Origin of the sequence: Pantoea sp. GCM10028869 (assembly GCF_042666835.1) — a bacterium.
Lineage (GTDB): Bacteria > Pseudomonadota > Gammaproteobacteria > Enterobacterales > Enterobacteriaceae > Pantoea > Pantoea leporis.
The window spans coordinates 57672-173014 of the sequence record NZ_JBHTGO010000009.1 but is presented as its reverse complement, the minus strand read 5'-3'; the positions used below and the strand labels follow the sequence as shown (position 1 = coordinate 173014).

The window sequence follows — 115343 nt, the reverse complement described above, 5'->3', positions numbered from 1 at the left end:
CTGATTTTAATTACCGGCGCCACCGGCAGCGGCAAATCCACCACGCTGGCGGCGATGGTGGATTGTCTGAATCGTCAGCAGGCGCGGCACATTCTGACGCTGGAAGATCCGATTGAGTTTGTGCATCGCAGCCAGCGCTCGCTGATTCAACAGCGCGAAGTAGGTGCGCACTGCGCCTCGTTTCAACACGGGCTGAAAGCCGCGCTGCGTGAAGATCCTGATGTGATTCTACTCGGCGAACTGCGCGACAGCGAAACCATCCGCCTGGCGCTCACAGCTGCAGAAACCGGGCATCTGGTGCTGGCTACGCTCCATACGCGCGGCGCAACCCAGGCGGTTGATCGGCTGGTGGATGTCTTTCCCGCCGAGGAGAAAAACCTGGTGCGCACTCAATTAGCGGGCAGCCTGAAAGCGGTGCTGGCGCAACGTTTAGTGCCGGCAAAAGCGGGCGGGCGTATTGGCTTGTTTGAAGTGTTGGTGGCGACGCCAGCGGTGGCGAACCTGATCCGCGAAGGCAAGATGCATCAACTGCCTGGCGTATTGCAAACCGGCGCGCAGGCGGGCATGCAAACCTTTGCGCAGAGCGAGCAGGGGCGTCAGGCGGCGGGGATGATTTGAAGAGATCCAGATAGGCGCTCAAAGGCGGAAAACCAACCCATTGTAGCGGCGCGATTCATCGCGCATATTTATGCCGCTGCCCTGCTCATCCGTGGCAATGCGCAATAAATGCGCCGCTACGCCATGTGCCAGTTCTGGATGGCTTTAATGCGTATCAAACCAATCTTCGAGGATAATCACCGCGGATTGGGAATCAACCTGGCCTTTCTGCAACGCACGAAAACCGCCGCGTTCAAACAGATCGGCACGTGCTTCAACGGTGCTCAGGCGCTCGTCCTGCAGCTCGACGCGTACGCCAAAACGACCATGCAGGCGATTGGCGAACTTACGTGCGCGCGCAGTAAGTTCCTGTTCGGTGCCATCCATATTCAGCGGCAAGCCCACCACCACATAATTGGGCTGCCACTCTTTCAGCAGCTTTTCGATCAGCTTCCAGTCCGGCGTACCATCCTGCGCTTTTAGCGCCGTCAACGCGCGCGCGGTGCCCGTTAATTGCTGACCGACAGCAACGCCGATGCTTTTGGTGCCGAAATCGAAGCCCAGTAAGGTTTCACTGGCCATCAGGCGTGCCCTGCATCGGTGGCAATGTTGTGAATATCGACGCCCAAACCGCGTGCCGCTTCACGCCAGCGTTCAGCGATGGGCGTCTGGAACAGAATATTGGTGTTAGCGGGCGAGGTGAGCCAGGCATTCTCCAGCAACTCCTCTTCCAGCTGACCTTTCTCCCAGGCGCAATAACCCAGCGCCACCAGCACGTTATCGGGCTGTGAAGTGGTGCCGATCGCTTCCAGCACATCACGTGAGGTGGTGATCACCGTGTTGTCTGAAATACGAATGCTCGAGGAGTAAATGCGCTGCGCCGAGTGCAGTATGAAACCACGATCTTCCGCCAGCGGACCACCGGCAAACACTGGCTTGTCCAGTTTGATGGCAGGATCGCGTTCGGATGCGCTAATTTTAAGCTTTTTAAGGATGCCTTCGACCGTCAGGTTGTCCATTGGCTTATTAACGATCAAACCCATGGCGCCATCTTCATTGTGCTCACAGATATAGACTACCGAGCGTTTGAACAGTGGGTCCTGCAGCGACGGCATCGCAATTAGAAAATGATGCTGTAAATTCATTATCACTCGTATACCAAAAATAACCGGCGCAGCCGCGGCAGCGCCGGTTTTGGGTGTTCACGGAGTGGAGACTCCGACGGCATCAGCCCAGGCGTTTCTCAATGGCATCCATCAGCATGCCAGTGATCGATATCGGGAACGCGGCCTCGATTTCACGTACGCAGGTTGGGCTGGTCACGTTAACTTCAGTCAGTTTATCACCGATAATATCCAGGCCGACAAAAATCAGCCCTTTGGCTTTCAGCGTTGGGCCAACGCGACGCGCAATTTCCCAGTCACTGTCGCTCAGCGGACGCGCTTCACCACGGCCACCGGCTGCCAGATTACCGCGCGTTTCGCCGCCTTGCGGAATGCGCGCCAGGCAGTAAGGCACAGGTTCGCCATCCACCACCAACACGCGTTTGTCGCCGTCTTTGATCGCCGGCAGATAGTTCTGCGCCATGCAGAAGTACTGGCCGTGATTAGTCAGGGTTTCGGTGATCACGCCGAAGTTGGGATCGTCCTGTTTCACGCGGAAGATCGAGGCGCCGCCCATGCCGTCCAGCGGCTTAAGGATCACGTCGCCATGCTCCTGCCAGAAGGCGCGCAGCTGCTCTTTATTACGCGTGACCAGCGTATCTGGCGTCAGGTCGGCGAACCATGCGGTATACAGCTTCTCGTTGCAGTCGCGCAGGCTCTGCGGTTTGTTCACGATCAGCGTACCTTGCTCTTCTGCGCGTTCCAGCAGGTATGTGGCATAGATAAATTCGGTGTCGAACGGCGGATCTTTACGCATCAGCACCACGTTAAGATCGGCCAGCGGGATATTCTGCTCGCTGCCAAACGTGTACCAGTTGTCGTAGTTCTGCTCAACGCTCAGCAGACGCGTGCGCGCGTAAGTCACGCCACCGCGCAAGGAGAGATCGCCCATCTCCATGTAATGAATTTCGTAACCACGGCGCTGTGCTTCCAGCAACATGGCGAAGCTGGTGTCTTTTTTAATATTGATGGACGAAATCGGGTCCATAACGATGCCAAGCTTAATCATTATTCTCTCCTAAATGGGGAAGCATTTACCCCGAAAGCGTTGTGCTGTGAAGTTACGTTCGAACCCGAAAGTATCGCTTAACCGAGGTCACCAAACCTCACCTGAAGTGCCGTAATGGCGGTGAGTGCGGTGGTTTCGGTGCGCAACACGCGGGGTCCAAGCAGAATATCGGTAAAACCCTGCTGCGCGGTCATGGCAATTTCATCGGCGGTTAAGCCACCTTCCGGCCCAATCAGCAAGCGCAGGCGCTCTACCGGCTGCGGCAGCGTGTTGATGCTGTGGCTGGCGCGCGGATGCAAATTGAGCTTCAAACCGTCTTCGGCTTCCGCGCACCAGGCTTGCAATGTCATCGGCTCGCGAATTTCCGGCACACGATTACGGCCGCACTGTTCACAGGCGGCAATCGCGATTTTCTGCCATTGCTGAATTTTTTTTGCCAGCCGCTCGGCATCCAGCTTTACGCCGCAGCGTTCAGAAAACAAGGGCGTAATCACATTCACGCCAAGTTCGATCGATTTCTGGATAGTGAATTCCATTTTTTCACCGCGCGACATCACCTGACCGAGATGTAAATGCAGCGGGGATTCACGGTCATCAGCCTGGCTGGCAAGGACCCTTACTTTTACACGCTTTTTATCAGCCTGGGTGATTTCGGCGCTAAAAGTCAGATTACTGCCATCAAACAGCTCAATTTGCTGACCGGCCGTCATGCGCAGCACGCGTCCAACATGGTTAGCGGCATCTTCATCGAGGAAGACTTCACTGTTAACTTCGAGAGATTCGGGATGATAAATGCGAGGTATACGCATGCGGTTCCTGCCAGCGTTATGCCGTGTCAGCGGACACGGCGCAATCGAAAAAAACTAGTTTAGGGTAGCGCTTTTAGCGCTGGCAAGCCTGCTGTACGTAGGAATTGTGATTTCCCTGCACTTTGGCGATGCGATTGTCGCGCTCACACTCCCAGCTCGTCACCGGATATTGCTTATCCCACGCGGTAAACAGTTGGGTTTGCTGACGCGACAGGCGCAGGTGATATTGGTCGCGCATATAGAAGTAAGTGCGGGCAATGGCGCCACGCGCACGCTCCGGCGGCTGCGCCAGTTTCTGCTTAAAATCGACCTTCATGCTGCATTGACCGTATTGCTGTTCGCCGCCGTTCCATTGGCTGTACTGGAAATTATTGCGGTCGCCGTTCACTTCACCAATCGCTGGCTGCAGGTTATGCAGATCGCTCTCGATGCGGCGGTAATCGGCATCTTTGCTGCAGCTTTTGCGGCCGCCGTTTTGCCAGCACTGACGCTGATGGCCGAACTCCCACGCGGGCATCACATGTTCCCACTCAATGCGTTCGGCGCGATTGGCGTTCTTACGCACGCTGTAGCCGCAACTGCTTAGATCCGGTACGCCCTTTTTGCCGTGCCAGCTGATTTTGCAGCCGCAGTAAAAGTCGGCGGGCGCATCTGCGTTGATCTGCGCGGCATAGGCTTTGGCCTGACTAAAATTGTTTTGATGATAATGAGTGAAACTGAGGCTGTAAGCGCTAAGCGGGGCAACTAACAAGGTAAGTAACAGCAACGTTTTGCGAGACATATTCCAAAAATTAACCTGGTCCTGAAAAAGGGCGGCAGGGTAACAGAATGATGACGCACGGGATATGAGATTAGGCTAGGTTGCTGAACTAATTCGATAAAAACTCACCGGGTTGCAGCAGGGATTTGCAGTGCACACAGCGATATTCGCTTTCTCCACGCAGCACACGATTATGGCGCCGTACGGTGAGCTGATGCTGCTGACAGCGGCAGCGATAGGGGAAGGTGTTGCTGCGCACCGAGGCGATTTCAAACTGGTGGGTGCGGCGCGCAGGCACGCCAAGCACGCTCTCCATCATCCATTTCCACTCTTTGCCGTGCGGCGGCACGCGGCCAAAGGTTTTCCACACCAGCAGATGCGCCAGTTCGTGCGGCACCACTTCATCAACGAATGCCTGCTGATTCTCCAGTAGCAGCACCGGATTGATGCGGATTTCCCACTTCTCCAGCCATGCGGTGCCCGCAGCGGTGCCGCGCTGCTGATAAACCAGCGAGGGCTCATCAAAGCGGCGTTCCAGCTTCTCGTTGGCCAGCTGTAAATAGTGGCGCAGCGAGCGCATAACGGCTTGTTGTAAGGCGATGGGAAGGCGCGGTGTTTTCATGGGGGCAGCATAAAAGGTTGCCGGAACGATCTCAAATAAAAAGGGCTGCCAATTGGCAGCCCTTGCATTCGCTCATCGGGATTACTTCTGACCGATATCGCGCAGTTTTTTGCCGGACATCAGGTTGCGCTCGATGTGCTCCAGCGAGACGTTTTTGGTCTCTGGAATCAGCGCCAGCGTCAGCAGAATGAAGAACACGTTCAGACCGGCGTAAACCCAGAAGGTTGGCGCGTTGCCCAGCGTATTCAGCATGGTCAGGAAGGTCGCACCGACAATCATGTTGGCAATCCAGTTGGTCGCGGTGGACACCGTGATACCGAAGTCGCGGCCTTTCAGCGGCTGAATCTCGGAACACAGTACCCAAATCAGCGGGCCAGCAGACATCGCAAAACCAATGATGAACATCAGCAGCATCGCCACCGCGAAGTATTGCGCTTCTTGAGAATGGATGCCGATGTGCAGCATGGTGCCGAGAATGCCCATACCCAGCGCCATCACCAGGAAGCCCAGCAGCAGCGTAGGTTTACGGCCCCAGCGATCCACCAGACCGATAGCAATAAAGGTCGCCAGCACGTTTACCAGACCAACAATGACCGTGCCCCACATTTGCTGCGTGGTGTTGGCAAAGCCAGCGATTTCGAAGATCTTCGGTGCGTAGTACATGATGACGTTCATGCCGGTGAACTGCTGCATCACCTGCAACAGCACGCCAAGGAACACTGCGCGGCGGAAGTTGCTGTTGCTCTGGAACAGCTGCCAGCCCGACTGTTTAATTTTCAGGCTTTCACGGATTTCATCCAGTTCACGTTTTGCTTGTTCGCTGGTATCACGCAGGCGCGATAACACGCGCTCAGCACTGCGGAAGTCACCTTTAGCCGCCAGCCAGCGTGGGCTGTTGGGCAGGAAGAAGACGCCAATCAGCAGCAGTACCGCAGGAATAGTGATGATGCCCAGCATCCAGCGCCATGCGCCAGCGTCGCTGAACGCGGTATCGGAGAGATACGCCGCCAGAATACCGATGGTGATCATCAGTTGATACAGCGAAATCATACTGCCGCGAATCTTCTCTGGTGCGATTTCAGAGAGATACAGCGGCGCGGTGTAAGAAGCAACACCCACGGCCAGGCCAAGCACCACACGCGCGGCGATCAGCATTTCCGGGCTGGTTGCACCCGCAGACCACAGTGAACCGATAACGAAAAGAATCGCACCGGCCATCAGGCTCTTTTTACGACCCAGACGCGATGACATCCAGCCGCTGCCCACCGCACCGACTGCAGCACCAAACATCATTGAGCTGACGATCCACTCTTGCTGGTGGGCAGTGACGTTAAAATCTTTCGCGATGAAAGGCAGAGCACCGGCGATAACACCGATATCCAGACCAAACAGCAAGCCGGCCAGCGCCGCTAAGAAGCAGACAAACAAGGTCATGACCTTATTTGAAGTTCTGCTCTTGTGATTATTACCAGGCATGAAGCCTCCAAAGTTTATCCATCGTTGTTGTTATCAATGTTATGAAACCTGTCGGCGGAAAAAAGTGAGTAAGATCACGCCAGTGTAATCGGTTACACACGCTGAAACCCTGCAATCCAGCATTTTCCGCCCGAAATAGTTACGTAACCAGTAAGGTATAGCACCCTTTAAGTTTCTGACATCGCACTAAATACCGGCTATCAGACGACGCTGAAAATAACGCATTTTCAGAGTAATAACTACGCTGAAAAATCTCTAAATTGCCGATTGATAAAGGATTTCAAAATGTAATCGTTATCACTAAGTTGTAAGCGAGGTGAAAGAAGTGTAGACGGCGGAGAAAAATGTGCCTGACGATGCAAAGGCATAAAAAAAAGCCCGCCAAAAGCGAGCTTCGATGTCAAATTGTGCAGCGTCGCCCTCTCCCGTTGGAGAGGGCCGGGGCGAGGGCATCAGCCCGCAGAGTAGTCTATTACTTCAAACCCGCCGCTTCGCGTAGCTGCGCGGCTTTGTCAGTCTGCTCCCACGGGAAGTGCTCACGACCAAAGTGACCGTATGCTGCGGTCTCTTTGTAGATCGGTTTCAGCAGATCCATCATCTGAATCAGGCCGTATGGACGCAGGTCGAAGAACTCGCGCACCAGCAGCGTCAGCTGCTCGGTGGAAACTTTCTCGGTACCGAAAGTTTCAACCATGATCGAGGTTGGCTCAGCCACGCCGATGGCGTAAGAAACCTGGATTTCACAACGGTCAGCCAGGCCAGCCGCGACGATGTTTTTCGCCACATAACGTGCAGCGTAAGCGGCAGAACGGTCGACTTTTGACGGATCCTTACCTGAGAACGCGCCGCCACCGTGACGCGCCATGCCGCCGTAGGTATCAACGATAATTTTACGACCGGTCAGACCGCAGTCGCCCATTGGACCACCGATGACAAAACGGCCAGTTGGGTTGATGTGGTATTTGGTGCTGGCGGTGATCCACTCAGTCGGCAGAACCGGCTTGATGATCTCTTCCATCACCGCTTCACGCAGATCGGCGGTGGTCACATCTTCAGCATGCTGGGTCGAGAGTACAACTGCATCGATACCGACAATTTTGCCGTCATCGTACTGGAAGGTGATCTGGCTTTTTGCATCCGGACGCAGCCACGGCAGTGAACCACTTTTACGCACTTCAGCCTGACGCTGCACCAGACGGTGCGCGTAGGTGACCGGCGCTGGCATCAGCACATCGGTTTCGTTGCTGGCGTAGCCGAACATCAGGCCCTGATCGCCCGCGCCTTGTTCCAGCGGATCGGTACGGTCAACGCCCTGATTGATGTCTGGAGATTGCTTACCAATCGCGCTCAGCACTGCGCAAGAGTTCGCATCAAAGCCCATATCGGAATGGACATAGCCGATTTCACGTACGGTATTACGGGTGATCTCTTCGATATCCACCCATGCGCTGGTGGTGATTTCACCACCCACCAGCACCATACCGGTCTTCACGTAAGTTTCGCAGGCCACGCGCGCTTTAGGATCCTGCTCAAGGATCGCATCCAGCACGGCATCGGAAATTTGGTCAGCGATTTTATCAGGATGTCCTTCTGATACGGACTCAGATGTAAAAAGGTGTTTAGCCATTCTGTTCTTTACCTTAAAAATGGTTTGAATACGACTGCATAGCGTAAGCGGGATCAGACCGACTCGACGCCCCTTCAGGCAAAGCCGCAAGCAGTGGCAGCGAGAGCATTAACTCACACCGCCTGGATGTTAATCAGTTTAGATGGAAAACCATCTGGACGGCTATTCTAGGTTACTCAGTGAGCACTTTTCCAGTGCTTTTTCCGATCCCGCATTTTCCGCAACATCCTAAGTGGAATCATTTCCTGACACCGCGCGCAGTTACTGACAAAGATTTTGCAATTTACCCCGCGTGGCTGTATAAAACGCCGCTGCTGTCGACCACAGCCGCAAAGGATGACGCCGCCGTGCGTCGCGCTGTCAGATGCCATTTAATCTGACCTTCACCCAAGCCGTTTCTCGCATGCTTTAAGCAGGCGATGGAGGTGATTAAAGTAATGAACCACTCTTTCTTTCGCTTTGGTTCACTGCGCTGTTCCGGCGCGCTGGCACTCCTTTCACACTCCAAAACCGTTCTTTTCTCTTATCGACGTTGTGTTCATTCTCCCGACACGCGCGCCGGTTAACATTTCTCTGCATCTATTACTCTATTTCGCTGTCTACTGACCGTGGAAGTCTCAGGCTATTTGCCCCGACTTTGGCGCGGTGTTTTACACTTAGAGTCAGCATTGCACAGTGCAACCTTACAGAGGCAGCAAGCAGGATGAGGCAATTTTTACCTGGCGCCACCATGACAAAACTCGGTAACAAATTCATATTTCAACGGAAAATTGAGGTTCGCGATGTCTGACGACATGAAGAATATCAAGGGTTCGTCAGCTGGCGAACAAGGTGTACTCCGCTCCATGCAGGAGGTGGCGATGAACGATCAGGAAGCGAGCAGAATGCTGCGTACCTACAACATTGCCTGGTGGGGAAACAACTATTACGACGTCAACGAGCTGGGGCACATCAGCGTGTGTCCCGATCCGGATCAGCCGGAAGTGCGCGTTGACTTAGCGAAGCTGGTGAAAGAGCGCGAAGCCGACGGTCAACGTCTGCCGGCGCTGTTCTGCTTCCCGCAGATTCTCCAGCATCGTCTGCGTTCGATTAATGCCGCCTTCAAACGCGCGCGTGAATCTTACGGCTATAAAGGTGATTACTTCCTGGTTTACCCAATCAAGGTGAATCAGCATAAGCGCGTGATTGAGTCGCTGGTCAACTCTGGCGAACCGCTGGGCTTGGAAGCCGGTTCGAAAGCCGAGCTGATGGCTGTGCTGGCTCACGCCGGTAAAACCCGTTCGGTGATTGTCTGCAACGGCTATAAAGACCGCGAATACATTCGTCTGGCGCTGATCGGTGAAAAGCTCGGCCACAAAGTCTATCTGGTGATCGAGAAGATGACCGAAGTGCGTCTGGTGCTGGAAGAGGCCGAGCGTCTGAATGTGATTCCGCGTCTCGGTATCCGCGCGCGTCTGGCGTCGCAGGGCTCAGGCAAGTGGCAGTCGAGCGGCGGTGAAAAATCGAAGTTTGGCCTGGCGGCATCGCAGGTGTTACAGCTGGTCGATATCATGCGCAAAGCGGGCCGTCTCGATAGCCTGCAGCTGCTGCACTTCCATCTCGGTTCGCAGATGTCCAACATCCGCGACATCGCGACCGGCGTGCGTGAGTCGGCGCGTTTCTACGTGGAGCTGGCGAAGCTGGGCGTTAACATCAAATGCTTCGATGTGGGCGGCGGTTTGGGTGTGGATTATGAAGGAACCCGCTCGCAGTCAGATTGCTCGGTCAACTACGGTCTGAACGAATACGCCAACAACGTGATTTGGGCGATTGGCGATGCCTGTGAAGAGAACGGGCTGGAGCATCCAACCGTGATCACCGAGTCAGGTCGTGCGGTGACGGCGCACCACACCGTGCTGGTGTCCAACATCATTGGTGTTGAGCGTAACGAGTTCAGCACGCCGGTGGCACCGGATGCCGATTCACCGCGTCCGATTCAGAGCCTGTGGGATACGTGGCAGGAGATGCACGAACCCGACGTGCGTCGTTCGCTGCGCGAATGGCTGCACGATAGCCAAATGGATCTGTTCGACATCCATACCGGTTATTCATCAGGCACCTACGATCTCGGCCAGCGCGCCTGGGCAGAGCAGCTTTATCTGAGCATCTGCCACTACATTCAGCAGCATCTCGATCCCAGCAACCGCGCGCATCGCCCGATCATTGATGAGCTGCAGGAGCGCATGGCGGATAAGATTTACGTCAACTTCTCGCTGTTCCAGTCAATGCCGGATGCGTGGGGCATCGATCAGCTGTTCCCGGTGCTGCCGCTGGAAGGGCTGAATAAAATGCCGAAGCGTCGCGCGGTGTTGCTCGACATCACCTGTGACTCCGATGGCACCATCGATCACTACGTTGATGGCGATGGCATTGCCACCACCATGCCGATGCCGGAATACGACATCGACAATCCGCCGATGCTCGGCTTCTTTATGGTGGGCGCGTATCAGGAAATTCTCGGCAACATGCATAACCTGTTCGGTGATACCGAAGCGGTTGATGTGTTTGCGTTCCCGGATGGCAGCGTGGAAGTTCAGCTGTCGGATGAGGGCGATACCGTAGCGGATATGCTTGAGTACGTGCAGCTGAATCCTAACGATTTGATGACGCTGTTCCGCGATCAGGTAACGCAACAAACGGATATAGATGAAGAGCTGCGCGCGCAGTTCTTGTCTGAATTCGAGAGTGGCTTGTACGGTTATACCTATTTAGAAGATGAGTAATTAATTGCTCTTAAACCGAGCTCGCAAGGGCTCGGTTTTCGCTTTTCCTGCTATATCCGCGCCTGGCAACAATAATTTAATTTGATTTGTGAAGACGATCACCTTTGGCTTATTTGTAACCCGCCACGTAAATCCCACATTTACCTCCCCAAATGCTATCTCCTTCTTTTCTCTAATAAAGCGAGTCGGCAACGCTGATTATTGTCTTAATATCCTTACCTTACTTACTGATTCATCATGGATTAAGCAGTTATTCTGTTATGTATTCTTTGCAATGCATAATAAAAATTTAAACATTAAGGTTTTAATAGTCACCATAGAAATTAGTGGTTATTGGCGCTTTTTGGAAGCATAGATGCCAGATAAAGCATTTTGCAATTTGAGTTAAGGAGGGCTATCAAATCGTGCAGAATCTTTTTTTATCATTATTTTTCAATTCGATAAGGTTTTTACAGATCTATTAAAGTAAAAGATAAGTTAAATTAGATTAAGAATTTTCTGAGCTTTTGTGAATTTTAGAGAAATTTACTTACGTTATTGATTGATTTAAACGATTGAAGTTACCTAAAGTGTTTACTGAAATCTATTTCTCAAAGTGTAAGTAGTACGTTAACCTTCAGTTAAGACATTAAGTTTTATCAATGTTTACCTTACTTCTTACATGAGAAATCCTGACAGTTTAAGGCTATCAGGCAGTTGCAGTAAGGATGTGAAATGAGCAATCAACCGAAGACAGTGTTCTTGTTGGAGCCGGTTTACGATTTATCCGGCCAGGTGATTGCCAGGGAATTGTTAACGCGTCTTGCAGACGACGCAAATATCAATAATAAGCGTAACCCTGAAAGGGATGTTGGGTTCTTCAGTCAGCTTTCTGCTGACGTTAAATGGCAGTTATTCCTCCACCAGATCGAAAAACTTATTCAGCTATACCAGAAAGGGTTCGACCAGATTGTCAGTGTCAATGTTGATAGAGATATCGTAGCCAGCATTTTTAAAGATGCTGAAATACAAGAAAAACTGGCTCAACTGACGCTGTTGCGTCTGGAAATATCAGCATTCTTCACCGCGCGATTTAATAGCGCCGATCTGTTGATTTTAAAAGGTGTCGCGAAAGTGACGCCAGCCCCTTTATGGCTCGATGACTTTGGTCCGGGTTATTCCAACCTTTCCATGTTTGATAGCGGAATATTTGAAATCGTCAAGATTGACAAAGAATTTTTTTGGCAATTTGGCGACGGTCGCACCTTTGACATTCTGCTCGACCATCTCAACGAATTATGCAACGGCGTCATCGTTGAGGGTGTTGAAAATCAACAACAGGTCGACCTGCTGTCGCATAAAGCAATTTATGGCATGCAGGGCTATTTGTGGCAGAGCGTCTATCTCGATGATTTATTAGCTTAATCCTGAAATTATTGAGTTGGTTTCATCCCTCGGGGAACTGAAAAAATGTCAAAGCCTGGGCTTTATGCGTTTCACGTCATTTGTGCCCGGCCGCTTGAGAATAAATATATTTTTCCCGTGGTGATTTTAAGAAATAAAACCAATCAGTTATCAGGATGGCGGCTAAACAAAACTCAACGCGATTTCATTCTTAGCCTGTATGAAATCGATCAAGAGAAGAAGTGAATAATCGTCGCGATTATTCGCTGTAAAAGCCGGTGTCTGCTGATACCGGGCGTGATTATGGAAACTGCGGGATCTCGATAACATGAATAATATCTCAGTAACCCCAAAAGGTGGGACCGTTGCTTCTGAGCTGAGTGGAAATCAAGTTAATTTGACCGCTCCGAGTTTGGTGAAGCTGCATCTTAATCAGTCTGATATTAAGTCTTTCACACGCAATGGTAATGATTTAGTCGTCACCACGAAGTCTGGTGAAGTGGTTGTTATTCATAATTTTTATAGCCCGAATGGCGATAGCGATCTGGTTCTGCAGGACGATCGCGGCGCCATGTGGTGGGTTGAAGATCCCGGTACAGAAGGTTTCCAGTACGTTTCAATCGACAGCACCGAAGGGCTGTTAGCGGAAAACACCACCAATAACGGCACCATTGCCGCCTTTGGTATCGGTGGTGCGGCGCTGGCGGGCTTAGGTGCGCTGTTTGCCGGTTCAGGTGGTGGTGGCGGTAATGCCTCGCCGACCAATCCCGATGACGGTAACAACGGCGGCAATCCCACCAACCCAACTAATCCTACCAACCCAACCAATCCCACCGATCCCGGTGAAAACGACACTACGCCGCCAACCGCCATCACGGATTTGGTGATCAACGACGCCGTAGGTCCGTATCAGGGCGCGATTGGCGCGGGTGCCATTACCGATGACAACACGCCAACTCTGAGCGGCACCGCTGAAGCGGGCGCAATTGTCAGCATTTACGATGGCAGCACGCTGCTCGGCACCGTGACCGTTGGCGCCGACGGAAGCTGGAGCTTTACCACGCCAGTGCTGGCGGAGGGTCAGCATAGTTTGACCGCTACCGTCACCGACGCGGCGGGGAACACCAGCCCAGCGACCAATCCGGTGGATTTCACCGTGGATACCGTGGCGCCAGCGACCGTTAGTGGCCTGAGCGTTATTAACAACAGCGGTTCGACTGCGCAGCCCATACCTAACGGCGGCGCGACCAAAGACACCACGCCAGTGCTGAGCGGAACCGCCGAAGCGGGCTCAATTATCACTATCCGCGATGGCGATACGGTGCTCGGCAGTGTCATGGTGGGCAGCAACGGCACATGGAGCTTTACCAGCCCAACGCTGGGCGAGGGCAGCCATACGCTGAGCATCACCGCCACCGATGCGGCGGGCAACGTCAGCACGCCAGCGACCATCACCTTCACCGTGGATACGCAAGCGCCAGCAGCAGTCATCGACCTGCAGGTTAACGATAATTCAGGCGGCAGCGGCGGCACCGTAACTAACGGCGGGACAACCGATGACAATACGCCGACGCTTACCGGCAGCGGTGAAGTGGGCGCGATCGTCAGCGTTTATGATGGGCAAACGCTGCTTGGTACGGCGGTGGTGGGTTCCGATGGCAGCTGGAGTTACACCACCAGCGCCCTGAGTAATGGCAGCCACAGCCTGACTGTGACCGTGACCGATGCGGCTGGCAACGTCAGCGCGCCATCAGCCCCTTATGAAATCACCGTGCAGGCCGCTATTCCGCCTGCCACAACGTCGCTGGAAATCACCGATGACTCCGGCAACACGCTGGTGCAGCTCAGCAACGGCGCCAGCACTCAGGATAACACGCCAACGCTGAGCGGCCTGGCGACGGCGGGTGCGCTGATCACGCTGTATAACGGCACCACGGTGCTGGGTAGCGTGGTTGCGGGCAGCGATGGTCAGTGGACCTTTACCCCAACTGTGTTGGCTGACGGTGCCTACGCGCTGCACGCCACCGTCGATAACAACGCGGGCAGCGTGACGCAAACGCCAACTATCACCATCACGGTGGATACCGTCGCACCTGCTGCGGCCGGTGGCGTAACGCTGAGCGATAACGATGGCAGCACGCTACAACCGATTGCCGCCGGTGGCGCGACCAATAACACCACGCCGGTGCTGAGCGGCACCGCTGAACCGGGTAGCACCGTCATCGTGCGTGATGGCGATAGCGTGCTCGGCACGGCAATCGTGGGCAGCAATGGGTCATGGAGCTTCACTGCGCCGACCTTAACCGAAGGCGGTCACAGCCTGACCGCCACGGTCACCGATGCGGCAGGTAATGTGGGTCCAACCTCGACGCCGATCGCCTTCACCGTGGATACTCAGGCACCTGCGGGTGCCAGCAATGTGGTGATCAGCGATAACGTCGGTGCTGCAACCGGCCCAATCACCGCGGGCGGCACCACCGACGACAGCACACCCACGCTATCCGGTAACGGTGAAGCCAACGCCATCGTCAAAATTTATGATGGCAACACGCTGCTCGGCAGCGTCACCGTTGGCAACGACGGTACCTGGAGCATTACCACGCCAACGTTGAGCAACGGTAGCCATTCGCTCAGCGTTACGGTGACCGATGCGGCAGGTAACGTCAGCCCGGCGACAACCGGTGTTAGCTTCACCGTCAACGCTGGCGTACCGCCAACCACCAGCACGCTGGAAATCACCGATGACAGCGGCAGCACACTTCGCCTGTTGCCAGAAGGTTCCAGCACGCAGGACACCACGCCAACCTTGAGCGGTCAGGCCTCGGCGGGCGCGCTTATCGAGTTATATAACGGCACCACGCTGCTCGGCAGCACCGTCGCGGGTGTGGATGGGCAATGGAGCTTTACGCCAGCTACCGCGCTGGCTGACGGGACTTATGCCTTCCACGCCACGGCCACTGATACTAATGGCAATGTGACCGATTCCGGCACCCTCAACATCACTATTGATCACACTGCGCCGGCAGCGGCTGGCGACTTGCAATTGAGCGATAACAGCGGCAGCACCGTGGTACCCATTGCCTCTGGCGGCACCAGCAATGACAACACGCCAACCTTGAGCGGCACCGCAGAACCGGGCAGCACCGTTACCGTGCTGGATGGCACCAACGTGCTCGGCAGCGTAACGGTGGGCAGCGACGGCAGCTGGAGCTTCACCTCGCCAACCCTGAGTGACGGCAACCACAGCCTGACCACCACCGTCACCGATCCGGCCGGCAACACCGGTCCGGCGTCGCCAGCCGTTACTTTAACAGTGGATACCACGCCGCCAGCCGTTATTGCCGATCTGGTGATCGAAGATAGCGTCGGCGCGGTACAAGGACCGTTGACGTCCGGCGATACTACCGATGACCGCGCACCAACCCTGAGCGGCACCGGCGAGCCGAATGCCACCATCAGTATTTACGATGGCACCACGCTGCTGGGTAACACTACCGTGGACACCGACGGCACATGGCGTTTCACCACGCCAGCGTTGAGCAATGGCAGCCATACCCTCACCGTCACCGCCACGGACAGCGCCGGTAACGTCGGCCCAGCCAGTCCGCCGATTGTGATCAACGTTGATGCGGCTATTCCGCCAGCCACATCGTCGCTGGAAGTGACGGATGAAAACGGCAATACCGTGGGTCAGCTGACTGACGGCGGCAGCACCAACAATGACAGCCCGGTATTAACCGGTTTGGCGGGGCCCGGCAATATCATAACCCTGTATGACGGCACCACCGTGCTGGGCAGCACCACGGCGGGCAGTAACGGTCAGTGGATTTTCTATGTCACCGGTTTAGGCAATGGTCCGCATGCGTTGCACGGCACCATTACCGATGCCAACGGCAACGCCACTGATACCGCAACCATTAACATCACCGTCGATACTATTGCGCCCGATGCCGCAACCGGCGTGGAACTCACCAACGATGCGGGCAGCATTACGCAGCCAGTTACCGCTGGCGGTGCCAGCAATGACGCGACACCAGTCTTAAGCGGCAGCGCGGAAGCGGGCAGCACCGTCACTATACTCGATGGCACCACCGTGTTGGGTACCGTGACGGTCGGCAGCGACGGTAACTGGAGCTTTACCACACCGACGCTGGCGGAGGGCAATCACAGCCTGAGCACCACCGTGACCGATGCGGCGGGCAATGTTAGCCCGGCGACCACACCGATCGCCTTCAGCGTAGACACCACCGCGCCAGCGCCGGTCAGCGGTTTGGTGGTAAACGATAACGTCGGCGGCAGCACCGGTTCGTTGACTTCGGGCACCCTCACCGACGACAGCACGCCAACTTTGAGCGGCACCGCCGAAGCGGGATCGGTGGTGCGCGTCTATGACGGCACCACGCTGCTGGGCTCAGCGACAGCGGGCAGCGACGGTAGCTGGAGCTTCACGCCAGATGCCGCGCTGACTAACGGCCAACACAGCCTGACCACCACCGTCACCGATGCGGCAGGCAATGTAAGCCCGTCGTCGCCGGTATTTACCCTCAATGTCGATGCTGGCGTTCCGGCGACCAGCAGCCTGCTGGTGGTGACCGACGACAGCGGCAGCACGCTGGTTGAACTGCCAAACAACTCCAGCACTAACGACACCACGCCGATTCTTAGCGGCCAGGCGGGCGCGGGCGATCTGATCACGCTGTATAACGGCACCACCCTCATTGGCAGCACGGTCGCGGGTAGCGATGGGCAGTGGAACTTCACGCCTGCGGCGCTGGCCGATGCCACTTACGCTTTCCATGCGGTCGCCACTAACGCGACGACCGGCGTGGAGACCGATTCGCCAACCATCAACATCACCATTGATACCGTGGTGCCGACCGCGCCAACCGGCGTGGCTCTGGAAGATGGTGCGGGTGTGCCGATCCCGGAAGGCAGCAGCACCAACACCAACACGCCAACCTTGAGCGGCAGCGGTGAAATTGGCAGCACAGTGACCATCTCGGATGGCACCACCGTGCTCGGCACCACCACGGTGGGCAACGATGGCAGCTGGAGTTACACCACGCCACCGCTGAGCGATGGCGATCATAGCCTGACCTCAACCGTTACCGATGCCGCCGGTAATACCGGCCCGGCTTCTACGCCGGTGACGGTGACCATCGATACCCAGCCGCCTGCCGCAGCGGGCAATGTGCAGTTCACCAACGATGATGGCACACCGCTGGCTTCAGGTAGCACTACCGGCGACACCACGCCAACCCTGAACGGCACCGCCGAACCGGGCAGCACTGTGACGGTGAGCGATGGCACTACGGTGCTGGGCACCGCAATCACCGGCATCGACGGCAACTGGAGCTTTACACCAACCGATCCGCTGAGTGAAGGGCAGCACAATCTCACCACCACCGTCACCGATACGGCCGGTAACGTCGGCCCTGCGTCGTCGGTGGTGATTGTGATTGTGGATACCACGCCACCGGCAGCGGCGACCGATTTGCAACTGAGCAACGATGGCAGCGGCACGCTGGTGCCGGTCGCGGATGGCGGCACCACCAACGATGTTACGCCGGTGTTGAGCGGTCGTGCGGAACCGGGCAGCGTCGTGACGGTGTCTGATGGCAGCACGGCGTTGGGTTCGGTGACCGTCGGCAACGATGGCAACTGGAGCTTTACCTCTCCGGTGCTCGGCGATGGTTCACACAGCCTGACCACCACCGTGACCGATGCGGCGGGCAATACCGGCGCGGCCAGCGCGCCATTGACCTTCACCATCGATACCACGGCACCGCCAGCACCGGGCGGTGTGCAGCTGAGTAACGACAGCAGCGGCACGTCTGTTCCTATTCCCTCTGGTGCGGCAACCAATGATGCAACGCCAGTATTGAGCGGCACCGCAGCGGCGGGCAGCACCATTACCGTTTCTGATGGCGCTACCGTACTCGGTACCGTCACCGTTGACAGCGGCGGAACATGGAGCTTCACCACGCCAGCGCTGAACGAGGGCAATCACAGCCTGACCGCCACCGTTACCAGTCCGGCGGGCAACACCGGTGCGCCCTCTGCGCCCATTGTGGTCACCGTGGATATCACGCCACCTGCGGCGGCAACGGGTCTGCAACTCAGCAACAATGAAGGAGCGACGCCGGTACCGATTGCTGCGGGAGGCACCACTAATGACACCACACCTGCGCTGAGCGGCATCGCAGAAGCGGGCAGCATCGTCACGGTGAGTGATGGCACTACCGTGATCGGCAGCGCAGCCGTTGGCAGCGATGGCAGCTGGAGCGTGATCCCAACCGCACCGTTGACGGCGGGAGAGCACACGCTTACTGCGACCGTCACCGATCCGGCCGGTAACGTTGGCCCGGCATCGGCCCCCATCGTCGTCAATATCGACACCGCCCAACCGCCAGTCGCAGCTGACCTTGAGCTGAACAATGACAACGGCGGCACGCCAGTTCCGATTACGTCCGGCGGCGCGACCAATGACACCACGCCGGTGCTCAGCGGTAGCGCAGCGGCGGGCAGCACAGTGACCGTACTGGATGGCACCACCGTGCTCGGCACCGTTGTGGTTGGTAGCGGCGGCAGCTGGAGCTTCAGTACGCCGGCGTTGAGCGAAGGCGCGCACAGCCTGACCACCACCGTCACCAGCGCATCGGGTAACGTTAGCGATCCGTCTGCGCCGATTAACTTCACCGTGGATACGCAGCCACCGGCAACCTCAACCGGTCTGCAACTGAGTAACGACGGCGGTACGGCGATTGCCGCTGGCGGTATCACCAACGACAGCACGCCCGTGTTGCGCGGCAGCGCCGAAGCGGGCAGCACCGTCACCGTACTGGATGGCACCACCGTGCTGGGCACCGCCACGGCGGACATCGACGGCAACTGGAGCTTTACGCCAACGATCGCGCTGGGCGAGGGCGCACACAGCCTGACCACCACCGTCACCGATGCGGCGGGCAACAGCAGCGGCGCATCCACGCCGGTTACCTTTACCGTGGATACCACACCGCCAGCCGCCGCCACTGATCTGCAGCTCAGCAATAACAACAGCGGCACGGCGATTCCTGTTGATACCGGCGGTCGCACCAACGACACCACGCCAGTGTTGAGCGGCAGTGCCGAAGCGGGCAGCGTCGTCACCGTGCGTGATGGCACCGAGGTACTGGGCAGCACCACCGTCGGCACCGATGGCAAATGGAGCTTCACTCCGGCCAATCCGCTGGACGAGGGCGCGCACAGCCTGACCGCTACCGTCACCGATCCGGCCGGTAACGTCGGCCCGGCCTCTACGCCGTACGCGGTTACCATCGATATCACTGCGCCGCCAGCCGTGATTACGGTAGCACTCAGTAACGATCAGGGCAGCACGCCAACGCCAATCGTCTCGGGCGGAGCCACTAACGACACCACGCCGGTGCTGAGCGGTACCGCCGAGGCGGACAACATCATCATCGTGCGTGACGGCACCACCGTGCTGGGCTCGACGATTGTTGGCACCGATGGAACCTGGAGCTTCACTTCACCAGCGCTGAGCCAGGGCGCGCACAGCCTGACGGCAACCGTCACTGACGCCGCAGGCAACAGCAGCGCTCCGTCTACGGCAATCGCCTTTATCGTCGATACCGAGGCACCGAATGCGGCGACAGGGCTGCAACTGAGCAATGATTCCGGCCAAACGCCGGTACCGATTGCTGCAGGCGGCGCCACCAACGACACCACACCAGTGTTGAGCGGCAGCGCTGAAGCAGGCAGCATCGTGATTGTTTCTGACGGCAGCAACGTGCTGGGCTCGGTTGTGGTCGACAGCGGCGGCAGCTGGAGCTTCACTTCGCCGGAGCTGGGCGAAGGCGATCACAGCCTGACCACCACGGTGACCGATGCTGCAGGTAACGTCAGTTCGCCGTCCGCGGCCCTGAACTTCAGCATTGATACCACGCCGCCAGTGGCGCCGGGCGCGATCGCGCTGAACAACAACAACGGCAGTTCGCCGGTTACGATTGCTGCAGGCAGCACCACCAACGATGCCACACCGGCGATCAGCGGTACCGCTGCAGCCGGCAGCACCGTGACCGTGCTGGATGGCGCTACCGTGCTGGGCACCGCGATTGTTGGCAGTAACGGACAGTGGAGCTTCACCACGCCAACGCTGGGTGAAGGTGGGCACAGCCTGACGGCGACCGTCACCGATCCTGCGGGTAACGTCGGTCCTGCCTCCGCAGCCATTGCCTTTAACGTTGATACCGTTGCGCCTGTTGCGGCAACCGGACTGGTGCTGAACAACGACAACGGCGGTTCGCCGGTGCCGATTGCTAACAACGGCACCACCAACGACAACACACCAGAGTTGAGCGGTACCGCAGAAGCCAACAGCATTGTGATTGTGTCTGACGGCACCACCGTGCTGGGCAGCGCCGTCGCCGATGCGCAGGGCGCCTGGAGCTTCTCACCCAATCTGACCGATGGCACGCACAACCTGAGCGTGACGGTGCGTGACGCCGCAGGTAACACCGGACCGGCAAGCAGCACCATCACCGTCACCGTAGATACCGTGGCACCGCCAGCGGCGACCGGCCTGACGCTGACCAACGATATTGGTACACCCGTTAGCATTCCGAACGGCGGGCTCACCAACGACAGCACACCGGTGCTGAGCGGTTCTGGACAAGCGGGCAGCATCATCACCGTATCCGATCAGAACGGCGTGTTGGGATCCACCACCGTCGGGGCGGGCGGAACCTGGACCTTCACGCCGGCGAGCGCGCTGGCGGATGGAACCCATACCTTTAGCGTCACGGCCAGCGATGCGGCAGGAAACGTCAGTGCGCCGAGCACCATTGGCGTCGTGATTGATGCCACACCGCCAGCGGCAGCGCTGAACGTGGTGGCCAGTAATGATGAAGGCACGTCGCCGGTGGCTATCACCAACGGCGGCTTCACCAACGACAACACGCCATTCCTCACCGGTACCGCCGAAGCGGGCAGCACGGTGATTATCCGTGACGGCACAACCATCATCGGTAGCGCTTCGGTGGGCAGCAACGGTCAGTGGAGCTTCACCTCACCCACGCTGGATGAGGGCGCGCACAGCCTGAGCACCACCGTGGTGGATGCGGCGGGCAACGTGAGTACAGCGTCAGCGGCGATTGATTTCACCGTCGACAGCGTGGTTCCAGCGCCAGCCACGCTGGTGGTGAACAATGACAACGGCGGGACGCCCGTACTGGTGCCGAACGGCGCCACCACCAGCGACAACACGCCGTTGCTGAGTGGCACAGCGGAAGCGGGCAGCCTGGTCACTCTTTATGATGGCACCACCGTTATCGGCTCGACCACCGCAACGGCGGGCGGAACCTGGAGCTTCAGCTCACCGACCTTAACTGAGGGTTCGCATACGCTGACCGCCACCGTAACCGACGAGGTCGGCAACGTCAGTTCGCCATCCTCGACCTTTACCGTGGTGGTGGATGCCACCGCACCGCAACCGGCTGACGATCTGCTGCTGCAAAATAACAATGGTGGCTCACCGGTGACCATTGCCGATGGCGGCATTACCAATGACAGCACGCCAGCCATCAGCGGCACGGCGGAAGCCAACGCGATCGTTCGCGTCTATGACGGCACCACCTTAGTGGGTTCAGCCGTAGCAGGCAGCAACGGCGCATGGAGCATCACCACCAGCGCGCTGACGGATGCAACGCATACGCTGAATGTCACCGTGACCGATGCGGCGGGCAACGTGAGCGCCAATGCCTCGGTATCATTGACGGTGGACACCTCTACGCCGGCAGCGGTGTCGAGCTTTGCTATTTACAATAATGCGGCCACTACCACCGTGCAGGTGGCGGATGACGGTGACTCCAACGACAACACGCCTTTGCTGAGCGGAACCGGTGTAGCGGGCACCATCATCAACATCTACGAGGGCAGCGATCTTCTTGGCACCACCACGGTAGGCGACAACGGCGAGTGGCGCTTTGAAACTGCGGCTTTAGATGATGGCCAGCACAGCTTCACCGTTTCAGTCACCAACTCTGCGGGGACGACGGGCCCGGAAGCGATACCGATTACGATTAATATTGATACTGAGGCACCAGCGGCGGTCACCGATTTGGTGGTTAACGACAACGTCGGTGGTAGTACCGGCAACCTGGCGAATGGCGCAATCACCGATGACAACACACCGACATTAAGTGGCTCTGCCGCAACTGGCAGCGTGGTGTCTGTTTACGATGGCACGACATTGCTGGGTACAGTTACCGCCACTAATGGTGCGTGGACCTTTACCCCTGCGGCGCTCAGTAATGGCAGCCATACCTTTACCGTTACGGTCAAGGATCTGGCAGGAAATGTAGGCCCAGCGTCCTCTGAATTCACTATCGACATTGAAGCGGGTCTGCCACCTGCAACCACTACGCTACAAATCACCGATAACAGCGGTAGCACCCTGGTTGCTTTGGGCGATGGTGCAAACACCAAAGACAGCACGCCAGCCTTAAGCGGACTGACGACGGCGGGCAACATTGTCAGAATTTTCGACGGTGCAACTGAATTGGGAAGTGTCACCGCCGGTGCTGATGGGCAATGGACTTACACGCCAACAGCATTACTTGACGGTTCTCATGCACTTTCAGTTCTGGTAACGGATTCTGGCGGTAATGACGGGGTGCAATCGGATCCGATTACGATAACCATCGACACCATTGCCCCTGTCGCAGTCACCGACCTGGCCGCTGCGAATAACAACGGTGGCTCGCCCGTGCCGATTGCTAACAACGGATCGACCAACGACAGCACTCCGCAACTCACCGGCACCGCTGAAGCCAACGGCATTGTCACCATTTATGATGGCAACACCGTTATCGGCTCAACCACCGCTAATGATCTCGGCGCATGGAGCTTCACGTCGCCAACGCTGAGTCAGGGCGGACATGCGCTGAGCGTCACCGTGACGGATGCGGCGGGTAACGTCAGTCCACGCTCTGATGTTGTGAACCTCACGGTCGATACCGTGGCACCCAACGCTTCGACGCTGGTGGTCACCAACGACGTCACCAGCACAGTGGTGCCAAATGGCGGTTCGACCAACGACAACACGCCGACGCTGAGCGGTACCGCAGAAGTTGGCAGTGTGATCACCGTTTACGACGGTACGACCTTGCTCGGTTCGGTTGCTGCCGGAACAGGCGGAGCATGGAGCTTTATTTCACCGGTACTGGGCGAAGGCAGCCATTCGCTCACCGTTCGCGTAACAGATGCCGCCGGTAATACTAGCGCCGCATCCAGCACGGCAACGGTGGTCGTAGATACCGTCGTACCAACGGCGGTGAGCGGTTTGACTGCTGCCAACAACAACGGCAGTTCGCCGGTGACCATTGCTGCGGGGGGTAGCACCAATGACAACACGCCAGCACTGAGCGGTACGGCAGATGCGGGCAGCGTGGTGGTGATCCGTGATGGCACCGACGTTATCGGTTCTGTCACCGCAGGCAGCAACGGCGCATGGAGCTTCACGTCACCCACGCTGGCTGATGGTCTGCATACCCTGAACGTGACGGCGACCGATCTCGCCGGTAACGTCAGCCCGAATGCGGCGATCAGCTTCACTGTGACCACGGCAGCACCAACGCCAGTCACCGATCTGGTGGTTTCTGACAACGTAGGTGCAACACAAGGAGCACTCACCAGCGGTGCGGCGACCGATGACAACACGCCAACGCTGAGCGGTAATGCCACCGCTGGCAATATCGTGATTATCTCGGAAGGCACCACGGTGCTGGGTTCGGTGGTGGCGGGCAGCAATGGTGCGTGGAGCTTTACCACTGCCGCATTGAGCGACGGATCGCATCCGTTGAGCGTGACGGTGCGCGATGCAGCCGGTAACACCAGCGCGGCAACCAACTTCACGGTCAATGTCGATACGGTGGCGCCAGCCAACGCAACCTTGTTAATCACTAATGATCTCACCAGCACCACGGTGCCGAATGGCGGTTCAACCAACGACAGCACGCCAACGCTGAGCGGTACGGCAGAAGCGGGCAGCCGCGTATCGATCTACGATGGCAGCACGCTGCTCGGTACGGCGGTGGCAGGCAGCAACGGCGCATGGACCTTCACCACCGATGTGCTGACGCAAGGCGCTCATCCACTGAGCGTCACGGTCACCGATGCGGCGGGTAACGTCAGCGGCAGCACCTCGGCCACGGTGATTATCGATACCGTCGCGCCGGGGGCGGTGTCCGGTCTGGCCGCGGCCAACAACAACGGCAGTACGTCGGTGGCGATTGCCAATAACGGCAGCACCAATGACAACACGCCAGCGCTGAGCGGTACGGCAGACGCGGGCAGTCTGGTGATTATCCGCGATGGCACCTCGATTATCGGTTCTGTTACCGCAGGCACTAACGGCGCATGGAGCTTCACCACGCCAACGCTGGCGGAGGGGGCGCACACCTTCAACGTCACGGCGACGGATGCAGCGGGCAACGTCAGCCCGAACGCGACGCTTACCCTGACCGTGGATACCGTGGCACCTGCGCCCGTCACTAACCTGGTGATAAGCGATAATGTGGGCGGCATTCAGGGGCCGCTGGCGAACGGTGCGGTGACCGATGATGCCACACCAACGCTGAGCGGTACGGCGGAAGCGAATGCGATTGTCACCATTTACGACGGCACCACGGTGCTGGGTTCAGTGGTGGCCGGCGCGGGCGGTGCGTGGAACTTCACCACTGCCACGCTAGGCAACGGTGTGCATCCGCTGAGCGTAACGGTGAAAGATGCGGCGGGTAACACCAGTGCCGCCACCACGCCGGTTTCCATCACGGTAGACACCGTGGCGCCAGCGGCCTCAACGCTGGTGATCACCAATGACATCACCAGTAGCACGGTGCCGAGTGGTGGCTTCACCAACGACAACACCCCAACGCTGAGCGGCGTGGCGGAAGCGGGCAGCCGCGTGTCAATTTATGATGGCGCGACGTTGCTGGGGACGGCGATTGCGAATGGCACAGGCGCATGGACCTTTACCACCGGCGTGCTCACCACCGGCACGCATCCACTCAGCGTCACGGTCACCGACGCGGCCGGTAACGTCAGCGGTAGCACCTCGGCCTCGGTAACCATCGATACCACGCCGCCAGCGGCAGTCACCAATCTGGTGGCCGCTAACAATAACGGCAGTACGGCGGTGACCATTCCGAACAACGGCGTGACCAACGACAATACGCCGCTGTTGACCGGTTCCGGCGAGATTGGCGCGAAGATCAGCGTTTACGATGGCACCACGCTGCTGGGCACCACCACGGTGGGCAGCGGTGGCACATGGAGCTTCGTCTCGACGGCGCTGAGCAACGGTGTACATACGCTGAACGTCACGGCAACCGATGCGGCGGGTAACGTGAGCCCGAACGCCTCAACCACCCTGACGATTGATACCGTGGCGCCGAATCCGGTGACCAATCTGGTGATCAATGATGACGTCGGCACTATTCAGGGGCCGCTGGCGAACGGTGCCTTTACCGATGACGCCACGCCAACCCTGAGCGGCACGGCGGAAGCCAACGCGATTGTGACCATCTACGACGGTACTACCGTGATTGGCTCCACCACCGCCAATGGTTCAGGTGCATGGAGCTTCACCACCGCGACCCTGAGCAACGGTAGCCATCCGCTGAGCGTGACGGTGACCGATGCCGCGGGTAACACCAGTGCGGCATCGGCGACGGTTTCCATTACGGTGGATACCGTGGCTCCAGCGGCGTCAACGCTGGTGATCACCAATGATGTCACCAGTACCGTGGTGCCGAGCGGCGGTGCTACCAACGACACCACGCCAACGCTGAGCGGCGTGGCGGAAGCGGGCAGCCGTGTATCGATCTACGATGGTGGAACCTTGTTAGGCACGGCGATTGCGGGTAGCACTGGCGCATGGACCTTCACCACCGCCGCGCTCACGCAGGGCACGCATCCATTGAGCGTGACGGTAACGGACACGGCCGGTAACGTCAGCGGGACGACGTCGGCGTCGGTCATTATCGATACCACGCCGCCAGCGGCGGTCACCAACCTGGTTGCTGCCAATAACAACGGCAGCACGGCGGTGACCATTCCGAATAACGGCATCACCAACGACAGCACGCCGCTGCTGACCGGTAACGGCGAAGTCGGGGCACGGATCAGCGTGTACGACGGCACCACACTGCTGGGCACCACCACGGTGGGCAGCGGTGGCACATGGAGCTTCGTCTCGACTGCGCTGAGCAACGGCACCCATACGCTGAACGTGACGGCAACCGACGCGGCGGGCAACGTCAGCCCGAACGCCTCGACCACGCTGCGCATCGACACCGTGGCACCAACGGCCAGTACGCTCACCATTACCGATGACGCCGGCAGCACGCCGGTGACGCTGAACAATGGCGCGTACACCCGTGACACCACGCCAGTGCTGAACGGCACGGCGGAAGTGGGCGCGATTGTCACCATCTACGATGGCACCACCGCGCTGGGTTCAGTAACGGTTGGCGCCGGTGGCAGCTGGACTTACACCCCCAGCGCACTGGCGAACGGTGCGCATCCGTTGAGCGTAACGGTGACTGATTCGGCGGGTAACGTCAGCACCGGTAACACGGCGGTGACGGTGAACGTCGATACTGTGCCGCCTGCGGCGGTAAGTGGCCTGGCAATCAACGGTGCCGGTACCACGGTCACCGGTAGCGGTGAAGTGGGGGCAACGGTAACGGTACGTGATGCGGGCGGTAACGCGCTGGGTACAACGACGGTAGGCAGCGGCGGTTCATGGTCGGTGAGCCTGAGTACGGCGCAAACCACCGGTGCTTCGCTGTCGGTGATTCAGACTGACCGCGCAGGCAACGTATCGACCAGCACCCCGCTGACCGGTGCGATTCAAATCGTGGCAGCGAATGATGTCAACGAAGTGGATTACACCACCCAAATCGGCACCATCACCAATGCCAATACCAGTTCGACCAGCGTCGCATTGCTGAGCGTTAACCTCGGCAGCGTGCTGGGTGTGGGAGTATTGAGCAGCACTAACGCCTATATGTTTAACGTTGGCGCAGGGGATACGCGCACGGTGACATTACACGCCTCGGCCACCAGCCTGGCGGCGCTGACATCGACTTATACCTTGTACCTCTATCAACAGCAGGCGAACGGCACCTGGGCGCTGAAATCCAGCAACGCCAACTACATCACCACGGTTCTGACCATTGGTACACAAACCGGTGGCAACGTGACTTACAGCAACCTCGGTACAGGTAACTATGCGGTGCTGTTGGGCACCAGCACCGGTGTTGGCGTGTTGCCATCGACTACCGTCACCACCACGTCGGATATTACGACGCTGGCGTTGACCGTGGCGGCGACTGTCACCGGCAACCTGTTGACCAACGATACCAGCTCCGTCGCCGGTACGGTGCCGAACGGTACGGTGGTCACCCAGGTGACTGGCAATGCGATTGCGGCCACCGGTAACACGGTGATCACCAGCAGCTACGGTACGCTGACCATCGATTCGCACGGTAACTACACCTATACGCTGAAGGCGGGACTGGATGCCGATCTGGTGCCAGCCACCGACGTCTTCACCTATTCGGTGCGTGATGCCAGCGGCGCGGTGACCTCAGCCAGCCTGACGGTGAACCTGCACAACGGTGCATCCACCAGCACGCTGCTGGCGACCAACAGTCTGGTGGCCGAAGCCACCAATGACCATGACGCCAGCGGCAGCATCTACGGTTCAGCATCGGGCACGCACACCGGAACCTTGAGTATCACTAATGAACACGGCGATATCACCACGGTTCACAGCGTGGGTACGACGTCGATTGCCGGCGACTTTGGTGTGCTGAGTATTGCCGCCAACGGTAACTACACCTATTCACTGAATGCGGGTGTGGATGGACAATCCATTACCCATAAAGAGGTGTTCAGTTACACCCTGGCGGCGAGTGATGGCACCATCACCACGCAGTCGTTCACCATTGAGCTGCATCCAACCATCACAGGAACCACGGGGGCTGACACGCTAACCGGCGGTGCCTACGACGACACCATCACCAGCGGTGCCGGCGCAGATACGTTGGTGTATCACTTATTGGCGAGTGCGGATGCTACCGGCGGTAACGGTCACGATACCTGGACCGACTTCAATGTCGCGCAAGGCGACAAAATTGACGTCAGTAACTTGCTTATCGGCTGGAATGATTCCACAAGTAATATTAATGATTTCGTGAAAGTGGATCATACTTCAGATGGCAATACGGTGCTTTCCATTGACCGTGATGGTACCGGTACGGGTTACAGCACCACTCAGCTGATTACGCTGGAAGGCGTGAACGTTTCTCTGGAGGAGCTGCTGCAACAACCGCACCAAAACCACACGGCGTAATCGCTCTGTGATGCAGGGATGCAGTTAGGGCACAGGGATGTGCCCCTTTCTCTTTATTGACTGGTGGACTATCGATGGAACTGATGCACTCAGGCGCAACTTTTCGCCGTTCGTTTAAGCTCAGCGTTCTCTGTGCGGGCATGGCTTTACTTTACAGTTCTCCACTTTTAGCGGCCAGTGACGCGTTAACCCGGGCGGGGCACATCACCTCAGCAGGTTTAGCGCAACAGCAAGAACTGCCTTCATTAACCGGTGAAGTGGCGGAACCCGCCCTCGCCAACGTCCCCGACTTTCTCACCATCAACCAGGCGGTACAGCGCGCCATTCAGTGGCATCCCGATATCGCTCAGGCGGTGGGAAAAATGCTGGAGCAGGCCAATCAGGTTGATGTGGCGAAAGCCAAATACTATCCACAAATCAGTGCCGGCATGAACAACGGCTACAGCAATGCTTACAGCGAAAAGGGCTTCAGCCCGTCGTTTGTGCTGTCGGTTTCACAGATGTTATATGACTTTGGCAAGGTCAGCAGTTCGGTGCGTTCCGCCGAAGCGGGCGTGGCGCAGGAGCAGGCCAACGTGCTGGTGAGCATTGATACCGTGGCGCACGATACGGCTGCGGCGCTGGTGGAAGTGCAGGGTTATCAGCAACTGGTCAAAATTGCGCGTGAGCAGCTCACGGCGCTGAGTAAGATTGGCGATCTGGCGCGCCAGCGTAATGAAGAGGGCGCGGCGTCGCTTTCGGATGCCACCCAAACTGATGCGCGTATCGAAGGCGCGCGTACCACCCTAACGCAGTATCAAGCCAACCTCGACCGCTGGCGCGCCACGCTGGCAACCTATCTTGGCTGGCCGCTGGTGAAAAAGGTCAGCGACGATTTTCCCACCAAACTCACCCAGTCCTGTCAGGTGGCGAAAGCCGATGACAAGCTCAATCCGTCGGTGCTGGCGGCCTGGGCGCAGGCCAATCAGGCGCAGGCCAAACTCGATAATGCTAACGCGCAAAACATGCCAACCATCTCGCTGGAACCGCAGGTGACGCATTATCTCAATAATCACTACTCCGGCAGCGAATCGCTGGATCGCACCCAATATTCGGCGTTTGTGAAAGTGGAAATGCCGCTCTATCAGGGCGGCGGCATCACCGCCAGCCGGGACGCGGCCGCCAATGCATTGCAGGCCGCCAATGCGGCCGTCAACTCGGCGCGGCTTAAAGCGCGTCAGCAGCTAAGCGAGTCGCAGAACGCGTCGCAAAGCCTGGCGCTCAGCCTGGCGATCATGGGACGGCAACAGACGCTGGGCGAGAAAACCCAGTCGCTCTATCAGGATCAGTATCTGCAACTCGGCACCCGTCCGCTGCTGGACGTGCTCAACGCCGAGCAGGAAGTGTTCCAGACCCGTTTCACATTGCAGCAAACCATCAGCCAGTTACGCTCACTGCAGCTCGATTGTCTCTACAGCACCGGGCATATGCGGTCGGCGTTTGCTTTGAATAATCAGCGGATCCAGTCCGTGGAGATCCAGCCATGACGCAATTACAGATTCCCGACGCGCCTGATAGCGCGTCCGGGGGAAACGCGCCCTTACACGGATGGGCCACCGCAATCATCCTGATCGCCAGCCATTATCGCTTGCCCTGTTCGCCGGGCATGATCATGGCCGCTGCCGAATGGCAGGGCAAACAGTCGCGCGATAAAGCGTTACGCCATCTGGCGCGCCAGGCCGGTTTATCGCTGCAATTATATGAAGAGAATAAGTGGGAGATCACCAGTTGGCGCTTACCGCTAGCAATCGAGCTGGCCGACGGTCAGGTGGGCGTTATCACCCAGTTTGATGGCGACGATGACGTGCGGGTGCATTTTGCCGGTGATGAACAGCCCGCACCGATTGCGCTGGAGACGTTGCTGCCGGAAATCCGCTTTGCCGCCGCGCTGCGTCCGGTTACCGCCGCCAAAGATAGCCGCGTCGATCGCTATCTCGCCACGGTAAAACCGGATTGGCTGCGCCGTCTGGTGCTGCACGATCTGCGGCCGTATGGCTACGTGATGCTCGGATCCTTCCTGATTAACCTGCTGGCGCTGGTCGGCATTATCTTCTCAATGCAGGTGTACGATCGGGTGATTCCGGCGCAGTCCTATCCCACGCTGTATGTGCTGTATATCGGCGTGATCATCTCGGTGGTGTTCACTTATATTCTGCGCGTTGGGCGCGATCACGTGACCGATCTGCTGGGCAAGCGTGCCGATATGCGCGTCTCCGATCGGGTATTTGGTCACGCGCTGCGGCTGCGTAACAGCGCGGTGCCGCGCTCGACCGGCACCTTTATCTCGCAGTTGCGCGAGCTAGAGGCGATCCGCGAAATGGTCACGTCCACCACGGTCACCTCGATTGTCGATATGCCGTTCTTCCTGCTGTTCATGCTGGTGATGGCGATTATCGCGCCGCAACTGGCGTGGATTGCGCCGGTGGCGGTGCTGCTGATGATCCTGCCAGGCGTGCTGAGCCAGAAGAAGCTGGCGAAGCTGGCGCAGCAGAACCTGAAAGAGTCGACGCTGCGAAATGCGGTGCTGGTGGAGAGCGTGCAAGGGCTGGAAGATATCAAGCTGATGCAGGCGGAAGATCGCTTCCTGCAACAGTGGAACAGCTACATTCGCATTACCGCGCAATCCGGCGTGGAGATGCGCAAAGTGATGCACTCGCTGATTACCTGGGGCGTGACGGTGCAGGGTTTGGTATACGCCAGCGTGATTGTGATCGGTGCGCCGATGGTAATCAACGGCGATATTACCACCGGTGCGATTGTGGCGGCGTCGCTGCTCTCCTCGCGCATGATTGCGCCGATGGCCACGCTGTGTGGCGTGCTGGCGCGCTGGCAGCAGGTGAAGGCGGCGAAAGGCAGCCTCGATGCGCTGATGAATTTGCCGGTGGAAAACAGCAAAGACGAAACGCGGATCCACACGCCGGTACTGTTTGGTCACTACCAGTTCACCGACGCAATGTTCCGTTACTACACCGATTCGATGAACATCGCGCTGCGCATTAAAAGCCTGACCATCAAACCGGGCGAGCGCATTGCGGTACTGGGACGTAACGGTTCGGGCAAATCGACCTTGCTGCAGGCGATGATTGGCGGCATCGATCTGGTCGGCGGTGAACTGCGGCTGGATAACCTTAGCCTGCCGCACATTGATGTGGCCGATGTGCGGCGTAACGTTGGCCTGCTAACGCAAAATGCGCGGCTGTTCCACGGCACGCTGCGCGAGAATCTCACCATGGGCGCGGCGCACGCCACCGATGATGCCATCTTTGGCGCGCTCACCGTCAGCGGCGGCGCAGATTTCATTCGTCGTCTGCCACTCGGCCTCGACCATCCGATCATGGAAGGCGGCGTTGGGCTTTCGGGCGGACAGCGTCAGTCGCTGCTGCTGGCGCGTATGCTGCTGCGCGATCCCAACATCATCCTGCTGGATGAACCGACGGCGGCGCTCGACGATCACACCGAGAAAGAGTTTATCGAACGTCTCGGTCAGTGGCTCAACGGGCGCACCTTGATCGTGGCGACGCACCGTGCGGCGATCCTCGCGCTAGTGGATCGTGTGCTGGTGCTGAAAGAGGGACAACTGGTGATGGACAGCCCGAAAGAGAACGCCTTGCCGGCACCGCGTGCTAACGGCAGCCTGCCGGAGGCGCAATCATGATCAAACAATTACCGGCAAAACTGCGCTTAGTGACGGCGGCAGAAGTGGATTCTTCCGACGATCTGCTCGGCGAGCTGCGATCAGAAACCCATTACACCGGCGCAGTGCGGCTGATCGTCATCAGCACCGCACTGATCCTCGTTACGGTGATCTGGGCCTGGTTTGGCGTGCTGGATGAAGTCTCAACCGGCACCGGCAAAGTGATCCCCAGCTCGCGCGATCAGGTGCTGCAATCGCTGGAAGGCGGCATCCTCACCGAGCTGTATGTGCACGAAGGCGATCAGGTGCAGGCCGGGCAAGTGGTGGCGCGCCTCGATGCCACGCGCTCGCAATCCAACGTCGGCGAAAGTGCGGCACGCTATCGTGCGGCATTGGCTGCCGCCGCGCGTCTCAATGCGGAAGTGAACGATCAGCCGCTGAGTTTCCCGGCAGAGTTGAATGAGTTCCCCGATCTGATGGCGTCAGAAACGCGGCTGTATAAAACCCGCCGCGCACAGCTCACGGATGCGACTGCGCAGTTTAAAGAGTCGCTGGCGCTGGCTAACCGCGAGCTGGCCATCACGCAGCGTCTGGCCAAAACCGGTGCCGCCAGTAGCGTGGAAGTGCTGCGTTTGCAGCGCGATAAATCAGATCTGGAGCTGAAACTCACCGATATGCGTTCGCAATATTACGTGCAGGCGCGTGAGGAGCTGGCGAAAGCCAACGCCGAAGCCGACAGCATGGCGCAAGTGGTGAAAGGGCGTGAAGACACGGTGACGCGACTGACCATCCGTTCGCCGATGCGCGGCATCGTAAAAAACATCAAAGTCTCCACCGTGGGCGGCGTGGTCCCACCGAATGGCGAGCTGATGAACATTGTGCCGATGAACGATCGTCTGCTGATTGAAGCGCGTTTGTCACCGCGCGATATCGCCTTTATCCGTCCCGGCCAGCGGGCGGTGGTGAAGATCTCGGCGTATGACTACGCCATTTATGGCGGCCTGAACGGCGTGGTGGAGAGCATCTCGCCAGATACCATTCAGGATGAGGTGAAACCGGAAATTTACTATTACCGCGTGTTTATCCGCACCGATAACGACTACGTGCAGAATAAAGCCGGTAAGCGCTTCTCCATCAGTCCCGGCATGGTTTCTACCGTGGATATCAAGACCGGTGAGAAGACGGTGATGGATTATCTGATTAAGCCGTTTAACAAAGCGCAAGAGGCGATGCGCGAACGCTGATTGGAACGGTATAACGCGTTAGTTTAAAACCGCTGTTTTCCTCAGGAAACGGCGGTTTTTTATTTGGGTGATTGATGAGGGCACCATGAAGTTTTGGTAACTATTACACGAACCGTTAAATATCAAATCCCGCACTTATATAATTAATTACAGCAAGAAATGTCTTGAGCTGGCTTGTTATTAGAGAAAAGGGTTTCCCGAAGTGAACGATAACAAGCCGTTTCTCAAAGGCGCTAAGTGCGCTTAACGCTAAGCTGAGCGCTTTGATACGTTACGCACATGAAATTATGAACAAATCAATGTGGTTTTATTTTCGAGCGCGGGAAGACGGACGCGGTACTTTTCTTTAATACGCTGCAATTCGTCACCAAAAAACATCACGAAATATTGGATTTTCCTCGAGGGGCGGCAGGGTTATTAATGCGCAGAGCCGCAGGCCGAACCTCAATGATGTGCTACGGCACGCTTATGAATATTTGATGATTGCTCCATGTTAATAAAAGAGAATTCCACCTTATCAAAATTTGAAAAAAGATTAGGCGTTGTTTCTTTCGCCAATCTTAAACGGCACCTCGGAAAAGCGATCATTTTTCTCCCAATGACGTTGCTGATTATTTATCTGGCAATATTCAGTCAGCCGCGTTTTGTGAGCGAATCCAAAGTCGCGATTAAACGCTCAGATGATCTTGCCAGCAATAGCGTGAATTTTGGCTTGTTGTTAGGGGCGATTAATCCCAGTTCGGTGGAAGATGCACTCTACTTAAAGGAGTACATCAATTCGCCGGATATGCTGGCAGTGCTAGATAAACAACTTAATTTCCGTCAAGCCTTCAGCCAAAGCGGGCTGGATTTCTTGCACCATCTGTCTCCTGATGAAACTGCCGAAAAATTCCTGCGTTATTATCGTGAACGTCTCAGCGTAACGTATGACGATAAAGCGGGATTGCTGGCTATTCGCACGCAAGGCTTTACGCCGGACTTTGCCCTTAACTTTAATAAAGCGGTGCTGAAAGAGTCCGAACGCTTCATTAATGAGTTGTCGCACCGTATTGCGCGTGATCAGCTGACCTTTGCGGAAAAGGAGATGGAAAAGTCCCGCTCACGCCTGAATAACAGTAAATCCGAGCTGCTGGCGTATCAGAACAGCAACAATGTGCTGGATCCTGAAGCGCAAGCGTTAGCAGCCAGTTCACTGGTTAACACGCTGATGGGGCAGAAGATCCAGATGGAAGCGGAGCTGCGTACTCTGCTGACCTATCTGCGTGATGACGCTGCGCAAGTTGTCAGCGTACGTAACGCCATTGCCTCGATGCAGGCGCAGATCGATAACGAGAAAGGCAAAATCACCGCGCCGCAGGGCGACAAACTTAACCGCATGGCGGTGGAGTTTGAAGAGATTAGATCGCGTGTCACCTTTGATAATGAGCTTTACAAGCTTGCGCTGACCTCTATCGAAAAAACACGCGTGGAAGCCGCTCGCAAACTGAAAGTGCTTTCGGTGATCAGTTCACCGCAGCAGCCGCAAGAGTCCACTTTCCCCAACATTCCGTATTTGATCGCCTGCTGGTTGCTGGTGTGCTGCTTAATGTTTGGCACCCTGAAACTGTTATTGGCAGTGATTGAAGATCATCGGGATTAATGCTGTCGCAGAATGAGTCTGTTATGAAAATTTTAAAATCATTTGTAATGATCGCAGCTTGCTTCACTGCGCAGGCCAATGCGGCCTTAAATATTAATTCTGATGCAAACTTAACCGGCGTTAAAACACAATCTTTGCTCAATTCGGCACCGGTAAATATCAGCAGCAATAACAGCGGATTTGATGATACGCCTGTGCCAGTTGCACCTGTGGTACTTAGCCGTATGTTTGGTGCCCAGCTGTTTAATGGCAATAGCGGAGAGAACGGGGCAAGCGTAGGTTTCAATCCCGGCTATATCCTGAATCCAGGAGATAGCATTCAGGTGCGTTTATGGGGCGCATTTACTTTTGACGGCGCGTTGCAGGTTGATCCCAAAGGCAACATTTTCCTGCCAAATGTGGGGCCGGTAAAAGTTGCTGGCATCAGTAACAGCCAGCTAAACGCGTTAATTACCAGCAAAGTGAAGCAGGTCTACCAAGCCAACGTCAGTGTGTATGCATCGCTATTACAGGCACAGCCTGTGAAAGTCTACGTCACCGGGTTTGTCCACAGCCCGGGTTTATATGGCGGCGTGACGTCGGATTCCCTATTGAACTATTTGATTAAAGCAGGCGGCGTTGATCCTGAACGTGGAAGTTACGTCGATATTGCAGTGAAACGTGGCAATAAAGTGCGATCCAATATCAACCTGTATGATTTTTTGCTTAACGGTAAATTGGGATTATCACAATTTGCCGACGGCGACACCATTGTGGTCGGGCCGCGTCAGCATACGTTCAATGTGCAAGGCGATGTATTTAATAGCTATAACTTTGAATTTCGCAATAGCACTATTCCTGTCACCGAAGCTTTGAGCTGGGCGCGAGTCAAACCGGGTGCGACGCATATTACTATTGTGCGCCAGCAAGGTTTAGCAAAGCGCAGCGAATATTATCCAATTCGCGAGGCGACCGGCCGCTTCCTGCAAGATGGTGACAGACTGATTGTGAGCACCGATCGCTATGCCAGCACGATTCAGGTCCGCGTTGAAGGCGCACACTCAGGTGAACACGCGATGGTACTGCCTTACGGATCCAACATGCAGGCGGTGTTGAAGCAGATTCGACCTAATAGTATGTCGCAGATGAGTGCCATCAAGCTGTATCGTCCCTCCGTGGCCTCCCGCCAGAAAGAGATGATGAACCTGGCGTTGCAGAAGTTAGAGGAAGCCTCGCTTTCTGCGCAATCATCCACCAAGGAGGAGGCTGGTCTTCGCTTCCAGGAAGCGCAATTGGTCAGCCGATTTGTGGCGAAAGCGCGTCAGGTCGTGCCAAAAGGTGAAGTCATTCTGAACGAGAAAAACCTCGCGGCCACCCTGCTGGAAGATGGTGATGTGATTAGCATTCCTCAGAAAACCTCACTGGTGCTGGTACATGGTGAAGTGCTGTTCCCGAATGCAGTGAGTTGGGAGAAAGGCTTACGCGCGAAAGATTACATCGCCAAAAGTGGTGGCTTTACGCAGAAGTCCGGCAATGCGCGCGTCATCGTTATTCGCCAGAACGGCGCGGCTGAAGACGCGGAAGATGTCGGTGCGCTGAATCCAGGTGATGAGTTAATGGTGCTGCCGAAGTATGAATCGAAGAGCATCGAAGTGACGCGCGGCATTTCCACCATCCTGTATCAATTAGCCGTTGCGGCGAAAGTGGTTCTTACGCTGTAAGGTTCATCGTGATGATTGGTATATTCTCTTCGGGCATCTGGCGAATTCCATTTTTGCGTAATTTCCTGGCCCAGCCGTGCCAGAAATTATCGCTGCAACGGCCTGTCGCCGATGCAGTGACCACCATTGCAGTGTGGGGATATCGTCCCAATACACGTCAGCCGGTGGCGTGGGCGCGTGGTGTAGGAAAATCAGTGCTGCGACTGGAAGATGGCTATATCCGCTCGCTGGATCTTGGCGTTAATGGCGCGCCACCTTTTTCACTGGTGCTGGATAGATTGGGGATCTATTACGATGCTAACCGGCCCAGCGAGTTAGAGAAGATGATCCAGGAAAGAGCAGTTAATCAACGGCTTGCCGATGACGCCAAACGAGCAATGAGCATCATCGTTGAGCAAGATTTATCGAAATATAATCAGGCCCCGCCTTTTATTGCAGGAGCATGTGCAACCAGCAATGTGGTATTGGTTATTGACCAAACGCTAGGTGACATGTCCGTAACCTATGGCAATGCGGGGCCGAATAATTTTGACCTGATGTTAGAGGCGGCGATACGGGAAAATCCTGGTGCCGTGGTGTGGATAAAGGTCCATCCGGACGTACTACAAGGCAAGAAGTCGGGATATTACCACTCCTTCCAATCCACGCATCGCATACATCTCATGGCTGATGATGTGAGCCCACAATCTCTGTTGCGGCATGTCTCACGTGTCTATGTCATGACTTCGCAGTATGGATTTGAAGCATTGATGGCAGGTAAACCTGTGACGTGCTTTGGCCAACCCTGGTATGCCGGTTGGGGATTGACCGACGATCGCCATCCACAAGCTAAGCAGCTAAGTGAACGGCGTGGTAACGCTACGCTTGAGCAACTGTTTGCGGCGGCCTACTTGCGCTATAGCCGCTATATCCACCCGTTGACCGGCGAGCCCGCAACGCTGTTTGATGTTTTGCATTGGATCCAATTGCAACGCAACTATCAGCTACCACGTATCGGACACCTTTGGGCGCCGGGTCTATCGATGTGGAAATACACTATCCTTAAACCGTTTTTGCGTACCGCTACCAATACGTTGAGTTTTTCAAAAAGTAATAAGCTGGCTACCGCGTGTGTGGTATGGGGAATTGCTGGCGAGCAGCGTTGGTTGGAAAAAGCGCAAGCCCAACAATTACCTGTTTGGCGGATGGAAGATGGTTTTTTACGCTCTTCAGGCCTGGGTTCAGATCTTATGCCGCCGTTATCCTTGGTATTGGATAAACGTGGTATTTATTACGATGCCACGCGACCCAGTGATTTAGAGATGTTGCTCAATGAAAGTGAATTAACCGATGCTCAATGTTCGCGGGCGAGGAAGGTTCATCATCGGCTCGTAAATAACAGAATCAGTAAATACAATCTTGGCGTTGATTTTATTTTGCCAGCCGATTCAAAAGGGAAACGTGTATTATTAGTGCCAGGCCAGGTAGAAAATGATGCATCTATTCAGACCAGCACCTTTACAATCTGTACTAATCGGGATTTGTTACGAACCGTACGGGAGCGTAATCCTGCGGCATACATTATTTACAAGCCACATCCAGATGTAGTAGTAGGCAACCGCAAAGGGCATATTACTGATAGAGAAATTAATCAATATGCTGATTATCAGGCGCTGGATGCAGACATTATTCAATGTATTCAGGTTTCCAATGAAGTACATACCATGACATCGCTTTCAGGATTCGAAGCTTTATTGCATGGCAAACGCGTGTACTGCTACGGCATGCCATTCTATGCTGGATGGGGATTAACATATGACGAGCATGATTGTTTCCGCCGTGTGAAACAGTTAGGCCTTTACGATTTGATCTATCAAGCATTAATTGCCTATCCAACTTATATTCATCCGTTACGACTGGATGCTATTTCAGTCGAAGAAGCCATTGAAATTCTCATCAACACACCACGAGCAAATATGGTGATTGATAAAAATTGGCGAGACAGACTTATGCGGATGGGAAAAAAGTTATCAATGTTTATTAAGGTTAAGTTAGCATTTTAAACCATGAGTGAAGCTATTAAAAAGCTGCTAAAAGGAAAGCAGTTCCTGTTGTTGCAAGGGCCAATGGGACCTTTCTTTAATGACATGGCTTATTGGCTGGAGTCATTAGGGCGTGAAGCCGTGAATGTCGTATTCAACGGCGGCGACCGCTTCTATTGCCGTAAACGTAAATACCTCGCGTTCATGCAAACAGAAAAGGAGTTTTCGGCTTGGCTCAACCAAGTTAAGCGGGATTATGAATTTGATACGATTTTATGCTTTGGCGATTGCCGGACGCTACATAAGGTAGCGAAGGGCTGGGCGCATACGCAAGGGGTAAGATTTTTCGTATTCGAAGAAGGATATCTGCGACCAAATTTTATTACGCTCGAGGAGGGCGGTGTCAATGGCAACTCTTCATTGCCGCGCGATGCTGAGTTCTATCGACAGCTACTGGCGCAGCCAGCAGCGAAAATAGAGGCATGTTATCCATCTAAAATCCGCAGGATGGCGCATGCCAGTTGGTATTACTTCATTAGCTGGTATTATCGACATACCTTTGACCAATATTGTCACCATAAACCATTTTCACCTTGGCGCGAAGCCACATATTGGTTTCGGGCTGGGTGGCGCAAGACATTATATCAATTTAAGCAGAGATATATACTTAATAGATTAACGATTGAGCTAGATCAGCGCTATTACCTGGCGATTTTACAGGTTTATAATGACAGCCAAATAGAGCATCATAGCCCTTATAATGATGTGCGGGATTATATCCGTGAGGTAATGTGCTCTTTTGCGCAGCATGCACCAGCGGATACTTATCTGGTGATTAAACATCATCCAATGGATTGCGGGCATCGCAATTACGCAGCGCTGATCAACGAGCTCTGCAAGCGTTTAAATATTATAGATAGAGTAGTTTATATTCATGATCTCCCTTTGCGGGAATTAATTTCACATGCTCAAGGTGTGGTTACGATTAACAGCACCGCAGGAATTTTAGCGTTAATGCATGGTAAGCGGTTAAAAGTGATGGGAGAGGCATTGTACGACATTCGAGGAGTTACGTTTCAGTCGGGTTTGGATTTTTTTTGGCGGGATAAATTTACTACAGATGATTATTTGTTCAAAAATTTTATGTCACATTTGACCTGCCAGACGCAAGTTAATATCCATTATTACCAATGGAACGTATTTTCGAGTAAAGTTTGGTATGAATTAGAAGATGTGCAAAACTTTAAATGAGCTCAATTTCAGCGTTGTTAATTAACGCCATGCTGACACTCAGGCGCAGCATGGTTCGTCAATTGCGGGTTCCCATTCAATATTAGTCCACGTTGTTTAGTAAGGTTCTGCTGGCAGGAAGTCCATAGGAATGAGTGCACGCTGCCACCTGACGTTTTCTCTGATTATTTTTGCAGGAATACCAACGGCTAAACTTCCTGGCGGAATGGTTTTTGTCACTAAAGCTTTTGAGCCAATTATACTATTCTTTCCAATCGTAATGCCTTTTTGAATTGTGACATTCTCACCCAGCCATACTGAATCCTCAATGACAATACATTTGGCAGGATTTATTCTTTCTCCAGTCATATCATCAATGATTGAATGCCAATCTGTCGTAGACATCGTTATGTCAGAGAAGAGGCAATCCTTGCCTATGGTGATTGATGCGCCTTCAGTAGCAACAATAAGTACATGACGATTCATTGCTGTTTGATCTCCGATTTCAATTTTAGATCCAGCACCAATAAAGTAACGTCCGCGAATGTAGGTTTTTTTACCAACTTTCCATTCACCGTTACCATTTTCCATATTAATAGATACATTATTTAATATGCATCCTTCGCTGAAAGTAATGCTGGAGTTCTTACCTGATTGAAAATTTAGACTGAAATCACCTAAAACTTTTTCGGGTTTACCTATAACAACATTTCCTGCTGCAATGAAGCTTGCAATCTGTTTCTCATAACTATCATTCATAACAACGTTGATCCTATTCATTTTAAGTGTTTTTCGATTGCAATCACTATAAAGAAGCTTTGTCATTCTTTTTACGTCATGACTTTACGAGATAAAAAATGATGATAGAAATTCATTTAATCTTTCACTGTAACCATCATGATTAAATTCATTAGAGCTAAAGTCATTCGCACAAAATGAATGTGGGAGATTATTGTCTTTTTTGCCATTAATAAGCGCTCGATAGAAACTGCCTGATGCAGGAGAACGGATATTAAAATAAAAACAGATGTCCAGATTCGGCGCGGATTTACCCAGAATATATTGATGATATGGAACGAGGAAGGTAGCAACATTCAAGTCATTCGTCGCTCTGAATTTGTTTCTGGAAAATGCAGCGATTTCATGTTGAAACATAGACGTACTTTCTTCAAAAACAGATTTAATCAAAGGTACATACGTATGAGTCAGTGTATTCTCAAATCGAACAGCAAATTTTGATTCGAAAATACCGTTACAATTTTGACATGCTGATAACGTTGCTGTTGTTCTTTCTTTACCTGAAGAATATGAAGTGCTTTTGTTACTGACAAATAAACTCGCTATCCCATTTGACTTGAAGAAATGCTCAGGGTTGTTTTTTTGAGCAACAAAGAAGTCATCGTTAAAGTAAATAAAGTGTTCTGATAATCCCTTAATTTTGTATAGGTAAGCTTCAATTACATGTGAGTTAAATGTAGGCAGATATTGTTGTGGGATGATTTCGGAATGATCAACTAACACCACTCTATCCTTGAGGCTATCTGGAATTAATGGTGTTTGATGGTCAGTGACTATAAATATCCTGTTTACCCACGGTATATTTTTTTCAATACTGAGTAGAGAGTAATAGAGTTCATTATGGTTACTGAATCTTGATTCTTCAGTTGCATAAAGTGCATATGATATGTCTGCATTGCTGTGCAGCCTTTTTTTTTGCAACCATGCTGAATCATTTGCATCGACCCAGGTGTATACAACATCGATTTTGAAGGCAGGTTTGAAGGAAGCTATTGAGTTTTGTAAAGCACTAACAATAATACCTTCTGTTGCATTGATTATATTGTTATGATTTAAGATTAAAGGGTGTCGTTTTAATAGGTAATCTCTCAAAAAGAGTATTGGTGCTCTTTTGAATTTCCTGATTTTTCTAAGAGAAATAGTTAGCATCTTATTGGGTTTCATTTTTAAAATTAATCCACCCTGTGATTTTTGAGAATGGACTAATTTATTTTTTTATTTTAATGACTCAATTCCTGCTTCACGGATAAATAGTGTTCGTCACGTGAAACATGAGGAACAATCGTATCTAAAAACATAGCATAGTCATCGTTTTTATCATTCATCTTGTTGAATGTTACGGCGAGAGGACATCTTTTCGAGCCATGCACAGATTGTATCCAGATGAATTTTTCTTCATATCCTCTATCAAGCAGGGCAAACTGAATGGGTGATTTAATTATACTTTGCTCTCCCTTAGTCATAGTGTTAGAAATGGGTAAGAACTCGAATAAGTAATCATGTGGGTTACTGACAGACTCAAGTATGTTGTTGTAATGACAAAGTTGCATATTATCAACGCAACAGAATTTTTCAGCGGGTGAAAAATTATAATCAAATTCACAGAAGTGTTCTGCAAAGGTGTTTTTTACTCGGTCGATGTTTCTTTTTTTATTCTTAATGAAAGTATAAGGAATACCCGTTGGAGATATAAAATCTTTATTCGTAACCTTCTTAAGGAATAGAAAGTTCAAATCTATAAATATAAATAACTCTCGTTTTGGACTGATGTTTCTTATCTTGTTTTTGAAGGCGTCACTGTAGTTTTTAAAAACACTTATGTCACTGTTGTTGCTTATTATACTTTGGCTAATGTATGAGAGACTTTTAAAATTAGTGTACTTAATAATACTGCGATACTGATACCTTATTAAGCTTTCTTTGAATTTTATTTTATCACTTACGGTGTCGATGACTATTAAATGAATGTTTAATTTTTCATTATCATATTTTAGTAATGGAGGCTCAGTGATTGTTTCAACCGTTGGCGTTGTGTTTACTGCATTAATTATTTCTTTTGATCTTCCACCCAGAATATTCTTAAAAGCATCCTTAACGAAAAGACCGGGGGTATTTAATAATTTTGATGTTTTAGTCATCATTCACACTCCTTTAATAGCTTATCCATAACTTTAGATATTTCGTATTTTTCAAGATAGGTTTTTCGACTGTTCTCTCCAAGTTGACTGAGTAAGTTCTCATCAGCCATAAGTCTTTCCATGTTCATGGCAAAGTGTTGAGTATCAAAACAGGGAGAAACTAAAGCGTTATATTCATTCACCAGGAAATCTTTAGGACCATAGCCTATATCATAACTAACCACAGGTTTGCTCATGCTAAAGCTTTCAATATAGACCATCCCAAAAGCTTCTTTAGCAGATGTGAGTGCGCAGAATGCACTATTGTAGATCTCTTCATAAACTAATGATGTCGGTGGATGAATGGTAACTTGTGATGTTAAACCTAGCGTTGCAATTTGATTGATAAGGTTTTCTTTTTCATCACCGTCACCAAAAATATCTAAAATCCAATCTGGGAATTTTTTTGATATTTTTGCAAAAGATTCTATTAATAAATTGAATTGTTTTAACTCAATCAAACGACCAAAAGAAACAATTCTTTTCTTCTGAGTATCCCTACCCGATTGTGAAATTAGTGGAAACTTATCTTCGAGTCCATTTGGAATGGGGGTAACCTTACTAATTCCTTGAGCATTGTACTCTTCTTTTTGAAAAGAGGTGAGAGTAAGTACCTTGTAAGCTTTAGGATAGTTTCTTAACAAAGTTATCTGTATTTCTTTAGAGTGTGAGCTAAATTCACGATGTTCTTGAACAATGACTTTATTCGACTTATGGGCATGCTTGATGATATTCACACATAGGCCTGGGAATGTGCCTATAATTATTGCGTTCTTAATAGTTTTTAAAATGCTTACCAGTTTGAAGTCTGTCAGCAAAGATAAGCCATTATAAAGATCTTCTGATTTTTTAAAAATCTTTGAAGAATATTGAGCGAGGTGATTATCCAGCTTTGTGCGGAACTTGCCATTGCTGCGTGCGTCATTGAGATATTCAATACGTACACTGGGATCAAGTTGTAGCTTAGGTGTATCACTGGTGCGCCGCATTGAGATAATGGATACCTGATAGCCAACAGAAACCAGATAATTTGTCTGGTTTATGACTGTTTGTACTGTTCCACCTACGCCATAGATATTATAACAGCAGTAAACAATGTGCTGTTGTTTATTGGCAATCACTTTATCCAGAAATTTATTGGTTTTATTGAAATTTTCATAATCACGGATGACTTTAAGGAAATTCTTTCTGGCTCGATGTTTGATCTTGAAATCAATGCTTTTGTCTGAAAATAGGTCTTCAAGTTCATCAATAGTACGCACGACTGAACCGTTGAATTCATAGGGGGATTTTAAAAAATGACCTCGTTCAAACTTGTAATTATCATAGTCAAATTGTAGGAAAATAACCGGTGTTTTTATCAGGTTAAATTCAAAGGCAATTGATGAGTAATCTGTTATGCAAACAGCAGTATCTTTTAATACTACTGAAAAGTCATCGTGCCCGACAAATGAAATAGCCCCATCAAAGAGTTTTTCTATCATTGGTTTAAGATGGAGTATTTTTTCATGCAAATAAAATGCAATGTTTAAATTTCTTTTATTTGCATAATCTATTATTCCTTGGCTTTTTTTAATCTGCTGGACTATGTCTAAAAATGGATTGTCATCGCCAGGTTTTGTCCACTCTTCACGCCAGGTAAAAAAGAATAATATGTTTTTTTCATTTTTCTTCTTCATTGGTAGTAGCTCATGTCGCGACAAGCCACTATTGATCACTCTTTTGTCGAGGAAACCAATATTCAGTATGAGTTTCTTTAGCGCCTGTAAATCATCTACCTCAACAGAATTTTTGTTAACGTAATATCGCTGGAGTAGCAAGATATAGAAATCTTCCAGGTTATTCCTGGAAAAAAAGTCATCGTAGTGTGGTATTTTGTATTTGATGGCTAATCTTTTTGTTTGGTTAATATCTTTTTGTGTTTGTAGTGTATTGATAACGATATTTTTCTCTGACTTCAACGAAGTGCTAAAATATCTTATTCTACCGTTGTAGTGACCTTTAAATATGAATATTCTCTTGTAAGATATGATTCCGTGTTGAAGGTATACGATGGGAGCCCAGCCCTTTTCTAATGGTTTTTTATTAAAAGAGGGGAAAGTATCAAGATATCCGTCATTAAGCAGGAGGTAGTCTGCATCATAAAATATCTTATGATGTTTTTTGCTATCCTTAAGTACGATGTTTTTATTAAAAGGTAAAAGTTTTTCTATGTCGATATTCTGTTTGCTATAAATGAAAAAAGTGTTTTTAAATCCTGACTTCATTCTATGCTGAAAATAACAAAAGCCATTATCACGGGCTTGCAGCCCTCCTTTTTCTCCAATGAGTATCAACAAATCTTGATGTTCGATTCCCTTCATTTCTCTTACCTAAAATAGATTGTTGTAAAATGATCAGCAGTGTTATTTATATTGGAATAGTTTTTTTGTTATTTTCACTTCTTAAGTAAGCCTCAATAGCATCATTTACCGAGTCATAATAATTGACATGATTATCCCTACCAATGAAAATAGCTGCGTCACAATACTCTTTGAGCGTACTTAAGCTATGCGACACCATCAAAAAACTCGCACTTTTATGTCGTTCCTGGAACATCCTTGAGCATTTTTCTTTAAAGCGCGCATCACCTACCGCGGTGACCTCATCCACAAGATAATAATCAAAATCAAAAGCCATGCTTAAACCAAAACTTAATCTTGATTTCATTCCGGATGAATAAGTTTTGATCGGCATATTGAAGTATTTACCCAATTCAGCAAATGACTCAACAAAATCTATTTTCTCTTTCATCTCACTATGTTTGGCATATAAACGCGCGACGAATTTAACGTTTTCCCTACCGCTAAGACTGCCCTGAAAACCGCCAGTAAGGCCAACCGGCCAGGAAATCGTTTTATTGGTAGTGATTGCGCCGCTATCAGGCCGGTCAATACCACCAATCATGCGCAGTAATGTTGATTTACCTGCGCCATTTCGGCCAACCAACGCCACACTTTTTCCACCTGGCAGAGTGAGGTTCAAATCTTTAAACACGAAGTGCCGGCCTGATGAGGTGCGGTACGACTTTGTGAGATTTTCAATCTTAATCATGAGGTCAGCATTGCCTCTTCACGGGTGCGATAGATGGCAAGCCCCAAAAATAATGTCGTTAGTGTGAGAATGGCGAGATAAACGAGGCTGACGCCTTCGCTACTATAGCCCGGCATCACGGCTGCTCGGCTAAGTTCCACCACATGTAGAATGGGATTCCAGAGTAGAAATGGCCAGTAATCTTTCGGCACTGCGTGCAGTGGAAACATTATTCCCGAGATGAAATAGAGCGGTTTAAGGAGAATTGGCAAAAGCTTCTGCGTTTCTGTGTAGGTTTTACCTATCACCATAAAAATGAGTCCAGCGCCACATGAGAAAATAATCAAAAGACTCCATGCACCCACTAATTGCAGTAGATTTGCCACAGAAAAATACTCCCCGGCAGCCCAAACAATCAACATCAGAAATATATAGACAGTTACGTAGATAATCGTCTCTAACATCGCCCTTGCTAAAACAGTATCGATGGGTTTAACCGGTCGATAATTAAATAAGCCTTGGTTCGCGTCAATTGCTCCAAGTGATCGAGTAGAGATATTAGAAAAAATGAAAAAGGGAATGATCCCATTAAGTAAGAATACAGGGAAGGAAATGTCTGGCATTGTCCTATGCATGATGAAGCCAAAAATGGCCATCAATATTAATAAATGGGCTGATGGTTCTAGTATCGCCCAGAGATACCCCAAACGGAACTTACCGAATCTGGTTCTTATCTCTCTAAAAAACAATGCGTTAATCGTGGCGCTTTGTACATTTAATCCACTTCTTGCCATTTAAAACTCACAGTATTCTTGATTAATAGATATGCTACCGCCCTTGGCTTAACAGTTACCAATGCGCTGAAGATAAGATAATAGATAATAAGCAGACTCGAATGGTCGCGTTGATTTGCCATCTACAGTTAGCTGATTAAAAGGGTTGTTATTTGATTTGTATCGTATTTGCTACTTTTCAATCGATGAAATTATTGCCTGCCTTCCTATGAAGATAATTGAGAAAAGGCTCAATTTTCCTTATTCACTTTGCTCAAAACATTCTTGATTAAATTATTATCGTTTGTGGTTTCAAGCTCTCTCCAGCCGAAATGATTGACCTTGATTTTTCTGGAGGCTTACCACGTCAAAGCATTGATTGCACCCAACTTCAATCTTCGTAATAATCACGCCCATCTATCCCTTCCTCGTAGTATTTACGTTGAGGGGATTTTTTTCATCTATACCTAAACAGACCTATCGACTTACGGATCTTAAGAGGACCAGTTATGCATAACACCTTGGGCAATCAGTATGATAACTCATTGGTTTCTAACGCTTTTGGTTTCATGCGCTTCCCCCTCAACTTCCAGCCTTACGACAGTGACGCTGAGTGGGTGATCACCGGTGTTCCTTTCGATGCCGCGACCTCCGGTCGTCCAGGCAGCCGTTTAGGTCCGGGGGCAATCCGCCAGATTTCCACCAACCTGGCGTGGGAAGGCTGTCGCTGGCCGTGGGATTTCGATCTGCGCCAGCGTTTGAACGTGGTGGATTGCGGCGATCTGGTTTATGCCTTTGGCGATTCACAGGATCTCTCTGACAAACTGCAGGCGCACGCCGAGAAACTGCTAGCGAACGGTAAGCGCATGCTGACCTTTGGCGGTGACCACTACGTCACGCTGCCGCTGCTGCGTGCACACGCTAAGCACTTCGGCAAAATGGCGCTGGTGCATTTCGATGCGCACACCGATACCTATTCCAATGGTCCTACTTTCGATCACGGCACCATGTTCTTCACCGCGCCAAAAGAGGGTTTGATCGATCCGCAGCACTCTGTACAGATCGGTATTCGTACCGAGTTCGATAAGAGCTTGGGCTTCAACGTGCTGGATGCCGCGCAGGTCAACGATCGCAGCGTTGATGACATTCTGGCGGAAGTGAAGCGTACCGTTGGCGATCTGCCGGTGTATTTGACCTTTGATATCGATTGTCTGGATCCCGCCCACGCACCGGGCACCGGCACGCCAGTGATTGGCGGCTTGAGCAGCGATAAAGCCACCAAGCTGATTCGCGGTTTGCAGGGCATGAATATCGTCGGTATGGATCTGGTGGAAGTGGCGCCGGGCTACGATCACGCCGATCTGACCTCGCTGGCCGCAGCCACACTGGCGCTGGACATGCTGCACGTGCAGGCGGCAAATAAAGGTTAATCCTTTCTTCTGCGGCTACACTTATTGGCGGTTAATTAATCTGCGGAGGCGACTATGGGTTTACTGGACGATTTAGTTGGATCGCTAGGAAACAGCAACGGAAGCGGGCAGGGCAACCAGATGCAACAGCTGATGGCTATCTGGAACTGGGTGCAGGAACAGGGCGGCGTTGAAGTGCTGCTGCAGAAGTTTCAACAGGGCGGACTCGGGCAGGTGCTGAATAGCTGGCTTGGCAGCGGCAGTAACATGTCGATTGATGGCGGCGAGGTTCAAAATGCGCTTGGCAATGATCAGCTGCAGTCGCTGGCGGATAAGCTCGGCACCGATGTACAGGGTGCGTCCGGTACGCTGGCTGCCTTATTGCCGCAGGTGATTGATAAGCTATCGCCGCAGGGCCACATTAAGACGTCGAATACCCAGGATTTGGGTGCGATGGTGGATGGATTGTTTAAGCGTTGAAGGTTGTTTTTTTTGATCTTTGCTTGCTGTCCCCCATCCCGGCCTTCCCCCATGAATGGGGGAAGGAGACGCAGCTATATGCAGCTTCCTCACTAACATGTGGCAGCGTCTTCCTCCCCCATTCATGGGGGAGGACCGAGGAGGGGGACAGCAAGCACGATCTATTTCCCAGCCGCAATACGCTCACGAATATGCTGGGCGCGGGCTTCCGAATCCGGATGCGAGTCAAACATCGAACTCTGTCTTCCTTGCTCCAGTTTCGCTAGCTTCTCAAAGCTGGTCGCTAATCCCATCGGATCGATGCCGCGCTTTTTCAGCAGGTCGAACGAGTAGTCATCGGCTTGTGTTTCCTGAGTTTGCGAGAATTGCGCATTCACCAGCTTTTCGCCCATTTCACCCAATTGTGATTGTGACAGCGAGCCAATTACGCCGCCGACGGAAGCCGCAGCGGTGCGCGTTGCGGTGGTCGTCAGCGCCACCTGCATCGCTTTGCGCGTATGGCCCAGCGCGACGTGGCCCATTTCATGGCCCAGCACACCTTCGACTTCGTTATCGGTCATCATATCCATCAACCCGCTATAGACGCGGATACAACCGTTCGCCATCGCCCAGGCGTTAACGTCTTTGGTCTGATAAACCTTGTAGTTGGCAGGCACGCCGTTGATGTTGTCGCCTAGCGCCGCAGCGATTTTGTTCAGGCGCTGCTGGTATTCACTGTTAGCGGGCGCAACCTGATTGTCTTTATCCATCTGCGCACAGGATTGATCGCTCAACTCTTTCACCTGCGTATCGTTCAGCGCATAGGCCTGATAAGCCTGCGCACCCGATTGTAGCAGCGCATTGTTATCAAACCCTTCGCAGCCGCTCAGCAGCGAAGCCATTCCCAGAGCAACAATCGTGGCTCTCATTTTCATATCGGCATCCTTTGGGTAACAAGGTAAAGAAAACAAACACCTGAAACTGGCCCAAGTGTTTAAACGCTTTGGTTATAGCTCGCATGTTGTTCAATGACTAGCAGACAAGCCCGGAAATGCAAACGGTTACCCGTGATTTAGCACCCAGATGCATGTACTTTTGTCCTGATTTTCATGTACATTGATGTGCGACTTTTTTCTCGCTTCGCCTTATAACTGATTAATTACAATAAGTTAAGCGTGGCGGAGCATTAATCCGACCTGGAGTAGAAGATGCCCTCTCGTAAAGAGCTTGCCAACGCCATTCGCGCGTTAAGTATGGATGCAGTACAGAAAGCCAATTCGGGACATCCGGGTGCCCCAATGGGCATGGCGGACATTGCCGAAGTGCTGTGGCGTGACTTCCTGAACCATAACCCTACTAACCCGCTGTGGGCAGACCGCGACCGCTTTGTGCTGTCGAACGGTCACGGCTCAATGCTGATTTACAGCCTGCTGCACCTCACTGGCTACGATCTGCCAATAAGCGAGCTGCAGAACTTCCGTCAGCTGCACTCTAAAACTCCAGGCCACCCGGAATACGGCTACACCGTAGGCGTTGAAACCACCACCGGTCCGCTGGGTCAGGGCATCGCTAACGCAGTGGGTTTTGCCATTGCCGAGCGCACGCTGGCGGCGCAGTTCAACCGTCCGGGTCATGACATCGTAGACCATAACACCTACGTGTTTATGGGCGACGGCTGCATGATGGAAGGCATCTCACACGAAGTCTGCTCCATCGCCGGTACGCTGAAGCTGGGCAAACTGGTTGCCTTCTACGATGACAACGGCATCTCCATCGACGGTCACGTTGACGGCTGGTTCACCGACGATACCGCCAAACGTTTCGAAGCCTACGGCTGGCACGTGGTGCGCGGCGTTGACGGTCACGATGCGGACGCGATTAAAAAAGCGGTGGAAGAAGCCAAAGCGGTTTCCGACAAGCCTTCACTGCTGATGTGCAAAACCGTTATCGGTTTTGGTTCGCCGAACAAAGCCGGTACACACGACTCGCACGGCGCGCCGCTGGGTGCCGATGAAATCGCGCTGACCCGCAAGCAGCTCGGCTGGAACCACGGTCCGTTTGAAATCCCTTCAGACATCTACGCGCAATGGGATGCCAAAGAAGCCGGCCAGGCGAAAGAGTCCGCATGGGACCAGAAGTTTGCCGCCTACGCCGCCGCGCATCCGGAGCTGGCTGCCGAGTTTAAGCGCCGCGTCAACAATGAGCTGCCGGCGAACTGGGCCAGCGAGTCGCAGAAGTTCATTGAGCAGCTGCAGGCCAGTCCGGCGAAAATTGCCAGCCGTAAGGCCTCGCAAAACGCCATCGAAGCCTTCGGCAAAATCCTGCCGGAATATCTGGGCGGCTCCGCTGACCTCGCGCCAAGCAACCTCACCATGTGGTCCGGCTCGAAGCCGATCAACGAAGACGCGGCGGGCAACTACATCCATTACGGCGTGCGCGAGTTCGGTATGACCGCCATCGCCAACGGTATCGCGCTGCACGGCGGCTTCCTGCCGTACACCGCCACCTTCCTGATGTTCGTCGAGTACGCGCGCAACGCCGCACGCATGGCCGCGCTGATGAAGATCCGTCAGATCATGGTCTACACCCACGACTCAATTGGTCTGGGCGAAGATGGCCCGACGCACCAGCCGGTTGAGCAGATGGCCAGCCTGCGCGTGACGCCAAACATGAGCCTGTGGCGCCCGTGCGACCAGGTTGAGTCAGCGGTAGCGTGGAAGTACGCGATTGAACGCGTGGACGGCCCGTCGGCGCTGATCTTCTCGCGTCAGAACCTGGCGCAGCAGGATCGTAGCGCTGAGCAGCTGGCTAACGTGGCGCGCGGCGGTTACGTGCTGAAGGACAGCGAAGGTACGCCAGAGCTGATCCTGATCGCCACCGGTTCAGAAGTGGAACTGGCGGTGGCGGCGTTTGATCAGCTGACGGCGGAAGGCCGCAAGGTGCGCGTGGTGTCTATGCCATCCACCGACGCCTTCGACAAGCAGGACGCGGCGTACCGTGAATCCGTGCTGCCAAAAGCGGTTGCCGCACGCGTGGCGATTGAAGCGGGTATCGCGGATTACTGGTTCAAATACACCGGCCTGAACGGCGCGATCGTCGGTATGACCACCTTCGGTGAGTCAGCGCCTGCGGATCAGCTGTTCAAAGAGTTTGGTTTTACGGTTGAGAACGTGGTGAAAACGGCGAAATCGATTCTGTAACTTTGCGCAGTAAATTGCGCCGCTACCGGTTAAGCACAGCCTGTAGCGGCGCGATTCATCGCGAGCACCTGCAATGCAGGCGTATCTAACCTGAAACGGTTCAATTATTCCTGCAGTAATAATCCGCCAGTGCAAAATTTGTGACGTAGATCCAATATTCAGCCACTCACTTGATCGCAATCATTCCCGTTATTCCTCTCTTGCATTACTCTAGCTGAACCGTTTCAGTTGTGAGCGAAATCGTGCATCTCACTCATGTGGGTAAGCAATAATTCCCTGTACAAACCGGTGTGAAACGCTCAGGCTAATCGGCACGTTTTTTTGGGTGTGGTTGAAGGTAGAGATGACCGTTCGCGTAGCAATAAATGGTTTTGGACGTATCGGGCGTAATGTGTTGCGTGCCCTGTATGAAACCGGTCGCCGGGCTGAGATCACCGTGGTCGCCATTAACGAGCTGGCAGACGCCGCCGGCATGGCGCATCTGCTGAAGTACGACACCAGCCATGGCCGTTTTGCCTTTGATGTGCGCCAGGAGCGCGATCAACTGTTTGTTGGCGACGACACCATTCGCATCCTGCATCAGGCTGAAATTGATGCGCTGCCGTGGCGCGAACTGAATGTGGATATCGTGCTGGATTGTACCGGGGTGTACGGTAGCCGCGCTGATGGCGAAGCCCATTTGGCGGCGGGCGCGAAGAAAGTGTTGTTCTCGCATCCGGGCGGCAACGATCTCGATGCCACAGTCGTGTTCGGTGTCAACGAACAAGCTCTTAAACAAACTGACCGCATTGTCTCCAACGCATCCTGCACCACCAACTGCATTATTCCGGTGATCAAGTTGCTGGATGACGCCTTTGGCATTGAGTCGGGCACCGTGACCACCATTCACTCGGCGATGCACGATCAGCAGGTGATCGACGCCTATCACAGCGATCTGCGTCGTACCCGCGCTGCCAGCCAATCGATCATTCCGGTAGATACGCGTCTCGCTGCTGGCATTACCCGTATTTTTCCGAAATTTAACGATCGCTTTGAGGCGATTGCCGTGCGCGTGCCCACCATCAACGTGACAGCCATTGATCTGAGCGTGTCGGTGCGCGAAGCGGTGAAGGCGTGTGAGGTCAACGCGTTGCTGCAAAACGCGTCAGAAGGGGCGTTTCGTGGTATAGTTGACTATACGGAATTACCGTTAGTCTCAGTAGATTTTAACCATGATCCGCACAGTGCCATAGTCGATGGCACGCAAACGCGGGTCAGTGGTCATCACCTTATCAAAACGCTGGTTTGGTGTGACAACGAATGGGGCTTTGCTAACCGCATGATCGACACCACGTTAGCAATGGCCCCAAGCGGTTTCAGGTAAGACGCGGACTGCGTCTGGCAAAACTTATGAGAATCAACGAGAGGGTTCACCATGTCTGTAATTAAGATGACCGATCTGGATCTTGCTGGTAAACGCGTTCTGATCCGTGCCGATCTCAACGTGCCAGTGAAAGAAGGGAAAGTGACGTCAGATGCACGTATTCGTGCTTCTCTGCCTACCATCGAAGCGGCGTTGAAACAGGGCGCGAAAGTGATGGTTACCTCTCACCTGGGTCGTCCGACCGAAGGTGAATACAACGAAGAGTTTTCCCTGCTGCCGGTTGTTAACTACCTGAAAGATAAACTGAACGGCACCAACGTTACCCTGGCAAAAGATTACCTCGACGGCGTTGAAGTCGGCGCGGGCGAATTGGTTGTGCTGGAAAACGTGCGCTTTAATAAAGGTGAGAAAAAAGACGAAGAAGGGCTGTCGAAGAAATATGCCGCACTGTGCGACGTGTTCGTGATGGATGCCTTCGGTACCGCGCACCGCGCACAGGCTTCTACCCACGGCGTGGGCAAATTTGCCCCAATCGCATGTGCCGGTCCGCTGCTGTCAGCTGAGCTGGAAGCGCTGGGCAAAGTGATGAGTAATCCAGAGCGTCCGCTGGTTGCTGTGGTTGGCGGTTCTAAAGTGTCGACCAAATTTGATGTGCTGCAGTCGCTGGTGAAGATTGCTGACACCGTGATTGTCGGCGGCGGTATCGCGAATACCTTCGTTGCTATCGATAACAACGTCGGTAAATCACTGTATGAGCCAGACTTCGTCGAAGCAGCAAAAGGTCTGCGTGATCAGTTTGGTATCCCGGTTCCTACTGATTCTCGCGTAGGCACGGAATTCTCTGAAACTGCCCCGGCAACCGTGAAAAAGGTTTCCGAAGTGGCGGATAACGAAGAGATTATGGACTTCGGCGACGAAACCGCACAGGCGATGGCCGCGATTCTGAAAGGCGCGAAAACCATTCTGTGGAACGGTCCGGTTGGCGTGTTCGAGTTCCCGAACTTCCGTAAAGGTACCGAAATCGTGGCAAATGCAATCGCCGATAGCGATGCATTCTCAGTGGCAGGCGGCGGCGATACGCTGGCTGCAATCGATCTGTTCGGTATCGAAGATAAGATCTCTTACATCTCAACCGGCGGCGGCGCATTCCTCGAGTTCGTGGAAGGTAAAAAACTGCCAGCAGTTGCTATGCTGGAAGAGCGCGCGAAGCAGTAACTCTTTGGGGGCGACGCTTGGGCGTCGCCTGAAGGCTAGCCCTTTATGGGGCAAACAAATCGCAATCCCTTCGGGGATGAACGGTAACGAAACGGGACACAAACATGTCTAAAATTTTTGATTTCGTAAAACCCGGCGTTGTCACTGGTGACGACGTTCAGAAAATTTTCCAGGTAGCGAAAGAGAACAAATTCGCTCTGCCAGCAGTTAACTGCGTCGGCACGGATTCTATTAACGCGGTATTGGAAGCTGCGGCCAAAGTGAAAGCGCCGGTCATCGTTCAGTTCTCCAATGGTGGTGCTGCCTTCATCGCCGGTAAAGGTTTCAAAACCGACAAGCCGCAGGGCGCGGCTATCTTCGGCGCTATCGCGGGTGCATACCATGTGCATCTGATGGCTGAACAGTACGGTGTGCCAGTAATCCTGCATACCGACCACTGCGCCAAGAAACTGCTGCCGTGGATCGACGGTCTGCTGGACGCGGGTGAAGAGCACTTCAAGAAAACCGGTAAGCCGCTGTTCTCTTCTCACATGATCGACCTGTCTGAAGAGTCACTGGAAGAGAACATCGAGATCTCTTCTAAGTATCTGGCGCGCATGGCCAAACTGGATATGACCCTGGAAATCGAACTGGGTTGTACCGGTGGCGAAGAAGACGGCGTGGACAACAGCCACATGGACGCTTCTGCGCTGTACACTCAGCCAGAAGACGTTGATTACGCTTACACCGAGCTGAGCAAAATCAGCCCACGTTTCACCATCGCTGCTTCATTCGGTAACGTGCACGGCGTGTACAAGCCAGGCAACGTGAAACTGACGCCGACCATCCTGCGTGATTCTCAGGAATACGTGACTAAAAAACACAACTTGCCGCATAACGCGCTCGATTTCGTGTTCCACGGCGGTTCAGGTTCATCTCCAGAAGAAATCAAAGAATCAATTGGTTACGGCGTAATTAAAATGAACATCGATACCGATACCCAGTGGGCAACATGGGACGGTATTCTGAAGTTCTACAAAGAAAACGAAGCATATCTGCAAGGCCAATTGGGCAACCCTAAAGGCGTGGATAGCCCGAACAAGAAATACTATGATCCACGCGTATGGCTGCGCTCAGCGCAGGCTTCCATGGTGACTCGCCTGGAGCAGGCTTTCAAAGAGCTTAACGCTGTCGACGTACTGTAATTTTTCCGTACAGTACAAAAAAGGCCCGCAAGGGCCTTTTTTTATGCGTCTCATCCAGAAAATCCCACGAATTCAGGCCATTTTTGGCGCTTCGCCTTATTTTTGTTTACCCTTGTATTCGGAGTGTCGGAGTCAATCTGGCAGTTTTTGGCAATTTCCCGCGGGAAACTCAACAACAGGGCTAACAAATGGAAGATTTACATGTCGTTGATGGCATTAATAGTGCTGGTGGATGGCTGATACGTAATCAGGCGTTGATCCTGAGCTATGCGGTCAATATTGTGGCGGCGATTATTACCATCATCATTGGTATGTTCATTGCGCGCATCGTCTCCAATGCGATTAACCGCGTTCTGCTGGCGCGTCATATTGATGCCACTGTGGCAGATTTCCTTTCTGCAATGGTGCGCTACGGAATTATCGCTTTTACCGTCATTGCTGCACTGGGACGCGTTGGCGTACAAACCGCCTCTGTGATTGCCGTGCTGGGTGCTGCTGGCTTGGCTGTGGGTTTGGCGCTGCAAGGTTCGCTGTCCAACCTGGCTGCTGGCGTGCTGTTGGTGACCTTCCGCCCGTTCAAAACCGGTGAGTTTGTCGATCTCGGCGGCGTGATGGGTACCGTACAGAACGTGCAGATTTTCTCCACTACGCTGAAAAGCGCTGATGGCAAAATCGTGGTGGTACCCAACGGTAAAATTATCGCCGGCAATATCGTTAACTATTCACGTGAACCGATCCGTCGCAACGAGTTCATTATTGGTGTGGCTTACGATGCGGATGTCGATCAGGTTATTAGCCTGTTGCGTGAAGTGGTTGATGCGGACGAGCGCGTACTGCAAGACCTCGGCGTACAGATCGGCCTAAATGAACTGGCGGCTTCATCGCTCAACTTTGTGGTGCGTTGCTGGAGTAAAAGCAGCGATCTGCAAAACGTCTATTGGGATCTGATGAAGAACTTCAAACGTACGCTGGACGCGAACGGCATCGGCATTCCTTACCCGCAGATGGATGTGCATCTGCATCAGGTGAAGAGCGAGCAACAACAGCCTGCACGCAGCGAATAATAGAGAAGGGCACCTGCGGGTGCCTTTTTTATTACTCATTCTAATAGCCTATTAAATATTTCAATTTCCTCTAATATCTTCGCGTCACTATACTGCAGCGCATCTCCCCAGTTATTAAGGTTATTTCCGTGTTATCTGTTTATTTACAAGGGCTTGCCCTTGGTGCTGCGCTGATTTTGCCGTTAGGCCCGCAAAATGCTTTTGTGATGAATCAGGGCATTAAGCGCCATTACCATCTGATGACCGCATCGCTGTGTACCCTTAGCGATATTGCGCTGATCTGTGGTGGGATTTTTGGCGGCAGCGCGTTGCTGAATCAATCGCCTCTCTTATTGATGCTGATCACTTGGGCGGGCGTGGCGTTTTTGCTGTGGTACGGTTGGGGCGCGCTGCGCGCTGCATGGCAAGGTGATGTGTCGCTGGCATCTGATGCGGAGATAAAGCAAGGTCGCTGGCGCATCATCGCTACTATTCTGGCGGTGACCTGGCTCAATCCGCACGTCTATCTCGACACCTTTGTGGTGCTCGGCAGCCTCGGTAGCCAGCTTCCGTCTGAAGACGCGCGTCGTTGGTTTGCATTTGGCACCGTGAGTGCCTCAATTATCTGGTTCTTCGGCCTGGCGCTGCTGGCCGCGTGGCTGTCGCCGCGGCTGCGCACCGTGCGGGCGCAGCGCATTATCAATTTGCTGGTCGGCGGCGTGATGTGGTTTATCGCCATTCAGCTGGCGCGTCAGGGCATTGCTGCACTCTAATGCAGATGTAATCCGTACAGTGCGGGCAGCGCGCCCGCACTGGCGAGCAACTCCAGTCGAATCTGGCTAAAAATCACGCATTCTGGCACCAAGTGATGACACAGCGAGTGATGATTTTCCGTCACGTCTGCCAAAAGCATCTCATCAAGCCATACGCGATAATGTGTGGTGCAGTGCGGCGTCACAGCCTGTGCGTGGCCCATTTGCACCGTTTCCATCGCATGGTCGAAGTCGTTGTCGAACAGCAAGGTAATGTGTTTCGCCTGCTGCGGTTCATTCCAATGCCAGCTGACGTTGGGATGCGTGTCATCCTGCGCCGGCACCCAGCAGTTAGTGTGCTGTTCCGGGCGCAGCTTGCCGTTGAGCAGATAGTCGCCGTGCCACAGCTGCAGCGGCGTTTCCAGCGCAAAGGCCAGCAGGATTTGCTGTGGAGCCCGGCGCGGCAGCCAGAAATCAAACTCATCAACGCCGTAATCGCCATCGTTAATCTGGCGTGTGCGTTTCGCTACGCGCGGATTGAGACTGTTGAACACCATCATCACGCCCGGCAAACGCTGGCTGGTTAATGCAACCTCAATCGCAGCGTTCTCCTCAAAGGCGATAAACAGATAGCGATCGCAATCGGCGCGATAATCAAAGCTCAGTCGATAAGTGCCTTGCTCAGTAACCGTGATACTTTGCGTGCTCAGTTGGCAGTCGCCGCAGGTATTGGCCGGATTAGCGCTGGTGAGCAGCGATACCTGTAATTTCTGCGCGTTGGCGGCACGCAGCTGCACGCTGATTGCCGGCAAGCGTTCGCCCGCTTTGAGCGGCAGCAGCAACGCACAGCGAGATTGCAGCGGCTGCCAACCGGCATCGGCGGGCAGGGCGCGCAACTCTAAGGTGCTGCTCACCGTGACATACGCCTCGCGCGCTGGGTTGGCCAACGGATGTCGCGGGATAAACGCACCCTGACGCAGCAGATGCTGCTGCAGCTGCCCAACGCGCTCAGGCTGCGCCAGTTCGGCGGGCGTGATCTGCTGTTGCTGGCACAGCGCCGCCGCGCGGCCCACCACTTCGCCCAGCACGCCGCAGGTGCACATGACGCGTGCGCTGCCAAAGGCGACGTGCGTAGCGGAGATCAGTCGGCCGGTGAGCAGCAGATTGTCCAGCGACTGGCTGTAGAGCGCGCGGAAGGGAATGGTGTAAGTCCCTTTGCTGTGGAACTGACGACAGCCATCGTGTTCGCTGTAGACGCCGTCGGCCGGATGCAGATCAATCGACCAGCCGCCATATGCCACTGCATCGTAGTGGTCGCGTTGTTCGATGATGTCCTGCTGGCACAGCATCGTCTCGCCGAGAAAACGCCGGCTCTCGCGCTTGCCGGGAATCAGGCCAACCCATTCGATGGTGAGGTTATCGGCATCGGGAAATTCACCGGAGTTTTTGATGTAATCCCACACGCCCCAGACAATTTTCCACAGTTCCCACTTGATGGTTTCGCTCTCATGCACGGTATCGAGCCGTCCGCCCCATTCCAGCCACCATAAATCGCAGCCGTTCAGCTCTGAACTTAGCCGTTTATAGCGCGGAATGGCGGTGATCTCTTTTAGTGCGAAAGAGGGCGCAAAGAAGCGTACCGGTTGTGCCGTGCGCTTGGTGTAGAAGTAAATGGAATGACCGAGCTTGTGGCCGAAATTCTCGCCCGGCGCCATCTTCTCGCCAAACTCCTCCACGGATTCCGCGCCCACGCGATGCGCCGCACCGGCCAGATAGCCCAATACGCCATCGCCGCTGGCATCGATAAATTGTGTAGCCGAAACCCGATAACGCGTTTGATTAATGGCGTTAAACGCCTGCACTGACAGCAAACGGCGGCCAGATTTTTCGATATCGGTCACCACCGTATTGAGCAGCAAAGTCAGGCCGGGCTGCGCCTGTACGATGTCCAGCAGCACCATATCGAACAGTACCGGATTGCCCTCTTTATTGCGCCACAGGTTCTCCTCCATGATCTCGCCCATGATGCCGCCTTCGCGCGCCCAGCGATTGTTATTGCCCATGTGTGAGGTCGCACCGTTGGCCCACAAGCGCACTTCGCTGGAGGCGTTGCCGCCCAGCACCGGGCGATCCTGAATCAGCACCACATCAAGGCCATCGCGTGCGGCGGCCAGCGCGGCACACACGCCCGCCAGTCCACCGCCGACGATCAGTAACTCCGCTTGTAGTCGTTGTTGCGGAAAGTGGCGCTCATTTTGCGTAGAGAAAGTCTGCATCATTTCATTCCTCTGACTCTAAGGCTAAGATTGGAGTTTGCCCGCCGCAGGTGATCTATGTCTTCTCAACCGAACCAAAGCCTGATTGACGGTATTCGCTGTCTGCAATATCTGGTGTCCAGTGATAAGGCCGTGGGTTGCCGTGAACTGGCGCGCCAGATGGGGATGAACAGCACGCGTGTGAATCGACTGCTGATGACCATGGCGTCGATTGGACTGACGACGCAGGATGAGCATCGACGCTATCTGCCTGGCCCCGGTATTCACGCGCTGGCGGCACAGGCGATTCGCGGATCTTCGCTGTTCGCGCAGGCGTTGCCGCAGCTGGAACGCCACGCGCCGCGCGATATCGTGGTGGCGCTGGGCGTGTTGTGGGAGGATCAGGTGATCTACATCTGGCACTCGGAACCCGGTGAACGCATTAACGCCAGCCAGGCGCTGGCCGGTTTCCGCATGCTGCCCGCGTGGCAATCGGTGATTGGCGTGTCGTTGCTGGCGGCGGAAAGTGACGAGGCGCTGCGCCCGCGTTTTAGCGAAGAACAGTGGCTGCAAATCGCGCCGCTGCTGGCGCGTAAGCGTGCTGAGGGTTACCTGATCTGGCACCGCGATGATGGCGAAATCAGTATGGCGCAGCCGATTGATCACAATCGCGCGGCATTGGCGTTCGCCAAAATCTGGCAGGACGATGAGGCGCACCTCGCGCAGCGCCTGCAACAGTTGCAATCGCTGGCGCAAACCGTGTTCACCCCGCGCTAACATGATCGATTTTCCCGACAATAAACAGGTAACTGCAGATGCCAATCGCGGCCAGCACGGCGATAAATGCCAGGGCTGGCGCGAAGTTATCGCCGTCGATTAACGCACCAATGGCAATCGGCACCACGATGGATGACAGCGCACCGGTAAAGTTAAATACGCCGCCCGCCAGACCAATCAAGTGGCGCGGCGCCAACGCCGTGACAAACACCCAGGTAATAGTCGCCAGGCCGTTGCCGAAGAACGCCAGCGACATAAACAGAATAATCAGCGTGGAATCGTCGGTGTAATTGGCGCCAAGGATAAACAGCGTCAGGAACAGGCCAAGGATCACCGGTAGCTTGCGCGCCACGCTAGCGGAGATACCGCGACGTATCATGCGATCTGAGGCAAATCCGGCCAGCAGCACGCCGCAGAAGGCGGCGAAGTAGGGCACCGAAGCAACGTAGCCGCTTTTGATGAAGCCCATGTGACGATACTCCACCAGATACGTCGGGAACCAGGTGAGGAAGAACCAGAAGGTGGCGGAAATTGTGAACTGGCCAATGTAGATGCCGACCAATTTACGACTGCGGAACATCTGCGCCAAATCGCCCCAGCGCGCTATGGGCTGCTGCGAATTTTGTCGACTCTCCAGCAGCGCACCGTTGTCACGCAAATAGCTGAGCTCAGCTTTTGACACGCCTTGATGCTGATTCGGCTCGCGGTAGAGCCAATACCACACCAGCGCCCAAATCATCCCCGCAAGTCCGGTGATCAAAAACAGTCCGCGCCAGCCAAAAGCATCCTGCAGATGAAACAGCAGCGGCGTCATACACGCCAGGCCGACAAACTGCGCTGAGGAGTAAATGCCGATGGCACTGGCGCGCTCTTGCTCCGGGAACCAGCTAGAGATCACCCGGTTGTTGGAGGGCATCACCGGCGCTTCAAAAGCACCGACGCCGAGCCGCAGACCAAATAGCGCGCCAAAGCTGTTGGCAAGCGCGTGCAGCGCGGTGATCAGCGACCAGGCAAATAAACCGACGCCATAAACCACGCGCGCGCCAAGGCGATCGATGAGGAAGCCGCCGGGAATTTGTAGCGCAGCGTAGATCCAGCCAAAGGCGGAAAAGATCAATCCCATCTCCATGGGCGAGAAGCGCAATTCGCCAGCCATTGCCGTAGCGGCAACCGACAGGTTAGTGCGATCCATATAGTTGATAATGATGTTAATAAACACCAGACCGAGCATCAGAAAGCGCGTACGTCCCGCGCGAGCGCTGGCAACGGTTTGGCTAAGTGGCTGTTCTGTCATTGGCAACTCTCCCGAACTCAGGGGTGTTTCTTTAATAGAAACGAATAAGTGTTTTATTGGCGAATCCGTACAGCTAAATTTGCGATCGCGGCTACGTTAAAAAGGAGATTGCTCGAACTTTTGAGCCGTTTACTAATCAGATAAGCACACATGTTAATGTGTTTTAGGTTTAGCCATAATGGCGACCTGCAAATTGAATCCCTCAAGGAGGACTTTCGTGAAACTGAAAGCACTGGCGCTGGCCGCCGTAATGAGCACGGGCGCACTGTCCGGTTTAGTTCAGGCAGGCGAATTGCCGAATGGACCGCATGTGGTGACTTCTGGACAGGCAAGCGTTGATGCCACGCCAGATCTCGCGACGCTCGCGATTGTGGTGAATGTTTCGTCGAAAGACGCGGCAGAAGCGAAGAAACAAGCTGATGATCGCGTGGCGCAATATTTCGATTTCCTGCAAAAGAACGGTATCGAGAAAAAAGATATTGATGCGGCAAACCTCAGCACGCAGCCAGAGTACGATTACACCAAAGAAGGTAAGTCGGTACTGAAAGGCTATCGTGCCGAGCGTCAGGTACAGGTAACGCTGCGCCAGCTGGACAAACTCAACGAGCTGTTGGATGGCGCGTTAAAATCTGGCCTGAATGAAATTCGTTCGGTCGAGTTAGGTGTGGCGAATCCGGACAGCTACAAAGAGAAGGCGCGTAAAGTGGCCATCGCTAATGCTACGCAGCAGGCTAACGCGCTGGCAGAAGGGTTTAACGCTAAGTTAGGTTCGGTTTACAGCATCCGCTATCACGTTGCGAACTATCAACCGATGCCGATGGCGCGCATGTATAAGGCCGCCGCAGTACAAGCTGATACCACCGCGCAGCAAACTTACGAGCAGCAGAGCATTCACTTTGACGACCAGGTAGATGTCGTCTTTGAAATCAAACCAAACACACCGTAAGGTTTGATATCAGGTCGCCATGAAGGGCGACCTGATCTTTACGCTGGCAACACATCCTGACGCAGCACGCGATGTCCGTGCGCAATCAGCGCGTCGGTCACGCTGCGCATCAAACGACTTTCCGGCGCAAACCGGTGCCAGTACAGCATACGACGCTGATACAGGCCTGGCGTCAAATCCACCAGTTCACCTTGCGCTAACTCGCGCTCAATCTGCAGATGCGGAATCATACAGCACACCGAACCCTGACGCGCCAGCTGCACAAAGGCTTCTGACGAGTTAACGATGTGGCAAGGCACGCTGCCCGGCGACAGGTCAAAGTTCTGCTGTAAAAACGCCTGATGCATATCGTCCAGATGATCAAATGCCACCGCCGGCGCTTTCAGCAGCGCAGAGCGTGTTACGCCGTTCGGGAAATAGCGAGCAGCAAAATCAGGTGAGGCGCAGAACAGATAATCGAGCGCACCCAGTTGATCCACCAGACAGCTTGGCAGCGGCTGCGGCTGAATACTCACCGCGCCGACCACTTCACCGCGACGTAGGCGTTCCTGCGTGCGGGTTTCATCTTCCACCTGCAAATTCAGGCGCACTGGGGAATCGGCCAGCACGTCTTTCAGCGCGGGCAGCAGCCAGGTGGCCAGGCTGTCGGCGTTGACCGCCAGCGACAGCAACAGCGGCGTGGTTCCACCGTTATCATCACCCAGCCACTCCTCTTCCAGCAGTTCAACCTGATGCAACAACGCCAGTAACTTTTGTCCCTGCTCGGTCGGACGCGGCGGCACGGTGCGCACCAGCAGCGGCTGACCAAATAAATTTTCCAGCTGTTTAATACGCTGCGAAACCGCCGATTGGGTAATGCAGAGTTTTTGTGCCGCACGCTCAAAGCCGCGCTCGCGAATCACAGCATCCAGCGCCTGAAGCGTTCGATAATCCGGGCGTTTCATTGTTGTTCTCTCTCGTTCAGGGTGGACATTACTATGCCATAAAACTGTCAAATTGTGCTGCGGCGCATTTTTGCGGGCTGGCTTCCAAAGCGTTAAATCGGCTGTCTAACTGTCGCGCTTTTTTACAGCGCCTTGTTTTATACTACGCGCACTTCGATGTCGCACAGGTTTTAAACATACCATGACCCAGGATGAACTGAAAAAAGCGGTAGGTTGGGCAGCCCTGCAGTACGTAGAGCCCGGCACCATTGTCGGCGTAGGCACGGGATCGACGGCAGCGCATTTTATTGATGCACTCAGCACCATGAAGAATCAGATTGAAGGTGCGGTTTCCAGCTCGGAAGCCTCAACGGAGAAACTGAAAGCGCTGGGCATTCACATCTTCGATCTCAACGAAATTGATGAGCTGTCGGTGTACGTTGATGGCGCCGATGAGATCAATCCGCAGATGCAGATGATCAAAGGCGGTGGCGCAGCGCTGACGCGTGAGAAAATCGTTGCGGCGGTGGCGAAGAAATTTGTCTGCATTGCCGATGCATCGAAAGAAGTTGATGTGCTGGGCCATTTCCCGCTGCCGGTTGAAGTGATTCCGATGGCGCGTTCGTATGTGGCGCGTGAACTGGTCAAACTCGGCGGCTTGCCTGAGTATCGCCAGAACGTCATTACCGACAACGGCAACATTATTCTCGACGTGCATAATCTGCGTATTCTCGATCCCATTGAGCTGGAAAAAACCATTAATGCGCTGCCGGGCGTAGTGACCGTTGGCCTGTTTGCGGGACGTGGTGCGGACGTCGCACTGATTGGTACCGCAGAAGGCGTGAAAACCATCGTAAAATGATCTGTCCGGCGCGCGTAATGCGCCGGTTATTTCCATCCGCAAAACATCTTTTCTCACCAGGCTGAAATTTGGTGACTTATGTCACAAAAGATTCATCAGCAGTAAGTTCGTACTTCGTCCATTAAGGATGTCACGATTTTGTACGGCATTGTGCTGTCTCCGCGTGGGCGCGTGCTGGCTCCCAGGCAATCGTTTGTATTGCTGCGCACGAAATTTTTGATATTTTGACAGAAGGCTACCTTATGGTAGTCCTCATTGAATTCTGAATAGGGTCGGGAAATGGCAAAGGTATCACTGGAAAAAGACAAGATTAAGTTCCTGCTGGTGGAAGGCGTTCACCAGAGTGCGCTGGAAAACCTGCGTGCAGCAGGCTACACCAACATCGAGTTTCACAAAGGGGCGCTGGATGCGGAGTCGCTGAAATCCTCCATCCGCGATGCGCACTTCATTGGTATCCGTTCCCGTACCCAACTGACTGAAGAGATCTTTGCTGCCGCAGAAAAGCTGGTAGCAGTCGGCTGCTTCTGTATCGGTACCAACCAGGTTGATCTCGCGGCAGCGGCGAAACGCGGTGTGCCGGTGTTCAATGCGCCGTTCTCCAACACCCGTTCAGTTGCAGAGCTGGTGATTGGCGAAATGCTGCTGATGCTGCGTGGCATTCCGGAAGCCAACGCCAAAGCGCACCGTGGCATCTGGAATAAAGTCGCCAACGGTTCGTTTGAAGCTCGCGGCAAGAAACTGGGCATCATCGGTTACGGCCACATCGGCATGCAGCTGGGTGTACTGGCAGAAAGCCTCGGTATGCACGTGTTCTTCTACGATATCGAAAGCAAGCTGCCGCTGGGTAACGCCACTCAGGTGCGTCATCTCTCCGATCTGCTCAACATGAGCGACGTGGTCAGCCTGCACGTTCCTGAAACGCCATCCACTCAGAACATGATTGGCGCGGAAGAGCTGGCGCTGATGAAGCCGGGTGCGCTGCTGATCAACGCCGCGCGCGGTACCGTGATCGATATTCCGGCGCTGTGTGATGCCCTGGCGAATAAACATCTGTCCGGTGCCGCTATCGACGTCTTCCCGGTCGAGCCTGCGACTAACAGCGATCCGTTTAACTCACCGCTGTGCGAGTTCGATAACGTGATCCTGACGCCGCACATTGGTGGTTCAACGCAGGAAGCGCAGGAAAACATCGGTATCGAAGTGGCTGGCAAGCTGGCGAAATACTCCGACAACGGTTCTACGCTGTCTGCGGTTAACTTCCCGGAAGTCTCACTGCCGATGCATGCGGCAAGTGCTAGCCGTCTGCTGCACATCCATGAAAACCGTCCGGGTGTGCTGACCGCCATTAACCAGATTTTTGCCGAGCAGGGCATCAACATCGCCGCGCAGTATCTGCAAACCACGCCAATTATGGGCTACGTGGTGATCGATATTGATGCTGAGCAGGATGCAGCGGATAAAGCGCTGCAGGCGATGAAGGCGATTCCGGGCACCATCCGCGCCCGTCTGCTGTACTGATTAAACAGGGCGCCATTGGCGCCCTTTGTTTTTCCTGCTCACGCTTCCCACTGCCACAGTTTCGATGGCGTCAGAATCGCGGGGAGCGGCACATCCCATGCGGCAACCGGCAATGCTTCTACGCGCTGACAATCATGTGCGATGCCCACCGGAAGAAAACCATGCTGCTGCCAGTTTTGCAGCGTGCGATCGTAGAATCCGCCACCCATTCCCAAACGTTGGCCAGCATAGTCAAACGCCACCAGCGGCACCAGCATCACATCCAGCTGATCCAACGTGGCCAGTTGCGTGATATCCAGCGGCGGTTCCGGGATGTGAAGTTTATTTGGCGCGAGTGGCGTTTCTGGCGAGTAACGGATAAACAGCAGATTGCCCGGCGAGAAGGGATGAAGCACCGGTAAATAAACCTGCTTTTTTTGCTGCCAAAGTTTGGCGATCAGTGGGCGGGTGTTGATCTCTCCATCGACAGATAAAAACAGCGCAATGCGTTGGGCATTAGCGATCGGTACAATGTTGATGGCGTGTTCAGCCAACTGATCGGCGGCTTGTTCCTGTTGCTCAGACGTGAGATTACGGCGCAAATGGCGCACATGCTGACGGATGTCTTGACGGTCGAGAAGGGAGGGCGCTGGCATGATATCTATATCCCCGGAATAATCGCTTCTTAAAAGCGATTATATCATGTGCACCGGGGAAACAGACTTGCTACTAAATGGAGATCTCCGAGATGCCGCCGCAGGCTGTAACCCTTGAACCCTTGGTTCAAGGTGAACATGCCGTCACAACTATTAGGCTTCTCGGACGGACCGAGCATGCGCACAAATTGTGGAGCGTCACATTCTGTTGGTATGAAATATCGGCTCAGGGGACTGGCCCGCTTGCAAACATCTCAGAGAAAATTTACTTCACCGTCACTATAGCATGAGTGACCATGAAGCTTTATTCAAAATTAGGGCCCTGGCGGTCAGTTATGCGACCTTGCTCTACTAACGCTTGTTCAATGGTCTGCTGCAGCATGCGGATACGTTGTTCCATGTTTGCTGCATAGTCGCGCGTCTTACCTTTCTCTTGTGCCAACTCGTGGCAGATGTTTAACGCGGCGATGAACACCAGTTGCTCTGTATTGGTGACTCTAGTGCGAACTTTTAAATCTTGCAACCGTTGATTGAGATCCTCTGCGGCCAGATTCAGCGCATCTTGCTGTTCAGGCGGGCAATTCACTCTTAACGAACGACCAAAAATTTGAATATCTACTGGTTGTGCAGACATGCCACCATCCTAACTGATTACTTCGATCGCATCTCCCTTACCGGTCAATGGGTTGGGAGGTGCGAAACTATATATACCCGAGTTATAACTTACAACCCCTTTTCTGGAAACCCAGAGGCACCTGGTGGTAGCATAACACGAACTTATTCTGCCAACGACGACCAAAGCTTATGTCTTTACAGAACGCAACGCCGAGTTACAACGCGCTGGCCGCGGCCCTTTCACAGCAGGGCGTGGGCATGACGCCAGCCGAAATGCATGGTCTCCTTTCCGGGATTCTGTGCGGCGGCAATCAGGATACCAGTTGGAAAACCATGGTTCACGATCTCACCAACGAAGGCATGGCATTTTCGCAGAGCCTGTCTCAGCCGCTGCAGGCGCTGCATGAAAGCCTGGCGACCACGTTGGAAGACGAAGGTTTTATGTTCCAGCTGATGTTGCCGGAAGACGATGACATCACGGTATTCGATCGCGCGGATGCGCTGGCCGGTTGGGTAAACCACTTCCTGCTCGGTTTGGGTGTCACGCAGCCGAAGCTGGAGAAAGTGACCGGCGAAACTGGCGAAGCGATTGACGATTTGCGCACCATCGCACAACTTGGCTATGACGAAGATGAAGATCAGGAAGAGCTGGAGCAGTCACTCGAAGAGGTGATTGAGTACGTGCGCGTTGCCGCTCTGCTGTGCCATGACACCTTCACGCGTCCGCATCAGCCAACGGCACCAGAAGTACAGAAACCTACGCTACATTAAGCGCGTCAATGCGGGTGCGTTGTGGCCCGTCTTCAACAGGGAGTGCAAACATGATTACCTTGGATACGTTTCAACAACGTCGTCAGGCGCTGATTGCCCGCATGGCGCCAGGCAGTGCGGCGTTAATTTTTGCTGCACCTGAAGTGACGCGCAGCAACGACACCGAATACAGCTTTCGTCAAAACAGCGACTTCTGGTACTTCACCGGTTTTAATGAACCGCAGGCGCTGCTGGTCTTAATCAAAAGTGATGATAAGCACAATCACAGCGTGCTGTTCAATCGCGTGCGTGACCTGACGGCCGAAATCTGGTTTGGTCGCCGCCTTGGCCAGGATGCCGCACCGGCGAAACTGGGTGTCGATCGCGCTTTGCCGTGGGATGACATCGGCGAGCAGTTGCATCAACTGCTTAACGGCCTGGATGTGGTTTACCACGCGCAGGGCGAATACGCAGAAGCCGATCAGCTGGTGTTCAGCGCGCTGGACAAACTGCGTCGCGGCTTCCGTCAAAACCTTAGCGCGCCCGACACAGTTACCGACTGGCGTCCGTGGGTGCACGACATGCGCCTGTTCAAAAGCGCAGAAGAGATTGAGATTCTGCGCCGCGCCGGAAAAATCAGCGCGCTGGCGCACACGCGAGCGATGCAAGCCTGTCGTCCGGGCATGTTCGAATATCAGCTGGAAGGCGAAATTCATCACGAATTCAATCGCCACGGCGCGCGTTTCCCCTCGTACAACACCATTGTCGGTTCGGGCGAAAACGGCTGTATTCTGCACTACACCGAAAACGAATCGGAAATGCGCGATGGCGACTTAGTGCTGATTGACGCAGGCTGTGAATTCCACGGCTACGCGGGCGATATCACCCGCACCTTCCCGGTCAACGGCACCTTCAGCGAGCCGCAGCGCGCCATCTACGACATCGTGCTGGCTTCGCTCTATAAAGCGTTATCGATGTTCCGTCCGGGCATCAGCATCCATGACGTCAACGACGAGGTGGTGCGCATTATGATTACCGGCCTGGTCGATCTCGGCATTCTGGATGGCAACATCGATACGCTGTTTGAAGAGCAGGCGCATCGTCCTTTCTTCATGCACGGTTTGAGTCACTGGCTGGGGCTGGATGTGCACGATGTCGGCCATTATGGCACGCCAAGCCGCGACCGCGTGCTAGAGCCGGGCATGGTGCTGACGGTTGAGCCTGGCTTGTATATCGCGCCAGATGCCAAAGTACCGCCACAATATCGCGGCATTGGCATTCGCATCGAAGATGACATCGTCATCACCGCCGACGGCAACGAAAATCTCACCGACAGCGTAGTGAAAGACGCCGATGCGATTGAAGCCTTGATGGCGGCGGCACGTCACGCATGAGCATTTTGATTGCCGGCGGCGGCATGACCGGTGCGACTCTGGCGCTGGCGATTTCACATCTGACGCAAGGCCAACTGCCGGTTACCCTGATTGAGCGCAGCCAGCCCGACAGCCGCGCACATCCTGGCTTTGACGGACGCGCGATTGCCCTGGCTGCTGGCACCTGTCAGCAGTTAGCAGATATCGATCTGTGGCGCTCGCTGGCCGATTGCGCCACGCCCATCACCGATATTCACGTTTCCGATCGCGGTCATACCGGCTTTGTTTCGCTTAAAGCGCAAGATCATCAGTTGCCTGCGCTCGGTCAGGTGGTTGAACTGTTTGATGTCGGCCAGCGGCTGTTTCAACGCCTGCAAAAAGCGTCAGGCGTCACGCTGCGCTGCCCGGATCATGTAACTTCGGTAGCGCGTACGGCGGATAATGTGCAGGTGATGTTGAACAGCGGCGAACAGCTGGCAGGCGCATTACTGGTGGCCGCCGACGGTTCGCGTTCACCTTTAGGCGCGTCCTGCGGTATCACCTGGCAGCGCGACGATTATCAGCAGTTGGCGGTTATCGCCAACGTGTCGACGCAGTTGCCGCATCAGGGCCGCGCCTTTGAGCGCTTTACCGAATACGGCCCGCTGGCGCTGTTGCCGATGTCCGGCAACCGCATGTCGCTGGTGTGGTGCCACCCGCTTGAAGCGCAAGCAACGATTAAGCAGTGGGATGATGCGACCTTCCTGCAAGAACTGCAGCGCGCATTCGGCTGGCGTCTGGGGCGCTTCACGCATACCGGTCAACGCGAGCATTATCCGCTGGCGCTGCAAACCGCTGAACGTCAGGTGACACATCGTCTGGCGCTGGTGGGCAACGCGGCGCAAACGCTGCATCCCATTGCCGGACAAGGCTTCAACCTGGGTCTGCGCGACGTGATGTCGCTGGCGGAAACGCTGGCAGGCGCATATCGTCAGCAGCAAGATCCCGGCAGTTTCGCGGTATTACAGCATTTTGCCGCGCGACGTCAGCCCGATCGTGCCGCCACTGTTGGCGTCACTGACGGTTTAGTCCGACTGTTTGCTAACCGCTATGCGCCGTTGGTAGCAGGACGAAATCTTGGGCTGGTGGCGATGGACCATCTGCCTTGGCTACGAAATCCACTTGCCGCGCGCACGCTCGGCTGGGTTAAGCGTTAAGCACGAATTAAGGGGCAGCAATGCAAACTTTTGATGTGGCAATTGCCGGAGGCGGCATGGTGGGTTTGGCCGTCGCCTGCGGACTTCAAGGCAGCGGCTTACGCGTTGCCGTGCTGGAAAAAGCACCCGAGCCACAGTTTGATCCGGCGGCCAATGCGTCGATTCGCGTCTCCGCCATCAACGCTGCCAGTGAACGTCTGCTGCAAAAGCTCGATGTCTGGTCGAGTATTCTGGCGCTGCGCGCCAGCGCCTATCACGGCATGGAAGTGTGGGATCAGGACAGCTTCGGCTCAATCAGCTTTGATGACGAGCAGCAGGGTTTATCGCATCTTGGCCATATTATTGAAAACGAAGTGATTCTTAGCGCGTTGTGGCAGCGTGCCAGTCAGAGCAGCGATATCACGCTGTTTGCTCCGGCGCAGCTGCAGCAAGTGGCGTTTGGCGATAACGAAGCCTTCATTACGTTGCAGGATGGCAGCATGATGAGCGCACGTTTGCTGGTGGCGGCCGACGGCGCCAATTCGTGGCTGCGCGATAAAGCGGATATCCCGCTGACTTTCTGGGATTACGAGCATCACGCGCTGGTGGCGAACATCCGCACCGATATGCCACATGATGCGATTGCGCGTCAGGTGTTTCACGGCGACGGTATTCTGGCGTTCCTGCCGATGCAGGATCCACACTTATGCTCGATCGTCTGGTCGCTCGCGCCACAGGAAGCGGCACGCCTGCAATCGATGCCGGAAGCGCTATTTAATCAGCAGCTGTCGGTGGCGTTTGATATGCGTCTTGGCTTGTGTCAGGTCGAGAGTGAACGTAAAACCTTCCCGTTGACGGCACGTTATGCGCGTAACTTTGCCGCGCACCGTTTGGCGCTGGTCGGCGATGCCGCCCACACCATCCATCCGCTGGCCGGGCAGGGCGTAAATCTCGGCTTTATGGATGCGGCTGAATTAATTGGTGAAATTCGTCGATTGCATCAGGAAGGCAAAGACATTGGTCAGCATCTCTATCTGCGTCGCTATGAGCGCAGCCGCAAGCACAGTGCGGCGATGATGCTGGCGGGGATGCAGGGTTTCCGCGAGCTGTTTGCTGGCACTCATCCCGCGAAAAAGCTGCTGCGTGATGTTGGTCTCAAGCTCGCCGACACGTTACCTGGCGTTAAACCGCTGATGCTGAAACAGGCGATGGGGCTTAACGATCTACCCAGATGGATACGCTAATCATCTCAGCTGACGGCGCCCAATTGGGCGCCGTTTTTCTTTGCTGCACCCCAATGATGCAGCGATGCACCGCGATCGCGCCTCGTTTGATTTATTCTAATTTGACGCCTTAATTCGCATTAGATTAATTCATGTCATGGCCCTGCGCATGCCGGACCATTTCTTAATCCTGTGGCGTGTATTCCCTCAATTTGCTGCATGAAAGTAATTTAGTCGTATTTTGTGCGAGGCTAATCACAATAATGCAGTGATTTATGCTGGGCGTTGTTCGATGATTTGATGAAAGGTGATAGTGTTTCGCCCTCGTTTTCCTCATGGTTAATTGCCACATTAGGTGATAACTTCAGCACAAAGAGAACGTTTGCGTCAGCCTCATTAGGCGACGCAGGCGCGTCACACTCACTTGTCTTCACAGGATGGTTATGACTCAGCAAACGCCTCTATTCGAACAGCATCAGGCAAGCGGTGCACGCATGGTGGACTTCCACGGTTGGATGATGCCGCTGCATTACGGCTCGCAAATGGATGAGCATCACGCGGTGCGTAACGATGCCGGCATGTTTGATGTTTCCCACATGACCATCGTCGATCTGCACGGCGCACGCACCCGCGAATTCCTGCGCTATCTGCTGGCAAACGATGTCGCCAAGCTGACCCAGCCGGGCAAAGCCCTGTATACCGGCATGTTGAATGCCTCTGCTGGCGTCATTGATGATTTGATTGTTTACTTTATGAGCGAAGATTTCTTCCGTCTGGTGGTGAACTCCGCTACGCGAGAGAAAGATTTAGCCTGGATTAAACAGCATGCGCAGCCGTTTGGCGTTGAGCTGACCGAACGTGACGATCTGGCGCTGATTGCGGTGCAAGGTCCAAACGCGCAGCAGAAAGCACAAACGCTGTTGAGCGCCGCTCAGCGTGATGCCGTTGCCGGCATGAAACCCTTCTTTGGCGTGCAGGCCGAAAACCTGTTTATCGCTACCACCGGCTACACCGGCGAAGCGGGTTATGAGATTGCCATGCCAGCGACTGAAGCTGCCGCTTTCTGGCATCAGCTGTTGGCCACAGGCGTTAAACCGGCTGGACTCGGTGCGCGTGACACGCTGCGTCTGGAAGCGGGCATGAACCTGTACGGTCAGGAGATGGATGAGGGCGTTTCGCCGCTCGCCGCCAATATGGGCTGGACCATCAGCTGGGAACCTGCCGATCGCGATTTCATTGGCCGTGATGCTCTGCAAGCGCAGCGCGAGCACGGCACCGAACAGCTGGTTGGCCTGGTGATGACCGAAAAAGGGGTGCTGCGTAACGGGTTAACGGTGCGCTTCACCGATCAACAAGGTCAGCCGCAGCAAGGTATTATTACCAGTGGTTCCTTCTCACCAACCCTGGGTTACAGCATCGCGCTGGCGCGTGTGCCAGCCGGCATTGGTGATCAGGCGATTGTAGAAATCCGCAACCGTGAAATGCCCGTGAAAGTTACCAAACCGATTTTTGTTCGCGCCGGTAAGCCGGTTGCCCAGTAATTTTTTTTCAGGAGAAATGGCCAATGAGCAATGTGCCAAGTGAATTGAAATACCGCGATAGCCACGAATGGGTCCGTAAAGAAGCCGACGGCACCTTCACTGTGGGTATCACCGAACACGCACAGGAACTGCTGGGCGATATGGTGTTTGTCGATCTGCCAGACGTCGGTGCCACCTTCGCGGCCGGTGATGACTGCGCCGTTGCGGAGTCGGTGAAAGCGGCTTCAGACATCTACGCGCCACTGAGCGGTGAGATTGTGGCGGTGAACGACAATCTGGGCGATTCGCCAGAGCTGGTCAACAGCGCGCCGTACGCCGATGGTTGGCTGTTCCGCATCAAAGCCAGCGACGAATCAGAACTCGACGCGATGCTGGATGCCGATGCCTATAAAGCCGCAATCGACGAGTAACCGGTAGTGGCAGAAGGTGACGCGCTGCGTCACCTTCTTTTTTATCTGCCTGATTTAACGCCATTTTTGTAACCCAGCCCGATTCAGGATTTACTGCAAATGACCCAGACTCTCAGCCAGCTTGAACACAACGGTGCTTTCATTGAGCGCCACATCGGTCCTACGCCGGAACAACAGGCCTTAATGCTGGAAGCGATTGGTGCCAGTTCGCTCTCCTCATTGATCAGTTCTATTGTGCCTGCCGACATCCAACTGCCAGGCCCGCCTGCAGTAGGCATTGCGGCGACCGAGCAGCAAGCGCTGGCAGAGCTGAAAGCCATTGCCAGTCAGAACCAACGCTACAAATCCTGGATCGGCATGGGCTACAGCGCGGTGATCACGCCGCCCGTCATCCTGCGCAATATGCTGGAAAATCCAGGCTGGTACACCGCGTATACGCCGTATCAGCCAGAAGTGTCGCAGGGCCGTCTTGAGGCGCTGCTCAACTTCCAAACTCTGACGCTGGATCTGACCGGTCTGGACATCGCTTCCGCGTCACTGCTGGACGAAGCGACCGCTGCTGCTGAAGCAATGGCGATGGCCAGGCGCGTTAGCAAACTGAAAACCGCCACCAAATTCTTCATCGCCGATGACATCCACCCACAGACGCTGGATGTGGTGCGCACCCGCGCAGAAACCTTTGGGTTTGAACTGATTATTGATCGTGCTGACAAGGTGCTGGATCACGATGATCTGTTCGGCGTGTTGTTGCAACAGGTGGGTACGCACGGTGAAGTGCACGATTACCGCTCACTGATTGCCGAGCTGAAAAGCCGCAAAGTGGTGGTGAGCGTAGCCGCAGATTTCATGGCGCTGGTGCAGCTAGAGGCGCCAGGCAAGCAGGGCGCAGATATCGTCTTTGGTTCTGCCCAGCGTTTCGGCGTGCCGATGGGTTACGGCGGACCACACGCCGCGTTCTTCGCCAGCCGCGACGAGCACAAACGCTCGATGCCTGGTCGCATTATTGGTGTATCGCGCGATGCCGCCGGGAAAACCGCGCTGCGTATGGCGATGCAAACCCGCGAGCAACATATTCGTCGTGAGAAAGCCAACTCCAACATCTGTACATCGCAGGTGCTGCTGGCGAATATCGCCGGTCTCTACGCGGTGTATCACGGTCCGGTTGGCCTGAAACGCATTGCCTCACGTATTCACCGTCTGACCAGCATTCTGGCCGCGGGCCTGCAAAACGGTGGCCTGAAGCTGCGCCACAACAGCTGGTTCGATACGCTGACGTTTGAAGTGGCCGATAAAGCGGCGGTGCTGAACCGCGCGCAGAGCTTCGGCGTCAACCTGCGCAGCGATATCCACAATGCGGTTGGCATTACGCTGGATGAAACCACCGCCCGTGAAGATGTGCTGGCACTGTTCGCCATTCTGCTGGGCGATGCGCACGGTCAGGACATTGATGCGTTGGATGCCGCCGTTGCTGCGGAAAACAGTGCGATTCCGGCTGGTCAGGTGCGTGAAAGCGCCTTCCTGACGCACCCGGTGTTCAATCGTCATCACAGCGAAACTGAGATGATGCGCTACATGCACAGCCTTGAGAAAAAGGATCTGGCGCTGAACCAGGCGATGATCCCACTCGGTTCGTGCACCATGAAACTTAACGCCGCGGCGGAGATGATTCCAATCACCTGGCCGGAATTTGCCGAACTGCATCCATTCTGCCCGGCTGAGCAGGCGTCGGGTTATCTGCAGATGATTGGCCAGTTATCGCAATGGCTGGTGCAGTTGACTGGCTACGATGCGCTGTGCATGCAGCCCAACTCAGGTGCGCAGGGCGAATACGCCGGCCTGCTGGCGATTCGTCGTTACCACGAAAGTCGTAACGAAGGCGGCCGTAATGTTTGCCTGATCCCGAGCTCGGCGCACGGCACCAATCCGGCATCGGCGCAGATGGCGGGCATGTCAGTTGTGGTGGTGGCGTGTGATAAACAAGGCAACATCGATCTTGGCGATCTGCGTGAGAAAGCCGCGCAGGTGGGTGAGCAGCTGTCGTGCATCATGGTGACCTATCCGTCAACACACGGCGTTTATGAAGAAACCATCCGCGAGGTGTGCCAGATCGTGCATCAGCACGGCGGCCAGGTATATCTCGACGGCGCCAACATGAATGCGCAGGTCGGTATCACCACGCCAGGTTACATCGGCGCGGATGTATCGCACCTTAACCTGCACAAAACCTTCTGTATCCCGCACGGCGGTGGCGGTCCGGGTATGGGCCCAATCGGCGTGAAAGCGCATCTTGCACCGTTCGTGCCAGGTCACAGCGTGGTGCAAATTGATGGCGTGCTGACACAGCAGGGCGCGGTATCTGCCGCACCGTTTGGTAGCGCATCGATTCTGCCAATCAGCTGGATGTATATCCGTATGATGGGCGCAGAAGGTCTGAAGCAAGCGAGTTCGGTGGCGATCCTGAACGCCAACTACATTGCCAGTCGTCTGCAATCGGCCTATCCGATTCTATATGCCGGCCGCGATGGCCGCGTGGCGCACGAATGTATTCTCGACATTCGCCCGCTGAAAGAGCAGACCGGTATCAGCGAGCTGGATATTGCTAAGCGTCTGATCGATTACGGTTTCCACGCACCAACGATGTCATTCCCGGTTGCGGGTACGCTGATGGTTGAACCCACGGAATCGGAAAGCAAAATCGAGCTGGATCGCTTTATCGATGCGATGCTGGCTATTCGCATGGAAATCGATCGCGTTGCCGATGGCGAATGGCCGCTGGAAGATAATCCGCTGGTGAACGCACCGCACACGCAGACAGAAATCGTTAGCGACTGGGCGCATCCGTATACCCGTGAGCTGGCCGTATTCCCGGCCGGTAGCGCCAATAAATACTGGCCGACGGTGAAACGTCTGGATGATGTATTTGGCGATCGCAATGTGTTCTGTTCGTGTGTACCAATGAGCGAATACCAATAATTTAGCCGTCATACTTTGAGCCACAGCGGCGTTGGCTGCGCTCATTCACCCCGGTCACTTACTGATGTAAGCTCCCGGGGATGAATGAACTTGCCGCCTTGCTGTATCTCAAATTATTTAGGCTAAAGTAGCGGGTGATATTTATGAAAGGGCCGATTGTTCGGCCCTTTTTTGTGGAGGCAAAAATGGATCTGGCTTTGATTACCGGCGGTAGCCGCGGCATTGGACGCGCAACCGCACTATCGCTGGCGCAGGCGGGTTATCGCGTGGCGATCAACTATCGTCAGCGTGCAGCCGAAGCGGCAAGCGTGGTGGCAGAGATTGAAGCGCAGGGCGGCAGTGCGTTTGCGCTGCAGGCCGATATTGGCGATGAAGCGCAGGTCATACGTATGTTTGCCGAATTGGACCAGCAAGAGGGCGTGCTGCGAGTGCTGGTGAATAATGCCGGTATTTTGTTTACCCAATGTCGGGTGGAAGATCTGGATGCCGAACGTATTCAGCGCGTGTTCGCCACCAATGTCACCGGCACGTTCATCTGCTGTCGTGAGGCGGTAAAACGCATGGGCACGCATCATGGCGGCAAAGGGGGCGCCATCGTCAATGTGTCATCCGCTGCGTCACGTCTCGGTGCGCCAGGCGAATATGTGGATTACGCCGCCTCAAAAGGGGCGATGGATACGCTGACTAAAGGGTTGTCGCTGGAAGTGGCATCGCAAGGCATTCGCGTCAACAGCGTGCGTCCTGGCCTTATCTATACCGACATGCACGCCGATGGCGGCGAGCCGGGTCGAGTCGATCGCCTGGCGAGCGCATTGCCAATGGGACGCGGCGGCCAGGCAGAAGAGATTGCTGCAGCAATTGCCTGGCTAGCGAGCGATGCCGCGTCATACGTGACGGGCACCTTTATCGATGCGGCTGGCGGACGATAATCACCAAGCCGGTATCAATACCGACCCCATAAAACAGTATCCGTGCGGAGTGTCGCCTCGCATGGCGACCGATTCATTCAAACCCTCGCCTGTCACACCCACTCACAGATTTATTTTAGCGTACATGTGTACTCTGAAAATTATCCCGGTTACTCTGGTTGCTCAGAAATAGCACACTCGCTTTTTCCGTTGTTCAGGAATCCCCCTCATGGTACAAACCCCAATTATTGCCCAGGGCTACTCATTGGCAGAAGAGATCGCCAATAGTATCAGCCACGGAATCGGCTGCATTTTCGGCATCATTGGCCTGGTGTTGATGTTGACACAAGCCGTTGAATCCCAAGCTAACGTTACCGCGATCACTAGTTACAGCCTGTACGGCGGCAGCATAATTTTGCTCTATCTCGCCTCAACGCTGTATCACGCCATTCCCCATCAAAAAGCCAAACACTGGCTGAAGAAATTTGACCACTGCGCCATTTATCTGTTGATTGCTGGCACTTATACGCCGTTCTTGCTGGTGGGGCTCAATTCGCCGCTGGCACAAGGCTTAATGGTGGTGATCTGGAGCCTGGCGCTGGCCGGTATTCTGTTTAAAATCGCCTTTGCCCACCGCTTTGAAGCGCTGTCGCTGGTGACCTATCTCGGTATGGGATGGTTGTCGCTGGTGGTGATTTATCAGCTGGCGATCAAACTGTCGCCGGGCGGGATTTGGCTGCTGGCTGCCGGTGGCATTGTCTATTCGCTAGGGGTGATATTCTACGTCTCGCGCCGTATTCCTTACAGTCACGCCATCTGGCACGGTTTTGTGCTCGGCGGCAGCGTATTGCACTTCTGCGCGATTTATTTTTATGTGATGTAAGCTCAATCCAGGTCGCCGAAAATGGCGACCTTACGTGTTTAGTACGGACCCGGCCCGCAATTATTCGGTTAATGAATACGGCAGCGGCTGAATGGTCAATTTGCCACTTTCGTCGCCTTCCACGCGCAATACGCTATCTGGCTCCAAATCATTATTCATCACCACCTGTACCCAAACGCTGCCGTCATCCAGCTGCACGCCGCTCAATACGGTGCCGGTGCGACGCCATTTATCGCCCATCTGCAGCTCCATCGAACCGCCAACCTCCGGCACTTTGCTGGCTTTACCTGCCAGCCAATAGAGTGCGCGTTTGTTCGCACCGCGGAATTTGGCGCGTGCCACCATCTCCTGGCCGGTGTAACACCCTTTTTTGAAGCTGATGGCATCCAGCGCCTGTAGGTTAGTGGCTTGTGGAATCAACTGCGCGCTGGTGGCGCTTTCAATCACCGGAATGCCGGCTTCGATATCCAGCGCCAGCCATTGCAGGCTGTCGTTGAACTGCGCTTCTCCCGCCAGTTTCTCTTTCAACGCATTCGCCTGTTCAGGTGTGGTCACCAGCAGGAAACGTTCGGCTGGCTGATCAAACCACAAAAGCGTGCTCTCACCTTGCTGTACTACCGGCGTTTCGGCATCCGGCAGTGTGCTGAATACGCCTGCCAGCGCGGCGCGCGCCTGGAAACCGGCAACGCCGAGCAGCACCGCTTCATCATCAGCGACGATGGTGACTTTGGCGAACACCGCGTATTTCTTCAGTTCGGTAAGCTGCTGCTCACGCAGGTTGCGACGCACCACGTAAGCGTAACCTTCGCTGCGATGGAACAGACGAATGTTGCTCCACATTTTGCCTTTGGCATCGCAGTGCGCGGCGGGACGATGCTGCGTCTCGCCCATCGCCGCGACATCCAGCGTCAGCTGACCTTGCAGATAAGACGTGCTGTCGTTGCCTTGCACCTTAACCAGCGCCCATTCGTCGAGCGAAATCAGGGTTAAAGGCAGGCGTGACGATGCAGCAGGCTGGCGAGGTGGAAGGGTAAAAATCGACATGTCTCTTTCCTGATTAATGAGGTAATAGGTTGCAATGGTAAAAGAGCAGTGCGGCTTTGCAACCTGTTTACTGAATATGGCGCACAAATCGCGTGATACCCATTGCAAACTGGGGGATGTAACGCCGAGGTATTGCACAGGGTTAAGCACAGCGCCTGCAGCGAGAAAAAAAAGCAGGTACACTGAGCCCCACTGTTTTTAGTCATGGAACCTGAGACATGGAAATTAACGACAAAGCCCGCGTCCAATGGGCATGCCGTCGCGGCATGCTGGAGCTGGATATGGCTATCATGCCGTTTTTCAAATTTGAATATGATTCGCTGAACGACACCGATAAGCAGGTTTTTATCGCGCTACTAAAGAGTGACGATCCCGATCTGTTCAACTGGTTGATGAATCACGGTGAACCGGTTGATCCCGAGTTCAAACGTATGGTGAAACTGATTCAGCAGCGCAACCGTGAACGCGGTCCGGTGGCAATGTGATCTGCGAGCTTCACGCAGTGCGCGCGCACTGAATGTGACGCTTTCTCTACTGTGCACCGGTTTGCTGCTGGCGCTGGAGTGGCCTGACGCGTGGGCGTGGAGCAAAGCGCCGGTGTTAGTGCTGCTGCTGGCGGAGTGCTGGCGTAACGAGCGCCGTCTGGTACAGCGCGTAGGTCATTTGGGGCTGGACGTGAAGGGCAATTGGCTGTGGCGCGGCGTGCGCTGGCGAGCGGAACGTAAGGCGGATTGGTTGCCGTATGGCGTTTTGCTGGTGCTGCGTAATCAGCAGGGAAAACGCTGGCGGCTGTGGTTAATGCATGACAACCTGCCGCCCGGTGAATGGCGCACGCTGCGCGCCTGCTGTTTTCTAAGGGATGGTCAAACGCTGCCTTAAAGCAGCGCTGCGGTTTCCGTCAGAATCTGTTCGCACCACTGCTCAATGCGCTCATCGCTCTGTTCGAACTGGTTAACATCGTCGAGCGCCAAACCGACAAACTGCGTGCCATCGGCGGTCAGCGGTTTTTTGCTGGTGAACTCATAGCCTTCCAGCGGCCAGTAACCCACAAACTGCACGCCCATCGGCTGCAGCAGTTCGTGCAGCATGCCCAGCGCATCAAGGAACCATTCGGCGTATTCGCCCTGATCGCCCATGCCGTACAGCGCCACGATTTTTCCGCGCAAATTCAGCGCCGGAATCTGCGGCCAAATCGCTTCCCAATCTTCCTGTAACTCACCGAAATCCCACGTCGGAATGCCAAGGATCAGCAAATCGTACTGCTCCATCAGCGACGGATCGTCATCTTTCAAATTGTGCAGCGTGACTAATTCTTCACCGATAAAGTCGCGAATCTTCTCCGCCGTCATCTCGGTGTAACAGGTACTCGAACCATAAAACAAACCGATATTCATGCAATTAATGCTCTGTCTGAACCTGACTCGGGGGCAATTGTACCAGAAGCAGGCTACTTTCAGGCATAATGAGCACGATTTCACACGGGCGGAGAGTACAGTGCAGGACAGCGATCTGATCGAACAGTTTCTGGATGCGCTTTGGATTGAGCGTAATCTGGCGCAGAACACGCTCGCCTCTTACCGGCAGGATCTGCAAACGCTCACCGGCTGGCTGCATCACCACGATCGCACGCTATTAACGCTTGAAGCGCTTGATTTGCAGCAGTTTCTTGCCGAACGCGTTGAGGGCGGCTACAAAGCCACCAGCTCGGCGCGCACCCTCAGCGCCATTCGCCGCTTGTGCCAATATCTCTATCGGGAAAAAGTGCGCAGCGACGATCCCAGCGCGCTGCTGTCGGCACCGAAACTGCCGCAGCGTCTGCCGAAAGATCTCAGTGAAAACCAGGTCGAACGCTTACTGCAGGCACCGAGCATTGATGTGCCGCTCGAACTGCGCGACAAGGCGATGCTGGAGCTGCTGTACGCCACCGGTTTACGCGTAACGGAGTTGGTGGGTTTGACCATCAGCGATATCAGCCTGCGTCAGGGCGTGGTGCGCGTAATCGGTAAAGGCAACAAAGAGCGTCTTGTGCCGTTAGGTGAAGAAGCGGTTTACTGGATTGAATACTATATGGAACATGGTCGGCCGTGGCTGCTCAACGGGCAAACGCTGGACGTGATGTTTCCCAGCCAGCGCGCGCAGCAAATGACGCGGCAGACCTTCTGGCATCGCATTAAACACTATGCGACCCTTGCCGGTATCGATAGCGAAAAGCTGTCGCCGCACGTGCTGCGCCACGCATTTGCCACACATTTACTGAACCACGGCGCCGATTTACGCGTCGTACAGATGTTGCTGGGCCACAGCGACCTCTCAACCACCCAAATTTATACGCACGTCGCCACTGAGCGCCTGCGTCTGTTACATCAACAGCATCATCCGCGCGCTTGAGATGCGGTAACAAGGATTTAAGATGAAAAAGCAGCTAACGATGCTGGCTCTGCTGGTCAGTGCATTCACTGGATTGGCGCATGCCGATGACAACGCTATTCAGCAAACGCTGAAAAAACTGGGATTGCAGCAGGCTGAAATCCAGCCGTCCCCGCTGCCGGGTATCAAAACGGTGCTGACCGAAAGCGGCGTGCTTTACGTCTCCGAAGACGGCAAGCACATGATTCAGGGCCCGCTGTATGATGTCAGCGGCACCCAGCCGATCAACGTTACCAACCAGCTGCTGGACAAAAAAGTCACTGCGCTGGCGCCAGACATGATTGTCTATAAAGCGCCGAAAGAGCAGCACGTCATCACCGTGTTCACCGACATCACCTGCGGCTACTGCCGCAAGCTGCATGAGCAGATGGCCGATTACAACGCGCTCGGCATCACCGTGCGCTATCTGGCCTTCCCGCGTGAAGGTCTGAATGGTCAGGTAGAAAAAGCCATGCGCGCCATCTGGTGCAGCGCCGATCGTAACAAAGCTTTCGATGCAGCAATGAAAGGCGATGCGCCGCAGATGGATGCGCCAGCGACCTGCAAAATCAATATCGAGCAGCAGTATAAACTCGGCATCCTGTTTGGCATTCAGGGTACGCCTGCCATTCTCACGGATAGCGGCATGATGATTCCTGGCTATCAGGGACCGCAAGAGCTGAAGCAGGTGCTTGACGGCCAGAAGCGTGGCGGTTAACGCACAGTGATTCATTCAGTTGAATTGCGTCGGCGCGAAGCCGAGACCGAAGCCAGCTTACCCGCTGATTTGCCCCCTTTGCTGCGCCGCTTGTATCTGCAACGTGGCGTGAAAGAGGCGCTGGAACTGGAACGCGGCGCTAAACACCTGCTGCCGTGGCAAACGCTGGGCGGCATCGAAGCCGCCGTGACGTTGCTGCATCAGATGCTGCTGGCGGGCAAACGTATCGTGGTGGTGGGCGATTTCGATGCCGATGGCGCCACCAGCACCGCGTTAACCGTGCTGGCGCTGCGCAGCCTCGGCGGTAATGTGGATTATCTGGTGCCAAACCGTTTCGAAGATGGCTACGGTTTGAGTCCGGAAGTGGTCGAGCAGGCTAAAGCGCGCGGTGCGGAGATGATCCTCACCGTCGATAACGGCATCTCATCACATGCCGGAGTGGATACCGCGCATCAGCACGGCATTCCGGTGCTGGTTACCGATCACCACTTGCCGGGCGAAACCTTGCCCGCCGCCGAAGCGATTGTTAATCCGAACCTCAACGACAGCGAATTCCCCTCACGTTCGCTGGCGGGTGTTGGCGTGGCCTTCTATCTGATGCTGGCGCTGCGTGCGCATCTGCGTCAGCAAAACTGGTTTAGCGAGAGCCGCGCCGAGCCAAATCTGGCGGAGCTGCTGGATCTGGTGGCGCTGGGCACCGTGGCCGATGTGGTGCCGCTGGATGCCAACAACCGCATTCTGGTGTGGCAAGGTTTGAGTCGTATTCGCGCGGGCAAATGCCGTGCCGGGATTCGCGCGCTGCTGGAGATTGCCAACCGCGATGCGCGCCAACTCGCCGCCAGCGATCTCGGTTTTGCCGTGGGTCCGCGCCTAAATGCTGCCGGTCGTCTGGATGATATGTCGGTCGGCGTGGCGCTGCTGCTCACCGAAGATATTTCCCAGGCTCGCATGCTGGCGAATGAACTCGATGCACTGAATCAGACGCGCAAAGAGATTGAGCAGGGCATGAAGAGCGAAGCGCTGGCGCTGTGCGATGAGCTGGAGCGTCAGCATACCGATCTGCCGCTTGGACTGGCGTTCTACCATCCCGAGTGGCATCAGGGCGTGGTGGGGATTCTGGCGTCGCGCCTGAAAGAGCGCTTCCATCGCCCGGTGATCGCCTTCGCCCCCGCCGGAGACGGCACGCTGAAAGGTTCGGGCCGCTCAATTGCGGGTTTGCATCTGCGCGATGCGCTTGAGCGTCTCGACACGCTGTTCCCTGGCTTAATGATCAAATTTGGTGGTCACGCCATGGCAGCCGGATTGTCACTGGAAACCGCGAAGTACGAGGAGTTCCGTGCGCGATTTGCCGCGTTGATTGATGAGTGGCTGGATGGCGAAGCGTTGCAGGGCGTGATTTGGTCGGACGGCGAACTGCATGCGCAGGAGTTTACCCTGCATACTGCCGAAATGCTGCGCGAGGCCGGTCCGTGGGGCCAGGCATTCCCGGAACCCGTGTTCGATGGCAAGTTCAAGCTGTTACAACAGCGGTTAGTGGGCGAGCGTCATTTGAAAGTGATGGTCGAGCCGCTCGGCGGCGGCCCGCTGTTGGATGGGATTGCCTTCAACGTGGATACCACGCTGTGGCCAGACAGCAGCGTGCGTCAGGTGCAGCTGGCCTATAAGCTGGATATCAACGAATACCGCGGCAATCGTTCGGTGCAATTGATCATCGATCACCTTTGGCCGCTGTAGTTCACTACCAAAACGCGCAATGCATCGCGCCGCTACCTGTGCACGTATCCGTAGCGGCGCGATCTATCGCGCTCAGTTGACCGGTTAAACGTTTATCAGAAACTCACATCCACACCGCCGCGCAGCACTTTTTCGTCACCGCGATCGGCGAAGTGCTGATCGGCGCGCAGGAACAGGCGCGCGCGTGACGTCTGCGCCACATCCAACCGCACACCTAACCACTGCGAACGGCGATCAAGCTGCATACCGGGAATCGTGAAGCGGTTCTGGTCATCGCCAAATCCGCCCCAGCGCGCGCTGACATCCATCGACGGATTGTTGAATGCGTACTGATATTCGCCATACAGACTCAGCATGCTCCACAATCCAGCCGACCAATCCTGCCGTGCGCTGAGACTCAAACCGCTATATCCCACGCTGCGTCGATAGCTGTCGCCGTCGCCGCTCAGACCAAACGCGCTGCCCTTATCCTCAAACGCACCGGTATCCAGCCCGGTTTCACGCCAGCCGAGATAGGGTTCGAGGCGATAATTCTCCTCAATCGTCCAGCGATAGCCGCTTTGCAGCGCCGCCTGCCAGCTGTTGCTGCTGGTGGTCGATGACACCGGCGAAGCTTCATCCAGCAACACCAGACGCTTTAACTCATCGCGACCATGTTGATAGCTGAGATTGCCCTGCAGATACCATGCTGGCGTCAAATCGTAGCGGCCATACAGCATCGCGCCTTGCAGGCGATTACGGCTGGTGCCGCCGGTTTGGTCGTAGGTTGAGTCGATCTGATTCTGCGTCCAGGCCACGCCCACGCGCAGACCAGAAATACCCAAATCGCTATCCACGCCCAATGCGGTAAGCGTGTTGCGGTAATCGGTGCCGAGGTAGCCCGCCTGATCCAGTGAACCGCGCAGTTGACCGCTCTCCAGCCAGAAACCGTAACGATTGTCGGCGCTGGCATCGGCGATACGGTTACTCAACAGGCGGCTTTGATAATCCAGCGCGTTAAACAGTACCGCGTTGCTGGAAGCGTGCGCCTGACCGGAAAGTGAATTGATGGCGGCCTGCACACTGCGGGCATCTGCCAGCGACTGAAACGCTCCTGCTGCGCCCAGCGCTGACTGCTGCGCACTGCTCAGTGAACCCTGTTGCTGCCAGCTGTCCGCTACGCTAAACGCCTGCTCCAGATTCGCGGCCGTTTGCTGAGTGCTGGCGCTGTTCATGCCCAGCGCTGCCGCTACTGCTGCGGTATTTTTACGCGTCAGCTGGCCAGTGACGCTGTTAGCGTTGTAGCTGACCGAACCATCAAGAAACACGCCAGTATTGACCTGACTGAACTGGCCGCTAACACCCGCATCGCTGGTCAGCAGCGTTTCCTGCTGTTTCACCACATATGTTGATGAGGGGGGCGCGAGGTTCAGCGTGCCGTCCAGCGTAGAGTGGCCTGCTACACGCAGTGGGCTGTTTAACGCGATATTGAGCACGCCATTACTGCGTTGCTGGTAATCGCCTTGCACCTGCAAACCGCCGTTGACCGTTCCCTGATTGAGTAAGCTGCCGCCAATCACACCGCTGCCACCTAAAGTGCCGCTGCCGCTGACGTTGGCACTGCCAGCAATCGCACCCTCAATCAGCAACGTATTGGCGGCAACGCTGGTCTGGCCGAGGTAACTGTTGTTAGCGGTTAACCGCAGCACGCCGCCATTATTGGCGCCGTCGAGTATCAGGCCACGATCGCCGCTGATGGCATTCGAGAAGACATAGCTACCCGCATCCAGACTGGCGTGGAAATCATTGGCCCAGAACATTGCCGGACCGTTGAGCGCTTTCGCCTGGTTGAGATCGCCCCAGCCGAAGGTGTTGTTGTAAGGCCGCCCGTTGGCGCTATCCGCAGCGCCTGCGTAAGCATCGCTGCGATAAGTGGCGGTGGTCAGCAACGTTTGCTGCAGGTTGTAGCCGCTCATCCACGGAAAGCGCTGCAACACTTGCGAAGCGGCCGCAGCGGCGCGCGGCGCGGCAAACGAGGTGCCGTAGCTACGCGCATTTACCCAGGTACCATCGGCGTTATGAAAGCGATAATCGGTGTATCCCGGTGCGCTCAGGCACCATGCCGCGGCGTTACCACAGGCATCAAACGGCCCGGTTAACGCCGCGCGGTTCGCCGTGTCGTATGAGGTGCTGTCCATCACGCCGGTAACGGCCAGCATATTCTTTTGCAACGCGCTGTCCTGATAAATCAACGGCAGCTGCGCGTTAGGGGACGGTGTTGCAGTGCCGCCATTGCCGGTGATCACCACCGCCAAACCGTTAGCCGCTGCAATCTCACGCATGCTTTGCACCAGCACCTGATAGTGCGGCTGCGCATCGGATAGCGCCTGTGCGGAGGTTAAGCGCTCGCTGGAGGCGTACGACATATTGAAAACCCGCACGCCCTGGCTCAGCAGGCCGCTCACCGCACGGGCGGTATCGTCGTATTGAAAGATATTGTTCTGCGATGCCTGCGCCACATACAGTGTGCTGCCCGGCGACAGGCCTAATAACGTCAGCGCCACCACGGTGCCGTGACCGTTAATGCCCTGATTATCATTCAAACTACTGCCGCCGCCGACGTAGCTGGTGAACTGCACGTTGGCGTAATTGATTTCACTGCGATCGGGCGATAACCCTGAATCAACAATGCCGACTTTGCTGGCATTGCCTGAAGCGCTGGGCTGAGCTGGCGTGGGTGTCTCAGGCGTGCCGGTGGTGGGCGAGGTTGCCGCGCTACCGCCACCTCCGCCGCCACCACCACCGCAGGCGGCAAGTAACAAAGGCATTAACAAGGCAAGCAGTCGCGGTGAAGTGCGCAAACCGGGAATAAACATCGATACTCCTTCATGTCTCTCAGGACATGTTGTGCCCGCTCACGTTTACGGGCGCTGATTACTGTGTCATTCCCTGTCGAAGCTGCGCATTCCTGGCGATCGTGGTGACAAACGGTCTGGACGTCAGTGATGTCCATCGTGGGATAGTCACTGAGCAAAATGATAAAAGGGCGCTAATAAATCGATAGGCTGAATATCAGCTGCTTAATGGCGTTATTTGAGACGTGTCTGCTTTCTTGCAGGAAATTTCTCACAAGACAATTCTTAATGATTTATCGTTATAAATCATGATCTTTAATGACGTCATCTGGCGCCAATTGCCTAATTTTTGCAGGAAAATTCCTAAGAAGGTTCTGAAGGCGAGGTATTTGCGGAGGTGTTTGGGAAAGCGTAGCGGGTGAAGCTTTCCAGAAGGATAAGAACTTTTTTTCTTACGGCGGAGGCGCGCTCACTCAGGCGGCGTGCAATGCTACAAAGTGCGCACACTTTCGGGTAAACTAGCGCGTTAGTTTTTATCTCCTTTCACCGAATCGTCAAAAAAGACTGAAAAGCCATGTTTGAAATTAATCCGGTCAAAAATCGTATCCAGGACCTCAGTGAGCGCAGCGACGTTCTTCGGGGGTATCTTTGACTACGATGCCAAGAAAGAACGCCTCGAAGAAGTAAACGCCGAGCTGGAGCAGCCTGACGTCTGGAACGAACCTGAGCGCGCGCAAGCGCTGGGTAAAGAACGAGCTTCACTGGAAGCGGTAGTGGAAACCTTAGATCACATGACGCAAGGCCTGGAAGATGTGCAGGGCCTGCTGGATCTGGCGGTGGAAGCTGACGACGAAGAGACTTTCAACGAAGCGGTTGCCGAGCTTGATGCACTGGAAGTGAAGCTGGGCGAACTGGAATTCCGTCGTATGTTCTCAGGCGAATATGACAGCGCCGACTGCTACATGGATATTCAGGCCGGTTCCGGCGGCACCGAAGCGCAGGATTGGGCCAGCATGCTGCTGCGCATGTATCTGCGCTGGGCGGAAGCCAAAGGTTATAAAACCGAAATTATCGAAGAGTCAGACGGTGAAGTGGCCGGAACCAAATCCGCCACCATTAAAATCATCGGCGACTACGCGTTTGGCTGGCTGCGTACCGAAACCGGCGTTCATCGCCTGGTGCGTAAGAGCCCGTTCGATTCCGGCGGCCGTCGTCATACCTCATTCAGTTCGGTGTTTATCTACCCGGAAGTGGATGACAACATCGATATCGATATCAATCCCGCCGATCTGCGTATCGACGTTTACCGCGCCTCCGGTGCGGGTGGCCAGCACGTTAACAAAACCGAGTCTGCGGTGCGTATTACCCACTTGCCGACCAACATTGTGGTGCAGTGCCAAAACGACCGTTCACAGCACAAGAACAAAGATCAGGCCTTCAAGCAGTTACGCGCCAAGCTGTACGAATATGAGATGCAGAAGAAAAACGCGGATAAGCAGGCAGCGGAAGATAACAAATCTGATATCGGCTGGGGCAGCCAGATCCGTTCTTATGTTCTCGACGATTCACGCATCAAGGATCTGCGTACCAGCGTAGAAACCCGCAACACCCAAGCGGTGCTGGATGGCGATATCGATCGTTTTATTGAAGCAAGTTTAAAAGCAGGGCTATAAGGAACCGACATGTCTGAACAACAACCGCAGAGCGCTGATGCCGCCCTTGAGTTAAACAACGAACTGAAAGCGCGTCGCGAAAAACTCAGCGCGCTGCGTGAAAAAGGCGTGGCGTTTCCTAACGATTTCCGCCGCGATACCACGTCCGATGTGCTGCACGCCAGCTATGACGCGAAAGAGAATGAAGAGCTGGAAGCGCTGGGTATTGAGGTGAGCGTGGCCGGTCGTATGATGACGCGCCGCATCATGGGTAAAGCGTCATTCGCGACCCTGCAGGATGTCGGCGGCCAGATTCAGATCTACGTCTCACGCGACGATCTGCCAGAAGGCGTCTACAACGAGCATTTCAAGAAGTGGGATCTCGGCGATATCCTCGGTGCGCGCGGTAAGCTGTTCAAAACCAAAACCGGTGAGCTGTCGATCCACATCACTGAGCTACGTCTGCTGACCAAAGCGCTGCGTCCGCTGCCGGACAAATTCCACGGCCTGGCCGATCAGGAAACCCGTTATCGTCAGCGTTATCTCGATCTGATCTCCAACGACGATTCGCGCAAAACTTTTAAAATTCGCTCACAAATCATGGCTGGCATTCGTCAGTTCATGGTTAACCGCGACTTTATGGAAGTGGAAACCCCGATGATGCAGGTGATTCCGGGCGGCGCGTCTGCGCGTCCTTTCATCACCCATCATAATGCGCTTGATATCGATATGTACCTGCGTATTGCGCCAGAGCTGTATCTGAAGCGTCTGGTGGTTGGCGGTTTTGATCGCGTGTTCGAGATCAACCGTAACTTCCGTAACGAAGGGATTTCGCCACGCCATAACCCAGAGTTCACCATGATGGAACTCTATATGGCGTATGCGGATTACAAAGATCTGATCGAACTGACCGAAAGCCTGTTCCGTACGCTGGCGCAGGATGTGCTGGGCACCACGGAAGTGCCGTATGGCGATCACAGCTTCGATTTCGGTAAGCCGTTCGAGAAGCTCACCATGCGTGAAGCGATCAAAAAATACCGTCCGGAAACTGACCTGAGCGATCTGGAAGACTTTGATAAAGCGGTAGCGATTGCCCAATCGCTGCACATCAAAGTTGAGAAGAGCTGGGGCCTGGGCCGCGTCGTTACAGAGATCTTCGAAGAGACCGCTGAAGCGCACCTGATTCAGCCAACCTTCATCACCGAATACCCGGCTGAAGTATCGCCGCTGGCGCGTCGTAACGACGAGAACCCGGAAATCACCGACCGCTTTGAGTTCTTCATCGGCGGCCGCGAAATCGGTAACGGCTTCTCAGAGCTCAACGATGCAGAAGATCAGGCTGAGCGTTTCCTGCAGCAGGTGAATGCGAAAGAGTCTGGCGATGACGAAGCGATGTTCTACGACGAAGACTACGTCACCGCGCTGGAGCACGGCCTGCCGCCAACCGCAGGTTTGGGTATTGGTATCGACCGTATGGTGATGCTGTTCACCAACAGCCACACCATCCGCGACGTGATCCTGTTCCCGGCACTGCGCCCGACCGGTAAGTAGTATTTCGCCGCAGTCCCCCATCCTGGTCCGTGCTGGCTGTCCCCCTCCTCGGTCCTCCCCCATAAATGGGGGAGGAAGATGCTGCCATATGTGAGTCCTGAAGCTGCATGTGGCAGCGTCTCCTTCCCCCGCTAGCGGGGGAAGGCCGGGATGGGGGACAGCCAGCACATTCCCTCCCAACACAAAATTCCTGATGACAACCCGGCACGCTCTGTGCAGGATGGTTTTTTTCTTTTTCAGGGAATCACCATGAGTGCAAAAGCGGCAACGTTAGAGGGCCGGATTCGTCAGCACTGGGATCAACTCTCCAGCCACGAGCAGCGACTTGCCGATGTGCTACTCGCCGCACCAGGCCAGTTAGCCATGAACACCGCCACCGAACTGGCACACAGCGCGGGCGTGTCCAAAGCCACCACCACGCGCTTCTTCCGCCATCTCGGCTATGAAAGTTATGAAGCCGCACGTCGCCAGGCGCGTGACATGCAAAGCAGCGGTTCACCGCTCTATCTGCAACCGGCACCCAGCGCGTCGCCGTTGGCGAGCATCATGCAGCAGCATCTGGAAAGAGAGATCGCCAACCTGGTCAACAGCTATCGCACGCTGGACAGCGAACAGCTGCAGCAAGCGGTCAGCGCCATCAGCCAGGCGCGACGCGTGGTGGTAATGGGCTGGCGCCACAGCCAAACCATCGCGCATCTGATCTATCGAGACCTGATCCATATTCACTCCGATGTGCGTCTGCTGCCGCGTCCCGGCGATTCGCTGGCAGAGCATATCGCGGCTCTGACCGCAGAGGATGTGGTGATCTGCGTCGGTCTGCGTCGTCGCATGCCAGCGCTGGAGGCGGCGATGAACGCGCTGGCCGAGCGCAATGTGCCGATGTTGTATATCGCCGACGTGCTTTCCGGCAAACCGGCGCGCCATGCGCAGTGGGTAATCCGCTGTCACACCGACAGCAGCCTGATTTTCGACAGCACCGCCGCGCTCTCTGGCGTGTGTAATCTGCTCTGTTCACTGGTGGCCCGGCAAATGGGTAAAGCCAGCAACGATCATCTCGCGCAAATCGAAGCGCTGCACCAATCCCTCGACGAACTGGAATAATGCGCCTCGCTGGCGCATTGTGCGCCAGAAAAATCACCAAAACGGTGCAATTCTGTCCAGTGCCCACCCATCCAATTATCCCCGTCTTACCGTGTGTGAAATCGTAGAAATTAAAAATAAAAATTAAGAAACAGTCGTTTCCATTTGATTATACTAAATAAAATCTGGTTTTTATCAGGTTTCCCTGCATGGTAGTGAAAAAGCTGGCACAAAATATGCTCAGTAGAAAATGACATTTCACCAACACCAGGGAAACACCATAATGAAAAAAACAGCACTGCTGATTGCCGCACTTCTCTCTGTCGGCACCATGGCGCAGGCACAAGCCGATACGCTGGCCGACATCAAAAGCAGCGGCAAAATTACCGTCGGTATCGATCCAACCTTTCCTCCCTACGAATACACCGATGACAAAGGTGAGATCACCGGTTACAGCGTGGCGATCATGCAATCCTTCGCCAACGATCTCGGTGTGAAACTGGAGTTTCAGAAAACCGCCTTCAGCGGCATTCTGCCGGGCCTGATTTCGGGCTCTTTCAATGCCGAAGGTTCATCCCTCAACGTCACGGCGGAACGCGCGAAAAAAGTGCTGTTTACCGTGCCGTACAGCAAAACCGTCAACGGCGTGCTGGTGCGTGAAGCCGAAGCGAAAACCTTCAGCGGCAAAGCCCTGAGTCCGGAAAGCTTGTCGGGTCTGCGCGGTGCGGTGAAAACCGCCAGCGTGCCAGAGCAGCTGTTGAAGGGCTTCAACGAACAGTTGAAGAAGGAGGGTAAAAAACCGATCACCATCATCAATGTCGATTCACTCGATCAAACCGTCAGCACCTTGATGACCAAACGCGCCGACTTCGTTTATGACGACATCTCGGTACTGGCGCCGGTAGCAAAAAAATATGCCGGCAAAGTGGCGCAGGTGGGCGAAGTCGGCCCGTCGCAGTGGATGGGTTGGGCGACACGTAAAGAAGATGGCAGCCTGAACAAAGCCATTAGCGACCACATCCTGGCGATGCAGAAAGACGGCGAACTGACCAAACTGCAGCAGCAATATCTCGGCACCACCTTTACCGTGCCCGCCAGCGACTTCATTCCGCAGGAGTAATTATGTGCCAGTCCAACCTGACGGTGCCTGCCGGCTTTGGCAAAACCTTCCGCGTGCGCAAGGGCCAGTTTATTACCGTGATTGATAGCGAAGGGCAGCAGGCGGCCGATTTTGTCGCGGTGAACGCCGATGACCTGAACGAGAAGCTGTCGCCGGTGCACACGCGCCAACAGCTGCGCTCGCTGTTCTTTAAGCCGGGTGACGCGTTGTGGTCGAGTGAAAACCGCCCGATGCTGCGCATTCTTGCCGACAGCATCGGCATCCACGACGCCAACGTACCGGCCTGCGATCGCACCCGTTTCAGCATCGATTTCGGTGTCGAAGGGCATCGCAACTGCGTCGATAACCTGCTGGAGGGGATGAAGGCGTTTGGCGTCACCTACTTCTCGCTGCCGGAACCGTTCAACCTATTTCAGAACGGCCCGGTCACCGCCGATGGCCGCATGGAAGTGACCGATCCCAACAGCAAAGCGGGCGATAGCATCACCTTTGAAGCGCTGTGCGATCTGATCTGCGCGGTCTCATCCTGCCCGCAGGACATTATTCCCGGCAACGGCCTGCAGGTGACGCCAATCGACATCGTGGTCAGCGACCATTTTCACGCTCAGGAGATGAATCATGCTGTTAATGCGTGAAAGTTATGAAGAAACCGCCGTGCGCACGCTGGCTGAACCGGTGCAGGTTGCAGCGGGCAGCATCGGTTCGATTCGCGTGCTGCGCGGTCAGTTACTGCGCATCACCGCCCAGGGCGACGGCGCGGTGGCTTCGCTGTTTGGCTTTAGCCTGGCCGATCCCGCCGTGTGGCTGTCGGTGCATCACACGCGGGTGTTTAGCAACAGCTACCTGCTCGGTTCCGGCATGCGTCTGGTGAACAACCGTCGTCGTCCGATGATGGTGCTGGGCAAAGACAGCGTGAAGCGTCACGACCTGCTGCTGCCGGCGTCCACCACGGCGTTTCTCGCTGAGCGCGGTTATCCGGGCGAAGGTTGCCTCAATGCGCTGCGCGGCGAGCTGGCGCGTCTGGGCATGGTGGTGCCGAAGCTGCCGGATCCCATCAATCTGTTTATGCACGTCAAGCTGACGCGTGAAGGCGAGATTCTGCCGGAAACCAACCTGACCCAAGCTGGCGACAGCATTACCTGTCGCGTGGTGATGGACACGCAGTTCATCGTCTCCGCCTGTAACACCGGCATTGAGGGCAACGATCGTCCCGCGCCGCTGCTGCTGTCGGTGGCGGAAAACCTGCACGACTTTAACGCGGAGTAACGCATGGGGCTGGATCAACAGGTAGTGGCCGCGCTGCCGGAACTCGGACACGGCCTGCTGATGACGCTGGTGCTCACCGTGCTGGCGTCATTAGTCAGCGTGGTGATGGGGCAGCTCGGCTGCTTCCTGCAGCTGCGTCGAGCCTGGATCTGGCGCGCCATCGGGCGTTGCTATGTCAGCGTGATGCGCGGAACGCCAGCGATTGTGCAGCTGTTTGTGGTGTTTTTCACCTTGCCGCGGCTGGGATTGGGCGGTCAGCCGATGCTGGCGGCGGTGATTGCCATTGGCCTCAACAGCGGCGCGTACGTGGCGGAAATCCTGCGCGTGAATCGCAGCCTGGTGACGCGCGGACAGCTGGAAGCGTCGCGCACGCTGGGTCTGAGCCGCCTGCTGACGTGGTGGTACGTCATCAATCCCCAAGTGATGCGCGCCAGTCTGCCGATGCTGGTGAATGAATTCACCATTCTGCTGAAAACCACGCCGCTGGCGTCGGTGGTGGCGCTCACTGAACTGACCTACGCCGGACAGATCGTCATCGCCCGCACCTACGAAGCCACGCAGGTGCTGCTGCTGGTGGCGGCCGGTTATCTGCTGATCGCCATGCCGTTAATTGCGGCGGCGCGTCGTTTAGAAGCGAAGCGGAGGTTGGCGTAATGGATTGGCAGGCAATTATCACCTCTCTGCCGTCGCTCGGTGACGGCCTGCTCGCCACCTTGCAGCTTTGTCTGGTGGCGGCGCTCTGCTCGCTACTGTGGGGCGCGCTATTGGCCGTGCTGCTGATGCGTGCCTCGCGGTTCTGGCTGCGTTTGCTCAATCTTTACAGCGGGTTAACCCTCGCGCTGCCGCTGTTGGTGGTGATCTATCTGCTCTATTTTGTGCTGCCGGAATATGACATCACGCTGTCGTCGCCGGTGGTGGGCGTGCTGGCATTGACGCTCTACTACGCGCCTTACATTGCGCAGGTGATCCGCTCCGCCATTGATGCGCTGCCGCAAGGGCAGTGGGAAGCGTGCCGCGTGCTCGGCCTGAGCCGCAGCGAACAACTGCGTGACGTGGTGCTGCCGCAAACGCTGCCGCAGATGCTGTCGCCGCTGGTCGGGCTGATGATCGGTTTGATTAAAGACTCCGCGCTGCTGTCGATTGTCTCGGTGCAGGAGTTTATGTACGCCGCCAAACAGGCGATTTCGGATACCTACGCGCCGCTGGAGATCTATCTCACGGTGGCGCTCTGTTACTGGCTGCTCAACAGCGTCATCGACTGGCTGGCGCGCGGCCTTGAATCTCGCATGACGCGCTATCGTCGTGCCATGCAGCATTAATCAGGAGAACAACATGTCGGCTGAATTTCAGCATCGCGAAGCGGTGACCATCCCGGCACGCTACGGTAAAGCGGTGCGCCTGAAGAGAGGTGAAGCGGTGCAGGTGATTAACCTGCACGGCACGCAGGTGGTGGATTGCTGGGCGTACAACGCTGAGGATGTGAGTGAATATATGTGTATGGAGGCGACGCGCGTGTGGAATCAGCGTCTCAATCCCAAAGTGGGCGACAGCTTTATCACCAGCCAGCGCCATCCGATTTTGACGCTGGTGGCGGATACCTCGCCAGGCGTGCACGACACCTTTATGGCGGCCTGCGATGCGCGTCGTTATGAGCTGCTCGGCTGCACCGAACCGCATCGCAACTGCCATGACAATCTGTTTGAAGGCATGCGTGAGCTGGGCGTGACGCTGCCGCATGGCAATCTGGCCTCGTTTAATATCTTTATGAATATTCAGGTGCAGCCGGATGGCATCACGCTGAAGACGCTGCCGGTGGTGACGAAGCCGGGCGACTATATTGTGCTGCGCGCCGAGATGGACTGTTTTGTGGCGTTTTCCGCCTGTCCGCAGGATATCGTCAGCATTCAGGGGCAGGGCGACAACACCCCGCGCGATGCCGAGCTGCGTATTCTGACCAGCGGTTTTCCGCAGGTGCAGGTGCAGGGGGCGTGGGTTCCGGCTTGATGGTGCACGCAGTCCCCCATCCCGGCCTTCCCCCATGAATGGGGAAGGAGACGCCGCCACATGCAGCTCCCCAACTATCATATTGCAGCATCTTCCTCCCCCATTTATGGGGGAGGACCGAGGAGGGGGACAGCCAGCACCGACCCAGGAGGGGGACCGCCAGCACCGACAGCCAGCATCGACCGGGATGGGGGACAGCCAGCACGATCTAAGACTTCACCACCCCATCCAGCCACGCCTTAAAACGTGCGTACGGTACATACAGCGCCACATTCTTAAACAGCGTTTTGCCGCTTTTATTGTCATCAATCTGGCTGCTGTAACCGACAATCACCCCCGCCAGCGTATCATCGCTGGCGTTATACACCGCGCCGCCGGACATACCTTTCACCACGCCGGCATTGGCCGCCACCACCACACAGCTGGCTTTGTTCCAGTCATTCGCCAGCGTGGTATTGATCAGATTCTTGCCGCTTGACGCTACCGGCATCGCGGAAATAAAGCTGTAGCCATACAGATTCACGTCGTCACCGATATGGCTATTGCGGAACGGCGGCGGCAAATTGGCTTCGCTGTTTTTATGGTACACCACAGCAATATCGCATTCGGGATGCCAGGCTTTCACCCGATAGAGTGAATACTTCGCCACGTGGGCCGCCGTCAGGCTGTATTCGGGCGTGAGAGGAATGGTGGTGCCAAGCGCACCAATGCCCAGCACCGTTGGAATGCCAGTGACGGTCATATCGACGCGTTTTGCTGCTTCTTTGCTGTATTCGTAATGCCCAACAGAGCAGCCGCTTAGGCAGCCAACCGTTAGCGCGATGAGCCATCGCATACGCTTTCCCCTCGATTTTTGACACCCCATAACCGGGCAATCCATTGAGGTATCGGCAGTGCGCGTCCATCCTTTACTGTTTGATTTTGCGTCAAAAGCTGACTCACTGTGATAACGATCACATCCTTTTCAAGCGTAGCGCGGAAACCTCCATCTGTCTCAATGGTTAGTCAGTGACATTTTTCCGCGCAGGGATTATTGCTGCGGGCGCAAAATAGTCTTGCGGCGCGCAGGGTGGTTGGCATGGAAGGGCTATGCTTTAATAACAATGTGACGCAGTTCAAATTTTAATAAGCGTCTGTTGTCACCGTACTGCGTTCGCAGTGCGGCCCGCCTGCAAAAAATTATTGGGAGAGTGTGTTATGCCTGTTGCATTACTGGCGCTGGCGCTGAGTGCGTTCGCCATCGGCACCACGGAATTCGTCATTATGGGATTGCTGCCCGAGGTGGCGGGCGATCTGCAAGTGACCATTCCTTCTGCGGGATGGCTGATCAGCGGCTACGCGCTGGGCGTTGCTATTGGCGCGCCGATCATGGCGTTGCTGACCGCCAAACTGCCGCGTAAACGTACTCTGATTCTGCTGATGATCATCTTCATCATCGGTAACGTGCTCTGTGCATTGGCCTACACCTACAACCTGCTGATGCTGGCTCGTGTGGTGACGGCGCTGTGTCACGGTGCGTTCTTCGGCATCGGTGCAGTGGTGGCGGCGAGCCTGGTCGCACCAGGTAAACAAGCTTCTGCCGTGGCGCTGATGTTCACCGGTTTGACGCTGGCCAACGTGCTCGGCGTGCCGCTCGGCACCTGGTTTGGTCAGATGTTTGGCTGGCGCGCCACCTTCTGGGGCGTGGCGATCATTGGCATCTTCGCCTTTATCGCGCTGATGGTGAGCCTGCCGACCAACAAAGAAGAGAAGCCGGTGCATCTGGCGAGTGAAATCAGCGCGCTGGCCAACGGCAAACTGTGGCTGTCGCTGCTGATGACGGTGTTCTTTGCGGCGGCGATGTTTGCGCTGTTTAGCTACATTGCCCCGCTGCTGTTGCAGGTGACCGGTATCTCGGATCGGGGTGTTAGCTGGACGCTGTTCCTGATTGGCGCGGGTCTGACCGTCGGCAACATCCTCGGCGGCAAGCTGGCCGACTGGAAAGTGTCGTTCAGCCTGATCCTCAGCTTTGTGCTGATTGCGTTGTTCTCGCTGCTGTTCAGCTGGACCAGCCATGCGCTGTGGCTGGCGGAAATCACGCTGTTCCTGTGGGCGATGGCGACCTTCGCCACCGTGCCGGGCTTGCAGATTAACGTGGTGCGCCACGGCAAAGATGCGCCGAATCTGGTCTCTACGCTGAATATCTCCGCCTTTAACGTCGGCAATGCGCTCGGCGCGTGGGTCGGTGGCGCGGTGATCGAGAAAGGGTACGGCCTGACGTCGGTGCCGGTTGCCGCTGCTGCGCTGGCCGCGGTCGGACTGGTGATCTGCCTGATCACCTTCCGCAAAGCGGGCGGGCAGGGCGAAGCGGTCAACGCTTAAGCCAGCCGCTCGGCAATACGTTGTGGAAACGCCGCCACGTGCCGTTGCAGGTGGTCGCAGAAGTGATCGACCAGCGCCGAAGCCGGTCGATGCTGCGGCCGCACCAGACTGACGGTGAAGGGCACCGCAATACTGAAGCGACGCATCACCACACCGCTGTCGGCGTAATCCAGCGCCGTCAGCGGATTCACAATCGAAATCCCCACGCCCGCGCGCACCATCGCGCACACTGACGCCGCGCTGTGCGTCTCCAGCACCAGACGACGCTCCACATTCTGCTCATGAAACAGGGAATCCAGCAGCTGGCGATAGCTATCGCTGCGCGACAGGCTGACGTAGTTTTCACCGTGGAAATCCTGCGGCGTCAGCACCTCGCGCTGACACAGCGGATGCTGTGGCGGCAGCACGCACACTTCGTCACAGGTCAGCAGCGGCAAGCGTTCGGTGCCCGCCGGTGCGTGTTGGGTTTCGGTCAGGCCGAGATCGTAACGCTGTGCCGACAGCCACTCTTCCAGCAACGGCGACTCCTGCGGAATGATATTCAGGCTGACCTGCGGATAGCGCTGAAGAAAGGGCTGCAGCAGCGGCGGCAACAGCGACTGCGAAAACACGGGCAGGCAGGCGATCGACAATTCACCCTGACGAAACTGACGCAACCCTTCGGCGGCATCCATGATGCGATCTAGCCCGTACCACGAGCGCTGCACCTCTTCGTACAGCCGCAAGCCTTGCACCGTGGGCTGCAGGCGGCCGCGCACCCGTTCGAAAAGCTGCAGGCCGAGCTGCTGCTCAAGGCGCGCCAGTTCGCGGCTCACCGTGGGCTGCGAAGTATGCAGCAGCGTCGCCGCCTGCGTCAGGTTGCCGCTGGTCATCACCGCGTGAAAAATTTCGATATGTCGCCAGTTAATTTTTGCCATTGTCTCCTCCAGATAACCCATATCATATTTGTATAGACGTCGCTAAAAAAGATATTTTTCTGAATTGATGCGCTGTGGCTAAATAGCCTCAATGACACAGGAGAATTGACATGCCACGCCCACTCAATAACAGCGAAACCGCGTTAACTGCCGCCAACTTACTGCCGCTGGCGCAGCGTTATGCCGGCCCATTCTGGGCTTATGATGCGGCGATTATTCAGCAGCGCATTGCGCAGCTCGGCGCCTTCGACGTGGTGCGTTTTGCGCAGAAAGCCTGCTCCAACATTCACATTTTGCGTCTGATGCGTGCGGCGGGCGTCAAAGTCGATTCGGTATCGCTGGGTGAAATCGAGCGTGCTATTGCCGCCGGTTATCAGCCGGGCGGCGAAGATATCGTCTTCACCGCCGATGTGTTTGATCAGCCAACCCTGACGCGTATCGCCGAGCTGAAAGTGCCGGTCAATGCCGGTTCGGTGGATATGCTGCATCAACTGGGCGAGCTGTCACCGGGCCACGCGGTGTGGCTGCGCATCAATCCGGGTTTTGGTCACGGTCACAGCCAGAAAACCAACACCGGCGGTGAGAACAGTAAACACGGCATCTGGCACAGCGATCTGCCGCTGGCGCTGGCGGCGATTCAGCAGCACGGCCTGCGTCTGGTCGGCCTGCATATGCACATCGGTTCCGGCGTGGATTATGGCCATCTGCAGCAGGTGTGTGACGCGATGGTCGATCAGGTGGTGGCGTTTGGGCAGGATTTGGAAGCGATTTCTGCCGGTGGCGGTTTGTCGATTCCGTATCGTTTTGACGAGGAAGCCATTGATACCCAGCACTATTACGGCTTGTGGAACGGCGCGCGTGAGCGTATCGCTGCGCACCTCGGTCATGCGGTGAAACTGGAGATTGAGCCAGGCCGCTTCCTGGTTGCTGAATCGGGCGTGCTGGTGTCACAGGTACGGGCGGTAAAAGAGATGGGCAGCCGTCACTTTGTGCTGGTCGATGCCGGTTTCAGCGATTTGATGCGTCCGTCAATGTACGGCAGCTATCACCACATTTCTCTGCTGCCGGTCGATGGCCGCGCGCTGGGCGACGCCACCGTGGAGAGCGTAGTGGCCGGTCCGCTGTGTGAATCGGGCGACGTGTTCACGCAGTTGGAAGGTGGCAAAGTAGAAACCCGTGCGCTGCCTGTGGCGCAGGTCGGCGATTATCTGGTGTTCCACGATACCGGCGCGTATGGCGCGTCGATGTCGTCGAACTACAACAGCCGTCCACTGATTCCGGAAGTGCTGTTCGAGAATGGCGCGGCGCGTGAAATTCGTCGTGCGCAGACCATTCAGGAGCTGCTGGCGCTGGAGCTGATTTGATGAAGATCGTCGCGCTCAGCGAGGTGCCGCATCACGCCACGCAGATCACCGACTGGCTGTGGCAGGCGTTTGGTGACGGTACGTCGCGTGAGTTTTACCACAGCATTGTGCGCAGCAGCCTCAACGGCGCGGACTTTCCGGTGACCTTTGTGGCGCTCGACGGCGACATACCGCTCGGCACGGTGGGATTCTGGCGCTGCGATTTGATCAGCCGTCAGGATCTCACGCCGTGGGTGGCGGCGCTGTTTGTTGAGGAGTCCGCGCGCGGCAAGGGATTGAGCAAAGCGCTGCAGCAGCATGTGATCGATTTCGCGCAGCAGCGCGGTCATGACAAGCTGTGGTTATGGTCCACCTTTGGCGGCTATTACGAACGTTTTGGCTGGCAGTATCAATGCGACGCGCTGGAGTTCCCGGATGTGCGGGTGAAGGTGTATTCGCGGGATTTGTGATGGGTGCGCTTTGTCCCTCATCCCAGCCTTCTCCCGCAAGCGGGAGAAGGAGCCGCCCGAGCAAGCTGTAAATCCGAGGTTCACTCCACCTAATCATTCCCTCTCCCGCTTGCGGGAGAGGGTTAGGGTGAGGGAAAGCGCGCACCAGGATTTAACCCGGCCCACTCACCGAATGCCGTCTTACCAGCGTGGGGCTAAACATATTGGTCACTTCCGGCATCTCGCTGCCATTGGCTAACGCCAGCGCCAGTTGCGCGGCCTGTTGTGCCATGGTGACAATCGGATAACGCACCGTCGTCAAACGCGGACGCACATAGCGCGACACCAGCACATCATCAAAGCCAATCAGCGACATCTCTTCCGGCACGCGAATGCCGTTATCACTCAGCACCGCCAGCGCACCGGCGGCCATCGAATCGTTGTAGCAGGCCACCGCGGTGAACTGCTTGCCGCGTCCCATCAATTCGGTCATCGCCTGTTCGCCGCCCACTTCGTCCGGTTCGCCCCACGCCACCAAACGGTCATTACACGGCAAACCGTGCTCTTTCAGCGCGTCGTAATAGCCTTGCAGACGATCTTCGGCATCGGAAATGGTGTGAGTGGAGCAGATAAAGGCGATTTGCGTATGGCCTTGCTGAATCAGATGACGCGTTGCCAGCCAGGCGCCGTAGCGGTCATCCAGCGCGATGCAGCGATGTTCAAAGCCTTTCAGCAGGCGGTTCAGCAGCACCATGCCCGGCACCTGCTTCATCAGCATCTCTAAATCGTCGTCGGGGATTTTCTTAGCGTGTACCACTAAGGCGGCGCAGCGATGGCGCATCAGTTGCTCAATCGCCTGACGCTCTTTTTGCTCATTGTGGTAACCGTTACCAATCAGCAAAAAGTTGCCGGTCTGGCCCGCAACTTCATCCACCGCTTTGACCATCGCGCCAAAAAACGGGTCGGAAACATCGCCCACCACTAAACCCAGGGTTTCGGTGGATTGCTGCGCCAGGGCGCGTGCGTTGGCGTTCGGGTGATACTGCAACTGCTCCATTGCCGCCGTAACGGCGAGGCGAGAACTCTCGCTGGCTTTGGGCGAATTATTGATGACGCGGGAGACGGTCGCAACCGACACCCCAGCCATACGGGCAACATCCTTAATGGTAGCCATGCGATTATCGACATCCGGGAAAACGTTTACACATGCCACCAGTGTTACGGAAAACCCACCCTGTAGCAACCCGGCAGAATGCCAGCGCTGTCGCAAAAGCACGGAAAATCAGGCGCTCACAGCCGCGCTTTAGCTCGGTTACAGGCTCATGTTATGCTGCCAGACACAATCACACCTGCCTGCCGGACCCAAAAACCATGAAAAGTCGCGTGCCACACCTGGCGCACTGGGGCGCATTCACTGCCGTCACCGAAAACGATCGCCTGATTGGCTGTGAACCCTTCTTCGCCGATGCCGATCCCTCGCCGATGCTTAACACCATTCCTGAACTGGTCTATTCGGATAAGCGTATTCGCCAGCCGATGGTGCGCCGTTCATGGTTGAAGTCGCGCGAGAACAGCGATCGCACCTTGCGCGGTCGGGAAGATTTCGTGGCGGTGGATTGGGATACCGCGCTGGATTTAGTGGCGGAAGAGAATCGCCGCGTGCGCGATCGCTACGGCGCAGCGGGCATTTTCAACGGCTCTTACGGCTGGTCATCGGCGGGACGCGTCAACCACGCGCGCACGCTGATCCGTCGCTTCTATTTTCAGGGCGGCGGCGGCGTCGATCAGCAAGGTAACTACAGCTGGGGCGCGGCGCAGTTCTTCCTGCCGTACGTGATTGGCACCTACATGCCGCTCACCGGCCGCGTCACCGACTGGCCGGAAGTGGTGCAGCACGCCGACATCTTTATCGCCTTCGGCGGCCTGGCGCTGAAAAACGCGCAGGTGGCGTCCGGCGGCGCAGGGCAGCACAGCCTGAAACCGGCGCTGGAGCAGCTCAGCGCCAAAGGCACGCCAATCATTAACATCAGCCCAATGCGCGATGACTGCCCGGCGTTCGTCAATGCCGAGTGGATTCCGATTCGCCCGAACACCGACGTGGCGCTGATGCTGGCGCTGGGTTTTGAAATCACCAGGCGTAACGCGCTGGATGAAAGCTTCCTCGCCAGCCACTGTACCGGCTGGCCGCAGCTGCGCGGCTATCTGCTCGGTGAAAGCGATGGCATCGCTAAAACGCCTGAGTGGGCCAGCAGCATTACCGGCATTCCGGCGGCGCGCATTGCTTTGCTGGCGCAGCAGCTGATCGGCAAACGCAGCTTTATTACCTGCTCCTATTCGGTACAGCGCGCCCATCGCGGCGAGCAGCCGTACTGGATGATGATTGCGCTGTCGTCAATGCTCGGTCAGCCAGGCTTGCCGGGCGGCGGTTTCTCCTTTGGTCATGGCTCGATGAACAGCGTCGGCAATCCGCGTCAGGATGGCCCGGCACCCATGATGAGCACCGGCCCGAATCCGGGCAATTTGTCGATTCCAGTGGCGCGCATCAGCGACATGCTGCTCAATCCCGGCCAGCCGTACGCATTCCAGGGTGAAACCCAGCACTATCCGGATATCCATTTGGTGCACTGGGCGGGCGGCAATCCGTTCCATCATCATCAGCAGCTCAATCGTCTGGTGGAAGGCTGGCAGCGCCCGGATACCGTGATTGTGCAGGATATCGTCTGGACGCCGGCGGCGCAGATGGCGGATATCGTGTTGCCCGCCACCACCACGCTGGAGCGCAACGACATCGGCGGATCGTCGCGCGATCGCTTCGTGCTGGCAATGCATCAGGCGATCAAGCCGCAGCATCAGGCGCGCAATGATTTCGACATCTTCGCTGATATCGCCGATCGCCTCGGCTATCGTGATGTGTTCACCGAAGGGCGCAATGAGATGCAGTGGATTGAGCATCTGTATCAACAGTGCGCGGTAGCGCATGCGCGGCGTGATATTCCGTTCCCGGAGTTCGGGGAATTCTGGGAACGCGGTTTTGTCGAGATTCCCGAAGGCGGCAAGCCGTTCGTGTTTATGGATGATTTCCGCGCTAACCCAGAAACGCATCCAATTCAAACCGCCAGCGGCAAGATTGAGCTGTTCTGCCAAACTATTGCCGATTATCAGCTGGAGGATTTCGCCGGACATCCCGAGTGGCGCGAGCCGCAAGAGTGGCTGGGCGCTCCGCTCAGTTCACAGTTCCCGCTGCATATGATCTCGATTCAGCCATCCGATCGTCTGCACAGCCAGATGGACGCCACCGCCACGGTGCAAGGCAACAAAACCGCCGGACATGAGACGCTATATATGCATCCGCAGGATGCGGCAACGCGTGATATTCAGGATGGCGATGAGATTGAGGTGAGCAATGCGCGCGGGCGCATGCTGGCCGGTGTGCGCCTGACCGACGGGGTAACGCCGGGCGTGGTGATCATCGCCACCGGCGCCTGGTTCGATCCTGGCTTTGGTCGCGCCTGGCAACCGTGGGATCGCGCCGGCAACCCGAATGTCCTGACATTGGATATCGGCACCTCGTCGTTAACGCAGGGTCCTAACGCCATGAGTTGCCTGGTGGAAATCAAAAAACATCTGATGTGAATGGGCAACGAATAATCTCATCGCTGGTTACATTTTGCCGGTAACTGTTGCGTTTAGGCGATGGTTTCCCAGCGTGCCACCTTGCTACAGTCAGGGTCCCAGAGGTATTGATGGGTGAACATCAAAAAGTTTTCTTGATTACACCGACCTGCGCAGATGCGCAGGTTTTTTTTTGCTTAACGAATCGAAACACAGTTTTCCTGTCAACTCGCTTTACGTTTCTTTATAACTGCAAGCAATAAGCTTCAGATTCACTTACAGCAGCGGATTGCCATGCCTCAAATAAAAAAATTTCTGGGAAAAGACCAGATAAAAGCGCCCTTTAACCCGTTTCGTTTTCGCCTGATCTGCCTTGGCGTGTTCTGCTGTCTGGTGCTGTTGCTGATTTGCGTCGGTGACCTGCAGTTGATCAAGCATCCGATGCTGGAGCACGAAGCCGATCAGCGCTCGCTGCGTACCGTGACGCTGCCGACCAACCGCGGCACCTTGCTGGATCGCGACGGCCAGGCGTTAGCGCTGAGCGTTCCGGCGCGTGACATCATCGCCGATCCAATGCGTGTGCTGGAGGCAAATCCCGATTTCACCAGCGCCAAATGGGCTTATCTGGCGGTCGCGCTCAATCAGCGTCCGGAAGATCTGCGCGCGGCCATCACCGCCAACCCGAAAAAACGCTTCCTCTATCTGGGCCGCAAAATCGAACTCGGCATCGCCAAAGATATCGCCGAGCTGAAACTGAAAGGCATCAGCTCGGTGTATAACGACAGCCGTTTCTATCCGATGAGTGAAGCAGCTGCGCCGCTGATTGGCATAGTAGGGGCCGACAGCAACGGCCTGAACGGCATCGAGAAGGGCTTCGACCATGTGCTGCAGGGCGATCCGGGCAAAGAAGTTTATCGTCAGGATGGTGAAGGCAACATCATTGCGATGATCGATTACCAGCCGCCACAGCAGCCGCCAACCGTGCAGCTCAGTATCGATAAGTTCGACCAATTCACGCTCTACAGCAAACTGCGCGACGGCGTGCTGCTTAACAAAGCGGATTCGGGTGCGGCGGTATTGGTGAAAATCGATACCGGCGAGATTCTGGCGATGGCCTCTTATCCGTCGTTCAACCCGAACAACTATGAAAATGCCACGCCGGCGCAGATGCGTAACTCGGCGATCAACGACAGCTACGAACCCGGCTCCACGGTGAAACCGCTGGTGGTGATGGAAGGGCTGGAGCGCCATCTGGTGCGCGCCGATTCAGTGATCGATACCACGCCTTACAGCGTCAACGGCCACTTAATTCGCGACGTTGGCCACTGGCCGCGCCTCACCATGACCGGCATTTTGCAGAAATCGAGTGACATCGGCGTCTCGCACATTGCGCTGGCGATGCCCGCTGAAGCGCTGGTTAATACCTATCAGGCATTTGGCCTGGGTAAACCTACCGGGCTGGGATTGACCGGTGAGAGCGTGGGGTACTTCCCGCTGCACCGCGAGCGCTGGGCCGATATCGAACGCGCCACCTTTGCCTTTGGCTACGGCCTGCGCGTCACGCCGCTGCAGATTGCGCGTGAATACGCCACGCTTGGTTCGTACGGCGTCTATCGTCCACTGTCGATCACCAAAGTGACGCCGCCGGTGTTAGGCAAACAGGTGGCGAACCCGCAGGTGGTGCAAACCGTGGTGCATATGCTGGAGAGCGACGTACTGCCGGGCGGCACCGGGGTGAGAGCGGCGGTGCCGGGTTATCGTCTGGCGACCAAAACCGGTACCGCAGAGAAGATGGGCACCAGCGGCAAGTACGATGGCGGTTATATCAACTACACCGCCGGCATCGCGCCCGCCAGCCATCCGGAAGTGGCGCTGGTGGTAATGATCAACCATCCCACCGCGGGCGATCACTTTGGTGGCTCGGTGGCAGCACCGATCTTCGGCAACATCATGGGCCCGGTACTCAAGCACATGAACGTGGCACCCGATGCGATCTACAGTAAACCTTCTTCAGACAAATCTTAGTTAAATCAAAAGTGTAAGTGAGGTGTGGAGAATATTCACACCTCGTTTCACTTCCCCAAACACCGTTGCTTTTTGCACCTGTCTTTCACCGACTCAACGGTGCGAGTATCGAGATCCCAGAGGTATTGATGGGTGTGAAACAAGCTGCTTTGGCAGTACCCTGTTATTACACCGACCCACGCAGATGCGTGGGTTTTTTTTGCCTGTAATTTACTGCCGTGCGAACTCGCTCACACCTCTTGTCTGAGTCTTAACACTTCCCCGGCAACATAAAAATATCGGGTTGTGTAACCTGTAGATAACGCACCGCGATGTCGCATTCCATGGCGGTTCGCTAGCCCCTTACGGTGTTGGTAGCGCTTTAAGGGGCGATTTTTTATTGCGACTCGTTGAGGCCAACCCGCGATGCCAAAAACCAAAGACCGCACGCCAAAAGGCGAGGGCCGTTCTTCGGCGTTTCAGTTACGCATTCACCCGGAGCTGCACGAGCAGCTGCGCAGTGTGACTGACGACGACAACGTCACGCTGTCGTGCTGGTTAAAAGAGCTGGCGCGCCGCGAGCTGCGCCGCAGAGGCATCGAACCCAAAGGTTGAATCGGTTGTTATTGCGTGCACATAACCGTAGCGGCGCAATTCATTGCGCTCCGTTGACCTTTTTCCCGCTGTTATCTTGCGCAATAAATTGCGCCGCTACGAAATTTTCGATAATCGATTTCGGGGCTGAAAACCCGCAAAACGCTAAAAATCCCAACCCTTTATGGCACGAAAGGTTTACCATTTTCCTTTGGAAAATATATTTTACGCAACCTTAACAACCCCGCTTAACCCGCCTCCCTACAATGGCTTTCAAGTCATTACCTTCGTGACTATTCCCTTCCTATCTTTTAGAGAACAACTATGCGCCTGAAACTTCTTTCTGCCAGCGTGGTGTTTTTACTGGCAGCCTGTGACCAGGGCGGAGCAAAGCCCGCCGCATCCGCCACCCCGCAAGTAGGCGTGGTCAACCTCAAAGCGCAACCCGTTACGCTTGTCAGCCAATTGCCTGGCCGCACCACGGCGGTGAGAACTGCGCAGGTGCGTCCGCAGGTGAGCGGCGTAATTGAAAAAATCCTGTTCACTGAGGGCGGTGAAGTGAAAGCCGGCCAGCCGCTGTATCAAATCGATCCGGCCACCTATAAAGCGGCCTACGACAAAGCGATGGCGACCTGGCAGAACGATGCGATGGTGGTGAAGCGCTATCAGCCGCTCGCCAACGCGCACGCCATCAGCCAGCAAACCTACGACGATGCGGTCGCCGCCGCGCGTGAAGCGCAGGCCGATGTGGAAACCGCCAAAGTGAATCTCGACTACACGCTGGTGAAAGCACCGATCTCCGGCCACATTAGCCGCTCGCTGTACACCGCCGGTGCGCTGGTCACCAACGGGCAAACCGATTATCTCGCCACCATCACTCAGCTTGATCCGATCTATGTCGATGTCAGCGAATCCTCCACCGATCTGCTGCGCCTGCGCCGCGCGCTGGCCGACGGCAAAATCGCCAAAGTGGCCGACAACACCGCCGCCGTGGGCTTGTCGCTGGAAGATAACAGCCAGTACGCCGAGCAGGGCAGGCTGGCGTTCTCGGAAGTGAACGTCGATACCGCCACCGGCACCGTGGTGCTGCGCGCGGTATTCCCGAACCCGAATAACCAACTGCTGCCGGGCATGTACGTGCATGCCAGCTTCCCGCAGGGCATTCAGCAGCAAGGCATTTTGCTGCCACAAGAGTCGATCATGCATGACACCAAAGGTCAGCCGTATGTCTTTGTGGTGAAAAGCGACAACACCATTGAGCAGCGCAGCATCCACACCGGCGAGATGATCAAAGGAGAATGGCTGGTGACCTCGGGCCTGCAGCAAGGGGAAAACGTGGTGGTGAACAACCTGCAAAGCGTGCGCAGCGGGGTGAAAGTCACCACCAGCGCCGCCAACACCAACGACACGCCATCCGCCAATGCGGTGAGTCTTTCGATGACTGACGCAGCAGCGCAATAAGGGGGCGGCATGTCGAAGTTTTTTATTGAACGTCCAATCTTCGCCTGGGTTATCGCCATTATCGTGATGCTGGTCGGCGCGATTGCCGCCATCAGTTTGCCGGTCAATCAATATCCCAATATCTCCGCGCCAGCGGTCTCTATCTCGGTGACCTATCCGGGTGCCAGCGCCGAAACCACGCAAAACACCGTGGTGCAGGTTATTGAGCAGCAGTTGAATGGCCTGGATGGTTTGCGCTATCTGGAGTCGAGCAGCGCCTCGGACGGCAGCGCGCAGATCATCGCCACCTTTAATCAGGGCATCAATCCCGATATCGCCCAGGTTCAGGTGCAGGATCGCGTGTCGCTAGCGGAGTCGCAGCTGCCCACCGATGTCACGCAGCAAGGTATCCGCATCCGTAAGTACCAGAAAAACTTTATGATGGTTATCGGGCTGATCGCCAAAGACGGCAAGCTGACTAACGGCGATCTGGCCGACATGCTGGTGTCGAAACTGGAAGATCCGATCTCGCGTACGCCGGGCGTCGGCGACTTCATGGTGCTGGGATCCGAATACGCGATGCGCATCTGGCTCGATCCGGCCAAATTGTACAAATACAACCTGATGCCGAGCGATGTCACCACGTCGATTGATAACCAGAACGTGCAGGTGTCGTCCGGTTCACTCGGCGGTTTGCCGACCATTCAGGGCGCAAAAACCCAGGCGACGATCCTCGGCAAAACCCGTTTCACCACCGTGCAGCAGTTTGAGAATGTGCTGCTGAAGGTGAACAGCGACGGCTCGCAGGTGCGGCTGAAAGATGTGGCCAGCGTCGCGCTCGGGCCGCAAAGCTACGGCATCGATGCCACCATGAACGGCAAACCGGCCGCCGGTATCGCGCTGCGTCTGGCAACCGGTGCCAATGAACTGGATACCGCCAAGGCGGTGCGCCAAACCATCGCCGACCTGAAAGATTCGCTGCCGGATAACGTCGAGATTCAGTATCCGTACGACACCTCGCCGGTGGTCAGCGCCTCAATTGAAGAGGTGGTGAAAACGCTGATCGAAGCGGTGGTGCTGGTGTTCTTCGTGATGCTGATCTTCCTGCAAAACCTGCGCGCCACGCTGATCACCACGCTGGTGGTGCCGGTGGTGCTGCTGGGCACCTTTGGCATTCTGTCGGCGTTTGGTTACAGCATTAACACCCTCACCATGTTCGGTATGGTGCTGGCCATCGGGCTGCTGGTGGATGACGCCATTGTGGTGGTGGAGAACGTTGAGCGCGTAATGCACGAAGAGCAGCTCGATCCGAAAGCCGCCACCATTAAATCGATGCAGCAGATTCAGGGCGCGCTGTTTGGCATTGCGCTGGTGCTGTCGGCAGTGCTGCTGCCGATGGCGTTCTTCTCCGGATCGACCGGTGTCATTTACCGCCAGTTCTCGGTCACCATCGTCTCGGCGATGGCGCTGTCGGTGATCATGGCGCTGATCTTCACGCCTGCGCTATGCGCCACCTTGCTGAAACCGGCGGCGGCGGAGCATAAAAGCACCGGATTCGCCGGTTGGTTTAATCGCAAGTTCGACAGCGGGGCGATGCACTACACCCACGGCGTCAGCAAAGTGATTTCCCGTCGCGGCCTGTTCCTGGTGATCTATCTGGTGATCGTCGGCGTGACGGGATTTTTGTTCACCCGCGTACCGACCACCTTCCTGCCGGGTGAAGATCAGGGCTTGATGATGGTGCAGATCACGCTGCCGGTGAACTCGTCATCGCAGCGCACTCAGCAGGCGATCAACGATCTCAACGCCTATCTGCAACAGAACGAAGCGTCGGTGGTGACCACCACCTTTGGCGTGGCGGGCTTTAACTTTGCCGGTCGCGGCCAGAGCAACGCCATGGCTTTTGTGCGCCTGAAAGATTGGGGCGACCGCACGCACAGCGGGCAAAGCGTGCAGGATTTGGCGAACCGCGTGATGGCGCACTTTGCCAACTACCAGAACGCCAAAATCTTCGCCATGGTGCCGCCGGCGGTGATGGAGCTGGGCAACGCCACCGGTTTCGATCTCTATCTGCAGGATACCGGCGCGCATAGCCATCAGCAGATGATGGATGCCGCGCACCAGCTGATTACGCTGGCGAACAACGATCCACATCTGGCGCAGGTACGTCTTAACGGGCTGGAAGATGAGCCGCAGTATCAGCTGGAGATCAATGATGAGAAGGCCAGCGCGCTCGGCCTGAGCATGACCGACATCAACAACACTTTGTCGGTGGCGTGGGGCTCCAGCTACATCGATCAGTTCATGTATAACGGCCGCGTGAAAGAGGTCTATCTGATGGGCAAAGCGGACTCGCGCGTCACACCGTCGGATCTCGACAAATGGTACTTCCGCAACAGCAGCGGCACCATGGTGCCATTCTCCGCCTTCGCCTCGGGCAAATGGGTGTACGGCTCGCCGCACTTTGAACGCTTTAACGGCTTAACCGCTGAGGAGATCCTCGGATCGCCCGCGCCGGGCCAGAGTACCGGTGAAGCGATGAAGGTGGTGGAACAGCTGGCGAAGCAGCTGCCGCACGGTTTCCGCGTGCAGTGGTACGGCATTTCGTATGAGGAGCAGGCATCCGGCAGCCAAACCACGCAGTTGTATCTGATCTCGATTCTGGTGGTGTTCCTGTGTCTGGCGGCGCTGTACGAGAGCTGGTCGATTCCGTTCTCGGTGATCATGGTGGTGCCGCTCGGCATCCTCGGCACCATTAGCGCGGTGCTGCTGCGCGGCCTGCAGAACGATGTTTTCTTCCAGGTTGGCCTGCTGACCACCGTGGGGCTGGCGGCGAAAAACGCCATCCTGATCGTCGAGTTTGCCAAAGAGCTGCATGAGCGCGAGGGCAAAACGCTGGTGGAAGCGGCGGTAGAAGCGGCGCGGCTGCGTATCCGTCCGATTATCATGACCTCAATGGCGTTTATTCTCGGCGTGCTGCCGCTGACCATATCCAACGGCGCGGGCGCAGGCAGCCAGCATTCGATTGGTACGGCGGTGGCGGGCGGTATGATCACCGCGACTTTCCTCGCCATCTTCTTTGTGCCGATGTTCTACGTGGTGGTTTCGCAGTTCTTTGCGCGTAAGAAACAAACATCCGCAGAGGTGGTTAAAAATGAACATGAATAACTTCCGTCTGGCACTGTTGCCGCTCGCGCTGGCATTGGCCGGTTGTACGCTGGCACCGTACTATCAGCGCCCGGCGCTGCCGGTGGACGCTAAATACGATCAGGCGACGCCCGTCGGCAACGTCGCCGATTTGCCGTGGCAGAACTTCTTCACCGATGCCACGCTGCGCAACCTGATCCAGCTGTCGCTCGATAACAACCGCGACCTGCGCGTGGCGGCGCTGAACGTGCAAGAGGCGCAGCAGGGCGTCACGGTGCAGCGCGCGGCGCTGATGCCGTCGATCAACGCCACGGCCAGCCAGACTTCGGCGCATGAACCGGCCAATCTCTACAACACCAAAACCAGCGGCGCGGTGACCTATCACGAGCTGAACAGCGGCTTGAGCGTCACTTCGTGGGAGCTGGATTTCTTTGGTCGCCTGCAAAGCCTGAGCGATCAGGCGCAGGAAACCTATCTGTCGAGCGCCGCCACCGAACGCGCCACGCGCATTTCACTGATCGCGGAAGTGGCGACGGCGTGGCTGACGCTGAGTTCGGATAACGATCTGCTGCATCTGGCGCAACACACCGCGCAAAGCCAGCAGGAATCGTATCGCCTGACCAAGCTCAGCTACGACGGCGGTGCCAGCAGCGATCAGGATCTGGCGCAGGCCGAAAGCACGGTGCGGGCGGCGCAGGCGGACGTGGCGAGTTACACGCGTCAGGTGCGGCAGGATGTCGATGCGCTGCGCTTGCTGGTCGGCACCGATCTGCCCGCCACGCTGCTGTCACACGCCACGCTGGACGCCAACTGGCACTTCCCGGCCACGCCCGCTGGCTTACCGTCGGATCTGCTGACGCGTCGCCCGGATATCATGGCGGCGGAGCACACGCTGAAGGCGGCTAATGCCAATATCGGCGCGGCGCGTGCCGCCTTCTTCCCGAGCATCACGCTGACCGCGTCCGGCGGCTCCACCAGCAGCTCGCTTGGCAGCCTGCTGGGCGGCGGCACCGGCGCATGGTCATTCATGCCATCGATTAACCTGCCGATTTTTGACGGTGGTAAAAACCAGGCCAACCTGAATATCGCGCATATCGAGAAACGCATTGAAATTGCTGACTATGAGAAGGCGATCCAGACCGCGTTTAAAGAGGTGAACGATGCGCTGGCCGGTCAGGATACCTGGCAGGATCAGCTGAAGGCGCTGCAACAGGAGGTTGGCGCCAATCAGCGCGACTACGACTATTCCGTATTGCGCTTCAAGCAAGGCGTCGACAATTATCTCAATGTGTTAGTGGCCCAGCGATCGCTTTACAGTGCGCAGCAGTCGCTGATCAGTGCGCATCTCGGCCAATTGAGCCAGAAAATCACCCTGTACAAGGCGTTAGGCGGCGGCTGGAAATCTTAATCACCTTAACGAAACCCTTACGGTTCGCGTATGGAATTCGCGCGGGCATTCAACCGATAATGCGCGTAGTGATGATTTCCCCTTGAAATAGTCCCCTGTTTTACAGGGGATTTTCCGTTTTCTGGCTAACCTGAAGATCCTGATGACTAACAACGCTTCCCGCTCCCCTTTTTCCCGCTGGCTGAAATGGCTCCTGTTGTTGCTTGTGCTGTTGATTGTGGCGGGCGTGATCTGGCGCGTGGTCGGCAGTCACGGCGGCATGCCCGGCGGCGGAAAGCCGCCGGGCGCACGCGGCGGTCATCGCGGTGGCGCGGGCGGCCCGCCGGGCATGGCGATGATGGGCGGTGCCACGCTGGTGCACAGCGGCGTCGCCAGCAGCGCGGATGTGCCGGAATACCTCAACGCGCTCGGCACGGTGATCCCTAACGCCAGCGTCACCGTCACCAGCCGCGTCGCCGGACAGCTGGAAAAAGTGTTCTTCACCGAAGGGCAGAAAGTCAGCGCCGGCCAGCTGCTGGCGCAGATCGATCCGCGCAGCTATCAGGCGACGCTGGCGCAGTATCAGGGCGATCTCAATCAGAATCAGGCGTTGCTGAAAAGCGCGCAGTTAACGCTGGTGCGTTATCAGAAACTGGCGGCGCAGGATTCGCTGTCGCGCCAGGATCTTGATACCCAAACCGCCACCGTCGGCCAGTACAAAGGCGCGGTCGCCGCTGATGAAGCGCAGATCGCCAGCGCCAAACTGGATATCGAGTATGCGCGCATCACCTCGCCAATCAGCGGACGCGTCGGTTTGCGTCTGGTCGATCCCGGCAATATGGTGCAAACCACCGATACCACTGGCATTGTGGTGGTGACGCAGATGCAGCCCGCCGCCGTGACCTTTAGCGTGCCGCAGGGCAACATTCCGCAGCTGACCAAAGCGCTGCACGGCGGGCAAAGTCTGCCCGCCACCGCCTTTGATCAGGACAACAGCCGCGCGCTGGCGCAGGGCGAGGTGAAGTTCATCAGCAACCAGATCGATACCGCGACCGGCACCATTGAGCTGAAAGCCACCTTCCCGAATGAAGACGAATCGCTGTTCGCTAACCAGTTCGTCAATCTGCGGCTGCAAACCAACATCCTGAAAAATGCCACGGTGATCCCGGCGCAGGCGCTGCAGCTGAGCAGCGACGGCAGCTTCGTGTTTGTTATCAATAAAGACAACACCGTGACGCGCAAAGCGGTCACCACCGGGCCAACGTTTGGTGAAGATCAGCAGGCGATTCTCAACGGAGTGGAACCGGGCGATCGTCTGGTGACCGAAGGCATCGATCGCCTGACCAACGGCAGCAAAGTGCAGCTGGCGGATGAGAGTAAAACCACCGCGACCGCCGAGGCCAAATGAATCCGTCTCGCCTGTTTATCCAGCGTCCGGTCGCCACCATTTTGCTGATGGTCGGCGTGCTGATCGCCGGGATCTTCTCCTACCGTTTTCTCTCCACCTCGGCGCTGCCGCAGGTGGATTACCCAACCATTCAGGTCACCACGCTCTATCCCGGTGCCAGCCCGGATGTGATGGCGTCGTCCGTCACCTCGCCGCTGGAGCGCCAGCTGGGGCAAATGGCTGGGTTGAGCCAGATGACCTCCACCAGCTCAGGCGGATCGTCCATCGTCACGCTGAAGTTCAGCCTCGATCTGTCGCTGGATGTCGCCGAGCAGGAAGTGCAGGCGGCGATCAATGCCGCCAATAATTTGCTGCCGAGCGATCTGCCCAATCCGCCAACCTATAAAAAGGTCAATCCGGCTGATACGGCGGTGATTACGCTGGCGGTAAGTTCCGACACGCTGCCGCTGACGCAGGTGCAGGATCTGGTGAACACACGCGTGGCGCTGAAGCTGTCGCAGATTAACGGCGTTGGCATGGTGACGCTGGCGGGCGGCCATCAACCGGCGATTCGCGTGCAGATGGACCCGAAAGCGCTGGCGGCGCATCAGCTGTCGCTGGAGGACGTCAACACGCTGATCGGCAACAGCAA

Annotated in this window: 83 protein-coding genes and 1 other RNA gene (2 of these 84 cut by a window edge); 57 read left to right on the top strand and 27 right to left on the bottom strand. The window is 55.2% G+C overall.

Annotated features, from left to right (window positions below):
- Positions 1-618, top strand: partial view of a type IV pilus twitching motility protein PilT gene (locus tag ACFQW4_RS20455; protein ID WP_377727091.1) — the 3' portion only. It extends 375 nt beyond the left edge of the window; 618 of the gene's 993 nt are visible here — the last part of the coding sequence; its start codon lies off the left edge, out of view; its stop codon occupies positions 616-618.
- A gap of 144 nt (positions 619-762) precedes the next feature.
- Here ACFQW4_RS20455 and ruvX read toward each other — a convergent pair whose 3' ends face one another.
- The 8 genes from ruvX to metK all read right to left on the bottom strand — a co-directional run bounded on the left by ruvX (position 763) and on the right by metK (position 8063).
- The gene (gene ruvX, locus ACFQW4_RS20450) at positions 763-1179 is read right to left on the bottom strand and encodes a Holliday junction resolvase RuvX (RefSeq protein WP_101761907.1); all 417 of its coding nucleotides are present in this window, start codon (positions 1177-1179) and stop codon (positions 763-765) included.
- The gene (locus ACFQW4_RS20445) at positions 1179-1742 is read right to left on the bottom strand and encodes a YqgE/AlgH family protein (RefSeq protein ID WP_377727088.1); all 564 of its coding nucleotides are present in this window, start codon (positions 1740-1742) and stop codon (positions 1179-1181) included. Before ACFQW4_RS20445 ends, ruvX begins: the two co-directional genes overlap by 1 nt.
- Positions 1743-1824: 82 nt before the next feature.
- Entirely contained in the window at positions 1825-2769 is a 945-nt protein-coding gene (gshB, locus tag ACFQW4_RS20440) for a glutathione synthase (RefSeq protein WP_101761909.1), read from the bottom strand.
- Between the two features lie 77 nt (positions 2770-2846).
- Positions 2847-3578, bottom strand: coding sequence for a 16S rRNA (uracil(1498)-N(3))-methyltransferase (rsmE, locus tag ACFQW4_RS20435; protein ID WP_008107252.1), 732 nt, complete (start codon positions 3576-3578; stop codon positions 2847-2849).
- A 73-nt stretch (positions 3579-3651) separates the two neighbouring features.
- Entirely contained in the window at positions 3652-4359 is a 708-nt protein-coding gene (gene endA, locus ACFQW4_RS20430; protein ID WP_192236412.1) for a deoxyribonuclease I, read from the bottom strand.
- 88 nt (positions 4360-4447) lie between these two features.
- The gene (locus ACFQW4_RS20425; protein WP_137386420.1) at positions 4448-4960 is read right to left on the bottom strand and encodes a SprT family zinc-dependent metalloprotease; all 513 of its coding nucleotides are present in this window, start codon (positions 4958-4960) and stop codon (positions 4448-4450) included.
- Positions 4961-5041: 81 nt separating this feature from the next.
- Entirely contained in the window at positions 5042-6436 is a 1395-nt protein-coding gene (locus ACFQW4_RS20420; protein WP_101761913.1) for a sugar porter family MFS transporter, read from the bottom strand.
- Between the two features lie 472 nt (positions 6437-6908).
- A complete protein-coding gene (metK, locus tag ACFQW4_RS20415) occupies positions 6909-8063 on the bottom strand; it encodes a methionine adenosyltransferase (RefSeq protein WP_061720231.1) in 1155 nt (384 codons plus the stop codon).
- Positions 8064-8845: 782 nt separating this feature from the next.
- Here metK and speA point away from each other — a divergent pair.
- From speA to ACFQW4_RS20365, 10 genes are all read left to right on the top strand, one after another.
- Complete coding sequence (speA, locus tag ACFQW4_RS20410; protein WP_101761914.1) at positions 8846-10825, top strand: biosynthetic arginine decarboxylase; 1980 nt, start codon at positions 8846-8848, stop codon at positions 10823-10825.
- A gap of 714 nt (positions 10826-11539) precedes the next feature.
- Positions 11540-12229: an EAL domain-containing protein gene (locus ACFQW4_RS20405; RefSeq protein ID WP_101761916.1), complete on the top strand. Its 690-nt coding sequence runs from the start codon at positions 11540-11542 to the stop codon at positions 12227-12229.
- 307 nt (positions 12230-12536) lie between these two features.
- Positions 12537-28628, top strand: a complete 16092-nt coding sequence (locus tag ACFQW4_RS20400) for an Ig-like domain-containing protein (protein WP_377727078.1) — start codon at positions 12537-12539, stop codon at positions 28626-28628.
- Positions 28629-28702: 74 nt separating this feature from the next.
- Positions 28703-30154: a TolC family outer membrane protein gene (locus tag ACFQW4_RS20395; protein ID WP_277974069.1), complete on the top strand. Its 1452-nt coding sequence runs from the start codon at positions 28703-28705 to the stop codon at positions 30152-30154.
- Complete coding sequence (locus ACFQW4_RS20390) at positions 30151-32322, top strand: type I secretion system permease/ATPase (RefSeq protein WP_377727074.1); 2172 nt, start codon at positions 30151-30153, stop codon at positions 32320-32322. Before ACFQW4_RS20395 ends, ACFQW4_RS20390 begins: the two co-directional genes overlap by 4 nt.
- Positions 32319-33545: an HlyD family type I secretion periplasmic adaptor subunit gene (locus ACFQW4_RS20385; RefSeq protein ID WP_377727071.1), complete on the top strand. Its 1227-nt coding sequence runs from the start codon at positions 32319-32321 to the stop codon at positions 33543-33545. Before ACFQW4_RS20390 ends, ACFQW4_RS20385 begins: the two co-directional genes overlap by 4 nt.
- A gap of 490 nt (positions 33546-34035) precedes the next feature.
- Complete coding sequence (locus ACFQW4_RS20380) at positions 34036-35184, top strand: capsule biosynthesis protein (protein ID WP_377727068.1); 1149 nt, start codon at positions 34036-34038, stop codon at positions 35182-35184.
- 23 nt (positions 35185-35207) lie between these two features.
- Positions 35208-36884: a polysaccharide biosynthesis/export family protein gene (locus tag ACFQW4_RS20375; RefSeq protein WP_350261075.1), complete on the top strand. Its 1677-nt coding sequence runs from the start codon at positions 35208-35210 to the stop codon at positions 36882-36884.
- A gap of 11 nt (positions 36885-36895) precedes the next feature.
- A complete protein-coding gene (locus tag ACFQW4_RS20370; RefSeq protein ID WP_377727065.1) occupies positions 36896-38926 on the top strand; it encodes a capsular polysaccharide biosynthesis protein in 2031 nt (676 codons plus the stop codon).
- Positions 38927-38929: 3 nt separating this feature from the next.
- Positions 38930-40156 carry a capsule biosynthesis protein gene (locus ACFQW4_RS20365; RefSeq protein ID WP_377727062.1) on the top strand — a complete coding sequence of 409 codons (1227 nt, stop codon included), beginning with the start codon at positions 38930-38932 and terminating at the stop codon, positions 40154-40156.
- A gap of 96 nt (positions 40157-40252) precedes the next feature.
- Here ACFQW4_RS20365 and ACFQW4_RS20360 read toward each other — a convergent pair whose 3' ends face one another.
- The 6 genes from ACFQW4_RS20360 to ACFQW4_RS20335 form a co-directional block, all read right to left on the bottom strand.
- Complete coding sequence (locus tag ACFQW4_RS20360) at positions 40253-40894, bottom strand: acyltransferase (RefSeq protein ID WP_192412055.1); 642 nt, start codon at positions 40892-40894, stop codon at positions 40253-40255.
- An 84-nt stretch (positions 40895-40978) separates the two neighbouring features.
- On the bottom strand, positions 40979-42082 hold the full coding sequence (locus tag ACFQW4_RS20355; protein WP_377727058.1) for a Stealth CR1 domain-containing protein: 1104 nt from the start codon (positions 42080-42082) through the stop codon (positions 40979-40981).
- Between the two features lie 71 nt (positions 42083-42153).
- Positions 42154-43074: a hypothetical protein gene (locus ACFQW4_RS20350; RefSeq protein ID WP_377727055.1), complete on the bottom strand. Its 921-nt coding sequence runs from the start codon at positions 43072-43074 to the stop codon at positions 42154-42156.
- A complete protein-coding gene (locus tag ACFQW4_RS20345; protein WP_377727052.1) occupies positions 43071-45473 on the bottom strand; it encodes a glycosyltransferase in 2403 nt (800 codons plus the stop codon). The genes ACFQW4_RS20350 and ACFQW4_RS20345 overlap by 4 nt, the downstream gene beginning before the upstream one ends.
- 46 nt (positions 45474-45519) lie before the next feature.
- Entirely contained in the window at positions 45520-46203 is a 684-nt protein-coding gene (locus ACFQW4_RS20340; protein WP_377727049.1) for an ABC transporter ATP-binding protein, read from the bottom strand.
- Entirely contained in the window at positions 46200-46976 is a 777-nt protein-coding gene (locus tag ACFQW4_RS20335; RefSeq protein WP_137386407.1) for an ABC transporter permease, read from the bottom strand. Before ACFQW4_RS20335 ends, ACFQW4_RS20340 begins: the two co-directional genes overlap by 4 nt.
- A 488-nt stretch (positions 46977-47464) precedes the next feature.
- Between ACFQW4_RS20335 and speB the strand changes: the two genes are divergently transcribed.
- Entirely contained in the window at positions 47465-48385 is a 921-nt protein-coding gene (gene speB / locus ACFQW4_RS20330; RefSeq protein WP_101761932.1) for an agmatinase, read from the top strand.
- A gap of 54 nt (positions 48386-48439) precedes the next feature.
- Complete coding sequence (locus tag ACFQW4_RS20325) at positions 48440-48844, top strand: YidB family protein (protein ID WP_377727044.1); 405 nt, start codon at positions 48440-48442, stop codon at positions 48842-48844.
- 161 nt (positions 48845-49005) lie between these two features.
- Here ACFQW4_RS20325 and ACFQW4_RS20320 read toward each other — a convergent pair whose 3' ends face one another.
- Positions 49006-49758: a M48 family metallopeptidase gene (locus ACFQW4_RS20320; RefSeq protein WP_101761934.1), complete on the bottom strand. Its 753-nt coding sequence runs from the start codon at positions 49756-49758 to the stop codon at positions 49006-49008.
- Positions 49759-50031: 273 nt separating this feature from the next.
- Here ACFQW4_RS20320 and tkt point away from each other — a divergent pair, with 273 nt between their 5' ends.
- The 6 genes from tkt (at position 50032) to argO (ending at position 57601) form a co-directional block, all read left to right on the top strand.
- Entirely contained in the window at positions 50032-52023 is a 1992-nt protein-coding gene (tkt, locus tag ACFQW4_RS20315; RefSeq protein ID WP_377727041.1) for a transketolase, read from the top strand.
- A gap of 343 nt (positions 52024-52366) precedes the next feature.
- Positions 52367-53386, top strand: a complete 1020-nt coding sequence (gene epd / locus ACFQW4_RS20310; protein ID WP_377727038.1) for an erythrose-4-phosphate dehydrogenase — start codon at positions 52367-52369, stop codon at positions 53384-53386.
- Between the two features lie 51 nt (positions 53387-53437).
- Positions 53438-54601 (top strand): phosphoglycerate kinase, encoded by a 1164-nt coding sequence (gene pgk, locus ACFQW4_RS20305; protein WP_101761937.1) that lies wholly within the window; start codon positions 53438-53440, stop codon positions 54599-54601.
- A 104-nt stretch (positions 54602-54705) separates the two neighbouring features.
- Entirely contained in the window at positions 54706-55785 is a 1080-nt protein-coding gene (fbaA, locus tag ACFQW4_RS20300; protein WP_110868001.1) for a class II fructose-bisphosphate aldolase, read from the top strand.
- A 188-nt stretch (positions 55786-55973) separates the two neighbouring features.
- Positions 55974-56849, top strand: a complete 876-nt coding sequence (gene mscS, locus ACFQW4_RS20295) for a small-conductance mechanosensitive channel MscS (protein WP_101761939.1) — start codon at positions 55974-55976, stop codon at positions 56847-56849.
- Between the two features lie 128 nt (positions 56850-56977).
- Complete coding sequence (gene argO, locus ACFQW4_RS20290) at positions 56978-57601, top strand: arginine exporter ArgO (RefSeq protein ID WP_110868000.1); 624 nt, start codon at positions 56978-56980, stop codon at positions 57599-57601.
- Here argO and ACFQW4_RS20285 read toward each other — a convergent pair.
- The gene (locus ACFQW4_RS20285; protein WP_377727114.1) at positions 57598-59856 is read right to left on the bottom strand and encodes an FAD-dependent oxidoreductase; all 2259 of its coding nucleotides are present in this window, start codon (positions 59854-59856) and stop codon (positions 57598-57600) included. The genes argO and ACFQW4_RS20285 overlap by 4 nt on opposite strands.
- A gap of 57 nt (positions 59857-59913) precedes the next feature.
- Here ACFQW4_RS20285 and ACFQW4_RS20280 point away from each other — a divergent pair, with 57 nt between their 5' ends.
- A complete protein-coding gene (locus ACFQW4_RS20280) occupies positions 59914-60612 on the top strand; it encodes a transcriptional regulator (RefSeq protein ID WP_101761942.1) in 699 nt (232 codons plus the stop codon).
- On the opposite strand, the gene ACFQW4_RS20275 is transcribed toward ACFQW4_RS20280, so the two are convergent.
- The gene (locus ACFQW4_RS20275; RefSeq protein WP_101761943.1) at positions 60599-61906 is read right to left on the bottom strand and encodes an MFS transporter; all 1308 of its coding nucleotides are present in this window, start codon (positions 61904-61906) and stop codon (positions 60599-60601) included. The genes ACFQW4_RS20280 and ACFQW4_RS20275 overlap by 14 nt on opposite strands.
- Positions 61907-62123: 217 nt before the next feature.
- Between ACFQW4_RS20275 and ACFQW4_RS20270 the strand changes: the two genes are divergently transcribed.
- Complete coding sequence (locus ACFQW4_RS20270; protein ID WP_101761944.1) at positions 62124-62852, top strand: oxidative stress defense protein; 729 nt, start codon at positions 62124-62126, stop codon at positions 62850-62852.
- Positions 62853-62890: 38 nt separating this feature from the next.
- Here the strand turns inward: ACFQW4_RS20270 and ACFQW4_RS20265 are convergent, their stop codons facing one another.
- Positions 62891-63796, bottom strand: a complete 906-nt coding sequence (locus tag ACFQW4_RS20265; RefSeq protein ID WP_007890292.1) for a LysR family transcriptional regulator ArgP — start codon at positions 63794-63796, stop codon at positions 62891-62893.
- 181 nt (positions 63797-63977) lie between these two features.
- Between ACFQW4_RS20265 and rpiA the strand changes: the two genes are divergently transcribed.
- Together rpiA and serA are read left to right on the top strand one after the other, a co-directional pair.
- Positions 63978-64637, top strand: coding sequence for a ribose-5-phosphate isomerase RpiA (rpiA, locus tag ACFQW4_RS20260; RefSeq protein WP_377727030.1), 660 nt, complete (start codon positions 63978-63980; stop codon positions 64635-64637).
- Between the two features lie 279 nt (positions 64638-64916).
- Positions 64917-66155, top strand: coding sequence for a phosphoglycerate dehydrogenase (gene serA / locus ACFQW4_RS20255; protein WP_110867996.1), 1239 nt, complete (start codon positions 64917-64919; stop codon positions 66153-66155).
- 38 nt (positions 66156-66193) lie between these two features.
- On the opposite strand, the gene ACFQW4_RS20250 is transcribed toward serA, so the two are convergent.
- The 3 genes from ACFQW4_RS20250 to zapA all read right to left on the bottom strand — a co-directional run bounded on the left by ACFQW4_RS20250 (position 66194) and on the right by zapA (position 67424).
- A complete protein-coding gene (locus tag ACFQW4_RS20250; RefSeq protein WP_377727028.1) occupies positions 66194-66790 on the bottom strand; it encodes a 5-formyltetrahydrofolate cyclo-ligase in 597 nt (198 codons plus the stop codon).
- A gap of 80 nt (positions 66791-66870) precedes the next feature.
- A non-coding RNA gene (gene ssrS, locus ACFQW4_RS20245) (6S RNA) lies at positions 66871-67054 on the bottom strand.
- A gap of 40 nt (positions 67055-67094) precedes the next feature.
- On the bottom strand, positions 67095-67424 hold the full coding sequence (gene zapA / locus ACFQW4_RS20240; RefSeq protein WP_007890288.1) for a cell division protein ZapA: 330 nt from the start codon (positions 67422-67424) through the stop codon (positions 67095-67097).
- A 170-nt stretch (positions 67425-67594) separates the two neighbouring features.
- On the opposite strand from zapA, the gene ACFQW4_RS20235 reads away from it, so the two are divergent.
- The 9 genes from ACFQW4_RS20235 to ACFQW4_RS20195 all read left to right on the top strand — a co-directional run bounded on the left by ACFQW4_RS20235 (position 67595) and on the right by ACFQW4_RS20195 (position 78641).
- Positions 67595-68176 carry a YecA family protein gene (locus ACFQW4_RS20235; RefSeq protein ID WP_101761948.1) on the top strand — a complete coding sequence of 194 codons (582 nt, stop codon included), beginning with the start codon at positions 67595-67597 and terminating at the stop codon, positions 68174-68176.
- 50 nt (positions 68177-68226) lie between these two features.
- A complete protein-coding gene (pepP, locus tag ACFQW4_RS20230; RefSeq protein ID WP_101761949.1) occupies positions 68227-69549 on the top strand; it encodes a Xaa-Pro aminopeptidase in 1323 nt (440 codons plus the stop codon).
- Positions 69546-70724 (top strand): 2-octaprenyl-6-methoxyphenyl hydroxylase, encoded by a 1179-nt coding sequence (gene ubiH / locus ACFQW4_RS20225; protein ID WP_101761950.1) that lies wholly within the window; start codon positions 69546-69548, stop codon positions 70722-70724. The genes pepP and ubiH overlap by 4 nt, the downstream gene beginning before the upstream one ends.
- A 20-nt stretch (positions 70725-70744) precedes the next feature.
- Positions 70745-71947 carry an FAD-dependent 2-octaprenylphenol hydroxylase gene (gene ubiI, locus ACFQW4_RS20220; RefSeq protein ID WP_377727022.1) on the top strand — a complete coding sequence of 401 codons (1203 nt, stop codon included), beginning with the start codon at positions 70745-70747 and terminating at the stop codon, positions 71945-71947.
- A 422-nt stretch (positions 71948-72369) separates the two neighbouring features.
- Positions 72370-73467: a glycine cleavage system aminomethyltransferase GcvT gene (gene gcvT, locus ACFQW4_RS20215; protein ID WP_377727019.1), complete on the top strand. Its 1098-nt coding sequence runs from the start codon at positions 72370-72372 to the stop codon at positions 73465-73467.
- A gap of 23 nt (positions 73468-73490) precedes the next feature.
- Complete coding sequence (gcvH, locus tag ACFQW4_RS20210; RefSeq protein WP_192236450.1) at positions 73491-73877, top strand: glycine cleavage system protein GcvH; 387 nt, start codon at positions 73491-73493, stop codon at positions 73875-73877.
- A gap of 99 nt (positions 73878-73976) precedes the next feature.
- Positions 73977-76850, top strand: coding sequence for an aminomethyl-transferring glycine dehydrogenase (gcvP, locus tag ACFQW4_RS20205; protein ID WP_377727014.1), 2874 nt, complete (start codon positions 73977-73979; stop codon positions 76848-76850).
- A 185-nt stretch (positions 76851-77035) separates the two neighbouring features.
- The gene (locus ACFQW4_RS20200) at positions 77036-77779 is read left to right on the top strand and encodes an SDR family oxidoreductase (protein ID WP_222234712.1); all 744 of its coding nucleotides are present in this window, start codon (positions 77036-77038) and stop codon (positions 77777-77779) included.
- A gap of 208 nt (positions 77780-77987) precedes the next feature.
- Positions 77988-78641 (top strand): hemolysin III family protein, encoded by a 654-nt coding sequence (locus tag ACFQW4_RS20195; protein WP_377727011.1) that lies wholly within the window; start codon positions 77988-77990, stop codon positions 78639-78641.
- Between the two features lie 60 nt (positions 78642-78701).
- Here ACFQW4_RS20195 and ygfZ read toward each other — a convergent pair whose 3' ends face one another.
- Positions 78702-79685, bottom strand: a complete 984-nt coding sequence (ygfZ, locus tag ACFQW4_RS20190) for a tRNA-modifying protein YgfZ (protein WP_101761957.1) — start codon at positions 79683-79685, stop codon at positions 78702-78704.
- Positions 79686-79903: 218 nt separating this feature from the next.
- Here ygfZ and sdhE point away from each other — a divergent pair, with 218 nt between their 5' ends.
- Both sdhE and ACFQW4_RS20180 read left to right on the top strand, forming a co-directional pair.
- A complete protein-coding gene (sdhE, locus tag ACFQW4_RS20185) occupies positions 79904-80170 on the top strand; it encodes an FAD assembly factor SdhE (protein WP_101761958.1) in 267 nt (88 codons plus the stop codon).
- Between the two features lie 34 nt (positions 80171-80204).
- Complete coding sequence (locus ACFQW4_RS20180) at positions 80205-80564, top strand: protein YgfX (protein WP_271461227.1); 360 nt, start codon at positions 80205-80207, stop codon at positions 80562-80564.
- On the opposite strand, the gene fldB is transcribed toward ACFQW4_RS20180, so the two are convergent.
- Positions 80561-81079, bottom strand: a complete 519-nt coding sequence (gene fldB, locus ACFQW4_RS20175) for a flavodoxin FldB (RefSeq protein WP_101761960.1) — start codon at positions 81077-81079, stop codon at positions 80561-80563. The genes ACFQW4_RS20180 and fldB overlap by 4 nt on opposite strands.
- A 100-nt stretch (positions 81080-81179) precedes the next feature.
- Between fldB and xerD the strand changes: the two genes are divergently transcribed.
- Genes xerD through recJ form a run of 3 tightly spaced genes read left to right on the top strand, consistent with a single transcriptional unit; the run spans position 81180 to position 84543 of the window.
- A complete protein-coding gene (gene xerD, locus ACFQW4_RS20170) occupies positions 81180-82073 on the top strand; it encodes a site-specific tyrosine recombinase XerD (RefSeq protein ID WP_008108233.1) in 894 nt (297 codons plus the stop codon).
- A 22-nt stretch (positions 82074-82095) separates the two neighbouring features.
- Positions 82096-82809, top strand: coding sequence for a bifunctional protein-disulfide isomerase/oxidoreductase DsbC (dsbC, locus tag ACFQW4_RS20165; RefSeq protein ID WP_101761962.1), 714 nt, complete (start codon positions 82096-82098; stop codon positions 82807-82809).
- Positions 82810-82815: 6 nt separating this feature from the next.
- Entirely contained in the window at positions 82816-84543 is a 1728-nt protein-coding gene (recJ, locus tag ACFQW4_RS20160; protein ID WP_101761963.1) for a single-stranded-DNA-specific exonuclease RecJ, read from the top strand.
- A 95-nt stretch (positions 84544-84638) separates the two neighbouring features.
- Here recJ and ACFQW4_RS20155 read toward each other — a convergent pair whose 3' ends face one another.
- The gene (locus ACFQW4_RS20155) at positions 84639-87398 is read right to left on the bottom strand and encodes an autotransporter domain-containing protein (protein ID WP_377727004.1); all 2760 of its coding nucleotides are present in this window, start codon (positions 87396-87398) and stop codon (positions 84639-84641) included.
- 553 nt (positions 87399-87951) lie between these two features.
- Between ACFQW4_RS20155 and prfB the strand changes: the two genes are divergently transcribed.
- From prfB to ACFQW4_RS20110, 9 genes are all read left to right on the top strand, one after another.
- Positions 87952-89050, top strand: a protein-coding gene (gene prfB, locus ACFQW4_RS20150; RefSeq protein ID WP_110867985.1) for a peptide chain release factor 2 whose coding sequence is annotated in 2 segments (ribosomal slippage) — positions 87952-88026 and positions 88028-89050 — 1098 coding nt in all. Because the reading frame shifts where the segments join, the coding sequence is not laid out codon by codon here.
- Positions 89051-89059: 9 nt separating this feature from the next.
- On the top strand, positions 89060-90580 hold the full coding sequence (lysS, locus tag ACFQW4_RS20145) for a lysine--tRNA ligase (RefSeq protein ID WP_377727001.1): 1521 nt from the start codon (positions 89060-89062) through the stop codon (positions 90578-90580).
- Positions 90581-90829: 249 nt separating this feature from the next.
- A complete protein-coding gene (locus ACFQW4_RS20140; RefSeq protein WP_192236472.1) occupies positions 90830-91681 on the top strand; it encodes a MurR/RpiR family transcriptional regulator in 852 nt (283 codons plus the stop codon).
- A gap of 262 nt (positions 91682-91943) precedes the next feature.
- Positions 91944-92780 carry a transporter substrate-binding domain-containing protein gene (locus tag ACFQW4_RS20135; RefSeq protein WP_137386385.1) on the top strand — a complete coding sequence of 279 codons (837 nt, stop codon included), beginning with the start codon at positions 91944-91946 and terminating at the stop codon, positions 92778-92780.
- Between the two features lie 2 nt (positions 92781-92782).
- The gene (locus ACFQW4_RS20130; RefSeq protein ID WP_101762022.1) at positions 92783-93415 is read left to right on the top strand and encodes a DUF1989 domain-containing protein; all 633 of its coding nucleotides are present in this window, start codon (positions 92783-92785) and stop codon (positions 93413-93415) included.
- Positions 93399-94046 carry an urea carboxylase-associated family protein gene (locus tag ACFQW4_RS20125; protein WP_377726996.1) on the top strand — a complete coding sequence of 216 codons (648 nt, stop codon included), beginning with the start codon at positions 93399-93401 and terminating at the stop codon, positions 94044-94046. The genes ACFQW4_RS20130 and ACFQW4_RS20125 overlap by 17 nt, the downstream gene beginning before the upstream one ends.
- 3 nt (positions 94047-94049) lie before the next feature.
- Positions 94050-94700 carry an amino acid ABC transporter permease gene (locus tag ACFQW4_RS20120; protein ID WP_192412037.1) on the top strand — a complete coding sequence of 217 codons (651 nt, stop codon included), beginning with the start codon at positions 94050-94052 and terminating at the stop codon, positions 94698-94700.
- Complete coding sequence (locus ACFQW4_RS20115) at positions 94700-95365, top strand: amino acid ABC transporter permease (protein WP_137386383.1); 666 nt, start codon at positions 94700-94702, stop codon at positions 95363-95365. The genes ACFQW4_RS20120 and ACFQW4_RS20115 overlap by 1 nt, the downstream gene beginning before the upstream one ends.
- Before the next feature lie 13 nt (positions 95366-95378).
- Positions 95379-96050 carry a DUF1989 domain-containing protein gene (locus ACFQW4_RS20110; RefSeq protein WP_137386382.1) on the top strand — a complete coding sequence of 224 codons (672 nt, stop codon included), beginning with the start codon at positions 95379-95381 and terminating at the stop codon, positions 96048-96050.
- A 208-nt stretch (positions 96051-96258) separates the two neighbouring features.
- On the opposite strand, the gene ACFQW4_RS20105 is transcribed toward ACFQW4_RS20110, so the two are convergent.
- Positions 96259-96885 carry a serine protease gene (locus ACFQW4_RS20105; RefSeq protein WP_377726992.1) on the bottom strand — a complete coding sequence of 209 codons (627 nt, stop codon included), beginning with the start codon at positions 96883-96885 and terminating at the stop codon, positions 96259-96261.
- Positions 96886-97247: 362 nt separating this feature from the next.
- Between ACFQW4_RS20105 and ACFQW4_RS20100 the strand changes: the two genes are divergently transcribed.
- Positions 97248-98411, top strand: a complete 1164-nt coding sequence (locus tag ACFQW4_RS20100; RefSeq protein WP_377726989.1) for an MFS transporter — start codon at positions 97248-97250, stop codon at positions 98409-98411.
- Here the strand turns inward: ACFQW4_RS20100 and ACFQW4_RS20095 are convergent.
- A complete protein-coding gene (locus tag ACFQW4_RS20095) occupies positions 98408-99328 on the bottom strand; it encodes a LysR family transcriptional regulator (RefSeq protein ID WP_192236479.1) in 921 nt (306 codons plus the stop codon). The two genes, ACFQW4_RS20100 and ACFQW4_RS20095, sit on opposite strands and share 4 nt — an antisense overlap.
- 110 nt (positions 99329-99438) lie before the next feature.
- Here ACFQW4_RS20095 and lysA point away from each other — a divergent pair, with 110 nt between their 5' ends.
- Together lysA and ACFQW4_RS20085 are read left to right on the top strand one after the other, a co-directional pair.
- Complete coding sequence (lysA, locus tag ACFQW4_RS20090) at positions 99439-100692, top strand: diaminopimelate decarboxylase (RefSeq protein ID WP_377726985.1); 1254 nt, start codon at positions 99439-99441, stop codon at positions 100690-100692.
- Positions 100692-101141 (top strand): GNAT family N-acetyltransferase, encoded by a 450-nt coding sequence (locus ACFQW4_RS20085; RefSeq protein ID WP_101761976.1) that lies wholly within the window; start codon positions 100692-100694, stop codon positions 101139-101141. The genes lysA and ACFQW4_RS20085 overlap by 1 nt, the downstream gene beginning before the upstream one ends.
- 151 nt (positions 101142-101292) lie before the next feature.
- On the opposite strand, the gene galR is transcribed toward ACFQW4_RS20085, so the two are convergent.
- A complete protein-coding gene (gene galR, locus ACFQW4_RS20080; RefSeq protein WP_036649453.1) occupies positions 101293-102294 on the bottom strand; it encodes an HTH-type transcriptional regulator GalR in 1002 nt (333 codons plus the stop codon).
- A 197-nt stretch (positions 102295-102491) separates the two neighbouring features.
- Between galR and ACFQW4_RS20075 the strand changes: the two genes are divergently transcribed.
- From ACFQW4_RS20075 to ACFQW4_RS20040, 8 genes are all read left to right on the top strand, one after another.
- Positions 102492-104753: a molybdopterin-dependent oxidoreductase gene (locus ACFQW4_RS20075; protein WP_377726981.1), complete on the top strand. Its 2262-nt coding sequence runs from the start codon at positions 102492-102494 to the stop codon at positions 104751-104753.
- 273 nt (positions 104754-105026) lie between these two features.
- Positions 105027-106757 carry a penicillin-binding transpeptidase domain-containing protein gene (locus ACFQW4_RS20070; RefSeq protein ID WP_377726978.1) on the top strand — a complete coding sequence of 577 codons (1731 nt, stop codon included), beginning with the start codon at positions 105027-105029 and terminating at the stop codon, positions 106755-106757.
- A gap of 405 nt (positions 106758-107162) precedes the next feature.
- Complete coding sequence (locus tag ACFQW4_RS20065) at positions 107163-107351, top strand: hypothetical protein (protein ID WP_061719884.1); 189 nt, start codon at positions 107163-107165, stop codon at positions 107349-107351.
- A gap of 303 nt (positions 107352-107654) precedes the next feature.
- The gene (locus tag ACFQW4_RS20060; RefSeq protein WP_377726975.1) at positions 107655-108791 is read left to right on the top strand and encodes an efflux RND transporter periplasmic adaptor subunit; all 1137 of its coding nucleotides are present in this window, start codon (positions 107655-107657) and stop codon (positions 108789-108791) included.
- 9 nt (positions 108792-108800) lie between these two features.
- On the top strand, positions 108801-111938 hold the full coding sequence (locus ACFQW4_RS20055; protein WP_377726972.1) for an efflux RND transporter permease subunit: 3138 nt from the start codon (positions 108801-108803) through the stop codon (positions 111936-111938).
- Complete coding sequence (locus ACFQW4_RS20050) at positions 111925-113325, top strand: efflux transporter outer membrane subunit (RefSeq protein ID WP_377726969.1); 1401 nt, start codon at positions 111925-111927, stop codon at positions 113323-113325. Before ACFQW4_RS20055 ends, ACFQW4_RS20050 begins: the two co-directional genes overlap by 14 nt.
- A gap of 142 nt (positions 113326-113467) precedes the next feature.
- Complete coding sequence (locus ACFQW4_RS20045) at positions 113468-114712, top strand: MdtA/MuxA family multidrug efflux RND transporter periplasmic adaptor subunit (protein WP_377726966.1); 1245 nt, start codon at positions 113468-113470, stop codon at positions 114710-114712.
- Positions 114709-115343 carry the beginning of an MdtB/MuxB family multidrug efflux RND transporter permease subunit gene (locus ACFQW4_RS20040; RefSeq protein ID WP_377726963.1) on the top strand. 2518 nt of this gene lie beyond the right edge of the window, so only the first 635 of its 3153 coding nucleotides appear in the window; its start codon is at positions 114709-114711; the stop codon falls past the right edge of the window. The genes ACFQW4_RS20045 and ACFQW4_RS20040 overlap by 4 nt, the downstream gene beginning before the upstream one ends.

What these genes read in the sequence shown, in the direction of transcription:
- ACFQW4_RS20355 (WP_377727058.1), bottom strand. Translation starts at nt 42,082, where the DNA reads ATGCTAACTATTTCTCTTAGAAAAATCAGGAAATTCAAAAGAGCACCA.
- ACFQW4_RS20365 (WP_377727062.1), top strand. Translation starts at nt 38,930, where the DNA reads ATGAGTGAAGCTATTAAAAAGCTGCTAAAAGGAAAGCAGTTCCTGTTG.
- ACFQW4_RS20405 (WP_101761916.1), top strand. Translation starts at nt 11,540, where the DNA reads ATGAGCAATCAACCGAAGACAGTGTTCTTGTTGGAGCCGGTTTACGAT.
- ACFQW4_RS20105 (WP_377726992.1), bottom strand. Translation starts at nt 96,885, where the DNA reads ATGCGATGGCTCATCGCGCTAACGGTTGGCTGCCTAAGCGGCTGCTCT.
- rpiA (WP_377727030.1), top strand. Translation starts at nt 63,978, where the DNA reads ATGACCCAGGATGAACTGAAAAAAGCGGTAGGTTGGGCAGCCCTGCAG.
- speA (WP_101761914.1), top strand. Translation starts at nt 8,846, where the DNA reads ATGTCTGACGACATGAAGAATATCAAGGGTTCGTCAGCTGGCGAACAA.
- ACFQW4_RS20050 (WP_377726969.1), top strand. Translation starts at nt 111,925, where the DNA reads ATGAACATGAATAACTTCCGTCTGGCACTGTTGCCGCTCGCGCTGGCA.
- gcvT (WP_377727019.1), top strand. Translation starts at nt 72,370, where the DNA reads ATGACTCAGCAAACGCCTCTATTCGAACAGCATCAGGCAAGCGGTGCA.
- ruvX (WP_101761907.1), bottom strand. Translation starts at nt 1,179, where the DNA reads ATGGCCAGTGAAACCTTACTGGGCTTCGATTTCGGCACCAAAAGCATC.
- ACFQW4_RS20320 (WP_101761934.1), bottom strand. Translation starts at nt 49,758, where the DNA reads ATGAAAATGAGAGCCACGATTGTTGCTCTGGGAATGGCTTCGCTGCTG.
- ACFQW4_RS20130 (WP_101762022.1), top strand. Translation starts at nt 92,783, where the DNA reads ATGTGCCAGTCCAACCTGACGGTGCCTGCCGGCTTTGGCAAAACCTTC.
- ACFQW4_RS20055 (WP_377726972.1), top strand. Translation starts at nt 108,801, where the DNA reads ATGTCGAAGTTTTTTATTGAACGTCCAATCTTCGCCTGGGTTATCGCC.
- ACFQW4_RS20350 (WP_377727055.1), bottom strand. Translation starts at nt 43,074, where the DNA reads ATGATGACTAAAACATCAAAATTATTAAATACCCCCGGTCTTTTCGTT.
- ACFQW4_RS20425 (WP_137386420.1), bottom strand. Translation starts at nt 4,960, where the DNA reads ATGAAAACACCGCGCCTTCCCATCGCCTTACAACAAGCCGTTATGCGC.
- ACFQW4_RS20280 (WP_101761942.1), top strand. Translation starts at nt 59,914, where the DNA reads ATGTCTTCTCAACCGAACCAAAGCCTGATTGACGGTATTCGCTGTCTG.
- ACFQW4_RS20110 (WP_137386382.1), top strand. Translation starts at nt 95,379, where the DNA reads ATGTCGGCTGAATTTCAGCATCGCGAAGCGGTGACCATCCCGGCACGC.
- ACFQW4_RS20380 (WP_377727068.1), top strand. Translation starts at nt 34,036, where the DNA reads ATGTTAATAAAAGAGAATTCCACCTTATCAAAATTTGAAAAAAGATTA.
- fbaA (WP_110868001.1), top strand. Translation starts at nt 54,706, where the DNA reads ATGTCTAAAATTTTTGATTTCGTAAAACCCGGCGTTGTCACTGGTGAC.
- ACFQW4_RS20065 (WP_061719884.1), top strand. Translation starts at nt 107,163, where the DNA reads ATGCCAAAAACCAAAGACCGCACGCCAAAAGGCGAGGGCCGTTCTTCG.
- ACFQW4_RS20385 (WP_377727071.1), top strand. Translation starts at nt 32,319, where the DNA reads ATGATCAAACAATTACCGGCAAAACTGCGCTTAGTGACGGCGGCAGAA.
- ACFQW4_RS20200 (WP_222234712.1), top strand. Translation starts at nt 77,036, where the DNA reads ATGGATCTGGCTTTGATTACCGGCGGTAGCCGCGGCATTGGACGCGCA.
- ACFQW4_RS20420 (WP_101761913.1), bottom strand. Translation starts at nt 6,436, where the DNA reads ATGCCTGGTAATAATCACAAGAGCAGAACTTCAAATAAGGTCATGACC.
- galR (WP_036649453.1), bottom strand. Translation starts at nt 102,294, where the DNA reads ATGGCTACCATTAAGGATGTTGCCCGTATGGCTGGGGTGTCGGTTGCG.
- ACFQW4_RS20135 (WP_137386385.1), top strand. Translation starts at nt 91,944, where the DNA reads ATGAAAAAAACAGCACTGCTGATTGCCGCACTTCTCTCTGTCGGCACC.
- ACFQW4_RS20325 (WP_377727044.1), top strand. Translation starts at nt 48,440, where the DNA reads ATGGGTTTACTGGACGATTTAGTTGGATCGCTAGGAAACAGCAACGGA.
- pgk (WP_101761937.1), top strand. Translation starts at nt 53,438, where the DNA reads ATGTCTGTAATTAAGATGACCGATCTGGATCTTGCTGGTAAACGCGTT.
- rsmE (WP_008107252.1), bottom strand. Translation starts at nt 3,578, where the DNA reads ATGCGTATACCTCGCATTTATCATCCCGAATCTCTCGAAGTTAACAGT.
- epd (WP_377727038.1), top strand. Translation starts at nt 52,367, where the DNA reads ATGACCGTTCGCGTAGCAATAAATGGTTTTGGACGTATCGGGCGTAAT.
- serA (WP_110867996.1), top strand. Translation starts at nt 64,917, where the DNA reads ATGGCAAAGGTATCACTGGAAAAAGACAAGATTAAGTTCCTGCTGGTG.
- ACFQW4_RS20445 (WP_377727088.1), bottom strand. Translation starts at nt 1,742, where the DNA reads ATGAATTTACAGCATCATTTTCTAATTGCGATGCCGTCGCTGCAGGAC.
- ACFQW4_RS20265 (WP_007890292.1), bottom strand. Translation starts at nt 63,796, where the DNA reads ATGAAACGCCCGGATTATCGAACGCTTCAGGCGCTGGATGCTGTGATT.
- pepP (WP_101761949.1), top strand. Translation starts at nt 68,227, where the DNA reads ATGATTACCTTGGATACGTTTCAACAACGTCGTCAGGCGCTGATTGCC.
- fldB (WP_101761960.1), bottom strand. Translation starts at nt 81,079, where the DNA reads ATGAATATCGGTTTGTTTTATGGTTCGAGTACCTGTTACACCGAGATG.
- ACFQW4_RS20155 (WP_377727004.1), bottom strand. Translation starts at nt 87,398, where the DNA reads ATGTTTATTCCCGGTTTGCGCACTTCACCGCGACTGCTTGCCTTGTTA.
- endA (WP_192236412.1), bottom strand. Translation starts at nt 4,359, where the DNA reads ATGTCTCGCAAAACGTTGCTGTTACTTACCTTGTTAGTTGCCCCGCTT.
- zapA (WP_007890288.1), bottom strand. Translation starts at nt 67,424, where the DNA reads ATGTCTGCACAACCAGTAGATATTCAAATTTTTGGTCGTTCGTTAAGA.
- ACFQW4_RS20100 (WP_377726989.1), top strand. Translation starts at nt 97,248, where the DNA reads ATGCCTGTTGCATTACTGGCGCTGGCGCTGAGTGCGTTCGCCATCGGC.
- ACFQW4_RS20060 (WP_377726975.1), top strand. Translation starts at nt 107,655, where the DNA reads ATGCGCCTGAAACTTCTTTCTGCCAGCGTGGTGTTTTTACTGGCAGCC.
- ACFQW4_RS20390 (WP_377727074.1), top strand. Translation starts at nt 30,151, where the DNA reads ATGACGCAATTACAGATTCCCGACGCGCCTGATAGCGCGTCCGGGGGA.
- ACFQW4_RS20360 (WP_192412055.1), bottom strand. Translation starts at nt 40,894, where the DNA reads ATGAATGATAGTTATGAGAAACAGATTGCAAGCTTCATTGCAGCAGGA.
- ACFQW4_RS20345 (WP_377727052.1), bottom strand. Translation starts at nt 45,473, where the DNA reads ATGAAGGGAATCGAACATCAAGATTTGTTGATACTCATTGGAGAAAAA.
- ACFQW4_RS20335 (WP_137386407.1), bottom strand. Translation starts at nt 46,976, where the DNA reads ATGGCAAGAAGTGGATTAAATGTACAAAGCGCCACGATTAACGCATTG.
- metK (WP_061720231.1), bottom strand. Translation starts at nt 8,063, where the DNA reads ATGGCTAAACACCTTTTTACATCTGAGTCCGTATCAGAAGGACATCCT.
- ubiH (WP_101761950.1), top strand. Translation starts at nt 69,546, where the DNA reads ATGAGCATTTTGATTGCCGGCGGCGGCATGACCGGTGCGACTCTGGCG.
- ACFQW4_RS20235 (WP_101761948.1), top strand. Translation starts at nt 67,595, where the DNA reads ATGTCTTTACAGAACGCAACGCCGAGTTACAACGCGCTGGCCGCGGCC.
- lysS (WP_377727001.1), top strand. Translation starts at nt 89,060, where the DNA reads ATGTCTGAACAACAACCGCAGAGCGCTGATGCCGCCCTTGAGTTAAAC.
- lysA (WP_377726985.1), top strand. Translation starts at nt 99,439, where the DNA reads ATGCCACGCCCACTCAATAACAGCGAAACCGCGTTAACTGCCGCCAAC.
- ACFQW4_RS20095 (WP_192236479.1), bottom strand. Translation starts at nt 99,328, where the DNA reads ATGGCAAAAATTAACTGGCGACATATCGAAATTTTTCACGCGGTGATG.
- ACFQW4_RS20115 (WP_137386383.1), top strand. Translation starts at nt 94,700, where the DNA reads ATGGATTGGCAGGCAATTATCACCTCTCTGCCGTCGCTCGGTGACGGC.
- gshB (WP_101761909.1), bottom strand. Translation starts at nt 2,769, where the DNA reads ATGATTAAGCTTGGCATCGTTATGGACCCGATTTCGTCCATCAATATT.
- gcvP (WP_377727014.1), top strand. Translation starts at nt 73,977, where the DNA reads ATGACCCAGACTCTCAGCCAGCTTGAACACAACGGTGCTTTCATTGAG.
- ACFQW4_RS20395 (WP_277974069.1), top strand. Translation starts at nt 28,703, where the DNA reads ATGGAACTGATGCACTCAGGCGCAACTTTTCGCCGTTCGTTTAAGCTC.
- ACFQW4_RS20195 (WP_377727011.1), top strand. Translation starts at nt 77,988, where the DNA reads ATGGTACAAACCCCAATTATTGCCCAGGGCTACTCATTGGCAGAAGAG.
- ACFQW4_RS20075 (WP_377726981.1), top strand. Translation starts at nt 102,492, where the DNA reads ATGAAAAGTCGCGTGCCACACCTGGCGCACTGGGGCGCATTCACTGCC.
- gcvH (WP_192236450.1), top strand. Translation starts at nt 73,491, where the DNA reads ATGAGCAATGTGCCAAGTGAATTGAAATACCGCGATAGCCACGAATGG.
- ygfZ (WP_101761957.1), bottom strand. Translation starts at nt 79,685, where the DNA reads ATGTCGATTTTTACCCTTCCACCTCGCCAGCCTGCTGCATCGTCACGC.
- ACFQW4_RS20285 (WP_377727114.1), bottom strand. Translation starts at nt 59,856, where the DNA reads ATGCAGACTTTCTCTACGCAAAATGAGCGCCACTTTCCGCAACAACGA.
- dsbC (WP_101761962.1), top strand. Translation starts at nt 82,096, where the DNA reads ATGAAAAAGCAGCTAACGATGCTGGCTCTGCTGGTCAGTGCATTCACT.
- ACFQW4_RS20375 (WP_350261075.1), top strand. Translation starts at nt 35,208, where the DNA reads ATGAAAATTTTAAAATCATTTGTAATGATCGCAGCTTGCTTCACTGCG.
- sdhE (WP_101761958.1), top strand. Translation starts at nt 79,904, where the DNA reads ATGGAAATTAACGACAAAGCCCGCGTCCAATGGGCATGCCGTCGCGGC.
- speB (WP_101761932.1), top strand. Translation starts at nt 47,465, where the DNA reads ATGCATAACACCTTGGGCAATCAGTATGATAACTCATTGGTTTCTAAC.
- ubiI (WP_377727022.1), top strand. Translation starts at nt 70,745, where the DNA reads ATGCAAACTTTTGATGTGGCAATTGCCGGAGGCGGCATGGTGGGTTTG.
- ACFQW4_RS20140 (WP_192236472.1), top strand. Translation starts at nt 90,830, where the DNA reads ATGAGTGCAAAAGCGGCAACGTTAGAGGGCCGGATTCGTCAGCACTGG.
- ACFQW4_RS20070 (WP_377726978.1), top strand. Translation starts at nt 105,027, where the DNA reads ATGCCTCAAATAAAAAAATTTCTGGGAAAAGACCAGATAAAAGCGCCC.
- ACFQW4_RS20275 (WP_101761943.1), bottom strand. Translation starts at nt 61,906, where the DNA reads ATGACAGAACAGCCACTTAGCCAAACCGTTGCCAGCGCTCGCGCGGGA.
- ACFQW4_RS20120 (WP_192412037.1), top strand. Translation starts at nt 94,050, where the DNA reads ATGGGGCTGGATCAACAGGTAGTGGCCGCGCTGCCGGAACTCGGACAC.
- ACFQW4_RS20085 (WP_101761976.1), top strand. Translation starts at nt 100,692, where the DNA reads ATGAAGATCGTCGCGCTCAGCGAGGTGCCGCATCACGCCACGCAGATC.
- ACFQW4_RS20045 (WP_377726966.1), top strand. Translation starts at nt 113,468, where the DNA reads ATGACTAACAACGCTTCCCGCTCCCCTTTTTCCCGCTGGCTGAAATGG.
- ACFQW4_RS20370 (WP_377727065.1), top strand. Translation starts at nt 36,896, where the DNA reads ATGATTGGTATATTCTCTTCGGGCATCTGGCGAATTCCATTTTTGCGT.
- ACFQW4_RS20340 (WP_377727049.1), bottom strand. Translation starts at nt 46,203, where the DNA reads ATGATTAAGATTGAAAATCTCACAAAGTCGTACCGCACCTCATCAGGC.
- ACFQW4_RS20125 (WP_377726996.1), top strand. Translation starts at nt 93,399, where the DNA reads ATGCTGTTAATGCGTGAAAGTTATGAAGAAACCGCCGTGCGCACGCTG.
- ACFQW4_RS20400 (WP_377727078.1), top strand. Translation starts at nt 12,537, where the DNA reads ATGAATAATATCTCAGTAACCCCAAAAGGTGGGACCGTTGCTTCTGAG.
- tkt (WP_377727041.1), top strand. Translation starts at nt 50,032, where the DNA reads ATGCCCTCTCGTAAAGAGCTTGCCAACGCCATTCGCGCGTTAAGTATG.
- mscS (WP_101761939.1), top strand. Translation starts at nt 55,974, where the DNA reads ATGGAAGATTTACATGTCGTTGATGGCATTAATAGTGCTGGTGGATGG.
- ACFQW4_RS20250 (WP_377727028.1), bottom strand. Translation starts at nt 66,790, where the DNA reads ATGCCAGCGCCCTCCCTTCTCGACCGTCAAGACATCCGTCAGCATGTG.